The following is a 90,634-nucleotide window of genomic DNA, read 5'->3' on the forward strand; positions in this document are numbered from 1 at the left end:
AAGCGGTTTACAACCCGAAGGCCTCCATCCCGCACGCGGCGTCGCTGCATCAGGCTTGCGCCCATTGTGCAATATTCCCCACTGCTGCCTCCCGTAGGAGTCTGGGCCGTATCTCAGTCCCAATGTGGCCGGTCACCCTCTCAGGCCGGCTACCCGTCAACGCCTTGGTAGGCCATCACCCCACCAACAAGCTGATAGGACGCGACCCCATCCCACGCCGCAAAAGCATTTCCCACACCACCATGCGGTAGGTGCGGCACATCCGGCATTACCACCCGTTTCCAGGAGCTATTCCGGTGCATGGGGCAGGTTGGTCACGCATTACTCACCCGTTCGCCACTCTCACCCCGGCAGCAAGCTGCCAGGGATCCCGTTCGACTTGCATGTGTTAAGCACGCCGCCAGCGTTCATCCTGAGCCAGAATCGAACCCTCCACAAAAAACCTTCATGAAGACATCCAACAGATGACTCAACAAATTTCCAAAAGAAATCAGACGGACCATCCAATAAGGAAGGACGGTCACACAAAAACCCCGACACCCATCAAACCCCCTCGGGTACCACACGGGCGGGCATCGGACTGGCAATCAAAAGACCACCACACAACCAACAACATGGTCGCATGATGAAGTAGTACAGTACACACTATTGAGTTCTCAAACCACCACACACACCCACCAAACCCACCAGGACAACCCGGCAAGCCGTGAGCGGCAGCAAGAAGAAAACCTACACCAACCCCCACCACCCACGCAACCCACCGGCGTGTCGCCACCCCACCCCACACCCCCAAAACCCAACAAACACAACACCACCCCCGGCATGTCGAACACCACCCACACACCACCCCAACCACCCAACAACACCCACAACACCACAACCCACAACAACACACGACACCAGAAGCCCCTCCGCGACCAGCGACACCGCACTGGGAGGGAACGCGCGACGGTACTTGCCCCCCCCCGCGTCCCGCGGTGCCGCATCTCGCTACAACGCGCGACATCGACACCGTCCAGCCGACGAGCGACACCGCAACACGCGGGAACGCACGACGCAAGCAGGCCCACCACGGCCAGCCCCGCCGCTTGCGGCGGCATCGCACAGCGATTGGGCCAACCGTGCCACACGCTCCCCGCGCCCTATGCGCCACCACACGCCCCCTTCGCCGTATGAGATTCCATGCGATGAAGTCACAAGTCTGCGAGACGATGAACGCATGACTACGGCACATCCAGAACATCCTTCCAATCCAGCCAATTCCAAGCGGCATCCGGCGCATCCCGACGTCTCCGACGACCCGATGCCTGATCCGGAATCCGGACCGGCATCTGAGCCTGCACCCGAACCGATGGCCAGCCACGCACCCACCTCGGCCGCAGGTCCGGAACCCGATGAGATTCCCAACGCCGGCACGCCAGTGCCGGACACGGCGGCACCACACGGCAGGCGCGCGTGGCTTCGCTCCACCCTCATCGCGCTTGTGGCGACCATCGCGATCATCGCCGCCGCGATCGCGATTGCGGCGGCCCACTCACATTCCCGGCAATCCCCATATCCCCACACAACCGCCACAACGCAGGCGCCGCAGTTCGCCGCCACGACGGTCACGCTCTCGAAGTATTACGCAAGCAACATGGTGCTCCAGCGCGACGTGCCGATTACGATCCGCGGCACCGTCCACGTCCCCACGACGGACGCAGCCGCCACAACAGACACAACCACATCCACACCCTCCCCCCGCCAAACACTGCGTGCGTTCAACGTGCGCATGGTCTCCGACGAAGGTGTCAAGGACGCGAAGATGCACGTCGACGACGACGGTGCGTTCACCGCGACCTTCACGCCGACGCCGGGGTCGCCGACGCCGCACGTCGTCGAGTTCCGCATGTCGTCGACGCCGGTGCGTGTCCTCGCGAACGTCGTGTTCGGGGATGTCTTCCTCGCGTCCGGGCAGTCGAACATGGAGCTCAACATCACGCAGTACTACGGCAACGCGGACGCACAGTACAGCAACACCAAGGGGCGGTTCACGATGCGCGACCTTCCCGCGCCGATCACCGACGCGGACGTGCGCTTCACCGTCGCCGGGCGCACAGCGGGCGACGTCGATTTCCCGGCACTGTACGACACCGACCAACGTTGGCTCACCGCGACCGACACCGAGAGCACAAACGCGTTGAGTTTCCTCGCGCAATCGTTCGCACAGCATGTGCGTGAGTCCGATCCGACGATTCCCGTCGGCATCGTGCAGACGGCATGGAGTGGCACCGCGATCGCAAGACACGAAGTCGATGGTGACATCTACGCGAGCCATATCAAACCACTGCGCGGCGTGCGCCTCGCGGGGATGTTGTGGTACCAGGGGTGCGACGACGCGCGCGGTGCGAATACGGTACGCATCTACACACAGCAGATGGTGCGTCTCATCAACCAATACCGTGCCGATTTCGATGACGATGACCTGCCGTTCCTCTACGTGCAGCTCGCGCGCTTCGTGACGGACGACGATTTTCGTGGCATCCGCGAGCAGCAGCTCGACGTGCTCAAGAGTCCGCAACTCAACAACGCGGACAACATCGGCATGACCGTGTCGATCGACACCGACAAGGGCACCGACGCGGTCATCCATCCGCTCGGCAAGGACGTGCTCGGCGCGCGCATGGCCGCGCAATGGCTTGCGATGCGGCAGGGGCAGACGGTGCCGAACGGACCGATCATCGAGGAGGCGACGACGGTCACGTCGAAACCAACTTCGGAATCCACGAAGAAGTCCACGTCCTCCGTCCGTCTCACGTTCGCGAAAGGCACAGCCGACGCGCTCGGCGTGCGCGTGCCGAACCGCAAGACGACCGCGGACATCGACGATATCTCGACGACGACGAGCAAAGCGCTCGAAGGCTTCGAGGTCGCGGGTGCGGACGGTGCGTTCGTCCCCGCGAAAGCGGCGATCGACGGCGACACCGTCGTCCTCACGTCGGACGACGTCGACGAGATCCGTTCCGTCCGCTACCTCTATGAGAACGATCCCCAAGAGCAACGCCTGCTGTACAACGGTGACCTTCCAGCGAGTCCGTTCGAGATCGACGTGACACGCTGACGTACACATTGACGTACACATACACAAACGGCTGTCGGCCTGACAGAATCTGTCCTGTCAGGCCGACAGCCGTTCAGATACACCACGGAAAACCATGGAACGCCGCTACTCAGCGTTGTTTGAGGAGCGGTGCGACTTCCTTTTCGAACGAGATGAGCGCCTGGTTGAACACCTGGTCCATGTCGTAGTACGCGTAGGTGCCGAGGCGCCCGCCGAAGACGACCTTCGGCTCCGCGGCGGCCTTCTCCTTGTACCGCGCGTAGAGCGCCTTGTCCTCGTCGGTATTGATCGGGTAATACGGTTCGTCGTCGCGGTCGGCGAAACGGGAGAACTCCTCCCACACGACGGTGCGGTCGGGGTTCTGCTCGGCCGCGCGTTCCGGATTGAAGTTCTTGAATTCGATCGCGCGCGTGTACGGGACGTCGGCGTCGGAGAAATTCATGACCGCGCAACCGAAATGGTCGCCTTCGTCGTAGCGCACTTCCTTGAAGTCGACGGTGCGCCATTTGAGCTCGCCGAGGTCGTAGTCGAAATAGCGGTCGACGGGGCCGGTGTAGACGATCGGCACCCCCGCTTCCTGAAGCGCCTTCTTGTTGAGCGGCTGCGTCTCGTCGAAGAAATCGGTCCCGAGTTTGACGGTGATGCGCGGATCGTCGATCATCCGCTCAAGCCACGCCGTGTAGCCGTCCGCCGGCAGGCCCTCCCACGTGTCCTTGAAGTAGCGGTTGTTGTACGTGAACCGCACCGGCAGGCGCTTGATGATGCTCGCCGGCAGTTCGCTCGCGTCGGTCTGCCACTGCTTCGCCGTGTAGTTCTTGATGAACGCCTCGTACAGTGGACGCCCGATGAGCGAGATGCCTTGGTCGTTGAGGTTCGCCGGATCGGTCCCCGCGAGTTCGCCCGCCTGTTCCTCGATGAGCGCCTTCGCCTGCGCGGGCGTGTAGTTCGCGTGGAAGAACTGGTTGATCGTGCCGAGGTTGATCGGCAGCGGATAGACCTCGCCGTTGTGCGTCGCGTACACGCGGTGCACATAGTCGGTGAACTGTGTAAACCGGTTCACGTACTCCCAGACGCGCGCGTTCGACGTGTGGAACAGGTGCGCGCCGTACTTGTGGATCTCCGCGCCCGTCTCCGGATCGATATACGAGTAGGCGTTGCCGCCGATATGGTCGCGCACGTCGATGATCGTCACATGTGCGCCGAGGTGCTCGACGGCCTGCTGTGCGATCGTCAGGCCGAAGATGCCGGCGCCGACGATCACGAGGTCGGGCGTCGTCTGCTGTTCGTTCGAGGTCATAGGTGTCCTTCCGAAAAACGTCCCGTTCGAACATACCGACCTGTCGTCGGTATCGGTATGCGTTGGCAGCGGTGTGCGCCGCTGCGCGCCGCACCCATCGGACGCGGCGTTCGGCACCAGCTTAGGATGCGGTGTGCACACGTGCGCACATGTGCGCAACGTGCGGCGGAGCACTGCGCCGCGCACTGTTCGCGGTGTACGAAACGGCCTCCGGCGCCGCCGTGGTTTACGATAGGTGGCATGCAACACACAGAACGCAGGGATACGCTGCCCCCTTTCTCACTGCTCATGGCGGTGTACGGGGGCAATTCGTTGCGCGAAGTGGAGCGTTCCGTCCAATCGAGCACGATCGAGCAGGTCCTGCCGCCCTCACAGGTCGTCATCGTGCGCGACGGTCCCGTGTCCGATGATGTGCAACGCTATCTCGACACGTTACCGTCGACGATGTCCGTGTGGTTCACGGCGGAGCATCCGAACGAACCGGTCCCCGATGTGACGATCGTCGAATTCGACGAGAACCATGGGCTCGCGCATGCGCTCAATGTCGGCCTTGCGCATTGCACGTACGATATCGTCGCGCGCTGCGACTGCGATGATGTGTCATTGCCGAACCGGTTCTCGACGATCCTCCCCCAATTCGTCCATCGCTCGAACGCCGCGCATACGAAGACGGAGTCACGACGTCCGATCGACGTCATGGGCAGCGCGATCCGCGAATTCAGCGGCGACGAGGACGAACCCGGGCAGATCCGCATCCTGCCCGCCGAAGGCGATGACCTGGAGCGGTACGCGCGCATGCAGTCGCCGGTGCACCATCCGAGCGTCGTCTACCGCAAATCCGCCGTGCTCGACGCGGGCGGCTATCCCGAGGATTCCGGCAGGTTCGAGGATTACATGCTGTGGGAGCGCATGATGCTGCGCCACGCGCAGTTCCTCAACGTGCCGCAGCCGCTTGTGCTGTACCGCACGAACGATGCCGCCTACGAACGCCGTGGCGGCAAGGAGATGTTCCGCGACGAACTGAGGCTGCAATGGCGCTTCGTGCGCGACGGCTTCACGTCGCCGTGGCAGTTCGTACGCAATGTCTGTCTGCGCGCCGTCTACCGCATCATCCCCACGTCGCTACGCCAGCGCGCGTACCGCACGCTCACGTCGCGTCACAACACCGAGATCGGGGCGACGCCGACGCCGCCCGAGCCGCCGCACCTCGGCAGGCATTGCGCGACGCGCGCGGCCGGCGATACGGACGGCGCACACACGCCAAGCGGCGCGGACGACGCGCGCTGAGCTGAACGTGCGTCGTCCGCGCTCAGCCTCGCTCGATGTCGTCGATGAGCGGCACAAGCCGCGGATCGATGCGCGCGAATATCGCCGCGTTCGATTCCGGGGCCGTATGCCATCCGTCGCGCCATCCGTCGCGCAGACACTGCATGATCGTCGCGCGGTCGCTTGTGCGCAGCAGGGTGAGGATCCAACGCCGCGTTGTCTTCGCAACGAACGCGCATGCGCCGACCGCCGTGAAATCGTCGCGGTGGAACCGCCACATCCAGATCTTGTTGCGGACCTCGTTGTAGAACCGCACGCCGGGGTCGGCGTCGGACGACCCGAATCGTTTCGTCTTGTGGATGACTTCGCTCGACGGCACATAGTAGCCGATGCCGTCGCGCAGCAGCGCGGTCGTGTATTCGAAATCGTCGTTCCACAGGAAGAACGCGCTCACCGGCAGCCGGTGACGCCCGCGCACCGCGCCGACATTGATGAGACATGAGACGAAGGACAACGAACGCACCTGGTATGCGCCGTCGTCGGTCGTGCGCGCGCCTTTCGCGAGCGCCGCGCGCGGGCGTGGTTTGTTCATCAGATGTTCGCGTCCGTCGATCCACAGCGCCTTCGAACCGAGGACGGTCGGCAGGCAGCCGTTCGCGCGCACGCACGCGTCGGCCGCGCGCAGCAGTCCGCTGAGCGCGTTCGGCGTCGGCACCGTGTCGTCATCCATGAGCCACAGATAGTCGACCGTTCCCGGCACTGCGGGCGCGTCGTGCACGGCGAGAGCGATGCCCGCGCAGAAGCCGCCCGCGCCGCCGACGTTGTGCGGGAGCGCGACGATGCGCGTCGGTATCGCACAGTTCGCGGCAAACTCGCGCGCGACAGACAACGCGTCGTCCTCGCTCGCGTTGTCGATGACGACGATGCGGTCGGGTGTGCGTTTCTGGTCCGCGAGCGCGCGCAGGCATTCGCCAAGCAATTGCGCGCGGTTGTATGAGACGACGACGGCGGTCACTGAATACTGCATACGCTCAGTATAGATTGGCCGCGCAACGCGGAATCCTTGGCCACCATCGCACATTCGGCGACGCATGGTCGTGGTGGGGCACGACAATAGAACATTGCCGTTGTACAACCATCAAGAAGTCAGAGGTGGGGAATGAGGGCCAAACGGGAGCAGCATGCACCGCGCACACGCGCACAACGCATCCGTCAGGCGAAACGACATCGCATGGCGGTTCGCATGAAATACCGTGAGCATCTTGTTTCCATGACGGATGGCAATGCCTTGCCCGCGTCTGTCCAGCTCCCGCCGCAACCGGAATCGCCACATCCGGCGAACGTTTCAGCCGCGGTCTCGACGAGCGCACCGGTGGAACCACGGCAACAGCACATGGCGGAGGAGACCGTTGCATCAAGTGCGATGGGGCCCTCGCCCGATGGCGAACAAGGAGGGCAGAACACCGAACGCGACGCCGATGCCGTGCATCCCGACGGACGGCGTCGGCCGCGCAGCCCGATCACGAGGCTGTGACGGCGCTTCACCGACACGAAGTTCTACCGGATATGGGACAAGCGTCCGAAATGCTCATACGGCTTCTACACCGTCGTCGCCGCTGCGCTCATCATCATCGCGACGATGTTCCTGTGGTGGAGCGTGCAGGACAACCTGCAATACGATCCGGAACAACGCGCCAACCTGTACCAGCAGGTGGCCGACCCCGCCTACCATTCGCTCTCGAATGGATCGTGTTATCTCACAATGATCGCGTTGGCGCTGATTTATCTCGTCTGTGTGACGGTCATCAACCGGTTCTGGATCGGCACCGCCGTATTCGGGACGATCGCGATGATTTTCGCGGTCGCCACGAAAATCAAACTGGCGATGCGCAACGAGCCGGTCATCCCTTCGGACCTCGGTTTCCTCACCGGTGGCGGAGGAGCCGGCGAGGTGACATCGTTCATCAATGAGGATTCCCAACCCCTCGTCGACGCAGCGGTCACGATGCTTGTCTGGTTCGTCGTCGTCTGTTTCGTGATGCAGTTGCTCGACAGACGCAGCGCCTTCATCCACTGCTCTTGGCGTCACCCAATCGCTCGTCCCCAGAACATCATCGGCCTCGTTTGCCGCATGCTCGCACCGATTGTGAGCATCTCCCTCATCATGGGATACGCGGCCGTCCTTTCAAGTCCGGAATCGGAGATGCGCAAGACGCTCAAGCAGATCGGCTATGATCCGCGTCTTTGGGATGTCAAGGAAGACGCGGCCCATAACGGCGCCCTCACGACATTCCTGAGCCTCACACGCGTCAAGGCGATGGACGATGAGCCGGACTACAGCAACGCAAGGATGCGGCAGATCGAGGCCCGCTACAAGAAGGCCGCAGCCAAGATCAACGCCGGGCGCTCTACGAATATGACGGACAGCACGATCATCATGGTGCTGTCGGAGAGTTTCTCCGACCCGAACCGTGTGCCGAACGTCCATTTCGGCATCGATCCGATGCCGAATATCCGCGCGCTCAAGAGCACGACGACAAGCGGCCTCATGCTGTCGCCGGGGTACGGCGGGGGCACGGCCAACATCGAGTTCCAGCAGATGACCGGTCTGAGCCTCGTGAATTTCAGCGACACGATGCTTTCGCCCTACCAGCAGCTTGTCGCCACGCGCCCGGAGTTCTATTCGTTCAACCAGATCTGGAACGCCGATTGCGGCGACGGCTATTCGACAAACTGCTCCGTGGGCTTCCACCCATACCAGCAAAGCTTCTACCTGCGCGGGGTCAACTACAAGAAATTCGGTTTCTCCCATCTGTACACGCTCGACAGCGATCCGAAAATCAAATACGGGAAGCAATACGTGGGACCGAACGGCAATACGGATTATGTGTCCGACGAGGAAGCCTACCGCAACGTGATCGACGAAGTGACGTCGCACGTCAAGGAAGGCAAACCCTCGCAATACATACAGCTCATCACGATGCAGAACCATGCGCCCTACCCCGACATCTATGGTGAGGCGAACGAATTCCATGCGGTGAATGAATCGGTCGACGTCACCCCGAACGAAATGGGAATCGACGACAACTACGCCAAGGGCGTCCAGAGAACCGATCAGGCAACCGCTGATTTCCTCGCCCAACTCGATGGAATCGACCATCCCATCACCGTCGTATTCTACGGCGACCATCTCCCCGGCATCTACCAAGCCGCAAATGCCAATAAGGAGCATACGCTCACACTCCATGAGACCGATTACTTCATATGGTCGAACAAGGCGTCGAGCCCTCATACCACGAGACTGCCCGAATCCAACGCCGCCTTCTCGTCCTCGAACTATTTCATGACGCAGGCCGCCGAGCAGATGGATGCCCGCGTCTCGCCCTACCTCGCGTTGCTCGACGAGTTGCACAAGGAAGTACCCGCCATGTCCCGTTCGATCAATGCCGGGGTGTGGAGCGCGAAAGGCGAGCCGACCTACCTCGACGATCAAGGCAAGCCAGTCGACCCGAAGACGCTTTCCGCCAAGGCCAAGCAGTTGCTGGCGGATTACAGGATTGTGCAATACGACATGTCCGTCGGCAAGAACTACCTGATGGACATGGGCTTCATGGACGTGCCGAAACAGTAGGATGTGAGTATGGCAATGAAATCGTCGAATACCCCGAACCCGGGCCGCTCCGCCCGCGATGCGAAACCAACCCGTCCGACCGATGATGGCTGGGAGGTCGTCGACCGCGTCGTGTTCCCGATGGAAGACCGCAGCGCGACGTTGCCGCTCTATGCGATCGAATGGACACAGCCCCGTATGAACCGTGACGAGATCGACCCATTCGACGATTGCTACAGCATCGACTTCTCTGCGATGAACTCCTCGGATATGACCCGGCTCATCAACGCGAGCGTGAGGCCCGTAGCGAACGTGGGGTCCGAGGTGTTCGCCATCGACGGCCGCACCGAGATTCGTGTGCATGCCGGCCATGCGGTCTCGCTCTGCACCTATTTCAACGCCTTCCCCGCCGGGTATTGGCGGCGGTGGACCGGCGTGGACACGGTGCGGTTCACCGCGCAGGCGCATGGTTCCGGCATGGTGACGCTCATGCGGTCCTCGGGGCGTGGCCTGCTGCATGCGGTCGAAGCCGTACCGGTGCGTTCCCCGCGTGGTTTCACGCACATCAGCGTGGATCTGCCGATGACTGATTTGCTCGACGGCGGCTTCTTCTGGTTCGACGCCCACGCCGACGACGCCTGCGAACTACGAATCCGCGACGCCGCATGGAGCGTGCCGGTGCGGGCGCGCACGCAGGCGGCACCCACATCATTCTCGATCGCGATCACCACATTCAACCGGCCCGCGTATTGTCTGCGCCAGCTGCGCACAATCGCCGCAGACGCCAACGTCCGCGCACGGCTCGACACGATCTACTGCACCGACCAAGGCACGGACCGTGTCTGCGACCAGGAGGGCTTCGCCGGCACCTGCACCGAGCTCGGCACACAACTCACCTACATCCAGCAGGCGAACCTCGGCGGTTCCGGTGGGTTCTCGCGCGGCATGTTCGAAACACTCAAAGCCGGCACGAGCTCCTATACGATGCTGCTCGACGACGATGCGATAAGCGAACCGGAGTCGATCCTCCGCGCCGTGCAGTTCGCCGACTACTGCCTGAACCCGACAATCGTCGGCGGCGGCATGTTCCATCTCGACAACCGCACCGTGCTATATGCGCAAAGCGAGATCGTGAACCGCAACAACATGCGCACATTGCCCGCGGTCGGCCAACGGTACAACCAGGACTATGCGCAGTTCCCGCTGCGTGACCAGCCGCATCTGCACCGCCGGTTCGACTCGGATTTCAATGGTTGGTGGATGTGCCTCATCCCCACGCACATCATGCGTGAAATCGGGCTTTCCCTGCCGGTGTTCATCAAATATGATGACATCGAGTTCGGATTGCGGGCACAGGACGCCGGATACACGACGGTGAGCCTGCCGGGTGTCGCCGTATGGCACCAGGCATGGCATGCGAAAGACCCCCAGCGCACGTGGGAGGATTACTTCGACAACCGCAACCGTTGGATCTGCGCGCTGCTGCACTCCGGGAAACCCACGCCGCAGCTCCTCTACCAGATGGCCTACAACGATGTCACGATAGGGCTGCGCCTCGTCTACTCCGCCATGCACCTGCACCATCTCGCGCTCCGTGATGTGATGCGCGGCCCCCGGTACATCCTCGATTCCATGCCGACGAAGTTGGCCGACGTGCGCAAGGCGCGCGAGGGATTCAGTGACACCGAGACCCGTCCGAACATCGGTGATTTCCCCGCGGCCGCCGCACAATACGCCGCGACCGCCACGCCCCGGCCGATGAAGGAAGTCAAATCAACCGGCATCCGCACGCTTGTGCGGACGCTGCTCGGCAATGGCGACGGCAGCGGGGACACGCGCCCCGAGATCGCGATCCCGGCGAAAGAGGCCACGTGGATCGCCTTCCGGGGGAAGTCATCGGCATTGGTCACTTCCGCCGACGGCGACTCGGTCGCATGGTGCCGACGCGACGACCGATTGTTCCGTACGCTGTTCAAGCGGAACATGTTCCTCGCGAGGGTCTTCCTTCATCGCTTCGGCGAACTTGCCACCCAATACCGTGGCGCCGACATCGCAAGCGTGGCTTGCTGGGCCTCGATCTTCGACGACCAGCCCGAACCATCCGAATGATTCCATCGCCGCGACCGGGCGGCCGTATCCACGGATTCGACATGCCCGGTCGTGGCCCGCGCCGTCAGGCCTCATTTGCGGCCGTCTGAGCCGCGACGGCCAGTGCCTCTTCCTCGGTGATCGGCTCGATCTGCATGACCCGTGTGTTGATCAATGCATAATCCATATTGCGCGGATCTCGGATCGCGAACGTGCAGGCGTTGTCATCAAGCGCGACCGCGACCATGTCCGTCGTGTCGGTATTGCCGGGAATCGGCGTGCGCAGTGACGTGAACAGGCGGAATTCGCCATTGTTGAACAGATCGAGGGGCATCTCAAAATACACGGTGTGATGCCCTTGTTCCGTCATATGGAATCGCTCGTTATGCGCACCGGTGTCGAAGGTGATCCCACCTCGGCGTATATCGTGCAACGCTATCGCCAAATAGAAATCATCACTCTCATTGAATTCATATTCGACAGCGAAACAGAACTTCTCATCACTCGTCAATACGAGCGGGGAGATGGCATAGGTGCGCAGCACCGGGCATCGCGCATTCAAGCCATTGGGATAGACGGCCTTCCCCTCGCTGCGTTCCTGCTGGAGGCGCTCGGCTTTCCGAGCCTCCTCCTCACGCATGATATCCAGATTGGCCAACGTATAGCGCTCCGCGACCGTTTCCTTATCGCCGATCGCGGCGACCTCGCCATTCTGGATGAACATGGCGCGCGTGCAGTACCGTTTGATCGCACCCATATCATGGGTGACGAGAATCACCGTCTTCGTCGGATCCTGCCGGATGCTTGTGAAATAGTCGTCGCATTTGCGCTGGAACGCCTCGTCGCCGACAGCGAGCACCTCGTCGAGGACGAGGATGTCGCCCTGCGCTTTGATCGCGACGGAGAACGCCAACCGCACCTGCATGCCGCTCGAATAGTTCTTGAGCTTCTGGTCCATGAACTCCTCGAGTTCCGCGAATTCGACGATATCGTCATACATCGCGTCGACTTCGTCATGGGTGAAGCCAAGAAGGGCGCCGTTCAGATAGACGTTCTCGCGCCCCGTAAGCTCGGGGTTGAACCCTACCCCGAGTTCGATGAACGGGACGAGTTTGCCTTCCACATGCACCGAACCGCGGTTCGGATAGTAGATCTGCGAAATGATTTTCAGCAACGTGGATTTGCCACCGCCATTGCGGCCGACGATTCCGAAGAACTCCCCACGGTGGACCTGGAAGGACACATCGCGCAGCACATGCTGCCTCTTGTATCCTTTGATGCCTTTCGTCCAATTGATGAAAGCCTGTTTGAGGCCAGTGGACTGTTCGGTGGGGAGCTTGAACCATTTGTCCACATGGTCGACATCGAGCACGACCGGTTGTTCTTCGTAATTGTCGATGGTGACGGCGTCGCCCGGCATCGCATCACTCATCACATCACCTCCGCAAATCTCTTGCTGTTCCGACGGAAGACATAGACACTGAGGCAGGCCACGCATAGCACAAGGGCGAACGGCATGGCCTTCTCCCACCATGAATCGAAGGTATTCCAAACCGTCGGTTGTGTCGCAGGGGCGATGAGATTATGCCGTATGTCCTGAATCGTTTGCGCAATGGGATTCAGCAATTCGAGTTTGGCCAGACTTGCATATACGCCACCTTTGTCAATGACATATGACAATGGATACATAATCGGCATGGCATAAAATATAATTTGAGAGAACACTTCCCATATATGTGCTATATCACGGAAATATACATAACATGTAGCGAACAGCAGCGCAAGGGACAAGGAAATGATATACAGTTCGAGCAGATTCAACGGCAGCCATAGCACGCGCCATGTGAATTCGACATGCTGGAAAAGCGCGAACACAAACACCACTGCATAATTGATTCCCAGCGAAATCAAAGACCCTATGGACGCCGACACGACGACGATGTAATTCGGGAAATGGACCTTGCGCAACAGGTCTCCACGGTCCACAATCGAGCGCAGCCCTATGCCGATCGTCTCCGAAACAAACTGCCACGAGCAGATGCCGAGCAGCAGCACGACCGGATAGGTCGGCGTACGATCGGTCAACCGCAGGAACTTCGCGAACACGATGTACATGACGACGAACAGCAGCACAGGCTTCAACACCGACCATGCGACGCCAAGGAACGATCCCTGGTACCGCATCTTGAAATCGGTCTTCACGAGCCCGCGCAGCACGGTCATTGCGTATCCGTAACGGTCCTTGAACCGTCTCACCAGTGTATGCACTCGCACCTTCCTCGCCATATTCGGCCAACAACCCATGAAGCGACAGGCTTCACACCCGAAGCATCATTGCATATCAAGGTAGTCCTTCCAGAACTCGATGGACGTGAACCGTCCACGCGCAGCCGCATACTCGGCATGCAGCCGCTTGGCATGCGCACGATAATAGCGCATGTCGCGCAGATAGCGTTTGCGTATGGCGTGGTACCGTTCGACATCCTTCGTCCGGATCGCGCCTTTCCGCGCATACCAATCCAGCGCGATGAGCTTCTGTTTGCCGCGGATGGCGCCAGCGGGATACACCCATCCCATAAGCGGAATGACCGCATAGCCTTCCCCACTCGTCTTGAAATAGCGCTGACCATTGTCAGTGACATAATCAACCAAACGCTGTGGATAGGTACGCTCGTAATCCTCTTCGATGAATTGACGGTCGATCTTACGGATATCAAAGCCCTGGAGCGCGGGGTCCTTGTCCGCGGCACGCTGCAGCTCCTCGAATGTCATGAGCTTTTCCTTGTGTGCATTGGCCGCAAGGAACGTGCGCTCCGCGACACCTTTCTGCCCGATGAAACGCGGCCCTTTCAGGAAGTCCTCAAAACCATCGAGCACCAATTCCGCATTCGCATATCCGAACTTCTTCAGTTCCAACCGGAGCTTGTTGAACATCGCATAGATGAAATCACTCCCTGGGGCAAAACCCGTCGTGAATTGGGAGATGAGTGGGTTACGCGTGGTCTGGTACCGTTCGACCGCGGCGTCGTACTTCTCCTGGAACGGCATATGCCAGACGCACAGGCTGTTCATCGTGATGAACTCGGAATGGCACCGCCAACCATATTCCGTGTCGTCGCTGCGCACGAACACAGGCAACGGCAGGCCGTTCTCGCGAATCATCGCCGTCGGGATGCAGCAATACCACCAGCCGGCATAGAGGGCCCGGTGCATGTCCTCCGTCGGCTCGAACATCTCGTTGTAGATGATGTCGTCGAGAATCGACATGCGCAACGGAGGTTTGCAGGGCTGGAATTCGCCCCTTGGCCCCATGGACCCAAGGTCCTCGCATTGTTCCTCGCCGATGCGGTAATTCAGCATCGCCCCCGAGATCATCGAATACGCATGCTCGGGTTTGAGGATGCGCAGCAGATTGTACGTGCGCTTGATGCTCTCCGGCGAAACAGACACATCATCATCCATCAGGATCACATGGGTCGCCGGGGGCTCCTGTTCGAGCGCGATGATCATGCCACGCGTGAAGCCGCCGGCGCCGCCCACATTGCCTTCGGGGACGATCGTGATGCGGTCGGAATCCAGCGCCGCCTTGTCCAATGTGCGACCATTGTCCATCACATACATATGGAAGTGTTTGGAGACGTCCTCGTCCGATTCGACGATGCCCCGACGCACGAGATCGATGTTGGCGGCGACGAACGACTCCTTCTTGAAGGTCGTCGTGGCCAGGACAAGCTCGACATCATTGGGATCGTTTTCCAAATCGAACTCATAACGCCCATTGCGGACCTCAACGGCACCTTCGGTCTCGATGATGAACCCCGCGAGCACGGTGCCGGCGTCCACCCGGAAATCGATGTCCACGCCCGTCCAACGGTCGGATTCCTCAAGCCGCTTCGAGGTCTCGGGCACCGGGACGGGCTCCTTCGAGAACTGGTCCGTGACCGTCTGGACGACCGTGCACGCGGCGCCACGGAGCTCGATATGGAGACGGAAACCCTTCGCCGTCGTGTACCTGAGCAGCTTCATGACCGAAAGCGCATTGAAATATGTGGTGAAATCGAAGGTCCCCGCCCCGGTAAGCATCCAGAACCCATCCTGCGGATTCAAGGACACGGCCTTGTCCGCACGACAATACAAGCCCGGATAGTTCTCCGAACGCGGATTCGATTCGAGCAGGATGTTAGCGAATGTAAACGAAGACATACGACCACCTTACACATGGGGCACCATCAGCTACGGTTCAATACGGTAGTACGAATCATATTAGGGAGCCTGAACGCCCCGCCTTCGGCATAGGCGACACGCCGACGTTGCGCCAGGAAAAAGCGTGGTATATCCTACTTAAGTTGCATATGCACAATGGAGGATTCGCCTAGTGGCCTATGGCGCACGCTTGGAAAGCGTGTTGGTGTAACAGCCTCGCGAGTTCGAATCTCGCATCCTCCGCTCACCGGAATAGGAATCGTGTTCATCGATTCCTATTTTTTTATTTGACGCCCCTGCCGCAAGGAGGCCTGTCCGCCCCCCGGCTTGGGTCGCAAGGGGACGGACAGGCATACGGGCCGGACGTCATTGACGCCGAATCAAGCCGTCAGACCTATGAACCAACTGCGAATCGCATTGTAGGGACGCGGATGCATGGACGCCCAGCTGTCGAAACGCCCGGGCACGAGGAGCCCGACGAGCGTCATCACGGCGGTGAGCACGACAAGCGTCACCAATACCGTCTGCAATGTGCGGAACCCCAACGTGCGGTATGGTCCAGGCGAAACGGACGCGAAAGCGGACCCATCCGGAGCCAGACCAGGCGCCTCTTGCGCGGCGTCGGCGAACGACAATGCGACGAACACCATGCACAACATCACGAGATAACCGAAATCCCCGTAATATCGCATCGACGTCCCGCTCTTGTAGGTATCGAACAAGACGGCGATGAAGGCAAGGACCATGAGCATAATGGACATGCCCCACACATGGCGCTTGCGCAGTTGTTGACGGACGAGGATGAACAGCAACGCCATGAGCGCGATCGGGAAGGCCGCGAAATACCCGCCGGTCGATGGTTCGTTCGGGCCGGCAAGCACGGTATCGGTTGTCGTCAGGAAGGGGAATTCGGACGTCGTGCTCGGCGGCTGGAACAGTTGGGTGAACAACGCGGGCAGCAGCGTGTATTTCGACGCGTTACGCGAGCTGAGATCGTATACGGTCAGATTGTAGTATGCGCCGAAATCCGTCCATGAACCAAAACGAATATAATTGTAATACATCAACGGAATCGACACAACAATAAACGGTACCAATGCGCATATTGTCGAGCAAACACCTCTTTTGGAGAACAATGTTCGATATTTCGTGATTTGCGGCCAGAACAAGGGGAACGCGAGCACCCAAGCGAGGATGAATTGCGGACGGGTGCCCAAGAGCAGCGCCATGCAAAGCGATCCCGCCGCGACATACCATCCATTGACCGAGCCGTCTTCACGCTTCGAAATCTGCCAGAACCACAATCCCATGAGCACAAGCGCCAACGCGCACGCCATAGGCACGTTATAGAACGTGCTGCTGAAGCAGTAGGTGAAGATGCATGTACCGAAGCTGAAACCAATCGTCACGAGCCACACGATGCCAAGCGAGGCGCGTGGGAAGTAATCGTGGGCGATGCGCCGCACAAGGAGCGCGCCGAACACGATCGCCAACACACTGCTCAACGCAATCGAATACCACGTCGGCATCCATGCCCCGGTGACAAGCTGGTATGGCACGAATGTGAACAACGCCGGCACCACGCCGAAATAGCAGTAATACTTTCCGCCATGGAACGCATAATCCCAATAGTATTGGTGTCCTTGCTGGGCGAGGTGCAAACGCTCGAAGTAATTATATGGATTGTCCATCGTCGACAGGCTGGGATCGACAGGGAGGTCAAGCCACGCATGCCCGTGGAGCAGCGCATCGGCCAAATGCTGGTATTGGTTCGGATCGATGATGTGGCGGAATGCGCCATGGAAGCCGCCTTGGATGGTCCCGCCGATGCGGGTGACGAGCACGGCAATCGCGCTCAATCCGATGACATACACAGCGAGCGCGATTCGCTGCCGGACACTATGCAGATCCACTTGGGCGCGGTAGATCGAGGATGTGGGACGGAACAGCACAAAGAACGCGGCGACGACGAGTTCGAACGCCAGCCGCAGCGGATTGATCCTGAACGGGATCGTGGGATTCACTTCCAGACGTTCGAAGCTGACTACGGAATCCTCGTCTTCCAGGAACGTTATGCGCACTTCGGTGGATTCATATGTCTGTAGTTTTTTGCCGATGAGATAGTACTGATCGGCCGGGTCCCCACTGTAGGTGAATATGTGGCGCCCATCCATCCAGCCGCCGTCGCTGTCACGGCCATCCACCCATGCGTCACGCGTCGCGGTGTTGTCCGTTGTGGTCTTCAGCTGAACGGAGGCCCTCGTGCTCGCGCCCGGCGTTTCGGTATCGCCGACGACGATGCGAAGGCTCTCAACATCGACCGGCTTGCCGTTATCCGAAACCGGGACGGTTATCGTCGCCTCCTCCGGGTCGGTGATGCGGTAGCGGCCACCGCCGAGCGATGCGAGCCCCTCACCGAGTTGCGACTCCCCGACCGTCGCATGCTGCAGTCCCACGGTACGCCAATGGCCCAGATTGAAAAAGCCTATCTCGCACATCGCCACCATCACGATGCCGATGATGATGGCAATCCATAGGCTTTTCGAACGGGCGCCGCATTGCCGCTTGCGACGGGGGGTCGATTCATCGTCGTTCTTGTCCGCAGGCGTCCCGTCGCGCGAAGTGCGCGGCAGGGGGCCAAGGACGCTATTGGCATTTTGTTTCATGCATTCCTCATCAACTCGAATGGAACGTGTATGCTGCGATCCCAGTGTATTCAAAGCGGGAGAACACGGCGTCAGCGCCGGGGCGATCCAGGGGCCGGGCATCAGCGGACGCCGGAGGGCCGAATGCCGATGGACGCGGACAATCACGCATCACATGCCTCCCTGGCCACTACAATGATGCACATGAACAATCACACCACGGCAATGGTGTGGTGGCATGCAGGCTCGGATACCGGGTTCCGTCCGGCCGCACGATGCCATCGATATGAATCAATATGAGATGAGAGAGGACAACGATTCATCCATGCCCAACGCACTACGTCAGACGATCGCCATCCTCGCGAGCGCAGGGCTGCTGCTTTCGCTGGGCGCGTGCTCCGCGATGGGCGGCGCGCCGTCCACAGACGCCCCGTCGGCACCGAGTTCATCGTCGCAGAGCCAGCAGGCTGTCTCGGATGACGGTTCGGCCGATGACAAGCCGTCCGTGCCTCCTGAGACGTCCGATGACGCGACGAAGGCCGTCGAGGCCGGTTCGGCGCTCGACGCGCTTGGCAAGCTGCCGGTCAAAGGGCGCGCACCGAAGACCGGCTATGCGCGTGACCAGTTCGGCGCCGCGTGGAGCGATGTCGACCACAACGGCTGCGATACGCGCAATGACATCCTCAACCGCGACCTGGCCGACAAGACCTATAAGGCGAACACGCATGACTGCGTTGTCGCGAGCGGTGTCCTCAACGACCCGTATACGGCGACGCGCATCGATTTCACGCGCGGGCAGGATACGAGCACCGCCGTGCAGATCGACCATGTCGTCGCATTGAGCAACGCGTGGCAGACGGGCGCGCAACAGTTGAGCGAACAGACGCGCACGCAATTCGCGAACGACCCGTACAATCTGCTCGCCGTCGATGGCCCGGCGAACCAGCAGAAGAGCGATGGCGACGCGGCCACGTGGCTGCCGGCGAACAAGGGGTTCCGTTGCGAATACGTCGCACGCCAGATCGGCGTCAAGCAGAAGTATGCGCTGTGGGTGACGCAAGCCGAGCATGATGCGATGGCGAATGTGCTCGCGAGCTGCCCGACGCAGCAGGTGCCGACGGATGGTGGTGTCGTCTCCCCTGTCGAGGTACAGCAGCAGGCGGCTCCGACGCAGGAGGCCGCGCCTGAACCGGCGCAGACGCAGGCACCGGCGACCGAGCCGACGGCGCAGCCACAGCAGCAGGAGACACAGCAGGACGCAAACGTCTCTTACAAGAACTGCACGGCCGTGCGCGCCGCGGGCAAGGCGCCGCTGCACCGGGGCGACCCGGGCTATGCGCCGAGGCTCGACCGCGACGGCGACGGCATCGCGTGCGAATGACCGGTTGACGGCCGCGTGCGCCGTGTGCAGGCGAACGGGTGGGTGTTGTCAGGCGACGACGCCCACCCGTTCGTCTGCGTCGACGCGTTCCTGCACGGTCGCATCCGTCTCTATTGGCTTCGGCGGCTGGAACAACGGGATCGTCATTTCGCAGTACCGTTGCACGTCAAGCTGCATGAGTGCGGCGGCGGCCGTGGCGCGGTATTGTTCGTCGCCGCGGTCGATGCGGTTGAGCACGATGAGCGCGAGGTCGGCACCGACATCGCAATAACGGCGCCACGCCTTCGTACGCGCGCGGTATCCGCCACGATTGAGTTGCGACCACTTCGGCTCATGGGCATCGGACAACGCGATCGGCATGAGCAGGAGCGTCATCGATTCGACCATGCGCGCGACGGTGCGCAGCCGTGCGACGCCGGCTTCGAAGCGTTGCACGTCGCGGGCCTCGAATCCTTCGACGATGTCGGCCGCGAGTGACGCGCCGACGAGCGAGCGCGCGATGTCGCGCAGGTACACCGGGTTCTCCCACAGTTTCATCCGCGGATACTCATGCGTTTGCATGACCTCTTCGAGGATCGCGTCGGCCTTCGGCACGTCGCGGTCCCACAGCGCGCGGTAGGACGCGATGAGCCTGCCGACGTCGTACAGGTACCGGCGGTCCATCGCCTCGGTGACCTCGGTATGGTTGTTGCCGTCAAGCTCCGGCATGTCCCAATGCCGTTGCATGGCGCGCCCATAGTACATATCGCCCTGCACGCGCAGATGCCGGATGTACGCGAGCGCACGGTCGACGCGCACATCAGGCGCAACGCCCTGCAGGCGCAGGTTCGGGTCCTCCCGCAGCAGGCTTATGCCGTATGGCGGGTCGGACAGCATGAGCGAGGCGATGCGGTTGCACACATCGACGGGCGACCCCCATCGCAGCAGGCTGTAGGCGGCAAGGCGGTGCGTCTGCTTGCGGTATTCGTCGATATCCTCAAGCCGTTGGCGTTTCGTGCCACATGTGCGTTCGGGGCCGCCTCCCATCCACCGCTGCATCTGGATGCGGCTCATCGGGCGGATCGTCGCCGGCATGAGCGGGCTCACCTTGCCGAGGATGTGCGCCGACGACGCGTCGGCGATGAGCCCATGCAGCCATACGGCGAGCCCTTGCTGCTGCACACACATCGCAGTGCGCATCATGAAATTGCGTGCCGATTCGACGAGCGCGCCGTCAAAACCAAGCGACGCGACACCGATGAGCGACGCCCAGCAGGTTCCCGCGAACAATTCGGCCGACAATGCGAGGATGCGCGCATCGACCTTCCCCTCACAATTGCGCATGCGCTCCTGCATTTCACCGCGCCGCCCGGAGGGAAGTCCCCCATCCGCGCCGGTAGCCTCCTGCTGGACGCCTTCCGCGACACCGACCACATCGTCGGCGGCGTGTTCCGGATATTGGATCGGATTGGCGGCGTCATCGTCGATGCCGTCGAACGACAACGCCGACGCCGCGACGACCTGCTCGAACCGCGCGCGCAGCTCGGCAAGAGATATGAGGAACGACTCGGAATCGAAGGTGAAGATATCGCGCATGATGCTCCTTACCGCCGCGCACACCGCGGCACGTCCACACCGGCGTCGGTCGCCGGCGGCCTGAAGTCCACGATGGCATGGCACAGGCGGTGTGCGCGAGCGCGCACGAAAAAGATGTGGATAAGTGGAAAGAGGGTGTGTCATCCACAATCGACGTCGCGAATGTGGAAATGCGGACGGAGCGCTCACCGAACGCGAAGCCGCGCCCATTCAGCCCACGTTCAGGCGGCCTTGCTAGATACAATCAACGGTAGTGAACGTGCGCGGCCGCCTGCGGCACGCGCACATCGGGAACAATCAATGGGAGACAACGGATGTTCGTTGCGAAGAACGCATGGTCCGCCTTGCGCCGCCACCCGTGGAGGACCGTGCTGACCGTCGTCGTCAGCCTCGTCGTCGCGCTCTGGTCGGTCTTCGGCACAGCCGTGCTGCACGAGTACAACCACGCGCACGGCGCGGGATACGACCAACTCAAGCCAATCGCGACGTTCACGCCACGCGACGTGAACGCGATGCAGGAACAAGGCGACAACGCCGACTCGACGAAAAACTACATGACGTGGAACGACTACAACGTCATCGGCACGGCGGCGAACGAGAAAAACGCGCAATTCAGATACACCCTCGTCGACTCGGTGCCGGTGCGCGGCGGCGACCTCACACCTGTCAGCGGCGCCGCGAACGCGGACGTCGGCGCGGACGAGACAGGCGGCGATTTCACACTCACGTCGTTCCTCAACGCGCAGGCCGTCGAAGCGAACACCTACGGCGACTACAGGATCGTCGACGGCGAAGGCCTCGGATACGAGGACGTCACACGGCACGACGTCATCATATCGAAAGCGCTCGCGGACAAAAACGGCATCAAAGTCGGCGACAAGGTCACGCTCGGCAATGCGAAGGACGCGAAGACGACGTACACGTACAACGTGTGCGGACTCTACGCATACACGGACAAGGACGGCGACGCCGCCGCGCCGTTCGCGAAATACATGCGCGACAACGTGCTCTACACGACGTACTATGCGTTCGCGAGCGACGAACTCGACCCACTCGACGCGTCCGGTTGGCGGCGTCCCGACGTCGACGTCGTGTTCCTGTTCGACACGGTGCGGCAGTACGACGCGTTCAAAGCGGCCGTCAACGACGTCACAATCCCAAGCGGCTACCATCTGTCCTCCCCGACGATCGAACGGTACGAACGTTCGCTCAGACCGCTCGACGCACTCGCGTCGACGATGCGCCTCACGCTCATCCTGTTGTGGTCGATCGGCGGCGCGCTCCTGCTCGCGCTCACGCTCCTCGCCGCGCTGCCGCGACGTGAGGAGATCGGTTTCGCGCTCCAGGTGGGTGTCACGAAAGGCCGCCTCGCATGGCAGTTCATGAACGAGATCCTGTGGCCGACGCTGTTCGGCGCCGCGCTCGGACTCGTCATCGGCTGCTTCACCGCGAATCCACTCGCCGGCAACTTCGTCGACGGACACCTGTTCACCCCCGACGGCCGCCTCATATGGAACCTCATCTGGACAAGCGCCGTCAGCTGCCTTGTGCTCGCCGCGATCGCCGGCATCCGCGTCGCCGCGTTCCCGATCGCGCAACTGTTCGCGTCACCGTACGCCGCATACGACGCGCACGATACGACCGCCGACACGACGGATGCGGTTGCAGACCCAACGGATACGGGCACGACTGCGGACACAACGGATGCGAACGATACGACGGACAAGGAGCAGGCATGAGTGACGACAAGACGAAGCACACCGCGGACGACGTGGATGATATGGCCGGCGCGGACGCGCGCAACACCGCGGACATGCACGACGACGCCCCGGAGACGATCGCGTACACGATCGATTACGGCGATGACGACGCGGACGTCGGCGCGATCGCCGGCATCGACGATGACGCGCGCGTCGCGGATGGTGCGGATGGTGCGGACGCCACCGCCGACGACAACACCACCGCCGACGCCGTGGGCGAACTCGCCGCCGACCTCGACATGTCCACAACGGACGATGACGATATCGGCAACGAAAGCGGCACCGGCAACGCGAACGGCGCCGACGACGCAACCGACGACGCGACGACGCTCTCCTCGACACTCGACCGCAGCATCCGCCACGGTGTGCACGACGCAGACGACGCCGTGTTCCGCTCGTATCCGATGCTCGCGTGCGACCACGTCACCGTCGACGACAGGAAGACCGGCGAACATATCTGGGACGGTCTGACGTTGCGCTGCGAAGCGGGCACCGCCGTCGCGATCCTCGTCGACGGTGACGACGACCGCCGCCACAACACGCTCGTCGCGTTGCTGACGGGCTTCCTCGCGCCGAAAAGCGGACGTGTCCTCACGAAGACGACACCATTCACCGACCTCACGCCGCTCGAACTGCGCGGCCACCGCATCGGTGCGATCCTCGCCGTCGCGCCGTTGCGCGGCGACCTGAGCGCCGCCGCCAACCTCATCTATACGATGGACGCGTCGGGACGCAATTTCCTCAAACCGATCCCCGTCGTCGCGCAGGACCTGTTGCGCGCCGTCGGCTTCGGCACGACCGATGACGATACGCACGACGCGGCCGCGCGCGTCGAGGACAACGCGGCCGTCGCATCCGCCGACCGCTCGCGTACGCTTGTGCGCGACCTCGACGCCGTCGACGCGGCGCGCGTCGCCGTCGCGCGCGCGGTCGCGACCGATCCGGACATCATCGTCGCCGACGAACCGACGGCCGCGCTCAACGACGACGATGCGCGGACGATCCTTGATCTGCTGCGCGCGCAAGTCAAGACCGATACGAAAACGCGCACCGTCATCGTCGTCACCGCCGATCCGGACGTCGCGTCGTGCTTCGACGACGTCATCGACGTGCGCTGATGAGCTCCTCCTCTCCTTAGCGTCGCGCGATACCGCACGCGTCGGCACCGCGCGACGCTAAGTACCCCAATTCCGACGTGCCATCGCGCACATTGGGCACCGCGCGACGCTGAGCGCGCCGTTCCGTCGTGCGACACCGCAGTATGTGGCACCGCACGACGTCAGACGCTCAGCGCCGCCGTCTGCTCACGTCAGTTTCTCGTGGTAGTGCTCGGCGAGCGCGGCGACGGGCGGCTCACCGTATTTGCGCACGAGGCCGAGCCATTCCTCGCGGTTGCCTTCGCCGAAGCGCGCCGCTTTGCGCGCGTAGGTCGCGGCCGTCAGGAAGCGCGGCGGCACCGACTTGCTGTTGTATTTGTCGGCGACCATGACGATTTCCTGCTCAAGGTTGACGGGGACGTAGTCGTCGGGCGGCAGCGGCAGATGCTGGCGCACGACGGCCTCACGCGTGAGCCCGACACCCGTGTGGTTGCGTGCGAACTGCGCGATCGATTCGTCGATGCCCTCGTCGAGGAGCAGACGGTAGCCGAGGAGTCCGTGTTCGATGTAGTTGTCGCCGAATTTGAGCGGCCCGCCGTCCGCACCGTTCTCACGGAGCACAAGATACGTGCCGATGTCGTGCACCATCGCGCCGCGCACGGCGAGGTCGACGTCGATTGCGCGCGGCGGCACGAGGCCGCCTTCGACGCCGTCCGTCGCGGGCACGTCGATTTGTTCGCCATCGCGGTCGGGCAGTGTGCAGCGCCGCATGAAGAGCGCGTTCTGCCGGTGCGCGAGTCTGCGTGTGATGTCGGCGACGACGACGCAGTGGGTGTGGATGAGGTCATATGCGACTGGTGAGGGCGCGATCTTGCTATGTAGTTCGTCGATTTGTTCGAGTGTCGGAATCGTTCCTGTCATACCGCCATCGTAACGCCCACGGCACGCGCATGGCGCGCGTGTGGCGCATTATCCCGGCAGGTGAAGGCGGCGACTACCGCATCCGTTCAGATTGAACGGATGCGGTAGTCGCCGGTGCGGTTCGATGCGACGATCATCCGGTTGTTGCCGAGTTCGCGCCATCCTTCCGATTCCGGCTGCGCGTAGCCGGAGCTCGACACGAGCACGCCGCGCAATGCGCGCCCGTCGCTTCCCGCGGTGCCACCGAGCTCGCGGTAACGCAGCACGCTGTAGTCGGCGGCTTCGTCGGCGCGTCCGTGGCGCGCGTAGACGTCGACGACGCCTTGGCGCGTCGGCTTGCCGCTTTCGGCGCGCAACGCGATGAACGTGTCCTTGCTCTGGACCATGCAGTTGTAGCTGCTGTCCGGGTATGCGGCGCGCAGTTCGCCCACGGCCTGCGCGAGCGCCTCTTCGAGTTCGTAGCCGACGCCGAGGTATTGGAGCACGGTCGCGAAGTAGATCGCGGAATCGGAGCGGCCGCCCGTCGCCTGCACGAGGCTGTGGTCGATCGGATATGAACGGTTCGCCGTGATGTTGCGGCCGTGCGCGTCGGAGATGTCGCCGTTGTGGATGAAGCTCAGGCCGTTCGCGAAGAACGGGTGCTGGTTCTCGAGGATGAGCGGCAGGTTTGAGCTCGCGAGCCGCAGATGGAACAATGCGCCGCGTGCGCCGATGTTCGCGAGGTCGTCGAAGATCGGGTCGTAGTGCGCGGCGATCGTATTGCGGTAGAGTGCGGATCCCGTTTCCGGGGATGGCGCGCCGCCGTCGGTCACATGTGCCGCCGATGCTGGCTCGGTGATGAGCGCGGCGCCCCATCCATCGTTGTGGATGACGCTCAGATCGCGGAACGCGGCGCACGCGCGCATGCCAAGGACCTCATGGAGGCTCGCATTGACATCGTTCGTGGCGTATCCAAGCAATCTGCACATGAGGGATACTGTATCGTCTTCACGTTGCCACCGCGCGCGTGTCTCGCATTTTCCGCTATCGGTTGTAGTTGTAGCGCGTGCAAAACCATTGGGGCCATGCGGAAACGGCCGACCGCGCGCAGAGCGCGACGGACGGCCGTTCCACAGGTCACATCATCCGCTTGAGGCGCGGGGGACGCACCGTCGACAGGAAGAGCGGCTGCACTTCGGTGACCGGGTTGTAGGGCGCCAGGCCGAACCACTTGACCGGCGAGCCGGCCACATGGCGGATCGCGTACTTGATGCGCAGGGCCCACGCCCCCTTCGCCGAGACCTTGGATTCCGGCATGAGGGCCTTGTGGATGAGCACGTACTTGATCGGGCCAATCTTCGGGTCGGCGTCGACCTTCGGGTAGCGGGTCGTCTGCTGGGGCAGGTCGCCGGCACGCAGCAGGTCATGCATGATCTGGTGCAGGTATGCGGGGATTGACTGCGAGACCTTGAACCCGAGACGGATGCGCACGCGGAACAGGTAGTCCGTGCCGTAATCCTCCACCGTGTATTCACGCGTGAACGGGTCGTCGGTCGTCTCGACCGACACGACCCACCACGCGCGCGCGCGCTTGGGGTGGTTGGCGAAGATCGAGAAGAACACGTCGGTCTCCATGCGTTTCATGTCCTGATCCGAGGTCAGGTACACGATGTTGTCGGAATAATACGGAATCGTGGCGTCCTCATGCAGCCGCTGCAGCACAGGCAGGCAGTCGTTGAGCTGCATGTGGCGCCGCTGGGCGCGTTCGAGCTTCGTGCCCTCGTTCCAAGTGACCATCACGGTCAGGATCGCAATCGTGAGCAGCGCGGTGAACCAGCCGCCGTGCATGAACTTCGCCATCGAGGCCACGAAGAACAGGAGCATGATCGTGGGGAACACCACGGCGAACACTACGGAGGCCGCACGCATGCGCTTGTGCCACAGGTACACGGTGACGAGGATCGACGTCATGACCATCGTCACGGTGAGCGCGAGGCCGTAGGCGGCCGCGATGTGCTCCGAATTGCGGAAGATCAGCAGCACCGCCACCGTGGCCACGCACACCACGACATTGACGGTGGGGATGTACAGCTGGCCGCGTGTGCGCGCCGGGTAGCGAACCTGCAGATGCGGCATCCAGTTGAGGCGCGTGGCCTCGGAGACGATCGTGAATGCGCCGGAGATCAGCGCCTGCGAGGCGATCACACCGGCTATGACCGAGAGCACGACCGCCACATAGCGCAATTCCGGGGACAGCATGGCGAAGAAGGGGTTCGGCGATCCGCCTTCCTGCACATACGCCGGGTCCTCGAGCGTGCGGATGATCCACGCGCCCTGCCCGAAGTACGACAGCACGAGCGCAAGGTTGATGAACGGCCATGTGGCGTAGATGTTGCCGCGGCCCACATGGCCCATGTCCGAATACAGCGCTTCGGCGCCGGTGATCGACAGGAACACGGTGCCCATCAGTGCAAGGCCGGCATGGTTGTCGCCGCTGAGCAGGAACTGCACGCCATGGACGGGGTTGAGCGCGCGCAGCACCTCGAGGTTGTGCGCCATGCTCATGGCGCCGGTGATCGCGATGAACAGGAACCAGATGAGCACGGCGGTGCCGAACACCTTGCCGATGCGCTCGGTGCCACGCGACTGCACGGCGAACACGGCCACGATGATCACGAGGGTGATGATGAGCATGAGGTTCGGGTTGGAGGCGAACACGCCCTGCAACGCGGGAAGGGTCTGCAGGCCTTCGACCGCCGAGCTGATCGACATGGCCGGTGTGAGTACGGAATCGGCAAGGAACGCGGCGCCGCCGATCATGGCGGGCACGATGAGCCAGCCGCCGTAGCGGCGCAGCAGCGTGTACAGCGCGAAGATGCCGCCTTCGCCCTTGTTGTCCACGCGCATGCAGATGACCACGTACTCAATCGTCGTGATCAGCGTCATCGTCCAGAACACGAGCGACAACATGCCGATCACGGCGGTCTCGTCCGCATGGGTCACGCCGCCTTGGCCGGCGAGGAAGGTCTGCATGGTATAGAGCGGCGAGGTGCCGATGTCCCCATACACCACGCCGAGCGCCACGATCGACATGGCGAGCGTGACCTTGTCCGGCCCCGATTGCAGCTTGCGCCACCACCGTCCCACCGGTCCGCCCGCGCATGGCTGGTTGAGCCGCTGTGCCGCCTGCTGTTTGACGGCGCGTTCCTTGAGCAGCTCTTCGCGCTCCTGCTTGGTGAGTACCTCATGTGAAACCTTGGGGGCGCGGGTGTATTGCCCGGTCTGCACGAGTAACGGATCTTGTTCGTCATCAGGCCGTTGAGCCATCACGATGTCCTTTCAACAGCGGGGCCAATCCCCACCCTTAAATACGGCACTAGGGAACGCTAATGCCTCCCATGGCCCGACACGGTCATACTTTGCGTACAGCATATTCGCCGCGAACAATGGTCGAGGATACTCCTTGATGCATCAATTCGCGTTCAGAACATCACAATATGTCCACAAAACCCAATCAACACAACGCGTTCAGACCCCATACACGTCGCGCGTCGTCGCGCGCGTCGCTTTTGCGACGTCCTCGACCGGCATGTCAAGATATTGGGCAAGCGACTGCAATGTGTATGGAATCATATACGGCGCGTTCGTCCGTCCGCGATACGGCATCGGCGTCAGATACGGCGCATCCGTCTCGACCATGACATGGTCGAGGCCGACGATGCGTGCCGACTCGCGGATGCCGTCGTTGCCTTTGTAGCTTGACGTGCCCGAAAGCGACAGATACCAGCCGTGCTCGCGCGCGATCTCGGCCATCTCGGCGTCGCCGGAATAGCTGTGGAACACGGTCCTGCGCGGCGCGCCGTCGGCGAGGAGCGTCTCGATGACGTCCTTGTGCGCGTCGCGGTCATGAATCTGCATCGGCAGGTCGAGCTCCTTTGCGAGCGCGATATGCGCGCGGAACGCCTCCCGTTGCAGTTCCTTCGCGCTTTCGCCGGTCCTGAACAGGTCCATGCCGGTCTCGCCGATCGCGACGACGTGGTTCGGGTAGGCCGTCGCGATCCTGTGGACTTCGGCGATCGCGTCGTCGAAGCTCACGTCGTGCCATGGCTTGTAGCGCACAGGCAGGCCGTCGGGGCCGGGTGCGCCGCGGTGGCCGTGGAGGACGGATTCGTTCGGATGGATCGCGATCGCCGCGTGCACGGTGCCGGGGTATTCGCGCGCCATGTCGATCGCCGTCATCAGGTGCGGCAGTTCGCAGCCACAGTCGATGACACCTTCGACGCCGGCGTCCTGCGCCTGCCGCAGCAGTTCGTCGACGCTGTAGACGGGCACGGGCGCCTGCCCTTTCTGTTGTGCCTCGTGGCTCATCGCCTCGGAGAACGGCACGACCGACGCGACGTGCGTATGGTTGTCGATGACGTGCGCGCCTTCGGGGAGCGCGGGGGGCGCGGGCGCCCAGTTGCGGTCGCGGTGTTTCTTGCTCATGCCGTCCTCACGCCTCCGTCGTCTTTGGTTCGTCGGCGTGGGTGCCTGCTTCGTCGCCCGCATCATAGGTGACCGCGAAGATGCGCGACGACGGCACGTCGTCGTTCGCGACGGTGAAGCGCACCGTTTCCGGGTCGACATGTTCGATCGACCAGGGTTGCGCATGCGGCGCATGGTCGGGGTGCGCGGGGTCGGGGAAGACCTGCGTGATATGCGCGCCTTCGCCGAGGTGCAGATACATCGAATTGACGCCGCCGCGACGCCAGACGGCGAGGAATTCACGGTGTCCCTGCTCACCGATGATATGCGCGACGTCGGGGAAGAGCGCTTCGGAGATCCGCTCGTCGTGCCGCAGGCCGTAAGCGAGCCACGGTCCGTTGAACGACGGCAGGTCGTCGGGCCACCAGGGCATGACGTGCCCCTGCTCGTCAAGCACGGCGCGGTGCAGGGTGACGGCGTCCTTGACGAGCGCGAGCCTCGACGGGTTCATGCGGTTGATGAACCCGGACAGGTAGAGGCGGCCGAGGATGCCGGCCGTCAACGTGAAAACGGCCTGCTCGTCGTCCATCTCCTCCTGTGCGTAGCCCCAGTTGCCCTGTTGTTCGGGCAGGATCGTCATCGCGGCGCCCGCGGCGATCGCCGCGTAGACGAGCGGATCGGCCTGATCCGATGTCGACTGCAGGTCGAGGCGGCCGAGCATCGCGTAGTCGGCACGCATCGCGCCGGACCCGCAATTCTCGATGATGACGCCGGGATGGCGGCGGCGGATGTCGTCGATCCAGTCCTGCACGGCGCGGCAGTGCTCGAGGAGGCCTTCGCCGACCGAATCGGCGCCCACATCGGTGCCGACGCCCGGCATCGTGTTGTAGTCGAATTTGAAATAGCCGACGCCGAATTCCTCGATGAGGCGGTCGACGGTCGCCGTCGCATGCTCGCGCGCGGCGGCCGAACGGAAATCGAGATGGTATCGGCCCTGGTCGGCGATGCGCCGGCCATGGCGGCAGAAGAACGCGCTGTCCGGCAGGCTCTTCGCGAGCGGCGAGCGCACGCCGATGACTTCGGGTTCGAGCCACAGGCCCGCGGTCATGCCGTGCGCCTGGATGTCGTGGATGAGGCCCGCGAGGCGCATCGTGCCGAAACGGTCGGCGGACGGCTCCCATTCGCCGACCATGTCCCACCAGCCGCCGTCCCCGTCGTCGTACCAGCCGGCGTCGATGCAGAAGACGTCGGCGCCGACCTTCGACGCGCCTTCGACGAGCGGCAGTTCCTTGTCAATCGTCGGGTCGCCCCACAACGTGTTCATGTAATCGTTGTAGACGACGGTGAGCAACGTCTCGTCGAAGACGTCGGAACGGCCCTGAATCGCCGCATGGTGGCGCCGCAACGCACGCCTGTGGACCGTCATCTCGGCGACGGCGCGCTGCCAGTCGCCCGCGCATATCACGAACGAGACCGGCACCGAGACGAAATCGTTGCCGTCGCCGAGCATCGTGAACCACTGGTGGTCGCGGTATTCGGGCCCATACGCGCTCACGCGGATGCCGGGGTCGTCCTCGCCGATCTCCCATGCCCATGCGCCGTTGTGCTCGATCTGCCACATGAACGAGAACGGGCGCGTCGAGGTGTCCTCGCTGAAGCCTTCGATGATGCCCGCAGGCTGGTATTCGCCCGTCGACCATGTCGACGACGAGCTGCGCGCGAACCGCGCCGACGACATGCCCGGGTTGACGCGCTGGTCACGGTCGCGCAGCGGCGTCGCACGCAGCGGGTCGCAGCGCCACGCGTTCTCCAGATCCCAAGAGTTTTCGCCCGAATAGACGAAGGTCTGCGCGTCATCGAGGCGTGCCGCGGCGAGCGGGAGCGTCACGTTCATCGACGAGACCGCCTCGACCGGGTACTCCTCGTCGCTGTGCAGGATCGTATATGTACGCACGGCGCTCAGGCCCGTGCGTGTCTTGAAGACCGAGATGACGTCCGGCCCGTCGCCTTCGGGGTCGCGTTGCACGATCGCAAGCCCATCCATCGGCTTCGCATTCGGGCCGCTCCCCATGCTTTCGTCCATCGGCGGCGCAATGAGGAACGCCTCGACGAACCGCAGTTTGAGCCCCGCCGCGGACGCCGCGAGCTGCAGGCGGTTGTCACCACCGCCATCAATCGACGACCGCAGTTCCACGATCGGCTGCGCATCAGGTTCGCCGGGGATGTTCACGTCGGCGGTGCGCATGCCACGGCCGGACAATCCGACAAGGCGCACCGGGGCGTCCACGGACGCCTCGAACACCATCGACACCACGCCGTTACCCCATACGAAACGGCCCGATGCGTCAGGGATCACGCGGCCCGCAATGCGTGCCGCTCCCCCAAGCATCCGCTCCACTACGCCACTCATCGCCGCTTCCTTTCCTCTCCGGACGCATCGCGGCGCGTCCGCATCATCATCGCCCACGACCGCCTACGCGCCATCTCATGCCAACGGGACCTCGGTGGACATGAGCGCTGGACACATCGCGAGCCGCCGCGGACCCACGATGACGTGCATCCGCCGAGGCCTGTCTCCATCCTCTCCCTCCCATTATGCACGAGTGCATGCGCTGTGCCCTGCGGCGAACCGTTTCCGTCCGCCTTGCGCACGCATACTTCGCGAGCCGCGCAGCGGCGGTGTGCACTTGGGCGCACGATGTTCCGCGCGGCCACGATGCACGGAACAACAGCGTCCATATATTGAGTCCATATATTGGGACAGCCCCGTATGCGCCGACGATACGCGCGCGACGGACGAATCGACGACATGTACCTCTAAGCTGGGTGCGTCACGCCGGCCCCGACCCCAATACCGACGACAACAGGACACCGACGATCCACAGCGCACAGGAGCTCTGGACACCCACGATGTACGTCGACCCGCACCGCAACAACAACGCCGGCAACCTCCGCTGGCTCATGGCCTATTGCAAACCGGGCCTGCCACGCGCGGCCGGCGGCATCATGAGCCGCATGACATCCGACACCGACGCCATCCGCCATCTGCTCGCGTCGATGAACTCGATGGTCGAGGAGAACATCGAAGGCCACCGCGTCGTCAAGGCATTCGTCCGCGAGGATTATGAGACACGGAAATTCGACGGACGCAACGAGGGTTATATGGAACGCAACATGGACATGGCGCGCAACACGCGCCGGTACATGCCATGTCTCGACGGCCTCGGATGCTCGCTCCAACTCATCGCGCACCGTCTGATCACGGTCGAGTGATGTGGGTGTGTACGTGTGGGTGTGCGCGGTGTGCAACGCAAAGAAAAAGCCGGCGGAGAGAAGGCCGCCGGCATTTCATAGAGAGAAGAGAGAAGAAGGGTTCAGTTATGGGGTTCTTGGGAGGGAACCTCGTCATCGATCTCATGTGTATCGCTGACATGATTACTATAAACGCCCGTAGCTGTGTATGACGCTATTGTTTTCTGAAAATTTCCTGAAAACCTATGTTCGACCGTTGTGGGCGGCGTGGGCGGCGGCGTCCGCAATCGTCGTCGTCACGACGTCCGACGACGGTCCGATCGCAGTATTCGCCCGTAATTCCAACGATTGTGCGACCCCCTACGGACATCGTCGGACATCGTCGGACATCGTCGCGGATGCGCGCGACGTCGGCCGCGCACATCCGCTACGCACGGTGCTTCGCCGGCAGCAAAACAGGATACCGCCGCCTCCGGGCCGCGGTCTCCTGACGCCGCAGACCACTGTTCCCCGCCCTATCGTCGCGCGACCGCACAACCGCGATACCGCACGACGCAAACGACCGCCGTTCCGTCGTACGACACCGCAGATTGCGGCACCGCGCGACGGATACGGCGGTCGGATACGACTACCGCGCGCTTACGCGTTCCTCACCGGTCGTCTCCGGCGAGCTTCGCCTGTTCCGCGGCGAGACGCTGCGCTTCGGCTTCGCGGCGCGCGTTGAGCGCGCTTTCGAAGCGCGCGAGTTCCTCGTCGACCGCTTCGGTCGGGATCTTCGCGAAGATCGGCGTCGGTTTCGCGACGTTCGCGCCGACTTCGATCGGTTCGCTCTTCCACGGGCGCAGGTTCTCCCCGAGCACATAGTCGCCGGTGATGATCGGATAGTGGAACGACGGATCGTCAAGGTCGGTGACTTCCTCGATGTGCGGCAGCGGCGAGAATGTGCCGGTGCCGCCAAGCGCCTCCCACACTTTCTGCGACGCGTGCGGCAGGAACGGCGCGAGCAGATGGTTCGCGTCGAGAACCGCCTGCGCGGCGACGTGCAGCACGGTGCCGAGACGGTCGGCATCGTCCTTGATCTTCCACGGTTCGGTCGCGGAGATGTATTTGTTGATGTCGCCGACGAGGCGCATCGCTTCGTTGAGCGCGTTCTTCTGGCGGTGCGTTTCGATGAGCGAACCGACCGTGTCGAACGCGGCCGCGGATTCGTTGAGGAGCGCACGGTCCTCGTCGGTCATCTTGTCTTCGGCGATTGGCGGCACTTCACCGAAGTTCTTCGCGATGAGGTTCGCGACACGGTTGACGAGGTTGCCCCACGACGCCGCGAGTTCCTCGTTGTTGTGGCGGACGAATTCGGACCATGTGAAGTCGGAGTCGGAGTTCTCCGGTCCCGCGACCGAGATGTAGTAGCGGACGGCGTCCACCGGGTACCGTTCGAGGATGTCCTTGACATAGATGACGATGCCGCGCGACGACGAGAACTTCTTGCCTTCCATCGTCATGAACTCGGACGCGACGACCTGCTCGGGCAGGTTGAGCGGACCGAGCTGTCCGGGTTCGCCGCCCTTCGAGCCGGCGCCGTTGTACGCGATCATCTCGGACGGCCAGATCTGCGAATGGAACGTGATGTTGTCCTTGCCCATGAAATAGTAGCCGGGCGTCGCGGGGTCGTTCCACCATTGGCGCCACGCCTCGGGGTCGCCCGAGCGGCGCGCCCATTCGATCGATGCGGACAGGTAGCCGATGACGGCGTCGAACCACACGTACAGACGCTTGTTCGGGTTGTCGATCCAGCCGGGGACCGGGATCGGGATGCCCCAGTCGATGTCGCGCGTGATCGCGCGCGGCTTGACTTCGCGGAACAGGCCGATCGAGAAGTTGAGGACATTCGTACGCCATCCTTGACGCGTCTTGAGCCATGCGAGGTTCGCGTCGGCGAGCGCGGGCAGGTCGAGGAAGTAGTGTTCGCTCTCTTGGAAGATCGGCGTTTCGCCGTTGATCTTCGAGACCGGGTCGATGAGCTCGTCCGGGTCGAGTTCGTTGCCGCAGTTGTCGCACTGGTCGCCGCGTGCGCCCGGTGCATGGCAGATCGGGCATTCGCCTTCGATGTAACGGTCCGGCAGCGTACGTCCCGTCGACGGTGAGATCGCGACCTTCTGCGTGCCTTTGTAGATGTAGCCGTTCTTGAGGCACTGGCGGAACAGTTCCTGCACGACGAGCTCGTGGTTCTTCGTCGTCGTTCGCGTGAACAGGTCGTAGCTCAGGCCGAGGTTGCACAGGTCGCTCGCGATGACGCGGTTGTAGCGGTCCGCGAGTTCCTGCGGCGTGACGCCTTCCTTGTCCGCTTCGACGAGGATCGGCGTTCCGTGCTCGTCCGTTCCGGAGACCATGAGCACATCGTTGCCTTTCATGCGCTGGTAGCGCGCGTAGACGTCCGAGGGCACGCCGAAGCCCGCGACGTGGCCGATATGACGGGGGCCGTTCGCATACGGCCAAGCGACATTCACGATGATATGAGTCATGCGCCGATTATCCGGCCGAGCGCGGACACTGCCGTCCGTTGTTTTCGACACCGCCGCCGATCGTTTTCGGTTGTGTGGATATGCGTCGGCATCGATATCGGCATCAATATCCACACAGATGTGCACACAACATCATGTGGATACGTCGTGGTCACCCAGTGGATACGTGAATAGAATATATGTACCGCCCTTCCACATCCACCGTGGATACCATCACCGCACAATCCACACACCATCCACATCCTGTGGGTGCACATTCGTACTTATCCACAAATCCACATGACTTTTTCCGAACGTTGCCAAGCGGACGCACACACCCCTACGCTCGTGCCACACGCCGAGCACGGCGCACGACGGATCCGACCACCCAACACACTGAGCACACAACAAATACGACCGCACAACAAACCGAACCCACGATGAAGGGGGCACGATCGATGACCGTTCGCGAGCGACGGACACACGCATACCAACCGACGCTGCCGCTGTGGCAGCCGACGTCGAACAACGGCGCGCACGGCGGAACGTGCGACGCACACAGCGGGACGCGTGACGCGCGGCCCATCGTCAGCATCGACACGCGCAACGCCGCATGGCTCACGAGTGACGGACCACCGCCGGCGCGCGTCGACGTCGGTGATGCCCGCACCATGACAAAGACGGTCATCTACACACACGACAACCTTCCCGGACCGTTCGCACTACGCACGCTCACCGTCTCCGGCATCCTCATCGCGCTCGACGACGACCACGCGTTCCTGCGCGCCGACGGCGAAACGCTCTACGGGCGCGCGGCGATCGTCGCGTCGGTGCTGCCGAACCGACGCCTCGTCGCATGCGGACGCACCGCGGCATGGGTATGGCTTGGCGGCGATTTCCCGAGCGTCATCGATGCGCTCTCGGCGATTCACTACCGCGCGCCGATCCTCGGGCGTCCGATCCATGTGCGCGAGCGCCGCGTGCCACCGAACCAGACGAAACAGATCGGCCCCCTCATCGTCACGACGCCCGAGCGCACGGTATGCGACCTCGCGATGTGCACACAGGACGAGATCTACGACGAGTCGCTCGACGAACGGATCCTCCAGTTGCTACGGCAGTTCCGCGTCGATGTGCAGGATTGCCTGCTCATCCTCGAAGGCTGCTCGTATCTGCACACGGCGCAGCGGGCGCGCGAAGTGATCGCCGACTTCTCGTGCATCGCGTGACCGGCCCCGGCATATCGACATCGAAACCGACATACCGATATACAGTATCCAATATCACCCTCTATCAAAGGGAAAAGGAAGGGGAATGACATGTCTTTCGCCAACCGACGTGGACGGGCGAAGCGTGCGGCGCGCGCGTTGTGCGACCGTCTTGAGTCGACACAGACGATCGCGTACGCCGGAAGCGAACCATCGGCGGAACCGCTCACGCCGCCGGAACCGCCGGTCAGGCTCACGCCGACCGTCGCGAGCGACCCCGATACGCCGACCGAGATTCTGTGGCATATCGCGCGCCACGCGCCGCATCTGCGCAAATGGGTCGTCGCCAACCGCGCGGCCGACGCGAATCTGCTCGAATACATCTCACAACAAGGCGGCCCCGGCGTGCGCGAGACATTGCAGATGCTGTTCGATTCGCTCGAACATACGCGCACGTGACAGGGCGACACGTACGCCACCGTTCAGCGTTTCGCGAGCACAGCCGCGTACACGAGTTTCTTGTTCGCGAGCGCGCCGTCCGCGCCCGGATGGTCGGCGACGACATGCGCGATCGCGTCCTTGATACGAACGTTGTGGTCGTCGGCGTAGCGCAACGCGAGGTCGGCGAGTTCGTCGACGCCCAACGCGGCCGTTTCGGGCACGTCCGCGCCGCTCGCGCCGCCGATGACGAGGACCATTTCGCCGCGCGGCGGATCATCGGCGACGCTTGCGCGGATCTCACCGATTGCGCCACGGCGGATCTGTTCGTAGTCCTTCGTCAGTTCGCGGCACAGCGCCATCGGACGGTCGGGACCGAACGCCTCCTCAAGGTCGGCGATCGATTCGGCGATGCGGTGGAGCGTCTCGTAGAACACAATCGTGCGGCGTTCACCTTTGAGCGCGCGCAGATGCTGCATGCGTTCGGCATGGCGTCTCGGCAGGAATCCCTCATAGCAGAAGCGGTCGGTCGGCAATCCGGAGAGCGCGAGCGCATCGAGGACCGCGGACGGCCCGGGCGCGCATGTCACCGGCAGTCCGCGTTCGATCGCGCGGCGTACGATCGCGAGTCCTGGGTCGTTGATCGTCGGCATGCCCGCGTCGGATACGACGAGGACGGTCGCGCCGGCGGCGACATCGTCGAGGAGTTGATCCGCCTTGCCGCGTTCGTTGTGGTCGTGGTTCGCGACGACGCGGCCGCCCACATGCACACCGAGGCGGTTCGCGAGCGCGTAGAGCCTGCGCGTGTCTTCGGCGGCGACGATGTTCGCGCGTTCGAGGAGCGCGATGAGCCGCGCCGACGCGTCCGCCGAGTTCCCGATCGGCGTCGCCGCAAGCACGACCGTTCCACGTGGAACGTGCACGTCAAGGCCCGCCCCACCGATGTGCACATCCACGCCGCCGTCTTCTTCTGCTGTATCTTCCACCCGTCGTTGTGTCATGCCCTCAAGTATGCCGCGCGCGTCCCCCAATGCGCATATGCCGCGCGCATGTGCGCATACAGAACGCCATACACGACGTCGGGTAGCGTGGGACGCGCGAACGATGTCCACTTCGACTTCGGGAGGTCCCATGCGATTCGCACACGCGATGCTCGCGATGACGCAACCCAGACACGAACGCCGTGCCGGCGGCGTACACAGCGCGATGGGCCGCGCCAGTTACACGCCCGCACCGCCGCTGCCGCCGCTTGTCTCATGGGGGTGGACGTTCATCGTCGCACTCTTCGGCGCATTGTTGCGCATCATCCGCCTCGGTGAGCCGCGCGCCGTCGTCTTCGACGAAACCTATTACGTCAAGGACGCGTGGACGATGCTCAACACGGGCGAGCCGCGCAACTGGCCGGAAAGCGTCACCTATAGCGGCAAGAGCGTGAGCCCGAACATTCCGTTCGCCGACGGCGATGTCAACGGATGGCTCGACACGGCCGAATACGTCGTCCATCCGCCGATGGGCAAATGGTTCATCGCGTGGGGCCTCAACCTGTTCGGCGGCGCGCAGCACGTGTATGCGTGGCGCATCGCGACGGCGGTCGCCGGCGTCGCCGCGATCGTCATCCTCATCCGCCTCGCGCTGCGGTTGTTCCACACGATGCCGATCGCGCTCGGCGCCGGTTTCCTGATGGCAATCGACGGCGTCGGCATCGTCATGAGTCGCACCGGACTGCTTGATAATTTCATCATGGTGCTCGCGCTTGGCGCGTTCATGCTGCTCGTCATGCACCGCGACTGGGCGCGCGCACGCCTGCTCGCGGCAGCCGGCGCGGAAGAAGCCACCGCGAAGCCGCCGCAGATCGCGTGCTCGTGGTACCGCGTCGGCGCCGCCGTGCTCCTCGGGTTGACGACGGGCGTCAAATGGTCGGGCACGTATTTCTTCGCCGTGTTCTGCGTCATCAGCGTCCTATGGGACGCATGGCAGTACCATGAGGCCGGCTACGCCCGCTGGTTCCTCAACGCGGGGCTCGGCACGGGCCTGCTCACCGCGCTGTATATGGTCCCGATCTATGCGCTGAGCTATCTCGCGACATGGATCGGCTGGTTCATCCACCCGGATTCCTATATGCACGACTGGGCGCTCCAACATCCGGGCGAAGGCGTCACGTGGCTCCCCGCAACGCTGCGCTCGTTCGTCGAATACCACCGTGAGATGTGGCAGTTCCATACGACGCTCGACGCGCCGCACGACTACAAGGCGAATCCGCTCACGTGGCCGTTGCAGATCCGTCCGACGAGTTTCTACTGGGAGAAGCTCGACGGACATCCTGGCATGTGCTCGCTCGCACCGCATTCGCAATGCGTCTCGGCGGTCACGTCGCTCGGCAATCCAATCATATGGTGGCTTGGTTCGCTGTGCGCGGTCGTCGCGGTCGGCATCGCGCTGTGGAGGCACGGCGACTGGCGCATCTGGGCCGTGCTCGCCGGCTTCCTCGCCGGCTGGCTGCCGTGGGCGCAATATCTGCACCGTACGACCTTCACGTTCTATTCGATCGTGCTGCTGCCGTGGATCATCCTCGCGATCTGTTATGTGCTCGATTGGATTCGCGAGACCTGCACGCCGGCGCCGTGGCATGCGACATTGTGCTGCGTGCTCGTCGTGACGACGCTCGTCTCGATCTTCTTCTACCCGATCTGGACGGCGCTGCCGGTGCCCTACGAATTCTGGTTGAGCCATATGTGGCTCGATTCGTGGATCTGACGTGCCGTACGCCTATAGTTAGTATGTTGATTGAACGAAGCAGTTCGAGAGGACCGTCGTACACGGTCATCCGGAACTGCACGACGATTCCGATGACTCGACGAAGAGGCGACATGCAGTATTTTGAGACGACATTGACCGGTATCGACGGTTCCGACGCGCGGTTCGCCGGATACATGCCCGACAATTACCCCGATATCGACCCCGACCGACGACGTCCGGCCGTCCTTGTGCTGCCCGGCAGCGGCTATTGGCAGACGACGGACCGCGAAGGCGAACCGATCGCGCTCAAGTTCCTCGCCGAGGACTACAACGCGTTCGTATTGCACTATTCATGCCGACCATCCGTCTATCCGACGTCCGTCCTCGAAGTCGCCGAAGCCGTCCGCCGCATGCACGAGCACGCCGACGATTGGCATATCGACACGTCGCGCATCGCCGTCATCGGCTTCTCCGCGGGCGGTCACCTCGCCGCTGACTTCGCGACGAGCGCCTCCGACGACGTGATGCGCGCCCACGGCTACGATCCGGACATGCTGCGACCGGCCGCGCTGATGCTGTCCTACCCGGTCATCAGCGCCGGCGAACACCGCCACGACGGCAGCTTCCGCGCACTGCTCGGCGAGCGTTACGCCGACCCCGACATGATGCGCGAGGTCTCGATCGAGGAGCACATCGGCGCGAAGACGCCGCCGGTCTTCGTCTGGCACACGGTGCCGGACGACTGCGTGCCGGTCGAGAACACGCTGCTGCTCATCGCCGCCTGCAAGGCCGCGGATGTGCCGATCGAGACGCATCTGTTCCCGACCGGCGGACATGGCCTGTCGCTCGCGACGGCCGAGACCGCATGGGGCGGCACCGACGGCATCGAGCCCGGCGTCGACGTGTGGATTCGGCTCGCGCTCGCGTGGCTTGCGCGCACCTTCGGCACAAGCGGACACGATACAATGTGACGGCACCGTTTCCCGCCCCTCCCCTCACCGGCGCACCGGCGCCCATGCAAAGGACCCATCATGGCAATCGCCGCATGGCAGCAGATCCTCGACCAGTACGGCACCGCGCGCGGGCCGCGCAAACCGCCGCTCGCATCCCATGAGATCACGGCGCGTGACACGACGTCGGGCAAACGGTTCGTCAAGCGCAAACGCATGAGCCAGGAGGAGCGCCATCTGCAGATCCTGCGCGCCGCGTCGAAGATCATCGCCGTGAAAGGCTACTGGGGGATGTCGCTTCAGGACATATCGGACGAGATCGGCATCACCGAGGCCGCGCTCTACCACTACATCGACTCAAAAGAGGACCTGCTGCGCATGGTGCTTGCAGAAGGCTACGACACGACCGAGGCGAACGAATTCGCCGCGTTGAGCGCATCGGCCGTCGACGGCGACGGCCATCGCGTCTACTGCTATCCGCGCTACTGCCTCAACACCGTGCTCTACAACATGCAACGCCCCGAGATGGTCCAGCTCTCGTGTGTGCTCGGCAGCGAGGCGCTCAATCCGGACCATCCGGCGCACCGGTTCTTCACCGGACGCCATATGCGGCTGTGGGAGATGGTCGGTTCGATGAACTGGCTGCTGCCGCACGGCATGACCAACGAACGGTTCTTCGACCTCTATACGCTCGCGCAGTCGGCGATCGATGGGCTGCAGGCGCGCTGGCTCGGCGACGCATCGATCGACCTGCTCGAGGAGTGGGTGCGCTTCAGTGACGTCATCTTCCCGCGCGCGACATGGGAGGGGTATGCCGACCCCAGCGAAATCGCCGTCGGAGACGGACGCCGCCTGCTGCCGCACACATTGCAGGGGCTTGGCTGAACACGACCGGATTCACTCGCCGCGTTGGCGCATGACCTCCTCGACGAACATGTAGTAGGCGCCGACGAGGCCGGCGTTGCCGCTGTGCCGGCACCGCTTGATCTGCGTCTTGAACGGCTTCCAGTCGCGGATCGATTCGAGCGCGTCCTCAAGCATCGGCACAAGCGCGGGTTCGGGGCTGATGCCGCCGCCGATGAGCACGATCTGCGGGTCGACGGCGACGACGGTGTTGAAGACGCCGACGGCGACGTAGTGGAGCCACCGTTCGACGATCGCGCGCACGCGCGGATCGTCGAGTCTGTGGAACAACGTGCTTGGCAGCACCTCGCCGCTGCCGCCGCCGAATTCCTCCGCGTACCATTGCGACAGCCTGAGCGTCGAGACGAAATCGTGCAGCGGCAACGCGCCCGCCGAATCGTAGTTGATGATCATCATGCCGAGTTCGGCGGCACGCCAATCCCTGCCGCGCCGCAGTTTGCCGTCGAGGAAGAGCGCGCCTCCCATGCCGGTGTCGAGCGTGATGAGCACGAAATCGTCGCATTTCTGCGCATTGCCGCTCATCTTCTCCGCCATTGCCGCGCAATTCGCGTCGTTCTCGACCCATGTGGGGATGTCGACGCCAAGGCGCGCGACGAGTTCGGCGCCGACGCGCTGTTTCACGAGGATGCGCAACGCGCCCGCCGTCAACGCCGTCTGCGTCTTCGGATTGATGAAGCCCGGCATGCTGATCGCGATGCCGTCGAGCGGCACACCCAGTTTGCGCACGACCTGCACAAGCGCGTCATAGAATTCGTCAAGTTCGGTGTTCGGCGTCGCGAACGTGCCGGGAATGCCCATACGTCCGTCGGTGAACAGTGCATACCGCGTGAAGTTCGTGTTGATTTCGAACGCGAGCACCTGATGTGCGCCACTCCGTTTCGTCATCGATCGCTCCTCTGTGTCCGTCACCGCCAATTGTAGCGATGACGTGCCGATATCGACCGACGCCTTCAGCGCCTTCAGCGCGTCGGTGCCGCGACAAGCACGTCGTTCTCGTACAGCAGCACCGCGAAGGGGTCGAGCACGATCCGTTCGCCGCCCGTCCGTTCCCATACACGCGTATCGTCGCCGGTGTTCATCACGACCGTGTACACGGTGCCGTCGTCGCCGATGCGGCTCGCGACCTCGACGTCGTCGGGTGCATCGAACGTTGCGACGCCGGTGGCGCGCAGCACATCGTCGAAGAGCGCGTCGATGCCGTCCTCGTCGAGTGCGGTGCCGACGAAGACCGCGCAACCGTCACCGACGTCGTGCGCGGTGACGGCCGGTGTGCCCGCGTAGAAGTCGTCGCCACCGTAGGTCGCGAGTGTACGTGCACCCTCCGGCTCGATGATGCTCGCGACAATCGCCTCTGAGCAGTCGACCGCCGCGCCGCTGGCATCAAGCCGCACCGGCACCGTTGCGCCCGGCGCGACCGCGTCGATCTCCTCGACCCAGACGCCGCATAGGCCGCGCAATGGCACCGGATAGCCGCCTTCGATGACGAGGTCGTGCTCGTCGTGGATGCCGGACATGTATCCGGTCACGAGGACGCCACCACCTTCGACATAGCGTTCGAGGTTGTCGGCGACACCCGGCTTGACCATGATCAACACCGGCGCGACGACAAGGTCGTATCGCCGCAACATTTCAAGGTCGGCTGTGCTTTCGATGACGTCGATGGCGACGTTGCGCTTCCACAGCGCACGGTAGAAGCGGTGCACCTCGTCCGGGTACCGCAGTCCCTGCGTCGGGCCGACGCAGCCTTCAATCGACCAGTAGTTCTCCCAGTCGAAGACGACGGCAACCTTCGCGTCGATATGCGATCCCATGATGCGCTTCGCGCGCGCGGCGACATCGGCACCGAGCGCCGCGACATCGCGGTACGTGCGCGAACGGTCCGAATCGTCATGGCCGATGACGGCGCCGTGGAAGCGCTCGCATCCGCCGATCGACTGCTTGAGCTGGAAGAACTGCACGGTGTCGGCGCCGTGCGCGACCGCCTGCCAGCTGAGTTTGCCGACCTCGCCGGGATGCTTGACCTTGCAGTACGGGAACCAGTTCTGCTGGTTCGGTGTCTGCTCCATCAACATGAACGGCTTACCGCCCCCAACGCCGCGCATGAGGTCATGGCACATCGCCGTGAAGCTCGGCTGCGTGTCCATACCTGGGTAGTTGTCCCAGCTGACGACGTCCATCTCACGGCCCCATGCGAAATAATCGAGGTCCTTGAACGTGCCCATCAGATTCGTCGTGATCGGCGTCGACATGCCGAATTCACGGATCGCGTCACGCTCAAGGCGGAAGCAGTCGAGCATCTGTTCGTTCTGGAAACGGCGGTAGTCGATCTGCAGTCCCGAGATGACACATTTGTCGGTGCCGATGCCGTCGCCATAGGTGACAGGCGGCACGACCTCATCGAAATCATGGATCGTGTGGCTCCAGAAGTTCATGCACCACGCGCGGTTGAGCGCCTCGACGGTGCCGTAGCGCGCACGCAGCCAGTCGCGGAACGCGGCCGCGCAGGTCTCGCAGTAGCAGTAGCCGCCGCCGTTGCCGTATTCGTTGTTGACATGCCATGCGACGATGCCGGAATCGCCGGTATAGCGGCGCGCGACGGCGGACGCGAGCACCCGCGCGCGTTCACGGTATTTCGGCGAGCTCGGGCAGAAGTTGTGTCGGCCGCCAAAGACCTGCCGTGTGCCGTCGGCGCCTATGCGCATCACATGCGGGTAGCGGCGCGCCATCCACGCGGGGATGGCGGCCGTGCCGGTCGCCATGACGATGCGCATATCGCGCGAATCAAGCGCTGCGACGATCGTGTCGAGCATCGAGAAATCGTAGTGTCCTTCGCTTGGTTCGAGGAGCGCCCACGAGAATACATTGATTGTCGCCTCGTTGACATGCGAGCGCCCGAGCAGCTCAAGGTCGTGCTCCCAGCTCTCCTGGGGCCACTGTTCGGGGTTGTAGTCACCACCGAACAGGAAATCGTCGAACATTGCCGTCATCGTCATCACTCCTTCATCGTGTGCATCGTCGTCCTCACACGTGGCACGGGTCGGTCCCGGGGCGTGCGAGCACTGGCAGCGTGTGGTAGTCGTAGCGCTCGGTGTACCAACGTCCCGGCTCGTATTCGGCGCCGGTAATCAGGTTGCGCCATGGGGCGCCGTCTCCGGTGTCAGGCACGTAGAAACGCGCAATGCCTTCGCTGTTGAAGACCGGTGCGACAAGGATGTCGGAACCGAGCATGTATTGCGTGTCGATGTCCTCGCATGTCGGGTCGTCCTGGAATTCGAGCACCATTGCGCGCATCATCGGCACGCCGGTCTCATGCGTCTCGTGCGCGCTGCGTTCAAGATACGGCCGCAGCGAGTCCTTGAGCTCGACGAACTCGCGGCAGACGTCGGCGGCCTCATCGCCATAGAGCCACGGGACCTTGTAGGCGGTCGAACCGTGGTAACGCGAATGCAAGCTGAGCAGGCCGAACTGCGCCCAGCGCTTGTACAGGTCCGGCGTCGCCTCGTCCTCGAATCCGGCGATGCCATGGCTCCAATAGCCGAAGCCGGACATGCCGAAGGACAGGCCCGCACGCAGCGATTCGGCCATCGACGGGTAGTTCGACGAGCAGTCGCCGCCCCGATGCACCGGATAGCATTGGCCACCCACCGTCGCGGAACGGGCGAACAGGATCGCCTTGTCCTTGCCTTTCGTCTCGACGAGCACGTTGTAGACGGCCTTGTTGTACAGCAACGTGTAATAGTTGTGCATGAGCTCGGGATCGGAACCGTCATAGTAGCGCACGTCCTCGGTCGGGATACGCTCTCCGAAGTCGGTCTTGAAGCAGTCGACGCCCATCGCAACGAGCTTCTTGAGATAGCCCTGGTACCACGCGACGGCTTCCGGGTTCGTGAAGTCGACGATCGCCATGCCGGCCTGCCATTTGTCCCACTGCCATACGGAACCGTCAGTGCGCTTGATGAAGTAGCCGTGCTTCGCGCCTTCCTCGAACAACGGGGACTTCTGGCCGATGTACGAGTTGATCCACACGCACACCCTGAGTCCGCGTTCATGCAATTTCGCGAACAGTCCTTCCGGATTGGGGAACTTCGACTCGTCCCATGCGAAATTGCACCATTCGAGCTCCTTCATCCAGCGGCAGTCGAAGTGTAAGACGGACAGCGGAATGTCACGTTCGGCCATGCCATCGACGAAATCGAGCACGTTGCGCTCATCGTAATCGGTCGTGAAACTCGTGCTCAGCCACAGGCCATAGCTCCAGTCCGGCACGAGTGGCGCGCGGCCGGTGAGCGCCGTGTAGTTCGCGAGGACCCCCTTCATATCCGCACCGCCGATGACCGAGTAGCTCAGCTCCTATCCGGGCACCGAGAATTGCACACGCGAGACCTTCTCGGAGCCGACCTCGAACTCCGAGGTTCAACACGGAGGCGCCGTTCTGGCAATTCATGGGGACACTCGCGCGGTTCACCGCACTCAATCTCGTCTTCCTCGCGACACTGCTGCCAGTCGTGACGATAGGCCCTGCACAGGCCGCACTCTACAGCACCCTCTTCCGATACGACGAACACGACGACGTCGACCTCGTCCGCGAATACCTCCGACGGTTCAAACGCGAATTCGCACAAGGGCTCATCAACGGACTGCTGCTGCTCATGCTCGTCGCCGCCGTCATCTTCGGACTCGCGTTCTGGGCAGCATGGGATTCCGACGTCGCATACAGACCACTCATCCTCCTCGTCGCGGGCGCGGTCACAACACTTTTCATCACCGAATACCTGTTCCCGCTCCAAGCGCGCTTCAGCAATCCGATCGGCCGCACATGGAAACTCGCCGCGATGTTCCCCTGGCGCGCATTCGCCTGCTCGTTCGCGCTTGTCATGATTGACACGACCGCGCTCGCACTCGCGTACTTCGTGCCGTTCATACGCGTGCTCATGCTCATATTCGGCATGAGCTGGGTCGCCTATGCGAAATCGCTCATCCTGCTGTGGGGCTTCCGCAAATACGGCGGCCACGGTGAAGTGGAGCGCCCGACATTCGTCAACGCCAACTCGGGCCTGTGAACGCGGGTGCGACGGATGCGGCGGGCGACACCGCCATCCGCCGCCATGAACCTCCGGTGAACAATCCAAGACTTACCCTTCCCCTTTCCTCAACAACCGGCCGCAGCGCTTCCTCCGCTGCGGCCGCCTTCCTTTCCAGCCGCATCTCACTCTCGCCCACTTCCAGTCCTGCCCGCATCGCCCACTTCCGCCGGCCGCTTACCCGCCAGTCACCTCTCCGCAATCCAACTCGCCGCGCACCAGCCCAACTCGCATCACCAAGCCCCTCTCCGCGATACAACCCGCCGCCTCTTCACCCACCTCATATCGCTACGCACTTCACATCCACCCTCCGCGTCCACCTTTCCCACCGTCCACACCCCATCACGACACATCAGATATCAAACTTCAAATATATATCAATCAGTCTTATTTTATACAATAATCATTAGTGTTTACCGATAGCTAAAGCATATCACAGATTATCATGATGACATATTAGTAAGTAAGAGAAATCTCTATATCACAAAGGAGTGAGAGAAATGAAAACTCTTCGGTCTAAAAAGTTTCTCATGCTTATATCAGCATTAATCATAATTCTTCTCGGCGCACCCTTGACCCATGAAGCCAATGCAGCTGAGTCCCCGCAGGAACAGGCATCATATTCGGTCCAGCAAACGGATTCAGGAGTTCTAGTTTCCCTGAGTAACGCTGTATTCAAGAAAAACGCTGACGGCAGCGTTGCAATCCTCTCTCCCGAAGGGAAACAGTTGGATTCATTGCCCTCGAAGTATCTGGGCAACACAATTGAGTACCAACTGATGAACGACTCCGAGCTAGTCGCAACCAAAGGCAAACCAGCTGTGCGCAGCCCGTTCAGCGCATACCGTCAAAGCTACCTCAGCTTTAACGGAGGAGAATATGCTGGCTGCATAGCCAAAACCGCTCTAGGCGCTGGCGTGACCGGCGGCGTCGCCGGGGCAGTGACAGGCCCCGGGGCTGCTGCCGGGCTACTCGGAGGATTGGTCGGAGGCCTTGTCTGGGGACCAATCGGCTGCTGGCTCAAGTAGCGGGAAGTAGGCCATCATGAAGCTGTCTCGCCATCAATGGATTCGTCTCGTCGCCAGCACGGTGGTCTTCGCGATCCTTGACATACTGTGGACGCTGTTCGCCTTTGGCAAGTCAACGTTGCTGAGCTGGCGCGGATGGCTTGGAGTAGCGGTCCTATCGACATTCTTCTTCCTCATAGCAGCATGGTGGATGTCGACCCTTCATCCCCATCGCGGAGAGTGACATTATCCGATTCCGCGGCATTGCACTAACATACACTATGTGTAATGCCGCGTTTTGTATGCCACGATGCAACCACACCCACGTCAGCCCCCCAGCGTCACGCGACACCGCACATCGCGCGACCGCACGTCGCCCACGTCCGCTTAACATCGCGCGTCCGCACACTCTGCGGCATCGCGCGTCACTTATCTCCCCTTTAGCGTCGCGCGACACCGCACGTTGCGCCACCGCACGTCGTATCGTGGCCACCCGCCCCCTCTCCGACACGGACGATTCCGCGCACCCGTATGGCTGCCGTGCTATCCATATTATATAGAGATACACAGGTAATGCACGGCTGTGGCGCATACGCGTCCCCACTCGTCAAGGATTTCCATGGGATTCATTCATTTCATCGCCAATCTGCTCAAGGATCCGCGCTCAGCGATCGCCGGTTGGATCGCGATGGGCGTCGCACCGACGCTCGGGTTCATTTTCCTCATCGTGTTCATTGAAACCGGCGTCGTGTTCTTCCCGTTCCTGCCGGGCGACTCGCTGCTGTTCGCGGCCGGGTTTTTCGCCGCGCCCGACGCCGCGACCGGCGAATCCGCGCTGCCGCTTGCAGCGTTGCTGCCCGTCGTCTGGATCGCGCCGATTCTTGGCGACCAGTGCAACTATTTCATCGGTCACTTCTTCGGTCGCCGCATCATCGAATCCGGCAAAGTCAAGTCGATGACACCTGAGCGGCTCGCGAAGACGGAGACGATGATCGACCGTTGGGGGCCGCTCGCCGTCTTCCTCGGACGGTTCTTCCCGTTCATCCGCACGTTCATGCCGTTCATTTCCGGTATTTCCGGCATGCAGTGGCGGCGGTTCACGCCGTTCTCGGTCCTTGGCGGCCTTGTCTGGTCGTCACTCTTCACGTTGCTCGGCTATTTCTTCGGGGGCATTCCGGTTGTCCAGGAGAATTTCGAACTCGTCATCATCGCGATCCTCGTCATCTCCCTCATTCCGACGTTCGTCGGTTTGTTCAAGGCGAAGTTCGGCAAGAAGAAGACCGCTTCGACGACCGAACTCGCCCATGAGGAGACGACACCGCTCGTCGAGGACCTTCACGACGACAACGACTGAGGGATTCCGCACGTATCTCGGTGTCTTTGGGTGTTCGCGACGCCCAAAGACACCGAGATACGCCGTTTTATCCCCCGAAAACAGTCGATAGCGCCGGATACCGCACCCAAAGATGCGCGGATACCTGCCGCGACACGCGCGACTTGCATTTGTTGGGATGTGCTAGTAGCGTTAAACGAGTTGTCATGCGGAGCACGACAACAACCACGGGGCTGTAGCTCAGTTGGTAGAGCGCTTCGTTCGCATCGAAGAGGTCGTGGTTTCGATTACCATCAGCTCCACGAAGACCGCTGCATTCATTCCACCGCAGCGGTCTTTTTTCGTTTCCACCCGACCTTCGGGACCATACCCTGCTTCGAGTTCAGTGCCGATTGCGTCGGCGACCGCACTCCAGGAATCGTAATCGGTCGCCGAGTCCGCCGCCAACGGGACCGCCGTGTCGTCGGCCGCGGCCGACATGGCCGGACCGATGCCGAAACACAGCATGGCTGCTGCGAGTGCGGCAATGGCACAGGCGAGCGCCCGAAGGGCATGCATGGGTTCCACAAATTGCGGCATCGTTCTCTCTCAATCGAACAAAAACCGTTCACTGATATCCCAGATTGACTTTCGACTATCCGAAATTGACGATATCGCGCACGCATGCGCATACCATCGCGCACCATTTTTTCCGCACGACGGTACGCTCAGGCAAATGTACGCGTACCGCACTGCGGCGTCGGCCGCGTCACATGACGCTGTGCGCGGGTTCCTCGGCGGCGCACAGCGCATACAGCGGCCGCGTCTGCCAATGCGCGTCCACCCACACGACGACACATACGCCGGGCAAGCGGTGCGGAGTGACCCGCATCCATCATCAGTTCTTCGCGGTGACGCGCATCACGATGAACGAGACGACCGCGACGACGATGACGGCGCCGATGAGCGACGGGAAGATCGCCATGCCGCCGAGATGCGGCCCCCAGCTGCCGAAGAGGCCCTGTCCGATCGCCGAACCCGCGAGTCCGGCGACGATGTTCGCGATCCATCCCATCGAACCGCTGCGGTTCGTGATCGCTCCCGCGATGGCTCCAATGATTGCACCTACGATGAGTGTCCAAATCCAATACATGATCGTTGTCCTTTACATCTTGTCCCCAAAGCCCCGGATGAACCTTGAACTACTGACCACTGTACGGGAGAGGACCTCGATTTCGTTGGAATTTCACACCTTTTATGCTACTGCGGCAATATCACGCAACGGTCAGCTTGGGGTGGTACGTCAGCGCGGACACACTCCGCAAGACATCGTTTTGGTCTGTTTTTTGGTCTGAAAACCGCAACGGAAATTAGACCGTCATGCGCAGGTAACACAAGCGCCTTAGCTTGCCTCCCATACACACCGGCAACCGCATCCGCCCGGGACACCGGACCACAAGAGGGAGGGCACGATGGCCGTGAAGACCACGATCCTAGACATGAACCGATTCGACGCGGCGAACCTCGACGCGCTTGACGCCCGCAAACGCTCGCTCATCGAACGGCGCGCCGCATTGGGCGGCGGCTACCGACTCTTCTACCGGGACCCGATCGAGGTCGTGCGCGGCGTCGGCACGCATGTGTTCGACGAACAGGGCACCGATTACCTCGACGCCTACAACAACGTCGTCTCGGTCGGCCACTGCCATCCGCACGTCGTCGAGGCGGTCAGCCGCCAGGCCGGTATGCTCAACACGCATACGCGCTATCTGCATGAGACGATCCTCGACTATTCGGAGGCGCTCCTCGCGAAACTGCCGGCTGAAATCGACCGCATCACCTACCAATGCACCGGCTCCGAGGCCAACGACCTCGCGATTCGCATCGCAAGGAACTACACCGGCGCCGAGGGCATCATCGTCACGAGCGAGGCGTACCACGGCAACACCGACCTCGTCTCCGGCTTCTCACCGTCGATCGGCATGGGGCAGGAGCTCTCTCCGGCGTGCCGCCTGCTGCCGACGCCGGACACGCACATCCACGGCGACATCGCGGTCGGCGATTTCATCGTCGAGCAGCTCAAGGCATGCATCGCCGATCTTCGCGCGAACGGCATCGGCTTCGCCGGCCTGCTCGTCGATTCGATATTCTCGTCCGACGGCATCTGCCCCGGCAAGGCCGGCTGGCTCAAGAAGGTCGCCGACACCGTGCACGAGGAAGGCGGCCTGGTCATCGCAGACGAAGTGCAGCCCGGCTTCTGCCGCACCGGCGACGCGTTCTGGGGCTTCGCACGCCACGGTTTCGTCCCCGACATCGTGACGATGGGCAAGCCGATGGCGAACGGCATCGCGTGCTCGGCGACCGCGGTCCGCCACGAGATCCTCGACGCGTTCACGGCGAACATCCCGTATTTCAACACCTTCGCCGGCAACCCGGTCGCGATGGCGGCCGCGAAGGCGACGCTCGAGGTCATGGACGGCGAGGACCTCATCGGCAACGCGCGCCGCATCGGGTCGATGTTCGTCTCGCAACTCGAAGGACTCGCCGTTGGCCATCCGTCGATCGCCGACGTGCGCGGCGCGGGCCTGTACATCGGCGTCGAATTCGATGACCCCGCGACAGGCGACCCGATGGGCGCCGAGACGCTCGCACTCATCGAGCAGATGCGCCAACGCCGCGTCCTCACGTCGAACTGCGGAGCATACGGCAACATCCTCAAGATCCGCACACCGCTCGTCTTCAGCGCCGCCGACGTCGACCGCTATATGACGGCGCTTGAGGATTCGCTCACCGCACTCCACATCTGACACCCACCACAGCACACATCACCACACACACGACAGGAGACCATCATGGGAAAGCTGGACAACAAGGTCGCGATTGTCACCGGCGCGTCGAAAGGAATCGGCTCCGGCATCGCGCAGGTGTTCGCCGAGCAGGGCGCACGCGTTGTGCTCGCGGCGCGCGGCAACGACGTCCTCGACGCGGCCGCCGCCTTGCGCGACGCCGGATACGACGCGCAAGGCGTGCAATGCGACGTGACCGTCCCCGAGGACTGCGCGCGCCTCGTGCGCACGACGACCGACGCCTACGGCCGCGTCGACATCCTCGACTGCAACGCCGGCATTTGCAGACTCGGCAGTTTCCTCGAGGAATCCGATTCATGGCGCGACGCGCACATCGACGTCAACATCAATGGTGTATGGAACATGTGCAAAGCCGCGATCCCCGCGATGATCGACGCGGGTGGCGGCGCCGTCGTCATCACCTCATCGGTCACAGGCGACCTCGTCGCCGATCCCGGCGAAGCGGCGTACGCGATGACGAAGGCCGCGCTCGTCGGGCTCACGAAGGCGCTCGCGCGCGAATTCGCCGACCGGCATGTGCGCGTCAACTGCATATGCCCGGGGTACATCCGCACACCGCTCGTCGAAGGCATGGCCGCTCAATCCGACCCCGACGACCCCGAGCGCGCGATCGGCGCGATCGCGGGCGCGGTGCCGCTCGGACGCCTCGGCACACCGCACGAATGCGGCGAACTGTGCGCGTTCCTCGCGAGCGACGAAGCGAGTTACATCACCGGGACCCAAGTCGTCATCGACGGCGGATCGACACTCCCCGAGACCACATCAATGGGACAGTGAACACGCGCGCGGCACAGCACAAGCACACTTCACCCACCACACTACGAAAGGAGCGCACATGTCCGTATTCGAGAACACGAAAGTCTTCGACGATGTCGCCGGCGAAGCCATCCAGGCCTATCCACTGAGCGCGGGCGCGCACGCGCGGCTGCTGCAGCTTTCGGAGAACGCGACGTATCTCGTCGAGGACGCGCACGGCGCACCCGAAGGCATCCTGCGCGTGGGGCGTCCCGGATACCATACGCTCGACGAATACCGCAGCGAAATGGCGTGGCTCCGCCAGATCAACGACTACACGCCGCTCATCGTCGCGAATCCGCTGCGCGCGGACGACGGTTCGGACATCCAGATCGTCCACGCGGGCGACGGCGACGACTATTTCTGCGTCATGTACGAGTTCCTCACGGGAAGTGCGCCCGATGAGAACGACGAAGCCGCCGCCGTCCGCCAGTTCCGCGCGCTCGGCGAAACGACCGCGTATCTGCACCGGCAGACGGAGATCTGGAACGGCACACGCGAGCTCACACGTTGGGAGTGGACGTATGACACAATCCTCGGTGACGGCGCGATCTGGGGCGATTGGCGCGCGATGCCGGGACTGACGGATGCGAACATCGCCGAGTTCTCACGCTGCTGCGACGTCATCCGCCGCCGCCTTGAGCGGTACGGGCGCAACGAGCACAACTACGGGCTCATCCACGCCGATCTGCGCGTCGCGAACCTGCTCGTCGAGGGCGAGCAGATCAAAGTCATCGATTTCGACGATTGTGGGTTCGGTTGGTATCTGCACGACCTCGCGAGCGCACTGTCGTTCATCGAGACGAAGCCGATCGTCCCCGACCTCGTCAACGCGTGGCTTGACGGCTACCGCAAGGTCATGCCGTTCACCGACACCGATTTCCTGGAGATCGACACGTTCATCATGATGCGCAGGCTGCAGCTTATGGCGTGGATCGGCTCCCATCTCGATTCCGACCCCGTCAAGGAGCTCGCGGAGGGCTACATCGACGGCACGACGGAGCTCGCCGACCGCTATCTGCGGCTTTTCGGCTGAGCCGCCCCCGCACATCCCATCTGTTCCGACATCGGTCAACCAATCAACCGACCAACCAATCAACGATATCCATCGATTTTGCATGAGCCAACCATGGGATAAGAGAAAACAGAGAGGAGCAGCCATGTCTGCGACAACGAAACCCACATCGATAGAGACGGCATCGAGTACCGCGGCGGACGTCGACGGGCGCACGGAAGGAGGATTGAAGAAAAGCCTGCGCCTGCTGTTCGTCTACACGTTGGCGACAGGTGCGATCTTCACGTTCGTCTGTTATTGGGACGGCATCTTCCTTTCCTATTGCGGCCCCGGCACATGGCTCGGTTTCCTGTTGATGACGGCGATGGTACTGCCGATCGGCTTCGTCTACGCGGAACTCTCGACGATGCTGCCAAGCACCGGCTCGTGTCTCGTCTTCAACACGGTCGGCATGAACAAGCACGCGGGCTTCTGGTCCGCATGGCTCATCATGTGCGCGTGGCTCGCGGTGCCCGCGGCGGGTGTGCTCGGCATCCTCGAATGGCTCAACTACCAGTTCCTCGACAACGGCCTGACCGGCTCATATGCGGTCATCGTCGGCGCCGTGCTGCTGTGCCTGTGGTGCCTCGTGAGCCTGTGCAAGAACGTCGTCGCCGGCGGCCTGCAGACGGCGATGCTGTTCATCGCGATCGGCGGCCTGCTCGTCACGTCCGCGTTGTTCTTCTTCTCGGGCCATTGGAGCCTGTCGAACTTCTCATCGTTCTTCGCGAACGCGAACGCCGGCGACTACGGCATCGGCCTCGGCTGGATCATCGGCTGCGCGTTCCTCATCACCCCGTACTTCGGTTTCGAAACGGTCCCGGCGATGGTCGAGGAGGGCACGTTCCCGATCAAGGACCAGAAGAAGGCGATCCTTGGGTCGGTCCTCACATGCGGCATCATCTACGCGATCTTCTACCTCGCCGAGGCGGGCTGCATCGACTGGAACACGTATGCGTTCGACAGCGCGCCGTTCGTGACGTTCGAGACGCTCAAGCTCGTGTTCCCGGATGCCGGCTGGATGGGCTGGTTCGTCGTCGCGCTCGGCATCTTCGGCGTCGTCTTCCCGATCGGCACATCGGTGCTCGGCTTCTGGTATTCGGCCGTGCGCATGCTCTTCGCGATGGGCAGGCAGAACTTCCTGCCGAAGTCGTTCGCGAAATGCAACCGCTACGGCCAGCCGGTCATCCCGAACCTGCTCATCCTCGCAATCAGCATCGGGTTCCTCGCAATGCAATCGATCACCGCGTTCTTCGACCTCATGGCGTTCGCGTGCGCGATCTGCTACGCGATGAGCAGCATCTCGGCGATCCTCCTCGATGTGCGCCATCCTGAATGGGAACGCCCCTACCGTGCTCCGGGCGGCATCGCGATGAAGGTCGCGTCGCTCGTCATCTCGCTGGCTGTCGCCGTGTTCTGCTGCATCGGCATCGGCGTCGAGACGTGGGTCGGTTTCGCCGGCTACATGGGCGTCGGCCTCGTGCTGTGGTGCGCGATGCTCGCCAAATGGCGCGTCAAAGGCAAGGATTCGACCGTCTGGATGCGCACACCTGCAGGCGTCATCGAATACTGACGAATACGTCCCCTCCCCAACCAAGCCCGGGCGTCGCTTTCCCTCCTTCTCAAGCGGCGCCCGCTTTCCCTGTCCCCACCACATCCGCCATCCATATCCATCCCACACCATCCCCGCACACTTTGGAGGAACGATGAAGGAAATCGAATTCATCATCAACGGCGAAAAACTTGAAACGCTCAAGCATGTGCTCGACCAATGCGGCGGCCGCGGCATCACGATGACGTCGGCGATGGGCTACGGCCACCAACACGGTCTCAAACAGGTCTATACGCGCGACGACCGCCAAGGTGTCGCGTTGCTGCCGAAGATCAGCGTCCGCACCGTCGTCCCCGACACCGAAGTCGACGGCATCATCGACTCGGTCGTCAACCGTCTGTCGACATCGAGCTTCGGCGACGGCAAGATCTTCGTCCGCGACGTCGCGCAGGCGGTGCGCATCCGCACGAACGAACGCGGTGACGACGCGCTGTGAGCGCTCGCGCCGTTCGTTACATCATCCGGGTATCGTCATCGGCAACGACGACAACGATTGCGAGGGTGATATGGCGGACGGTGGGACGACGACGGGGCGCGCATTGAGCGCGACCGTCAGCCGCGCAATCCACGACATCCATCTGCTCGCGAACGTCGACGAACTACGCGTCGGCGACCGTCTTCCCGCGGAACGTGCGCTCGCCGAACGCCTCCAGGTGTCACGTTCGACGGTGCGCGCGGCGCTCAAGGCGATGCGCGAGCGCGGCGAAATCGTGACGCGCGGCGGTCGCGCGGGCACCGTCATCGCCGCCGACATCGCGCACACCGCGCTCCCGTCGCGCATCGACGTCAACGCGAAATCGGCGCGCGTCATCGACAGGACGTCCGCGAGCACCTCGGGACTGCCACATATGCTCGCGTCGCAGGGCAAATCGTGCGTCACGACGGTGCTCGACGCGCGCGTGCAGCGTTGCGACGAGCGCATATGCACGATGTTCCATTGTGCGTCGTCGCAGCCGCTCATCCGTGTCGAACGTGCGCGCGCGATCGGCAACGTGCCGATCTCCTATGAACAGACGTATCTCGATCCGCGTGGATACCCGGATTTCCTTGATTTCGACATGACCGCGTCGATCTACCAACTGCTGCAGTTCAACTACGGTACCGTCATCCACGCGGTCGAGGAGACAATCGAGATGATTCCGGGGTTCGGGCGCCCTGCGCGCGCATTGCGCACCGCGAGCGGCACCCCGCTGCTGTACGTGTGCTCCCGTGCGACGGACGCGTTCGGCAACACCGTCGTCGTCTCCGACGACATCTATCCGGCCGCGCATGTGCGGCTGACGACGTCGCGCACGTTGGGCTGACAACGTAAGCGCCACCGTGACGCGTGCCGCGCGTCGCTTACGCGAGCGGCGCGAGGCGGTCGTACATGCGCTGCACCATGCGGTTGAGCGATTCCGGCGTGATGTCGTCGTAGTTCTCGGTTGTCGTGTACCCCGGCCCCGGCACATAGCCGCCGGCGAGATACCCCGTCATGACAACCGTCGTCATGCCGGACGCGACGGCGGACGTGCGCCCGCTCATCGAATCCTCAAACGCGACGCAGCACGGCAGCAGCACGTCGGGAATGCCGAGTTTTACCGCAGCAAGCTCGTATGGCGCCGGATCGGGCTTCTTCGCCACATCGTCATCACCGCACACATAGCCGGCGAACGCGCCCGCCGGCGCCTGTGCGATAAGGTTCTCGGCGAGGTCGCGCGGCGACGTCGTCACGAGCATCGACGGGACGCCCGCGTCACGCAACTGCTCAAGCAGGCGGCGCACGCCAGGGATCCACGGCAGTTGCTTCTTCTCCTCGTCGGCCACGTATTGGATCATGCGGCGGCCGATCTCCTCGGGTGGCAGCGGGCATCCGAGGTCGGCCATCTCCTGCGCGATCTGCGGCACCGGCCGGCCCGAACCACCTTCCGCCAGCTGCTTCGTCCAGTGGCCGCCGTATTCGCGCACAAGCCTCAACTCGCCCTCATGCCACAGCGGCTCGGAGTCGATGAGCGTGCCATCCATGTCCCAGAACACGCCCTGCAATGCCTCGATCTTGGCGGCGCTGCTTTCCTGAACGCCCATGCACGCCTCTTTCCGTCGTCCTCATCCGTTGCCGATGGTCCCTCCCACCATACCCGGCCGCCCCGGCATCACCGGAGCGGCCATCGCGGCGCGTTCACTCCACGACGGTGAAAGTCGTGGAACGCAGGTCCGCGTCACGGCTCGAATGGCCGACGAGCACCTTGAACTTCCCGGGCTCGACGATGCGCCTGGCGTCGCCGTCCACGATCGTGCACACGTCGACCGGCAGCTCGAACACGACATGGCGCGTCTCGCCCGCCTCGAGCGTCACACGCTGGAACCGCTTGAGCTCCTTGGCCGCCCAGGTGAAGGACGTGACGACATCGCTGACGTACAGCTGCACGATCTCGGTGCCACGGCGGGACCCCGTGTTCGTCAGGTCGATCGCCACGCGCACGGTATCACCCCTGCTGAATTCGGAGCCGTTCACGATCGCGGGCTCGCCGTATTCGAAGGTCGTATACGCCAGCCCCTCGCCGAACGCGAACGCCGGGTCCTGCGTCAGATCGGCGTACCGATCGCCGTGCTGCCCGCGGATCTGGTTGTAGAAGACCGGCAGCTGCCCCGCATGGCGCGGGAACGTGATCGGCAGACGTCCGCTTGGCTCGGTCATGCCGAAGATGATCTCGGCGAGCGCGCGGCCTCCCTGCATGCCGGGGTTCGGCGCCCAGATGAAGGAGCCAAGCCCGTCGGCGGCGGACTCGTCGACGATCACGCCGTTTTCCCCGATCACGCACGCCGGCAGCACCTGCGGCTTCGAGCTCATGAGCACGACGATGAGCGGCTTATGTGTTTCACGTGCAACCTTGCTCAGCCGTTCGAGCAGCAGGTTCTGGCCGCCGAGCAGCTCAAGCGTCGCCGTCGAGCAGGTCTCGCCGGTGAGCTGCACGACGTCGCCGACGACGGCGATGACCGCATCCGCGCGCCGCGCATGTTCGACGGCTTCGTCGAGCAGGGCGTCGTCGACGCGCGCGGACACGGCGAGCTTCGGTCGGGGCTGCCCATCCGGATACAGCGCGCCCGCCGGATCGTCGACGAGTTCGACGACGTCGGCGCCGCGCGCATAGGTCACCTCGCAGCCTTCAGGAGCGAGCTCGCGCACGCCGTCCAGCACGGTCATGATCATGTCGCGCGGCTGTCCCTGCGGCATCCATGGCACCTGCCCGGAATTGCCGGCCCAGTCGCCGAGCTGGTTCTGCGCGTCGTCCGCAAGCGGCCCCACGACGGCTATCGTGCGCAGGGAGCCATTCCCGGCGGCCAACGGCAGCGCCGCGTTGTTGCGCAGCAGGACGATTGATTCGCGGGCCAATTCGAGGTTCGCATCCATATGATCGTCGTTGCCGACCACGGCCTCGATGCGTTCCGGATCGGGCAGGCGCGGGTCCTCGAACAAGCCGAGCTGGAACTTCAGCGTCAGCAGACGTCCGACGGCCGCGTCCAACGCGCGTTCGTCGAGCAGACCGTCATGGACCGCCTCGATGGCGCCCTCGTAGAACCCCGGCGTCGTCATGATCAGATCGTTGCCCGCCTTGACTGCGTCGGCGGCCGCGGTGCGGTAGTCCGGCTTGATGCGCTGCTCCCACACCGCACGTCCGACGTTGTCCCAATCGGTCACGAGCGTGCCGCCATAGCTCCAGTCGCCGCGCAGCTTTGCCTGCAGCAGCCAATCGTTGAAGGTGACGGGCGTGCCGTCGATCGCCTCATAGCCGAGCATGAAGGTGGCACAGCCCTCCTTCGCCACACGTTCGAAGGGAGGCAGGAACCAGCTGGCGAGCGTCCGGCGCGTCAGATCGGCCTCCGAGGCGTCACGGCCGCCCTGCGTGTACGAATAGCCGGCGAAATGCTTGGCGCAGGCGAGGATGGCGTCCCTGTCGAAGACCTCGCCCGTCCGGGCGTGCTTCTGATACCCCTGCACCATCGCCGACGCGAGTTCGCCGATGAGCATCGGGTCCTCGCCGAAGGTCTCGTCGATGCGGCCCCAGCGCGTGTCGCGTCCGATGCACAGCACCGGCGAGAAGGTCCAATGCACACCGGTACAGGAGACCTCCTCGGCCGTCACTCGGGCGGCCCGCTCGACCTTCTCGGCGTCCCAGCTGCATGCCATGCCGAGCTGGGAGGGAAAGATCGTCGCGCCGGGCCAGAACGAGTAGCCGTGGATGCAGTCGTCGCCGACGAGCAACGGGATGCCCAGACGCGTCTTCCCGCGCACGATGCCGTCGGCGCGCACCAGATCATCGGGGGATGTGTGCAGGATCGAGCCGACATGGCGGTCCACGATCAGATGTTCGAGGTCGCCGGACCGCGCATCCAGCTGCATCATCTGGCCGACTTTCTCCTCAAGCGTCATACGCGAAAGCAGGTCCTGGACGCGCTCCGGGATCGTCAACGTCGCGTCGAGATAGGGGTGGGTGGTTTCAGTCATCGTCTGACTCCTTTTGTTGTCGCACCGGACGGCGCCATGCGCCGTCCGGATGTTCCGTGGCGGGACGGCGGCGTCAGCGGACGCCGCGGATGAGCATGATGAACACGCATCCGAGCAGGGCGAAGGCGATTGCGATCGGGAAGGCGAAGGCGTACCCCAGGGAAAGCGTGATGGCGGACATGAGCACTGGACCGAGCATCTGGCACACATACGCAGCACCGGCCGCACACGCATAACGTCCCACCACGCACAAAGCGTCCGGAACCCAGATTCGGGTTCCAGACGCTTGCCGGGTCTATATAAGACTCACCGGTAGATCGTGTGCCACAAGACGACTGACTTCGACTCGGCCTGCGCCGGCCGATGGCTCGCGCCGGCCGACAGCTGCCGCGTCTGCGGATGCAGCTGCCGCCGCCAGTGCCGCGCGCGCGAGGAGCGACGCACCTCGGTGATGTCGCCCTCCGCGTCGGCGGTGAAGACGCTCACCGAACCGTCGTTCAGTCGCGCGAGCTGCCGGCGCAGCTGTCGGTTCTCCTCTTCAAGTCCGAGGATCCGCGCGATGCCGGTGAGGTTGATGCCGTCGCGCTGGCTCATCGTCTGCGCCTGTGCGAGGCGGTCGACGTCACGCAGCGAATACCGCCGAGCGCCGCCTTCCGTGCGTTGTGGCACGACGAGCCCGGAACGGTCGTACTGCCTGAGCGTCTGCGGGTGGATGTCCGCGAGTTCGGCGGCGCGGCCGACGCTGAACACCGGCAGGTCGACGTCGAATCCGACGCGTGTCGCGCCTTCGAGGTCCGCCCGCTGCGCGACGATCGCCATCGCGCACATCTCATACAACCGGCGCTTTTGTTGGGAAACCCGCGCCATATCGATCAGGCCTCCCGTGCTTCGGCGAGCTTGTCGGCGAAGTCGCCGCACGCCTTGTCGAATTCCTTCGCGGCATGCTTCTCACCGAGGCCCGGATGCTCGGGGACGCGGATCTGCACACGGCCGACGAGGTCGCCCGTCTCGCGCTTCGTCTTGACGCCCTTGCCCTTGACGCGCACTTCGGCACCGCTCGACGTGCCGGCGTGCACCTTGAACGTCACCGGATCGCCGTCGAAGTCCTTCGCCTCGACCTTCGCGCCGTCGACGGCCTGGCCGACCGTGATCGGCAGGTCGACGACGAGGTCGACGCCGTCCATCGTGAACTTCGGGTCCTCGGTCACGGTGACGGTCAGGTACATGTCGCCGTTCCGGCCACCGTGTGAACCCGGCTTGCCCTTGCCGGCGAGCTTGATCTTCTGCCCGTCCTTGACGCCCGCGGGGATGCGCGTCTTGAACTTCCTGCCGCCCGCGCTGAGCGAGACGGTCGCGCCCTTGACGGCCTGGCGGAACGTCAATGTGATCTTCGAGTTGAGGTCGGCGCCGTCCTCCGGGGCCGGTGTCGGGCGGTACCCGGCATAGGCGCCGTCACCGTAGTCCTCATAGCCGTGGCCGCCGTAGCCGCCCGCGTTGCCGCCGCCGAACATCGAGAAGATGTCGTCGAAGCCACCGCCGCCGTTCGTCGAGAAACGGATGTGCGAGCCGTTGCCGCCCGCGTTGCCGCCGAACATCGAGAAGATGTCGTTGAGGTTGGACGCGTCGAAACCACCCGCTCCCCCTGCGCCACCGGCGAAGCGTGCGCCGCCCGCGCCGAATTGGCGGATCGCGTCGTAGCGTTCGCGCGATTCCTTGTCCTTGAGCACATCGTAGGCCTCGGAGATGTCCTTGAACTTCTCCTCGCCTTCCTTCGTCTTGTTGATGTCCGGATGGTATTTGCGCGCGAGCTTGCGGTAGGCCTTCGTGATCTCGCTTTCCGTGGCGTCTTTGGAGACACCGAGGGTTTTGTAGAAGTCCTTGTTCAGCCATTCGTTCTCAGCCATGTTGTGCCTCCTTTCGAGGTGTTGCTGAATGCGTCCCGTGCGGGGCGGCCCCTGACCGCCTCATGGCACGGACGTTGAAACGTGTTGTCAAAAAGTATGTTGGAAAATGTGCGGCATCGCCGGCGGCATATCGCACAGGAGGCCGTGGACCGCACACGATTGTGGTCCACGGCCTCCCATGCGCAATGCCGTGTCAGTTCTGCGGCGATGCGACGACGACGCGCGCCGCGCGGACGATGCGGTCGCCGATGCGGTAGCCGGCCTCGACGACCGTGTCGACGGTCGCCTTCTCGGCCTGCGGGTCCGGCTTGTGCAGCACGGCCTCATGCTTCGTCGGATCGAAGTCCTCGCCTTTCACGCCGAACTTCTCGACGCCGAACTTCTCAAAGGTCTTGTCGAGCTTCGCCGCGACCGCCTTGAACGAATCGTCCATCTCGCCGTGTTCGCGGATGCGGTCGATGTCGTCGAGCGCGGGCAGTTCCGCCGTCAGCACGTCGATGATGCCCTGCTGGCGTGCGCGGTCCATGTCCTTGCGCGTGCGGTTGCGGTAGTTGATGAACTCGGCGCGCTCACGCTGGAGCGCTTCGAGGTATTCAGCCGCCTCCTTCTTGGCTTGGCCAAGCGGAGTGAGCTTGCCGTCCTCGGAGTCGGCCTGCGGGGGCTCGTCCTGGGCCTCCTGCGCCGCCTCTTCGGCCGGGGATGGCGCGCCCTGCTGGGCGTCGCCGTCCTGGGCCCCTGTGTTCGCGTCGGACTCGGAACGCTGCTCGGCGGCCGCGTCCTGTTCGATGTCCTCGGTGAGCTTGGAGCCGGGATCGGCCTGCCCGTTCGCCAGTTCGTCGGTGTCGGGCAGGTCGTCGAGGTAATCGTCCTTGTTGAATGCGGACATTACTTGTTGTCCTTGTCGTCTTCGTCGTCGACGACTTCGGCGTCCACGACGTCGTCGTCACCGGCGTTCGGGGCGGTCTGGTCGCCCGCCGGAGCGCCTTCGGCACCCTGCTGCGCGTAGAGGGCCTGACCGATCTTCTGCGCGGCCGTCATGAGCTTCTCCTGGTCGGCCTTGATCTTCTCGATGTCGTCGCCCTTGAGCGATTCCTTGAGTTCGTTGACCGCGTCGGTGACTTCCTTCGCGACGTCGTCGGACAGCTTGTCCTTGTTGTCGTTGACGAGCTTCTCGGTCTGGTAGGCGAAGGCCTCCGCCTGGTTGCGGGTCTCGGCCTCCTCCTTGCGCTTCTTGTCGTCGGCTTCGTGGGCCTCGGCGTCGCGCACCATGCGGTCGATCTCGTCCTTCGGCAGCGCGGAGCCGCCGGTGATCGTCATCGACTGTTCCTTGCCGGTGCCCTTGTCCTTCGCGGACACGTGGACGATGCCGTTCGCGTCGATGTCGAACGTGACCTCGATCTGCGGGACGCCACGCGGGGCCGGCGCGATGCCGGTCAGTTCGAACGTGCCGAGCGGCTTGTTGTCGCGCGCGAATTCACGTTCGCCCTGATAGACCTGGATGAGCACGGACGGCTGGTTGTCCTCGGCCGTCGAGAAGATCTCGGAACGCTTCGCCGGGATTGCGGTGTTGCGCTCGATGAGCTTCGTCATGATGCCGCCCTTCGTCTCGATGCCGAGCGAAAGCGGGGTCACGTCGATGAGCAGGACGTCCTTGCGGTCGCCCTTGATGACGCCGGACTGCACGGCCGCGCCGATTGCGACGACCTCATCCGGGTTGACCGACTGGTTCGGTTCCTTGCCACCATCGAGTTCCTTGACGAGGTCCTTGACGGCCGGCATACGCGTCGAGCCACCGACGAGCACGACATGGTCGATCTGCGAGACGGAGATGCCGGCGTCCGCGAGCACGTTGTTGAACGGCGTGCGGCAGCGGTCGAGCAGGTCCTTCGTCATTTCCTCGAAGTGGGCGCGCGTGAGCGTCTCGTCGAGGTGGACCGGCGTGCCGTCAGGGGTCATCGCGAGGTACTGCATGTTGATCGTCGTCGACATCGACGAGGACAGTTCCTTCTTCGCCTGCTCAGCGGCTTCCTTGAGGCGCTGGAGCGCGATCTTGTCCTTGCTCAGGTCGACGCCGTACTTGTCCTTGACGCCCTTGACGAGCCAGTCGATGATGCGCTGGTCCCAATCGTCGCCACCGAGGTGGTTGTCGCCCGAGGTCGCCTGGACCTGGATCGTCGAGAAGCCGTCCTCATCCTTGCCGATCTCGAGGAGCGAGACATCGAAGGTGCCGCCGCCGAGGTCGAAGACGAGGATGCGTTCGTCTTCCTTGCCCTTCTCAAGGCCGTACGCGAGCGCGGCCGCGGTCGGCTCGTTGATGATGCGCAGGACGTTGAGGCCCGCGATCGTGCCGGCGTCCTTCGTCGCCTGACGCTGCGCGTCATTGAAGTACGCCGGGCATGTGATGACCGCGTCGGTCACTGGCTCGCCAAGGTAGGCTTCGGCGTCGCGCTTGAGCTTCATCAGGATCTGCGCGGAAATCTCCTGCGGGGTCCACTTCTTGCCGTCGATGTCGACGGTCCAATCGGTGCCCATGTGGCGCTTGACGGAGCTGATCGTGCGGTCGACGTTCGTGACCGCCTGGCGCTTCGCGACCTCGCCGACGAGAATCTCGCCCGACTTGCTGAATGCGACGACCGACGGGGTCGTGCGTGCGCCTTCCGCGTTCACGATGACGGTCGGTTCGCCGCCTTCGAGCGTCGCGATGCACGAATTGGTGGTACCCAGATCAATACCTACTGCGCGTCCCATACTTGTTCTCCTTTGTTAGGTTCGCTACTTGTTACGTTCTTGCTCGAGTTCCGTCCGGTTGCGGTCGCCATTGCCGACCGTCCTTCTTGAACCATCCAAAACTTGAGCCTACATCACTCAACTATTTCATGTCAACTGTTATTCCCACTGCGGAAGATTTTTCCTAGGATTCCCCACACCCCTTGAAAATCCACGATTCCGGGACGGTTCCAGCATTCCGCAACCCCCACTCCAGCCAATCCCCAGCTTCCTCTGCTAGTTCTACCTATCTGCCGCGTTCCGGTACGCTTGCGGCCCCCTCGCCGTACCGTCCTGCGTGAAAAACCGCAGGACGGTACGGCGAGGGGGCCGCAAGCGTACCGGAACGCAGATGTCGCGCACTCAGCGCTCGAGCGGCACGTCCGGATCGAGACGGGCGTCGGTGCCGCGCAGGATGAGCTTCGGTTCGATCGTCGAATGCGCCTCGCGCAGTTCCTCACCGTTGAGCAGCTTGAGGCACTTGCGCGCCGCCGCCGCGCCCATCGCGAACGGGTCCTGCCGCATCGTCGTCAGATCGATCGTGTCCGCATACGGCGAATCGTCGAAACCGATGATCGAATAGTCGCGCGGCGTGCGGTATCCGTGGCGCTGCAGCTTGAGGACGAGCGGAATCGCCATCATGTCCATCTGGCAGCAGATCGCGTCCGGGAACGTCTCCTCGGACAGGACGGCCGCAAGCGCCGCATCCGCGAAATCGCGGCCCCTCGGCACCGAAAGGACCTTCCAATTGATGTCGTGTGTCATTTGTGCCGCCTCGCATGCGCGGATGAAGCCGCGTCCGCGCGCGTCGATCGACGATTCGAGCGATTCCTCCGCCGCCGAACATGTGTAGACGATGTTCTTGTGACCGAGGTTGATCATGTGCTGCGTCGCGCGGAACATGCCCTGTTCGTCGTCGATGCTGATCGTCGCGTCGAACGCGTCGATGTTCGGCGTATTGATGCCGATGATCGGCACACGTGTACGGCGCAGCTGTTCGACTTCGTCCGGTTCGATCGCGAACGACGCGACGAAGACGGCGTCGACGTTGCGCAGCACGGGCATGTCACGGAAGAACTGGGTGCGCGTCTGCGCGTCGTCGATGTGCTGGAAGAGCGAGATGTCGTACCCTTCCTTGTGCAGGATCGAGTTGACGCCCGCGAACACCTCGACGTTGAACCAGCTCGTGATCTCCTGGTTCATCAGCAGCGCGACGCGGAACGTCTGCCCTGATTTGAGCGCCGTCGCCGAACGCGAGATGTTGAAATCGAGCTTCGACGCCGCCTCCATGACCTTCTCGCGTGTCTTCTCCGACACGAGCTCCGGCCTCGTGAACGCGCGCGAGACCGTCGAGATCGACACGCCCGCAAGCTGCGCGACCTCGCGAATTCCTTGCTTCTGCACGATGTACCCCTTTGTTTTGTTTCGTTCCCTTGGTTTTCTCTTGTGTGCTCTGTGTGTGCGGTGTGCTCTTCGTGGTCGCGACGGTCGCCGCGCCGGCTGCGGCTATCGCATGATGACGAGCCCACACGCGAACATCATCAGCGGATAGATCGCATAGAACGCCCACTTCGTCCATGCGTGCCGGTAGCCGATCTCGTCGTTGCGGTAGTGCAGGAACGCGACGCCGATGCCCGGCGTGAGGAAGCACATCGCGCCGAGGAGCGCCGCCGTGAACATCATCGTGTTCTCCCGCGCATGCAGATAGTAGAAGACAAGCGTCATGCCGAGCGTGACCATGCCGATGTTGAGCATCGTCTGCGTCTGCCCGATGCGGAAGAGCCAATCCCACAACAGCCCGACGAGGACGAGCACGATCGTGAGCGTGATGCGCAGCCCTTTGCCGTAATCCTGGAGCACTTCGAGCAGGACGAGCACGATGAGCGCGATGACAAGGCCGAACACCGGGTTCTGCGACCGCATGTCGAACCACTTGCCGAACGTGACCATGTCGTACGGCACTTCACTCACGAGCGCGAGCGCGAGCAGCTGGAGCCCGTAGCGCAGCCAGCTGCGCGTATGGTCGAAGCCCGTGTACAGCAGCCATGCGTAAATCGGGATCGCGATCCACGAGACCGCTTCGCACAGCACGGTCGCGGTGAGCGACACCATGTTCTCCTCGGTCGGCGCGCCGAGGAGCATCGGCATGAGCGTCATGCTCGCGGCCGATAGGAACAGCAGCACGTCGCCGATGACCTTGAGCTTGAAGCGCGACAGTCCCCGGTGCTTCCGCTGTTTGCGTTCGTCGAGGTACCGTGTGTATTCGTCCACCATTTGGGTTGCCGTCCGTTCCGCCGTGCCGCCGTCAGGCTTCCGCCTGCGCGACGCGTGCCGTGTTCCGTTTCGTGTCGTCCGCCGATTCCCGCCGTGCCCACGCCGCGTCGGCGTCGTGGATGTAGGCGAGCAGCCCGTCGTAGTCCGCGCCTTCGAGCGAGACGACCGCCTGCGGCGACGTCGCGCCGCCGGTGTTGTCGTCGGTGTGCAGATAGGCGGCGTCGATGCCGCACGCGGCGGCGCCGAAGATGTCGCTATTCTCGTCGTTGCCGACCATGAGTGCGCGTTCCGGTTCGACGTCCGCGTGCATGAGCGCGCGGCGGAAGATCTCGTACGACGGTTTGCGCACGCCTTCGTCGCTCGAGATGATGATGTCGTCGAACAGGCCGTCGAGGCCGAGGAGTTCGAGTTCCGGACGCGTGTAGCACGCTTGGGCGTTGCTCACGAGGATGACTGTGCGGCTTTCGTCATGGAGACGCTCGAGCAGTTCCCGCACGCCGGGGAACAGCCTGAGCTTCGCCGTGCTCGCACGGCGGAACGTCCATGCGGCGGCGCGCGCCTGTTCGGGCGTGCCGTCGATCCAGCACGCGTCGAACAGGCCGCGGTATGCGGACAGCAGGTCCGGTTCGAACCATTCGCGCTGGGCGCGCGTCGCGTTCGCTTTCGCGCGTTCGCGCGCGAACTGCGTGCGCAGCTGCTCGTTCGTCGCGAACTCGGCGCCTTCGCGGTACAGCGCGCACCGCAGCGCCGTCCACGGCCCTTCGGCGGCCTCATCCGTATGGATGTCGACCAATGTGCCGTACAGGTCGAAGAACACTGCCCCGTACCTCAGTGCCGATGTCATCGTACGTTCCTTTCCTTCCGCGCCGCCCGGATGGTCAGCGCGCGCCCCCGGGTTCGAGCCGCCAGACGCGCAGCGACCGCGCCGGCATCGTGAGCCATCCATCGGTTGGTTCGGCGGTGCCCGCTTCGCCGTCCGTGTCGCTTGCCGATTCGTCCGCGGACGAATCGAGCACACACGTCCACCGCTCGGCGCCCGCGCCGTCCACGCCGCCTGCGGCGGTTGGCAGCGCGTCGTGCGCATCGTCGTCGTAGGCGCGCGTGAGCTTGTCCGCGGCGACCATACGCATGACGTCGTCCGGATTGACCGTCACGGCCGTGTCGTGCATGCGGTAGGCGACGGCGTTGCCCGGCGCGTCGGCGGCGATGTGCTCGGCGTCGAACCAGTCCGGGTTCGCGCGCCGCAGCGCGATGAGCCGGCGGTAGTAGTCGCGCAACCCATCCATGCGCCATGCGCGCTTCCAATCAACTTCGTTGACCTCCTTGCCGGAGTCGAACGAGTTGTCGTTGCCGTGCTTCGTCTTGCCGAACTCCTCGCCCGAGAGCATGAACGGGATGCCGGCGGCTGTCAGGATGATGCCCGCCGCGAGTTTGTTCGCGTCGAGCACGGCCGTGGTCTGTGCGCACGGTGCGGCGTCGAATATCTCATCGACGTCGGCATCCCCGCCGAACATGCTCAATGTGAGCTTGTCCCACAACGTGAGGTCGTCGTGTGCGCTCACGTATTGGATGATCTGCCCGGCTTCGCCTTCGTTCGTCTCGGGCGCGCGCCATGCGTCGACACCGAGTTCGATGAGCGGCTTGTTCGCATGCGCGTCGCCGTTCACATAGCCTTTGCGCTCCATATAGAAGACGTGGCCTTTGATTGCGTCGCGTGTGCGGTCGCAGAAGTGGCCGATCCTCGGGTTGAGGTACTTGAGGCCGTCCTTGTTCGCGAGGTCGGTTCCCGGCAATGTGTTCGTCGCTCCTGCCGCCCACGGTTCGCCGTACATGAGGATCGATTCGCCGCCCGGAAGACGGTCGAGCGATGCGCGCACCGCGTTCATCGTCTGCACGTCGATGAGCCCCATGAGGTCGAAGCGGAAGCCGTCGAGATGGTATTCGCGCGCCCAATACGTGACCGATTCGACGATGAACCTGCGGAACATCGCACGTTCGGTCTGCATGTCGTCGCCGCAGCCGGAGCCGTTCGCGAGCGTGCCGTCGTCATTGCGGCGCAGGAAGTAGCCAGGCACCGTGCGCTCGAACCAGTTGTCGGCCGAGTACATGTGGTTGTAGACGACGTCCATGATGACCTTGATGCCGTTCGCATGGAGTGCCTGGACCATCCGCTTGCATTCGGTGATGCGGTTCGCGCCGTCGTACGGGTCCGTCGAGAACGAGCCTTCCGGCACGTTGTAGTTGAGCGGGTCGTAGCCCCAATTGAATTGGGACGGGTCGCGCTCGTCGACCGAACCATAGTCGTAGAACGGCAGCAGCTGCACGGCCGTCACACCGAGGTCGCGCAGATAGGCGACGCATGTCGGATGCTCGCCATCGCCGTCGAGTGTCGTGTCCGTGTCGGTGAACGCGAGGTACTTGCCGCGGTGCGCGTCGGGAACGCCGCTGTGCGGGTTGTTGCTGAAGCTGCCGACGTGGGCCTCCCACACGATCGTCTCGCGTGTTGGCGTGGACGGACGGACGTCGTCATGCCAGCCTTCCGGATCGGTGCGTGACAGATCGACGACCATGCTGCGCCGGCCGTTGATACCGGCCGCACGCGCCCACGGGTCGGCGGAACGGCGTGTCACGCCGCCGTCGAACTCAAGCAGATAGTCGTAGTAGACACCGTCGAGGTTCCGTGGGAACATCGCGGTCCATGCGCCATCGGCCTGCTTCGCCATCATCGCGGTCTCGATGAGCCTGTCACCGGATTCCCCGGAGGAACCACGCGTGAACAGACGCAGCGCCACAGCACGTGCCGATGGTGCCCAGAGAGCGAACTGGGTGCCGGATTCGAAGACCTCGGCACCCAGTGTGCGTTCCGGACAAAGCGGGAACGGTTCTGCGACACCCGGCTCCAACTCTTCGGAAAGGGGCTCGAATGCCTGAATCATGATCAGCCTTTCACTGCACCCGACATGGATTCCTGATAGAAGCGCTGCATCACGATGAACAGGATCGCGATCGGGACGGAGATGATCACGGCGGCTGCCGCGAAGCGACCGAACCACGTGTTGATGTACTCCTTCTCGAGCATGAGCCACAGGCCGAGCGAGGCCGTGTAGTTCTCCTGCGTGCGGGCGATGACCTTCGCCATGACGAAGTCGAGCCACGGGATGAGGAATCCGACGATGGCCTGGTAGACGATCATCGGCTTCGACATCGGGATAATGATCTTGACGAAGACCTGCCAACGCGTGCAGCCATCAAGCATCGCGGCCTCGTCGAGCGACGTCGGGATCGTGTCCATGAAGCCCTTCATGACGTAGAAGCCCGCGCCGGTGCCCGCCGAGTAGACGAGGATGAGCGCGAGGATCGTCATGCCGTCGCTCGTCAGGCCCATCGCTTTGAGGATGAAGTAGATCGCGACAACGGACATGATGCCCGGGAACATGCCGAGAATGAGCACGAGGTTCATGAACGAACGGCGTCCGCGGAAGCGCATGCGGCTCATGCAGTATGCGACCGAGAGCACGAACCACACCGAGATGAGGCACGTGAAGATCGAGATGATGAACGTGTTCATGAACATGCGCGGGAAGTCCAGGACCCGGCGGTCCGTGAACAGGCCGATGTAGCTGTCGAACGAATACTCGGTCGGGAAGAACGTGCTCTGGTACGGGGCCGTGTTCTTGTTGAAGCTCTCAAGGAAGATCCAGACGATCGGCAGGAGCCAGATGACCGAGAGCACGCCGAGCAGGATGTATGTGCCAATGTCGGCCGCGATGCGGCGCTTCCTCTGGTCGTGCAGGAATCCTTGGCTCTGTGCTTTGACTTCAGTATGCTTACTCACCGGAAGCCCTCCTCATTCTTATAGGAACCGCTGTTGCGGTACGTGATCAGCGAGACGATCGCAAGGACGATGAACGTCATGATGCCGATGACCGCGCCGACGTTGTAGTCGTTGCGATCCACCGTGAGCTTGTACAGCCATGTGATGAGCAGGTCGGTCTTGCCGGCGGATGCGCCGTTGACGGCCGGGTCGCCACGTGTGAGCAGGTAGATGACGTTGAAGTTGTTGACGTTGCCGGTGAACGTCGTGATCAGGTACGGCGTGAGCACGAAGATGATGTACGGCATCGTGATCTTCGTGAAGATCTGCCACCAGTTCGCGCCGTCGATCCTCGCGGCCTCGTAGAGGTCGGCCGGGATGTTCTGGAGAATGCCCGTCACCTGCATGATCGTGTACGGAATACCGATCCACAGGTTGACGATGATGACCGTGACACGGGCCCACGTCGCGTCAGTGAAGAACGGCAGCGGGTCGCTGATCCAACCCCAGCTCTGGAACAGGCGGTTGACGGCGCCCGTCGGCTGGAGCATCTGGTGCATGACGAGGAGCGAGACGAACTGCGGGACGGCGATCGACATCGAGAAGATCGCACGCCACACGTTCTTGCCGTAGGTAGTCTTGCGGTTGATGATCATCGCGAGGAACAGGCCGAAGAAGAAGTTCAGGAACGTCGCGAAGAACGCCCAGATGAGCGTCCAGCCAAGGACGGACAGGAACATGCTTCCCGAGACCGCGCTGCTGCCGGAGTTCGAGAACACCGTCTTGAAGTTCTCGAAGCCGACCCAGTTGAAGAGCGTCAGATGGTTGTGGTCATAGCTCGTGAACGCCATCGTGATCATGAAGATGAGCGGCAGGACCGTGAAGATCAGGATGCCGGCGATCGGCAGGAACAGCAGCAGCTGGTTCGCCTTCGCGTCGAAGAGCGTATGGATGTCGTCCATGAGGGACGGCGCGCGGCCGTTCTTGCCCGCGAGGCACTGCGCCTTGTATGCGGAGCGGATCTCGAGGATCCACCACAGCACGAAGACGACGCAGAAGATCACCGTGGCCACGCCGTAGAGCAGGCGCAGGACCGTGTTGTCGCCCGGGATGTTCACGTACTGTCCGTTGACCCAGCCGCTTGTCGGCTTGTTGCCGCCGAGCGTGATGAAGTTCCGGATGCACGTGCCGCCCGTCGTGATCATGTAGACGATGAACAGGACCTCACCGGCGAAGTAGATGAGACCCTTGACGTATTGCTTGCGGACGACGTTGCCGAGACCGAAAACAAGGATGGACAGCTTGGTGAAGATGTCGCCCTTCTCCAAGGCGTTCTTCAGCGTGTATGGCGATGGTGCCACATAATCCGCGCCCAGTTTCCGGCGGCGCCGCATTTCTCGTTGTGAAAGGGTTACCGTACTCATGAACCCTCTACCGCCTCTCTTGTAAAAGTATGTCGTGTGGGGCGTCCGCACATGGCCACCGCCGTGCTGCTTCGCAATGGCGATGGGGCGGGTGGGCGGTCCGAGAACGACCGTCGGCACCCTCAGGCGGCGCCGCCTGCATGACCCTGAACATGAGGTGTGCGGAAAGCTCAGGGTCCGAGGCCTTCCGCACACTTGTTTGGTTATCTACCGGTTTTCAGGAAGAAATCCGGGCGTCGACTCACTCCTGGGTGGCCTGCGCCTTGACTTCCTTGTTCTCGGTGTCCGTCCAGGTCTGCGTCTGCTCCTTGTAGTTGTCAGCAGTCACATCCTCGTTGTAGATGGCCTTGCCGAAGTTCTCGGCCGGGGTCCACCAGCCGTTCATCGCGGCGATCGTCGGCTGCAGGACCGAGGTCTTCTCGATCGTGTCGATCTGGGCCTGGACGTACGGGGCGTCCTTCATGCCTTCGAGATCGGTGAGCGTCTTGTCGGACGGGACGATCTCGCGCATCTCCCAGTGCTTCTTCTGAGCGTCGGCGGAGCCGAGGAACGCGGCGAACTCGGAGGCGACCTGCGGGCTCTTCGTGTTCGGGTTGAACGCGACGGCCTTCGAGCCGGCGAAGGACTTCATCTGGTAGTCCTTGCCATCGGCGGTGAAGGACGGCATCTCGACGGCGCCGTACTTGTCGCCAAGGCCCTTCTTGACGTCGGCGGCCGACCAGGAGCCGGAGAACATCGCGTCGGTCGTGCCGTCGACGAGGTTCGAGACACCGTTCGTGCCGTCATCGAGGACGAAGTTCGGGTTCGCGACCATGTCGACGAGGTACTTCGTCACCGCATCGGCGTTGCCGCCGAAGTCGATGCCCGCGGCGCCGTCCTGACCCTTGTCGCCGAACATCTGCATGCCGGCGCCGAGGTAGAACGCCGGGATGTACCACGAGTTCGTCAGCGGGTAGGAGACCTTGCCCTTCTCGAGCATCGTGTTCAGGTTCTTGACGTCATCGGCCGAGAACTTGTCCTTGTTGTAGTACATGAAGTACGTGTTCGAGGTGTACGGCACGCCGTAGATCTTGCCGTCGGTGCCGGTGACCGACTCGATCATCGTCTCGGAGTTCTGGTCCTTGACCTGCTGGGCGACGGTGTCGCTCACTTCGCCGATCGCGTTGAGCTTGATGAGCGTGCCGAGCTGGTCGTTCGCGAACATGTAGACATCGGCCGCGGCGGACGGATCCGTCTGCACGGTCTTCGCGGCGTCGCCTTCGGAGACGGTCGCGTTCTTCCAGGTGATGTCATAGTTGGTGTGGGCCTTCTCGAAGTCCTCCTGCATGGCCTTCATCCATTCGGCGTCCTCCGACGGGGCCCACACAGTGAGGGTCGCGGTCTGCTTCTCGTTCGAGTTCGAAGCGCTCGCGTTGCCGTTCGCGTTCGAATCGTTGTTGCCACCGCAAGCCGCCATCGGGACGAGCATCGCGACGGCAGCGGTCAGACCAAGTGCCTTCTTCCAATTGATCATCGTTGACCTTTCCTTTCCATCAATCAATGCAATTGCATTTGTTGTCCTCAACATCACGCATGCGAAAGCCGCACGGAAAGCCTCCGCGTGGCCTCCACGCCCAGGGCGTCCCCCGCTTTCGTTTCAGCGGGGAGCCGCGTGACGCTTCAGTGGTCTATACTGTATACCACACCTGCAAACGTTGTCAAAATTGTCCACATCGTGAGTGTCGTTTTCCCGGAAACGCCGTGGTCGATACCCCACACGAAGGAGCCAGATGACCGTCTCAATGAATACGCCTGTTTCATGGCTGCAACAAGCAATCTTTTACGAAGTGTACCCGTCGAGCTTCGCCGACGCCAACAACGACGGAATCGGCGATATCCCGGGCATCACCGCACACCTTGATTATATAAGGGACCTCGGTTGCAATGCCCTGTGGATAAATCCGTGCTTTGCCTCGCCGTTCCGCGATGGCGGATACGATGTCACCGACTACACGCGCGTCGCGGAACGCTACGGAACGAACGATGACCTCGTCGATTTGTTCGCCGCGGCGCACGCGCGCGGCATGCATGTCCTGCTCGACCTCATCCCGGGACACACAAGCGACGAACACCCGTGGTTTATTGCCAGCAGCGAAGAAACGCAGAACTTGTACACTGACCGCTATATCTGGACCGATCTGTGGATCACGGGCGGCGACAACATGCCGTTCATCGCGGGCGTCTACCCGCGCAACGGCGCCGCGATCACGAATTTCTTCGCGTTCCAGCCGGCGCTCAACTACGGTTTTGCGCACCCCGCGAAACCGTGGGAGCAGCCCGCGCTCGGCGACACCGCGCTCGACACATGCGGCGCGATGCTCGACGTCATGCGGTTCTGGCTGTCGCGCGGCGCTGATGGCTTCCGTGTCGACATGGCGGACAGCCTCGTCAAGCACGACGACGACGGCAAGCCGGCGACGATCGCGACATGGCAATACATGTTCCAGCAGATCCACGACGAGTTCCCGGACGCGGCGTTCGTCTCCGAATGGGGCCATCCGGACCAGTCGCTCGACGCGGGCTTCGACATGGACTTCTACCTCGACTGGCGCTGGGACGGCGTACCGAACGGCTACAACCTGCTGCTGCGCAACACCGACACGCCGCTGCTGCACGACGGTGACGCAAGCTATTTCAACGCGGACAGCGGCGCCGGCATCCGCGCGTTCCTCGACGAATACCTGCCGCGCCTCAAGCAGGCGCAGGATCGCGGCGGCTATTTCGACCTCATCACATGCAATCATGACACCGCGCGCATCGCGCCGCGCCTGTCGCCGCACGAGATCCGCCTCGCGTACGCGACGATGCTGCTCATGCCGGGTGTGCCGTTCATCTACTACGGCGACGAAATCGGCATGCGCTACCGCGATCTGCCGACGAAGGAAGGCGGTTACACGCGCACGGGAAGCCGCACGCCGATGCAATGGGATTCGTCGAAGAACGACGGGTTCTCTCAGGCGGACGCCGACGCGCTCTATCTGCCGATCGACACATCCGACGGCGCACCGACGGTCGCCGCACAGATCAATGACGGCGATTCGTTATGGACGGCCGTCCACGACACGCTCGCTCTGCGCGCCGCGTCGCCCGCGTTCCGCCCGGGCGCCGCGTTCGACGTCCTCTTCTCGTCCGACGAACGTCGTTCGTTCGTCTTCAAACGCACGAACGACGACGTGAGCGCCGTCGTCGCCGTCAATCCGGGACGCGACACGGAAACAATCGAGCTGCCCGACGGCGAAGGCAGCGACACGCGCACCGTGACGCTGTCCTACGGCGCGCCGACGCTCGACTGCACGACGCTCACGCTCCCCCCGCAGTCCTTCGCGGTCCTCCAGTAAACCTGCGCACGACAATGCCTCAGTGCGGTACGCTCAGGAGTCCGCCAGCGTACCGCGCTGAGGCATTCCACGCACTGCGGTAGGCACACAGCTGCGCCAACATAGGTGCAAACGTGGGAGGTCAGCTGACAAAACAACCGAGGACGTCACACGAACAGAACACTAGATATTGGCCCAATCAAGCCGAAACTTCGGTGTTTGCAAACGCTTTCAACATACGCTATACTCTGGAAACAGGCGATGGTTCGTCACCAACGAAGCATGACGTTCCGCGACCACCATCAGCAACTGAGGAAAGCACATGGGAAGACGCCGCGCACAACGCGGACGTGTCTCCTCCCATAGAAGGAACAAGGAGCGACGATGCCACAACAGACCAATCCACAACGTGAGGAAAGCGCCGAGCGCCTCGCCCGCCCCCTCATCCGTCTCGCGAACATGTGGGGCATCTCGACGTCGTACATCGACCAACTCGGCACCTACGTCGAAATCGAAGACGACGTCCTCGTCACGGTGCTCAAGGCACTCGGCGTCGACGCGTCGAGCGTCGAACGCATCCAAGACGCGCTCGACGCGCGCATCAAGGCGGATGCGACGTTGCTTGCGCCGCCGACGGTCGTCAAGTTCATCGGCACCGACAAAGCGGTCGAGCTGCACACGTTCAACGGCGAACCACAGGTCACACTCACGCTCGAGGACGGCACGATGAGCGGCGACAACACGTTCACGGTCGAGCGGAAAGGCGCCGAAGCCGCGCCCGACGCGGGCATCGACGTCTACGAACTGACATTGACGGACGCACTGCCAATCGGATACCACACGCTCAACGTGACCGATGGCGAACGCAGCGCGACCGCGCACATCATTTGCGCGCCCGCGCGCATCCCCGTGCCGCAGGCCGTGCAGGACCGCCATCGTTGGGGTTGGATGGCGCAGATGTATTCGGTGCGTTCCGCCGATTCGTGGGGCGTCGGCGACTACGGCGACCTCAAGGAACTCGCCGTCGACGCGGCACGGAAGTCGCACGCCGATTTCATGCTCATCAACCCGATCCACGCGACGGCGCCGATCACGCCGCTCGAACCGTCCCCGTACCTGCCGGAGTCGCGCCGTTTCCTCAACGTCACGTACATCCGTCCGCAGGACATCCCCGAATACAAGCACCTCGAAGGCGACGACTTCAACAAGGTCGAGGCGCTCCACGCGGGCGTCGCGGCCGCGAACACCGATCCGAACCCGATCGACATCAACGCCGCGTGGGACGCGAAGCGCGAGGCGCTCAAGATCGTGTTCAGGCAGGAGCGTTCGACCGACCGCCAGGCGGCGTTCGACGAGTTCCGCCAGAAGGCGGGCGAGGACCTGCGCGCGTTCGCGCTGTGGTCGGTCGCATTCCAGGTGTGGGGCGCGCCGTGGGATTCCGAGAACGATTGGTTCGCGGCCTACGACCGCCACAGCCCCGAGATCGCGCATCTCGAGGAGGAGTACGGTGACCTCTTCGAATTCGAATGCTGGCTCCAGTGGATCGCGTCCGAGCAGATCGAAGACGCGCAGAAGGCCGCGAAGGACGCCGGCATGGCGCTCGGCCTCATGCAGGACATGGCCGTCGGCGTGCACACGTACGGCTCGGACGTGTGGTGGAGCCCCGAACGTTTTGCGGTCGGCACCGTGACCGTCGGCTGCCCGCCCGATTTCTACAACCAGCAGGGCCAGGACTGGGGCCAGCCGCCGTTCGACCCGAACTTCATGGAATCGGATGGCTACAACATCTACCGGTACATGGTGCACAACATGTTCGAGCATGCGGGCGCGATCCGCATCGACCATGTGCTCGGCATGTTCCGCCTGTGGTGGATTCCGCAGGGCAAGGGCCCGCGCGGCGGCGCCTACGTCCGCTACAACTACGAGGCGATGCTCGCGATCCTGACGGTCGAGGCGTCGCGCGTCGACGGCATGGTCATCGGCGAGGACCTCGGCACCGTCCCGGATTATGTGTCGCGTATCCTCGCCGCGCATGGCGTCCTCGGCACGACGGTCGAATGGTTCGCGCGCGTCGACGATTCGCCGAACGCCGGCGACCCGTACGCGATGCCGGACACGTACCGCGAGTATTCGCTCGCGTCGGTCACGACGCACGACCTGCCGCCGACGGCCGGCTATCTGATGTATGAGCATGTCAAGCTGCGCGAGAAGCTGCATCTGCTGAGCGAACCGGTCGAGGAGTTCATGAAGTCAGCCGAAGCCGAACAGCATGCGATGCTCAAGCTCCTCGTCTCGGGCGGGTGGCTGCCGCAGGCGGCCGCCGACGACGTCCCCGGCCATCTCCAGCAGATCGTCGAGGCGATGCATGCGATGCTCAAGGACTCCCCCGCGCTCCTCATGCAGGCCGCGCTCGTCGACGGCGTCGGCGAGATGCGCACGCAGAACCAGCCGGGCACATCGACCGAGTATCCCAACTGGCGCATCCCGCTCGCGGACGCCGAAGGCCACGTCGTACCGACGGACAAGGTCTTCGATTCGCCGCGCGTGATGTCGCTCGCCGCAATCATGAACCGTTAGTTTTTCCGACCTCTCCCTGACGGTTCAGACGCGTAAGGCCTCCCCTTGGGGAGGCCTTACGCGTCTCTACATATCCCTGCACATCGTATACGGCAGCGTCATTTCTTCTTCGTCATCGTCTTCTTGTTCGTGACGTCCCACGTGTCCTCCTGCACGTGCGTCGAGAACGGCTGCCCCGTGTACTTGCGCAACACATATTCCTGGATCGGCACATGGATCGACAACATCGACCCATATCCGAGCACGACGAGCAGGAACAGCAGCTGCGGCAGCTTGAACCACAGATAGACGAAGAGACCGAAATAGACGGCGTCGACGGCGACGAGCGCGAGCGTCGCCGGGAAATACGTGACGCCGAAGATATACGCGTTCATCATCGTGCGCGTCGGGGGGTTCTCGAAACGCGCCTGAAGCGCGAACACCCATTCGAACCCGATGATCCACAGTATGGTGAGCGCGATCTTCGGAATGAGGAGCGGCGTGATCTGCAACACGATCCAGCTGTACGCGGTCGCGGCGCCGACGAGCAGATAGACGATCCACAGGATCGTCGCGCGCGCGAAATTCTCCTTGAACGCGGCGACATAGTTCTTCGTGACGTGGCCTTGTCCGATGAGCATCTTGCGCGTCGCCGTCTGCCCCGCGGACAATGCCGCGCCTATCGTCACAATCGGGATGCTCGTGACGAGCATGAGGAGGTTGATGTAGATCGCGTCCGTGAAGTTGTTCCACGCCTGCATGAATTTCGAATCCGGGGAAAGCCAGCCCATTGTCCGCTCCTGCCTGTCGCACGTGCTCCGTATGAGCTTAGTGTGCATGACCGATTTCGTACCGCGCACGCCGCGTATGACGTGGCCGCCGCGCACGACATACGCGCGCGGATACGCCGAAGGCCGGGTGCGCACGGCGCCCCCGTTCGGGAGGCGCCGGCGGCATCCGGCCCCGGCGTTGATTGATGATGGAAAGGTCAGCCCTTGACGGCGCCGCCTCCGGCCCTGCAAATACTGACCGGCCTACGGCCGGACCCAAACCCGCCCTCGCGGCACAGCCGCTCGGACCGGCACCTGAAAACAGCACACCGCGCTGTTTTCCAAGGGCTGACTCAACGTCAGCCCTTGACGGCACCGGCCATGACACCCTTGACGATGTACTTCTGGCACAGGATGTAGAAGAGGATGATCGGGATGATCGCGAGCACGAGGCACGCCATCATCGCGCCCATGTCGACGGAACCGTAACCGCCCTTGAGGTACTGGATCGACACGGAGATCGTCTTGTACTTGTTCAGGTCGAGCGTCAGGTACGGCAGCAGGTAGTCGTTCCACACCCACATCGCCTCAAGGATCGCGACCGAGATGATCGACGGCTTCATGATCGGCACGACGACCTGGAAGAAGATGCGCGGCACCGAAGCGCCATCGATCATCGCCGATTCCTCAAGCGACTGCGGGATGCCTTTCACGACGCCCGTGAAGATGAACACGGCGAGGCCGGCGCCGAAGCCAAGGTAGATGATGCACAGGCCCCACGGCGTGTTGAACCCGAGGCGGTCGGCGAGCCACGAGAGCGTGAACATGAGCATCTGGAACGGGACGATCATGTTGAACAGGAACAGGATATAGAGCGTCTTCGCGGCCCAGTTGTTGACGCGCACGATCCACCACGCGCACATCGACGTGCACAGCAGGATGAGCACGACGGAACCGACCGTCACGAGCACGGTCCACCCGAAGCTCGCGAAGAAGTTCGTCTGTTCGATGCCGCGCACATAGTTGTCCCATCCGGAGAAGGTCTCCCCGGTCGGGAACGAGAACGCGTTGTCGCTGATGTACGCCTTCTGCTTGAACGAATTGATGATGACGAGGAAGATCGGGAAGACCCACGCAATCGAGATCATCGAGAAGAACAGGGTCCACAGACCACTGTGCTTAGCCTTTTCGCCGTTCATGCCTCGACCTCCTTGGACGTGGTGAGCTTGTTCTGCAGCAGCGAGACGACCGCCACGAGGATGAAGAAGAGCACGGCCTTCGCCTGGCCGACGCCTTCGAATCCGACACGTCCGTAGAACGTGTTCGTGATGTTGAGCGCGAGGCCTTCCGACATGCGGTTCGGCGCGCCGTTCGTCAATGCGAGGTTCTGGTCGAAGAGCTTGAAGCCGTTCGTGACCGTCAGGAACGAGCACACGGTGATCGACGGCATCATGAGCGGGATGATGATCTTGAACATCGTCTGACGGCCATTCGCGCCGTCGACGGACGCAGCTTCGAGCACGTCGGTCGGCAGCGACTGCATGCCCGCGATGTAGATGATCATCATATAGCCGATCTGCTGCCAGCATACAAGGATGACGAGGCCCCAGAATCCGTATTTCTGGTCGAACGTGAGCGACTTCGACCAATGCGCGAGCACGCCGTTGAGCAGCAGCATCCAGATGTAACCGAGGATGATGCCGCCGATGAGGTTCGGCATGAAGAAGACCGAACGGAACAGGTTGGATCCACGGATCGATTTCGTCAGCATGTACGCGATCGCGAACGCGACGACGTTGATGACGACCGTCGTGACGATCGTGAGCAGCGTCGAGAACAGCAGCGAGTGCAGGAACGTCTTGTCATGCAGCGCTTTCACATAGTTCTCGAACCCGACGAAACGCGCATCGGTGACCGTTGTGAACTCACAGAAGCTCAAGTACACGCCGTAGATGAACGGCACAACGAAACCGATGATGAATGCGGCGAATGTCGGAAGTACAAATAACGCCCACCATCGGCGTATCGCCTTACCGGCCATACTGATCATAGTATGCCTACTTTCCTCGTTCTTTCCTGTGCATACTCCTGCGTATGCGCCCTCTACGACCGTCCGGGGCGGCGGCGTCGGTGCTGACGCGCGCACCGTCGGCGGTGCGGATGACAGTGTCCACTGTAACAGCGATGCCAAGTACTGTCAAACGTTTACATTTTTGCGTGTTTCGATAGGAATTGCCAACCGTCAGCAGTTCGCGGTATATCGACGCAAATCGCTGGAAGTTCGCCATTTCACACAAAACATGGTATGATGAAAACGTTTGTGGAATGCAGATTGCACAAACGTTTGCATACCACCTGCCCATTCTTCAATGACGAAGGAGATGAGATGAGCACGAGCATCCAGGACGTCGCCCGCGTCGCCAACGTATCCATCTCCACGGTTTCGCGTTCCTTCACACGCCCCGAGCTGGTTTCGAAAGCCACGCGCGAGAAGGTCCTGCGCATCGCGGAGGAACTGAACTTCTCGACCTCGCGTTCCGCGGTCGCGCTCAAGACGGGGCGCTCGCTGCGCATCGCGCTCCTCGTGAGCGACCATCTGCGCCTGTGGTTCAGCGCCTCCGTCATCGAAGGACTCAACCAGGTGCTCCACGCGGAGGGCTACGACCTGTCGATATTCCAGATCTCGAGCATCGAGGAGCGCAAGGAGTTCTTCGAGATGCTGCCTGTGCGCCGCAACGCCGACGCCGTCATCGTCGTCTCCTTCGACATCGACAGTCAGGAGATCGCCCAACTCAACTCGATCCATGTGCCGATCATCGGCATCAATTCCGTACTGCCGCAGGAACGCGGCTTCTCCGCATCCGTCAATATCGACGACGAACAGGGGTCGATCCTCGCGGCGCGCCACCTCATCGCACTCGGGCACCGCGACATCGCGTACGTGCGCGCCGACCGCGACGTCTCGCTGCATTTCAGCGTGCAGCAGCGCTTCGATTCGTTCATGGAATGCTGCAGCCATGCCGGCATCGCACCGCACGTCATCGTCGCGGACGAATCGGACAACCGCATCGCACAAGTCGTCACCCAATTGTTCAGCCTTGAGCACATGCCGACGGCGGTCGCGTGTCAGGAGGACGGCATCGCGATCCCACTCATCTTCCAACTCATGCGTGCGGGCTTCTCGGTCCCCGGGCAGATCTCGGTCATCGGATATGACAACAGCACCTATGCGAACGACATCGGCCTGACGACGATCGGGCAGGAACCGGTGCAGATGGCGCGCAAGGCCGCCGATATGACGCTCGCGCTCATCGACGGCGAAACCCCCGAGCAGCTGTATGTGACGGAACCGGCGCAGCTCATCATCCGTTCGTCGACGGGACCGGTCCCGCAGCACAACTGAGTGCACCCCTTCGTATGCTCTCTCCCTTTCCCATGGCTGTTTCCGCCGGCACCGCCCCCGGGAGCGGCCATTATTCATCTCCTGGTGGCCGTACCCCGCGGCGCTGCCGCAGCCGACAGCCGCCATTCTTCTCTCAGCAGCCGCATCCGGCGGCACCACCGCAGCACACAGCTGCCCCCCCACAACCAAAAAGGGTGGGGCTCCGTTGTGCGGTGCCCCACCCTAGGAAGAAATCCAGAGGAAGAAAAGGAATTATCACATATTCAGTTATCGATGTTCAGTTATCCGACGGCAACCATCGTATCCATCCCGTCGCGCCGTGTGTGGATGCCTCAGCCGCGTCAGCGGCGTCGGCATCCACGGATTGCAGAGAGTCACGGACGACGGAACGGAACCGGATCAGCCGACTCAGTGGGTCGCCTGATATTCGGTCGCCCAGTTGTTGACGAACGCGTCGACGACGGCGTTCCAGTCACCGGTGCCCTGCGCGTAGGCGAGCATCGCCTGGCCGAGGACGTTCTTGTACTCTTCGGACGGCATCATCGAGAAGTCCCAGGCGACCTGCGTGAGCTCCTTGTTCTGGATGCTCGCGTTCGCGTCGGCGATGAGCGGGTTCGTCGTCTTGACGTCGTTGAACGTCGAGAACGGCGTCGTGAAGCCCATGTCCTCGCTCATTGACTTCTTGCCCTCATCGGACGAGATGACCCACTCGAGGAAGTCCGCGGAGGCCTTCTGGTCGGCCTCGGACGCCTTCGAGTTGATGCACCAGTAGTTCTCGGAACCGGTCGCAAGGCCTTCGGTCTTGTCGTCGACGCCGATGTAGATCGGGAGCATGCCGACCGAGGAGTCCTTCATGCCGGCCTTCTGCAGGTCGCTCCACGCCCACGTGCCGTTCTGGTAGAACGCGGCCTTGCCGAGCGCGAACTCGGAATTCGCGTCGTCGCCGGTCTTCGAGCTCAGCTGGGTCTTCTCAGTCGTCGAATCGGTGATGTACAGGTCGAAGATGTTCTTGAAGTTGTCCATGTACATGTCCTTGATGGACGCCGGCGGAGCGGTGATGTCGTCCTTCTTGAACTGGTAGTACAGCGGGATGTTCGCGAGGTGCGTCTTGAAGCGCCAGTCGGAGCTGGAATCGAAGCCGGCCGACGTGAACGCGCCCTCGATGCCGAGGTCCTTCTTGCGCTTCTGCATGTCGTCGGCGACCTTCTTGAGCGTGTCGAAGTCCTTGATCTCGTCCGCGGACTTGATGACCGCGCCGTCGAGCGCGGTGTACTTCGCGACGATGTCCTTGTTGTAGATGATGCCGTAGGACTCGATGACGTACGGGACGCCGACGATCTTGTCGCCGTCGGTGAGCGCGAGGCTCTGGTCGTTCATGTCCTTGTAGATCGCGGTGTCCTTGAGATCCGCGGTGTAGCCCTTCCAGCTCTGGTAGCCGACCGGGCCGTTGACCTGGAAGATCGTCGGGGCTTCGCTCTTCGCGAGTTCCGACTTGAGCTGCTGCTCATAGGTGCCCGACGCCGCCGTCTGGACCTTGACCTTGACACCCTTCTCCTTCTCATACTTCGCCGCGAGCGCAGTCCACTGGTCCGCCGCTTCCGGCTTGAAGTTCAGGAAGTAGACGCTGCCCTTGCCGTCCGAGGAGCCCGAGTTTCCGCCACCGCACGCGGCGAGCGGCACGACCATAGCGGCCGCGGCGAGCAATCCTACGGTTGTCTTCATCGTACGATTCATCTTCGAACCTTTCTCTGTACGCCCTGACGGGCGCTGCACACAGGGTGCACGTTAAGAAGTCTCTTTCCTCGACAACTTCTTTCAGTGACTATTGTGCACCATAACTGCAAAAAGTGCAAACGTAGGCACGCCGAACGCGCGCATTCGCGCATCGATTTCGCGGTTCGGATATCGAGAAATCCTATGATTCCAGCGTTTCACAACGTTTCTCGACATATGAAAGCGTTTGCTAACGACATGCCGACAATTGACAAGTTCGCGTACTGCCGACAGCGTACGCGAACCGCGCGCACCACCCAACACGCGCACCATCACTCCATTCGCAATTTCTTTACGTAGGAATATAATTATGCGAGCATCGCCGCAGGCTTATGCTACGAGCTGCATAACGACGTGCGCCGCGCCCCGCACACTACACAACGGCGGCACAGGCGCGCGCGATTGTGAAAGGAACGTCATGACGCTCAACAATACGCACGACGACTGGTGGAAGCAGGCCGTCGTCTACCAGATCTACCCCCGCAGCTTCCGCGACGTGAACGGCGACGGTCTCGGCGACGTCGCCGGCATAACCGCGCAGATGGGCTACATCAAGGAACTCGGCGTCGACGCGCTGTGGCTCTCGCCGTTCTACCCTTCCGAACTCGCCGACGGCGGCTACGACGTCATCGACTACCGCAACGTCGATCCGCGCCTTGGCACGCTCGATGATTTCGACACGATGGTGACGGCCGCGCACGAAGCGGGACTCAAGATCATCGTCGACATCGTCCCGAACCACACATCGAACATGCACCCGTGGTTCCAGGCCGCGCTCGCCGCCGCACCCGGTTCGCCCGAACGCGACCGGTACATCTTCCGCCACGGCGAGGGCGAACACGGCGAACTGCCGCCGAACGACTGGCAGTCGCTTTTCGGTGGCCCCGCGTGGGAAGCCGTCGGCGACGGCGAATGGTACCTCCATCTGTTCACGAAGGAACAGCCGGACCTCAATTGGAAGAACAACGACGTGCACGAGGACTTCAAGCGCACGCTGCGGTTCTGGTCCGACCGGGGCGTCAACGGATTCCGCATCGACGTCGCCCACGGGCTCGCGAAGGACCTCGATTCCCGCCCGCTCAAGGAGCTCGAACGATGGACCGTCGCGAACGACCAGTCCATCACGGGCGAACATCCGCTGTGGGACCGTCCCGAAGTGCATGACATCTACCGCGAATGGAACCGCGTCTTCAACGAATACGACCCGCCGCGGTTCGCCGTCGCCGAAGCGTGGGTCGTCCCGGAACACCAGCATCTGTACGCGTCCGAACAGGAGCTCGGCCAGGTTTTCAACTTCGAGTTCGCGAAGGCCGACTGGTTCGCCGACGAATTCCGCACCGCAATCCTCGAGGGGCTTTCGAGCGCGGACGAATCGAAGTCGACGACGACGTGGGTCATGAGCAACCACGACGTCTGCCGCCACGCAAGCCGCTACGGGCTGCCGCAGGTGCGCACGAACGGGTACCACATCCTCGCGAACGATTGGCTGCTGCGTTCCGGGGAAACCTACCCCGAGGACCGCGAGCGCGGCGCGCGCCGCGCACGTGCCGCGATCCTGATGGAGCTTGGGCTCCCCGGTTCCGTCTACGTGTACCAAGGTGAGGAGCTTGGGCTTCCCGAGGTCCCGAACATCCCGTGGGACCGTCTGGAGGACCCCGTCGCGTTCAACACCGACCACGGTGGAGCGCAGAAGGGGCGCGACGGCTGCCGCGTGCCGCTCCCGTGGCGCGCCGCGGACATGCCGCGCGCGGCCGCGTGGGATCCCGCGTTCGGCACGGGCGCGTCCTTCGGGTTCTCCGACGCAAAACCCGACGGTTCCGCCGCCGACGATCCGCATCTCCCACAGCCGTTGTGGTACGCCGATTTCGCGGCCGACACCGAGGACGCCGACGACGCGTCGATGCTCAACCTGTACCGCCGCGCGCTGCATTGGCGCCAGAACCATCTGACGCCGACCGGGGACCTTTCGCTCGCATGGCTTGATGACGACGTCCTCGACCCCGGCGAGTCCGACGTCATCGCGTACGCGCGCCCCGTCGCCGATGGTGACGGCGGCCGTTTCGCGTGTATCGTGAACTTCGGCCCCACACCCGTCGAACTGCCGCACGGCGACATCGTCCTGCGTTCGACGCCGTTCGACGGCTATTCGCTACCTGTCGACGCCGCCATCTGGATGCGCATCTGACGCGAGACCGCAGTCCCGTTCAGACGTTCCACTTCCAGATCACACGGTCGCCTTTATAGACCGACAACGCGCAGATATGGGCGGTATCGAGTTTGAGATGCCGCCCGAAGCGCGGTTCGACGCCAAGCCACTGCGTCGTCAGGATACGCAGGATGTGCGCGTGCGCGACGCACAGCACGTCGCGGCCGGCCGCGAGCGCCGGCATGACCTGGTCGATGACGCGGCGCGCGCGTGTGGCCGCGTCATCGACCGTCTCCCCCGGACCGTTGACGATCGTGATCTCCTCACCATCCGGGAAGACCTCGACGCGTTCACCCGCAAGATGCGCGGCGAGCGACGTCGGACCATCCGCCCACACATCCCATTCCTCACCCAACGCGGCGAACAGTTCCTCACGGGTGCGCCCTTCCGCGCGCCCGTAATCCCACTCCTCAAGATCGGACATCAGCATAGGCGACGCGAACCCGGCTTCGTGCGCCGTCGTCACCGCGCGCCGCAGATCGGAACTATAGACGTCGCCATCGGCGAACCCATCCGGGAACAACGTGTGCAGCCGTTCGCCCGCGTCACGCGCCTGCCGCACGCCGACATCGGTGAGTGGGATGTTCGTACGCCCTGTGTATTGTCCCGATTCGCTCCAGCGCGTCTGCCCATGCCGCAGCAACACGAGTGTGCCGTACCGCCGCGCGTTGTCATTCATCGTCGAATTCTGCATATCCACTACTGTAGCGTGTCACGTGAAGAACACGGCGGCCCATCATGTTCGCGCAGCACAAGCATCGGCGATACGCGGCGCACGATGGCATACACTGGGCAGTATGAAGAAGCACAACGAAGCGTCAACGGACGCGGACGTCAAACTCGCGGCCGCGTCGAACGCGATCGCCGACGAGCGCAAGCACGACCTCGACGGGACGACCGCGAAGACGGTCGCCCAACTCAACAAAGCGAACGCGAAGGTCACGAAATTGCGCGAGGAGCGCATCGCCGACCCGGACACCCTCGGCGACAAGGTGTTCCGTATGGCGTTCCCGGCCGTCGTAGGCCTCGTCGGCGGCAAGATATTCAGCTCCGTGTGGAACCTCGTCACCGCGAAGATCCATCCAAGTCCCGACGACGACGAACAGGACCGCCAACAGGGGCTCATCATGAGCATGCTGTTCGCGGCGGCGTCGGCGGCGTTCGGCACACTGCTCACAAGCGTCTCCACGAAAGGCGTGCAGAAGATCATCGCGGGTATGCAGGCGCGGCGCCGCCGCTGAACGCGTACACAGGCGTATGCGTGACTTGTGCGTGCGGCCGCTTGTGCCGTAAGCACGACAGTGGCGTACACGGCCGGCGGCACGGCATAATGGACGGTATGACAGCACTACTGCATAACGAAACCATCGATGTCCTGCTCAATCGTCGCTCGATTCGCGCATTCCGCGACGAACCACTCTCCGAGGAAACGGTCGCGACGATCGAGACGGCCGCGCAACACGCCGCGTCAAGCCAATACCTCAATGATTGGTCGGTCATCCGTGTGACCGACCAGGAACGCAAGGACGCGCTCGCCGAGATCGGCGGACAACCATACATCGCGACGGCGCCCGCGCTCTACGTGTTCGTCCTCGACGAATACCGCAACATGGTCATCGCACGCGAACAAGGCGTCGACGTCGACGGCGACGCGTTCACGCTCAAGAACAGCTACCGTTTCTCACAGGCGCAGAACGACGCCGTTCTCGCGCTCCACGCGATGGAGACGGCAGCCGAATCCCTCGGACTCGGCTGCGTCATCCTCGGATCGATCCTCAACGACATCCCACGTCTCATCGAACTGTTCGAACTGCCGAAGTACACGTATCCCGTCCTCGGCATCGCGATCGGCAAACCGGCGCAGGAGCCTGCGCTCAAGCCACGCATGGGACGCGGCCTGCAGTTCTTCGACGACGTCTACAACAGCGATCCCGCATTCGTCACGCGCAACATCGCCGTGTTCAACGACGAAGTGCACACATACCACGACCTGCGCGATCCGAACACACCCGTGCCGACGTACGATGTGCAGACCGCGAACAAAGCGACCGATACGAGCGTGCTCGAACGCGGTTTCGACCACGCCGCCGCACAGGGCTTCGATCTCGACCACTGATGCGCGTGCGGCGCCACATATGCGCCGCATGTGCGCCGCTGTGTCGCGACATAGGAAAAAGATAGTGAGGATGCAAGCTGCGTCACCGATAGCGCGGCTTGTATCCTTTTTTTCGTGAATACGGCTTACGGGAGCCTTTCTGGCTTATCCGCACCACGTTGAGCTGGGGATTGCGGTGGGTGAGGTGCCACATGCCGCAGAAATCACAACGATACACCCACAGTTCCGTACCGCGTTCGATACGGCTGTCCTCCGCCGCCTGCAACGCCTTGACCTTGTCGTGGTACATGATCTTGTTCGTCGTCGCGCAACGTTTGGGTGTGAAGTAGTGCATGCCCACATCATAAGTTCGCCTCTACGACGACGATGTGGTGGGCGGCGGGCGGTGGGTGCGGTGTGCGGTGTGTGCTGATGCGCGACGGTGGCCCGGCGTCTGCGTCGTGCAGCGCCGCAGTTTGCGCGAACGCACGACGCTGATGCGCCGCTTCCGTCGTACGACGCCGCAGTTTGCGCGAACGCGCGACGATGGGATGCCGCCAGCGTCGTGCGGTGCCGCAATCTGCGGTGGCGGTGGTCACGGGCGCTGTGTGTGCGTCGTGCGATACCGCGGTGTGTGCGAACTCGCGACGGCGGCACGGTGTGTGCGTCGTGCGATACCGCGATCTGTGCGGATGCGCGACGGTAAGGCGGCGTCCGCGTCGCGCGGTGCCGGGATTGCGGCATCGCGCGTCGGTGGGACGCCGTACGCGTCGTGCGGTGACGTGGCATGTGCGGACGCGCGACGATGGGATGCCGTCAGCGTCGTGCGGTACCGCGGAGGGCGGTGTGGGTGGACGCGCGCGTCGTGTTCGCGTCGTGCGGTGCCGCAATGTATGGGGACGATGGTCGTTCCGACGACCGTTTGCGTGTCGCGCGGCGCCACAGGATGTGCGGGGGCGCGCCGGTGGCGCGATATCCGCGTCGCGCGGTGCCGCAGTTTTTTTTGGGGGGGGGGATACGCGCGATGGTGTCGCGACATCCGCGTCGTGCGGTGCCGTGGCATGTGCGGGGGCGCGTCGGTGGTGCGGTGCCGGTGACGTGCGATACCGCGGCAGGTGTGGACGCGCGCCGAGGGGATGCCGCCTGCGTCTCGCGGTGCCGTGGGATGCGGAAAAGCTCGACGGTGGCGTGACGCAGGCGTCGTGCGGTGCCGCGGTTTGTGCGGGTGCGCGACGCTGGCACGGCGCCAACGTCGTGTTGTACCGCGGGATTGCGGTGACGCGCGATGCTGGGACGGTGCCGGTGTCGTGCGGTGCCGTGGCATGGGAGGAGCCGCGATGGTGGCGCGATATCCGCGTCGCGCGGCGCCGGGGGTGCGGTGCCGCCGGCCGCTTCGGTCGGTTGTGGCCGTGTGTGCCACCGCCCGCACGGAATACGGACGCGGCGGTGTGGTTTTGTGGCCGGTTTGTCCATCGGGTGCACGGAAGGTGGTCGCTGCGTGGGTTGGTTGCGGCCGTGTCCGCCACCGGGTGCACGGATCGTGGACGCGGAAGGGCCTGGTTGTGGCCGGTGCCGCCACCGTTCGCACGGGAAACGGACGCGGGGCCTGGGGGTTGCGCACGGTTTGCCCTCCGGTGGTGGCCGTGGTCGTTGCGGGGCCTGCTTCCGTGGCCGTCGTGTGCCGCCGCGATGTGAGCCATGGAGTGTGCCGTGGCGCGGGATATCCCGCAGGCCGGTACGTCTGCGGTCCTGTCACCGTACCACGGTGCGTGATTCTCCGCAGGGTGGTATGCCTGGACCCGTGTAAGCGTACCGTGGTGCGGGATATGCCGCGGTCCGGTACGCTGCGGTGCCTCTGGGCGTGCCAAGGTGCGTGGTTTCCCGCAGGATGGTACGCTTGGCCCCCTCGTCAGCGTACCGCAGTGCGTGATCCTGCGCGGCCCGGTACGCTACGTCCCCGGTCGGCGTGCCGTGGGGCGGGGTATAACCGCGGTCCGGTATGCTACGGCGCCCGTGGGCGTGCCATGGCGCGTGGTTTCCCGCAGGCCGGTACGCTTGGGGCCGTGCCGGCGTGCCATGGCGGGCGGGTGCCGGTGTCGGGTATGCGACGGCCCCCGGCGGGCGCCGTGGTTGGTGCCCGCCGGGGGTCGGGTATGCGGAAAAGCCCCGGCGCCACTTGTGTGGTGTCGGGGCTTTCCCTTGACGTGTTGGTGCGGCGGCGTGCTACTCTCCCACATCCTGTCGGGTGCAGTACCATCGCCGTGCCAGGTCTTAGCTTCCGGGTTCGGAATGGGTCCGGGCGTCTCCCCTGGGCCATGGCCGCCGCAAGTCTTCAATTCTCCGGGACCCCCCTTGTGTGGTTGGGGGTCCTGGTGGTTGTTTGGGGACCGGATGGTGGACGCGTCGCGTGTTCGTATGCGTGTGTCGTGTGTTCGCGCAGGTGTTTCGTGTTGATGCTTGTATCGTGTGTGTCCGATGGGTCGTGTGTCCCGATCGTGTTGGTTCCAACCGTGGTGCCGGTGTTGGTCGTGTTCGACCGTTAGTGCCGGTCGGCTCCACCGCTCGCGCGGCTTCCACGTCCGGTCTATCGACCACATGTTCTCGTGTGGGGTCTCACACACCCCCGGAAGGGGTGTCAGGAATCCTTATCTTGGAGCGGGCTTCCCGCTTAGATGCTTTCAGCG

Annotated in this window: 65 protein-coding genes, 2 tRNA genes, 3 rRNA genes and 1 pseudogene; 31 read left to right on the plus strand and 40 right to left on the minus strand. The window is 62.9% G+C overall.

All coding sequences use genetic code 11. The features are described 5' to 3' along the window. Positions 1-439 (minus strand): 16S ribosomal RNA (locus B1526_RS00975); the annotation flags it as partial. Positions 440-1,219: 780 nt separating this feature from the next. On the opposite strand from B1526_RS00975, the gene B1526_RS00980 reads away from it, so the two are divergent. Beyond that, entirely contained in the window at positions 1,220-3,100 is a 1,881-nt protein-coding gene (locus B1526_RS00980) for a sialate O-acetylesterase (RefSeq protein ID WP_157908663.1), read from the plus strand. Positions 3,101-3,209: 109 nt separating this feature from the next. Here B1526_RS00980 and glf read toward each other — a convergent pair whose 3' ends face one another. Next, positions 3,210-4,397 carry a UDP-galactopyranose mutase gene (gene glf / locus B1526_RS00985; RefSeq protein ID WP_095614280.1) on the minus strand — a complete coding sequence of 396 codons (1,188 nt, stop codon included), beginning with the start codon at positions 4,395-4,397 and terminating at the stop codon, positions 3,210-3,212. Positions 4,398-4,637: 240 nt separating this feature from the next. Between glf and B1526_RS00990 the strand changes: the two genes are divergently transcribed. Then, a complete protein-coding gene (locus B1526_RS00990) occupies positions 4,638-5,684 on the plus strand; it encodes a glycosyltransferase (protein ID WP_164470450.1) in 1,047 nt (348 codons plus the stop codon). A 22-nt stretch (positions 5,685-5,706) separates the two neighbouring features. Here the strand turns inward: B1526_RS00990 and B1526_RS00995 are convergent, their stop codons facing one another. After that, complete coding sequence (locus B1526_RS00995; protein WP_095614282.1) at positions 5,707-6,690, minus strand: glycosyltransferase; 984 nt, start codon at positions 6,688-6,690, stop codon at positions 5,707-5,709. Between the two features lie 216 nt (positions 6,691-6,906). Between B1526_RS00995 and B1526_RS09245 the strand changes: the two genes are divergently transcribed. The 3 genes from B1526_RS09245 (at position 6,907) to B1526_RS01005 (ending at position 11,382) form a co-directional block, all read left to right on the plus strand. After that, positions 6,907-7,197, plus strand: coding sequence for a hypothetical protein (locus tag B1526_RS09245; RefSeq protein WP_235606969.1), 291 nt, complete (start codon positions 6,907-6,909; stop codon positions 7,195-7,197). 105 nt (positions 7,198-7,302) lie between these two features. After that, positions 7,303-9,294, plus strand: coding sequence for an LTA synthase family protein (locus B1526_RS01000; RefSeq protein WP_235606970.1), 1,992 nt, complete (start codon positions 7,303-7,305; stop codon positions 9,292-9,294). A gap of 15 nt (positions 9,295-9,309) precedes the next feature. Then, complete coding sequence (locus B1526_RS01005) at positions 9,310-11,382, plus strand: glycosyltransferase (RefSeq protein ID WP_407640978.1); 2,073 nt, start codon at positions 9,310-9,312, stop codon at positions 11,380-11,382. Between the two features lie 64 nt (positions 11,383-11,446). Here the strand turns inward: B1526_RS01005 and B1526_RS01010 are convergent, their stop codons facing one another. The 3 genes from B1526_RS01010 to B1526_RS01020 are packed head-to-tail and all read right to left on the minus strand — an operon-like array spanning position 11,447 to position 15,564. Next, positions 11,447-12,793: an ABC transporter ATP-binding protein gene (locus B1526_RS01010; RefSeq protein ID WP_095614284.1), complete on the minus strand. Its 1,347-nt coding sequence runs from the start codon at positions 12,791-12,793 to the stop codon at positions 11,447-11,449. Beyond that, positions 12,793-13,647: an ABC transporter permease gene (locus B1526_RS01015; protein WP_407640977.1), complete on the minus strand. Its 855-nt coding sequence runs from the start codon at positions 13,645-13,647 to the stop codon at positions 12,793-12,795. Before B1526_RS01015 ends, B1526_RS01010 begins: the two co-directional genes overlap by 1 nt. Positions 13,648-13,692: 45 nt before the next feature. Further along, a complete protein-coding gene (locus tag B1526_RS01020; RefSeq protein ID WP_095614286.1) occupies positions 13,693-15,564 on the minus strand; it encodes a glycosyltransferase family protein in 1,872 nt (623 codons plus the stop codon). A gap of 158 nt (positions 15,565-15,722) precedes the next feature. Between B1526_RS01020 and B1526_RS01025 the strand changes: the two genes are divergently transcribed. Further along, a tRNA-Ser gene (locus B1526_RS01025) sits at positions 15,723-15,807 on the plus strand. Between the two features lie 137 nt (positions 15,808-15,944). Here B1526_RS01025 and B1526_RS01030 read toward each other — a convergent pair. Beyond that, positions 15,945-18,230, minus strand: coding sequence for a glycosyltransferase (locus B1526_RS01030; RefSeq protein ID WP_235606971.1), 2,286 nt, complete (start codon positions 18,228-18,230; stop codon positions 15,945-15,947). A gap of 304 nt (positions 18,231-18,534) precedes the next feature. Here B1526_RS01030 and B1526_RS01035 point away from each other — a divergent pair, with 304 nt between their 5' ends. After that, complete coding sequence (locus B1526_RS01035) at positions 18,535-19,590, plus strand: GmrSD restriction endonuclease domain-containing protein (protein WP_095614287.1); 1,056 nt, start codon at positions 18,535-18,537, stop codon at positions 19,588-19,590. A gap of 48 nt (positions 19,591-19,638) precedes the next feature. Here the strand turns inward: B1526_RS01035 and B1526_RS01040 are convergent, their stop codons facing one another. Continuing rightward, positions 19,639-21,165 (minus strand): hypothetical protein, encoded by a 1,527-nt coding sequence (locus B1526_RS01040; RefSeq protein ID WP_095614288.1) that lies wholly within the window; start codon positions 21,163-21,165, stop codon positions 19,639-19,641. A 314-nt stretch (positions 21,166-21,479) separates the two neighbouring features. Between B1526_RS01040 and B1526_RS01045 the strand changes: the two genes are divergently transcribed. Together B1526_RS01045 and B1526_RS01050 are read left to right on the plus strand one after the other, a co-directional pair. Further along, positions 21,480-22,904, plus strand: coding sequence for an ABC transporter permease (locus B1526_RS01045; protein WP_095614289.1), 1,425 nt, complete (start codon positions 21,480-21,482; stop codon positions 22,902-22,904). Continuing rightward, positions 22,901-24,043, plus strand: coding sequence for an ATP-binding cassette domain-containing protein (locus tag B1526_RS01050; RefSeq protein ID WP_095614290.1), 1,143 nt, complete (start codon positions 22,901-22,903; stop codon positions 24,041-24,043). The genes B1526_RS01045 and B1526_RS01050 overlap by 4 nt, the downstream gene beginning before the upstream one ends. 186 nt (positions 24,044-24,229) lie before the next feature. On the opposite strand, the gene B1526_RS01055 is transcribed toward B1526_RS01050, so the two are convergent. The 5 genes from B1526_RS01055 to B1526_RS01075 form a co-directional block, all read right to left on the minus strand. Then, a complete protein-coding gene (locus B1526_RS01055) occupies positions 24,230-24,943 on the minus strand; it encodes an HD domain-containing protein (protein WP_095614291.1) in 714 nt (237 codons plus the stop codon). 86 nt (positions 24,944-25,029) lie between these two features. Beyond that, entirely contained in the window at positions 25,030-25,911 is an 882-nt protein-coding gene (locus tag B1526_RS01060) for a class II glutamine amidotransferase (RefSeq protein WP_095614292.1), read from the minus strand. Positions 25,912-26,059: 148 nt separating this feature from the next. Beyond that, on the minus strand, positions 26,060-28,249 hold the full coding sequence (locus B1526_RS01065; RefSeq protein WP_095614293.1) for a KUP/HAK/KT family potassium transporter: 2,190 nt from the start codon (positions 28,247-28,249) through the stop codon (positions 26,060-26,062). Positions 28,250-28,450: 201 nt separating this feature from the next. Further along, the gene (locus B1526_RS01070) at positions 28,451-29,407 is read right to left on the minus strand and encodes a TatD family hydrolase (RefSeq protein WP_095614294.1); all 957 of its coding nucleotides are present in this window, start codon (positions 29,405-29,407) and stop codon (positions 28,451-28,453) included. Between the two features lie 7 nt (positions 29,408-29,414). After that, entirely contained in the window at positions 29,415-31,796 is a 2,382-nt protein-coding gene (locus tag B1526_RS01075) for a glycoside hydrolase family 36 protein (protein WP_095614295.1), read from the minus strand. Between the two features lie 500 nt (positions 31,797-32,296). Between B1526_RS01075 and B1526_RS01080 the strand changes: the two are divergent. Beyond that, a pseudogene (locus tag B1526_RS01080) lies at positions 32,297-32,632 on the plus strand (ABC transporter transmembrane domain-containing protein); the annotation flags it as partial. 656 nt (positions 32,633-33,288) lie between these two features. Here B1526_RS01080 and metG read toward each other — a convergent pair. Further along, on the minus strand, positions 33,289-35,160 hold the full coding sequence (metG, locus tag B1526_RS01085; protein ID WP_095614296.1) for a methionine--tRNA ligase: 1,872 nt from the start codon (positions 35,158-35,160) through the stop codon (positions 33,289-33,291). A 437-nt stretch (positions 35,161-35,597) separates the two neighbouring features. On the opposite strand from metG, the gene B1526_RS01090 reads away from it, so the two are divergent. Both B1526_RS01090 and B1526_RS01095 read left to right on the plus strand, forming a co-directional pair. Beyond that, complete coding sequence (locus B1526_RS01090; protein ID WP_095614297.1) at positions 35,598-36,368, plus strand: hypothetical protein; 771 nt, start codon at positions 35,598-35,600, stop codon at positions 36,366-36,368. A gap of 90 nt (positions 36,369-36,458) precedes the next feature. Beyond that, positions 36,459-36,806, plus strand: coding sequence for a variant leucine-rich repeat-containing protein (locus tag B1526_RS01095; RefSeq protein WP_235606972.1), 348 nt, complete (start codon positions 36,459-36,461; stop codon positions 36,804-36,806). A gap of 23 nt (positions 36,807-36,829) precedes the next feature. Here the strand turns inward: B1526_RS01095 and rsmI are convergent, their stop codons facing one another. After that, positions 36,830-37,771 (minus strand): 16S rRNA (cytidine(1402)-2'-O)-methyltransferase, encoded by a 942-nt coding sequence (rsmI, locus tag B1526_RS01100; protein WP_235606973.1) that lies wholly within the window; start codon positions 37,769-37,771, stop codon positions 36,830-36,832. A gap of 220 nt (positions 37,772-37,991) precedes the next feature. Between rsmI and B1526_RS01105 the strand changes: the two genes are divergently transcribed. The 3 genes from B1526_RS01105 (at position 37,992) to B1526_RS01115 (ending at position 41,356) form a co-directional block, all read left to right on the plus strand. Beyond that, positions 37,992-39,539, plus strand: a complete 1,548-nt coding sequence (locus tag B1526_RS01105) for a dolichyl-phosphate-mannose--protein mannosyltransferase (protein WP_235606976.1) — start codon at positions 37,992-37,994, stop codon at positions 39,537-39,539. A gap of 113 nt (positions 39,540-39,652) precedes the next feature. Further along, positions 39,653-40,492: an alpha/beta hydrolase gene (locus tag B1526_RS01110; protein ID WP_095614298.1), complete on the plus strand. Its 840-nt coding sequence runs from the start codon at positions 39,653-39,655 to the stop codon at positions 40,490-40,492. A gap of 60 nt (positions 40,493-40,552) precedes the next feature. Next, on the plus strand, positions 40,553-41,356 hold the full coding sequence (locus B1526_RS01115; protein ID WP_095614299.1) for a TetR/AcrR family transcriptional regulator: 804 nt from the start codon (positions 40,553-40,555) through the stop codon (positions 41,354-41,356). A 12-nt stretch (positions 41,357-41,368) separates the two neighbouring features. Here B1526_RS01115 and B1526_RS01120 read toward each other — a convergent pair whose 3' ends face one another. From B1526_RS01120 to yicI, 3 genes are all read right to left on the minus strand, one after another. Beyond that, complete coding sequence (locus B1526_RS01120; protein ID WP_095614300.1) at positions 41,369-42,280, minus strand: ROK family protein; 912 nt, start codon at positions 42,278-42,280, stop codon at positions 41,369-41,371. 74 nt (positions 42,281-42,354) lie between these two features. Next, complete coding sequence (locus B1526_RS01125) at positions 42,355-44,382, minus strand: beta-galactosidase (RefSeq protein ID WP_095614341.1); 2,028 nt, start codon at positions 44,380-44,382, stop codon at positions 42,355-42,357. A 34-nt stretch (positions 44,383-44,416) separates the two neighbouring features. After that, positions 44,417-45,742 carry an alpha-xylosidase gene (gene yicI / locus B1526_RS01130; protein WP_268802217.1) on the minus strand — a complete coding sequence of 442 codons (1,326 nt, stop codon included), beginning with the start codon at positions 45,740-45,742 and terminating at the stop codon, positions 44,417-44,419. 95 nt (positions 45,743-45,837) lie between these two features. On the opposite strand from yicI, the gene B1526_RS01135 reads away from it, so the two are divergent. The 4 genes from B1526_RS01135 (at position 45,838) to B1526_RS01150 (ending at position 49,118) form a co-directional block, all read left to right on the plus strand. After that, positions 45,838-46,455, plus strand: a complete 618-nt coding sequence (locus tag B1526_RS01135; RefSeq protein WP_095614301.1) for a YesL family protein — start codon at positions 45,838-45,840, stop codon at positions 46,453-46,455. A 521-nt stretch (positions 46,456-46,976) separates the two neighbouring features. Further along, positions 46,977-47,504, plus strand: coding sequence for a hypothetical protein (locus tag B1526_RS01140; protein WP_095614302.1), 528 nt, complete (start codon positions 46,977-46,979; stop codon positions 47,502-47,504). A gap of 598 nt (positions 47,505-48,102) precedes the next feature. Continuing rightward, positions 48,103-48,837 carry a DedA family protein gene (locus B1526_RS01145; RefSeq protein WP_095614303.1) on the plus strand — a complete coding sequence of 245 codons (735 nt, stop codon included), beginning with the start codon at positions 48,103-48,105 and terminating at the stop codon, positions 48,835-48,837. Positions 48,838-49,045: 208 nt separating this feature from the next. Continuing rightward, positions 49,046-49,118 (plus strand) — tRNA-Ala (locus B1526_RS01150). Between the two features lie 575 nt (positions 49,119-49,693). On the opposite strand, the gene B1526_RS01155 is transcribed toward B1526_RS01150, so the two are convergent. Further along, positions 49,694-49,948, minus strand: coding sequence for a GlsB/YeaQ/YmgE family stress response membrane protein (locus B1526_RS01155; protein WP_095614304.1), 255 nt, complete (start codon positions 49,946-49,948; stop codon positions 49,694-49,696). 319 nt (positions 49,949-50,267) lie between these two features. Here B1526_RS01155 and B1526_RS01165 point away from each other — a divergent pair, with 319 nt between their 5' ends. From B1526_RS01165 to B1526_RS01190, 6 genes are all read left to right on the plus strand, one after another. Next, on the plus strand, positions 50,268-51,602 hold the full coding sequence (locus tag B1526_RS01165) for an aspartate aminotransferase family protein (RefSeq protein ID WP_095614306.1): 1,335 nt from the start codon (positions 50,268-50,270) through the stop codon (positions 51,600-51,602). A gap of 45 nt (positions 51,603-51,647) precedes the next feature. Next, the gene (gene ucpA, locus B1526_RS01170) at positions 51,648-52,439 is read left to right on the plus strand and encodes an SDR family oxidoreductase UcpA (RefSeq protein ID WP_095614307.1); all 792 of its coding nucleotides are present in this window, start codon (positions 51,648-51,650) and stop codon (positions 52,437-52,439) included. A 58-nt stretch (positions 52,440-52,497) separates the two neighbouring features. After that, positions 52,498-53,493 (plus strand): phosphotransferase enzyme family protein, encoded by a 996-nt coding sequence (locus B1526_RS01175; protein ID WP_095614308.1) that lies wholly within the window; start codon positions 52,498-52,500, stop codon positions 53,491-53,493. 124 nt (positions 53,494-53,617) lie between these two features. After that, positions 53,618-55,084 (plus strand): APC family permease, encoded by a 1,467-nt coding sequence (locus tag B1526_RS01180; RefSeq protein ID WP_157908664.1) that lies wholly within the window; start codon positions 53,618-53,620, stop codon positions 55,082-55,084. Positions 55,085-55,217: 133 nt separating this feature from the next. After that, positions 55,218-55,559 (plus strand): P-II family nitrogen regulator, encoded by a 342-nt coding sequence (locus B1526_RS01185; RefSeq protein ID WP_095614310.1) that lies wholly within the window; start codon positions 55,218-55,220, stop codon positions 55,557-55,559. Next, a complete protein-coding gene (locus B1526_RS01190; RefSeq protein WP_095614311.1) occupies positions 55,543-56,427 on the plus strand; it encodes a GntR family transcriptional regulator in 885 nt (294 codons plus the stop codon). Before B1526_RS01185 ends, B1526_RS01190 begins: the two co-directional genes overlap by 17 nt. 37 nt (positions 56,428-56,464) lie before the next feature. On the opposite strand, the gene B1526_RS01195 is transcribed toward B1526_RS01190, so the two are convergent. From B1526_RS01195 to B1526_RS01255, 13 genes are all read right to left on the minus strand, one after another. Next, complete coding sequence (locus tag B1526_RS01195; RefSeq protein WP_095614312.1) at positions 56,465-57,187, minus strand: HAD family hydrolase; 723 nt, start codon at positions 57,185-57,187, stop codon at positions 56,465-56,467. Positions 57,188-57,281: 94 nt separating this feature from the next. Continuing rightward, the gene (locus B1526_RS01200) at positions 57,282-59,609 is read right to left on the minus strand and encodes a glycoside hydrolase family 3 N-terminal domain-containing protein (RefSeq protein WP_095614313.1); all 2,328 of its coding nucleotides are present in this window, start codon (positions 59,607-59,609) and stop codon (positions 57,282-57,284) included. Between the two features lie 306 nt (positions 59,610-59,915). After that, a complete protein-coding gene (locus B1526_RS01205; protein ID WP_095614314.1) occupies positions 59,916-60,476 on the minus strand; it encodes a heat shock protein transcriptional repressor HspR in 561 nt (186 codons plus the stop codon). A 5-nt stretch (positions 60,477-60,481) separates the two neighbouring features. Beyond that, positions 60,482-61,513, minus strand: a complete 1,032-nt coding sequence (locus B1526_RS01210) for a DnaJ C-terminal domain-containing protein (protein ID WP_095614315.1) — start codon at positions 61,511-61,513, stop codon at positions 60,482-60,484. A gap of 193 nt (positions 61,514-61,706) precedes the next feature. Next, positions 61,707-62,399, minus strand: coding sequence for a nucleotide exchange factor GrpE (gene grpE / locus B1526_RS01215; RefSeq protein WP_095614316.1), 693 nt, complete (start codon positions 62,397-62,399; stop codon positions 61,707-61,709). Next, positions 62,399-64,261, minus strand: a complete 1,863-nt coding sequence (gene dnaK, locus B1526_RS01220; protein ID WP_095614317.1) for a molecular chaperone DnaK — start codon at positions 64,259-64,261, stop codon at positions 62,399-62,401. The genes grpE and dnaK overlap by 1 nt, the downstream gene beginning before the upstream one ends. A gap of 381 nt (positions 64,262-64,642) precedes the next feature. Beyond that, positions 64,643-65,683: a LacI family DNA-binding transcriptional regulator gene (locus B1526_RS01225; protein ID WP_095614318.1), complete on the minus strand. Its 1,041-nt coding sequence runs from the start codon at positions 65,681-65,683 to the stop codon at positions 64,643-64,645. Between the two features lie 102 nt (positions 65,684-65,785). Continuing rightward, a complete protein-coding gene (locus B1526_RS01230; protein ID WP_095614319.1) occupies positions 65,786-66,553 on the minus strand; it encodes a TraX family protein in 768 nt (255 codons plus the stop codon). Positions 66,554-66,584: 31 nt separating this feature from the next. After that, a complete protein-coding gene (locus B1526_RS01235) occupies positions 66,585-67,397 on the minus strand; it encodes an HAD family hydrolase (protein ID WP_095614320.1) in 813 nt (270 codons plus the stop codon). 34 nt (positions 67,398-67,431) lie between these two features. Continuing rightward, complete coding sequence (gene pulA, locus B1526_RS01240) at positions 67,432-69,489, minus strand: type I pullulanase (RefSeq protein ID WP_095614321.1); 2,058 nt, start codon at positions 69,487-69,489, stop codon at positions 67,432-67,434. Between the two features lie 2 nt (positions 69,490-69,491). Then, positions 69,492-70,388 (minus strand): sugar ABC transporter permease, encoded by an 897-nt coding sequence (locus B1526_RS01245; protein WP_095614322.1) that lies wholly within the window; start codon positions 70,386-70,388, stop codon positions 69,492-69,494. Continuing rightward, positions 70,385-71,761, minus strand: a complete 1,377-nt coding sequence (locus B1526_RS01250) for a carbohydrate ABC transporter permease (protein ID WP_095614323.1) — start codon at positions 71,759-71,761, stop codon at positions 70,385-70,387. Before B1526_RS01250 ends, B1526_RS01245 begins: the two co-directional genes overlap by 4 nt. 271 nt (positions 71,762-72,032) lie before the next feature. Then, positions 72,033-73,304 (minus strand): extracellular solute-binding protein, encoded by a 1,272-nt coding sequence (locus B1526_RS01255; RefSeq protein WP_095614324.1) that lies wholly within the window; start codon positions 73,302-73,304, stop codon positions 72,033-72,035. Between the two features lie 256 nt (positions 73,305-73,560). Here B1526_RS01255 and B1526_RS01260 point away from each other — a divergent pair, with 256 nt between their 5' ends. Further along, on the plus strand, positions 73,561-75,168 hold the full coding sequence (locus B1526_RS01260) for an alpha-amylase family glycosyl hydrolase (RefSeq protein WP_235606975.1): 1,608 nt from the start codon (positions 73,561-73,563) through the stop codon (positions 75,166-75,168). Positions 75,169-75,531: 363 nt separating this feature from the next. Next, positions 75,532-77,724, plus strand: a complete 2,193-nt coding sequence (malQ, locus tag B1526_RS01265) for a 4-alpha-glucanotransferase (protein WP_095614325.1) — start codon at positions 75,532-75,534, stop codon at positions 77,722-77,724. Positions 77,725-77,822: 98 nt separating this feature from the next. Here malQ and B1526_RS01270 read toward each other — a convergent pair whose 3' ends face one another. The 3 genes from B1526_RS01270 to B1526_RS01280 all read right to left on the minus strand — a co-directional run bounded on the left by B1526_RS01270 (position 77,823) and on the right by B1526_RS01280 (position 80,523). Then, complete coding sequence (locus B1526_RS01270) at positions 77,823-78,494, minus strand: YesL family protein (RefSeq protein WP_095614326.1); 672 nt, start codon at positions 78,492-78,494, stop codon at positions 77,823-77,825. Between the two features lie 338 nt (positions 78,495-78,832). Beyond that, positions 78,833-79,672, minus strand: coding sequence for a carbohydrate ABC transporter permease (locus B1526_RS01275; protein WP_095614327.1), 840 nt, complete (start codon positions 79,670-79,672; stop codon positions 78,833-78,835). After that, the gene (locus B1526_RS01280; RefSeq protein ID WP_095614328.1) at positions 79,669-80,523 is read right to left on the minus strand and encodes a carbohydrate ABC transporter permease; all 855 of its coding nucleotides are present in this window, start codon (positions 80,521-80,523) and stop codon (positions 79,669-79,671) included. Before B1526_RS01280 ends, B1526_RS01275 begins: the two co-directional genes overlap by 4 nt. 336 nt (positions 80,524-80,859) lie before the next feature. Between B1526_RS01280 and B1526_RS01285 the strand changes: the two genes are divergently transcribed. After that, complete coding sequence (locus tag B1526_RS01285) at positions 80,860-81,876, plus strand: LacI family DNA-binding transcriptional regulator (protein ID WP_095614329.1); 1,017 nt, start codon at positions 80,860-80,862, stop codon at positions 81,874-81,876. Positions 81,877-82,284: 408 nt separating this feature from the next. On the opposite strand, the gene B1526_RS01290 is transcribed toward B1526_RS01285, so the two are convergent. Then, positions 82,285-83,610 carry an ABC transporter substrate-binding protein gene (locus B1526_RS01290; protein ID WP_095614330.1) on the minus strand — a complete coding sequence of 442 codons (1,326 nt, stop codon included), beginning with the start codon at positions 83,608-83,610 and terminating at the stop codon, positions 82,285-82,287. Between the two features lie 457 nt (positions 83,611-84,067). Between B1526_RS01290 and B1526_RS01295 the strand changes: the two genes are divergently transcribed. Next, a complete protein-coding gene (locus B1526_RS01295; protein WP_095614331.1) occupies positions 84,068-85,834 on the plus strand; it encodes a glycoside hydrolase family 13 protein in 1,767 nt (588 codons plus the stop codon). A 19-nt stretch (positions 85,835-85,853) separates the two neighbouring features. Here B1526_RS01295 and B1526_RS01300 read toward each other — a convergent pair whose 3' ends face one another. After that, positions 85,854-86,549, minus strand: coding sequence for a histidine phosphatase family protein (locus tag B1526_RS01300; RefSeq protein WP_162287914.1), 696 nt, complete (start codon positions 86,547-86,549; stop codon positions 85,854-85,856). Between the two features lie 103 nt (positions 86,550-86,652). Here B1526_RS01300 and B1526_RS01305 point away from each other — a divergent pair, with 103 nt between their 5' ends. Together B1526_RS01305 and B1526_RS01310 are read left to right on the plus strand one after the other, a co-directional pair. Beyond that, positions 86,653-87,096: a DUF4235 domain-containing protein gene (locus B1526_RS01305; protein WP_095614332.1), complete on the plus strand. Its 444-nt coding sequence runs from the start codon at positions 86,653-86,655 to the stop codon at positions 87,094-87,096. A 98-nt stretch (positions 87,097-87,194) separates the two neighbouring features. Further along, complete coding sequence (locus tag B1526_RS01310; protein ID WP_095614333.1) at positions 87,195-87,971, plus strand: nitroreductase family protein; 777 nt, start codon at positions 87,195-87,197, stop codon at positions 87,969-87,971. An 82-nt stretch (positions 87,972-88,053) separates the two neighbouring features. Here the strand turns inward: B1526_RS01310 and B1526_RS01315 are convergent, their stop codons facing one another. The 3 genes from B1526_RS01315 to B1526_RS01330 all read right to left on the minus strand — a co-directional run. Continuing rightward, on the minus strand, positions 88,054-88,305 hold the full coding sequence (locus B1526_RS01315) for a hypothetical protein (RefSeq protein ID WP_095614334.1): 252 nt from the start codon (positions 88,303-88,305) through the stop codon (positions 88,054-88,056). 1,855 nt (positions 88,306-90,160) lie between these two features. Continuing rightward, positions 90,161-90,277, minus strand: a 5S ribosomal RNA gene (rrf, locus tag B1526_RS01325). A 192-nt stretch (positions 90,278-90,469) separates the two neighbouring features. Next, positions 90,470-90,634 (minus strand): 23S ribosomal RNA (locus B1526_RS01330); the annotation flags it as partial.

It is taken from the genome of Bifidobacterium criceti (assembly GCF_002286935.1).
GTDB lineage: Bacteria > Actinomycetota > Actinomycetes > Actinomycetales > Bifidobacteriaceae > Bifidobacterium > Bifidobacterium criceti.

Excerpts from the sequence above, each read along its gene's own strand:
- B1526_RS00980 (WP_157908663.1), top strand. The coding sequence starts at position 1,220 with ATGACTACGGCACATCCAGAACATCCTTCCAATCCAGCCAATTCCAAG.
- glf (WP_095614280.1), bottom strand. The coding sequence starts at position 4,397 with ATGACCTCGAACGAACAGCAGACGACGCCCGACCTCGTGATCGTCGGC.
- B1526_RS00990 (WP_164470450.1), top strand. The coding sequence starts at position 4,638 with ATGCAACACACAGAACGCAGGGATACGCTGCCCCCTTTCTCACTGCTC.
- B1526_RS00995 (WP_095614282.1), bottom strand. The coding sequence starts at position 6,690 with ATGCAGTATTCAGTGACCGCCGTCGTCGTCTCATACAACCGCGCGCAA.
- B1526_RS09245 (WP_235606969.1), top strand. The coding sequence starts at position 6,907 with ATGAAATACCGTGAGCATCTTGTTTCCATGACGGATGGCAATGCCTTG.
- B1526_RS01000 (WP_235606970.1), top strand. The coding sequence starts at position 7,303 with ATGTTCCTGTGGTGGAGCGTGCAGGACAACCTGCAATACGATCCGGAA.
- B1526_RS01005 (WP_407640978.1), top strand. The coding sequence starts at position 9,310 with ATGAAATCGTCGAATACCCCGAACCCGGGCCGCTCCGCCCGCGATGCG.
- B1526_RS01010 (WP_095614284.1), bottom strand. The coding sequence starts at position 12,793 with ATGAGTGATGCGATGCCGGGCGACGCCGTCACCATCGACAATTACGAA.
- B1526_RS01015 (WP_407640977.1), bottom strand. The coding sequence starts at position 13,647 with ATGGCGAGGAAGGTGCGAGTGCATACACTGGTGAGACGGTTCAAGGAC.
- B1526_RS01020 (WP_095614286.1), bottom strand. The coding sequence starts at position 15,564 with ATGTCTTCGTTTACATTCGCTAACATCCTGCTCGAATCGAATCCGCGT.
- B1526_RS01030 (WP_235606971.1), bottom strand. The coding sequence starts at position 18,230 with ATGAAACAAAATGCCAATAGCGTCCTTGGCCCCCTGCCGCGCACTTCG.
- B1526_RS01035 (WP_095614287.1), top strand. The coding sequence starts at position 18,535 with ATGCCCAACGCACTACGTCAGACGATCGCCATCCTCGCGAGCGCAGGG.
- B1526_RS01040 (WP_095614288.1), bottom strand. The coding sequence starts at position 21,165 with ATGCGCGATATCTTCACCTTCGATTCCGAGTCGTTCCTCATATCTCTT.
- B1526_RS01045 (WP_095614289.1), top strand. The coding sequence starts at position 21,480 with ATGTTCGTTGCGAAGAACGCATGGTCCGCCTTGCGCCGCCACCCGTGG.
- B1526_RS01050 (WP_095614290.1), top strand. The coding sequence starts at position 22,901 with ATGAGTGACGACAAGACGAAGCACACCGCGGACGACGTGGATGATATG.
- B1526_RS01055 (WP_095614291.1), bottom strand. The coding sequence starts at position 24,943 with ATGACAGGAACGATTCCGACACTCGAACAAATCGACGAACTACATAGC.
- B1526_RS01060 (WP_095614292.1), bottom strand. The coding sequence starts at position 25,911 with ATGTGCAGATTGCTTGGATACGCCACGAACGATGTCAATGCGAGCCTC.
- B1526_RS01065 (WP_095614293.1), bottom strand. The coding sequence starts at position 28,249 with ATGGCTCAACGGCCTGATGACGAACAAGATCCGTTACTCGTGCAGACC.
- B1526_RS01070 (WP_095614294.1), bottom strand. The coding sequence starts at position 29,407 with ATGAGCAAGAAACACCGCGACCGCAACTGGGCGCCCGCGCCCCCCGCG.
- B1526_RS01075 (WP_095614295.1), bottom strand. The coding sequence starts at position 31,796 with ATGAGTGGCGTAGTGGAGCGGATGCTTGGGGGAGCGGCACGCATTGCG.
- metG (WP_095614296.1), bottom strand. The coding sequence starts at position 35,160 with ATGACTCATATCATCGTGAATGTCGCTTGGCCGTATGCGAACGGCCCC.
- B1526_RS01090 (WP_095614297.1), top strand. The coding sequence starts at position 35,598 with ATGACCGTTCGCGAGCGACGGACACACGCATACCAACCGACGCTGCCG.
- B1526_RS01095 (WP_235606972.1), top strand. The coding sequence starts at position 36,459 with ATGTCTTTCGCCAACCGACGTGGACGGGCGAAGCGTGCGGCGCGCGCG.
- B1526_RS01105 (WP_235606976.1), top strand. The coding sequence starts at position 37,992 with ATGGGCCGCGCCAGTTACACGCCCGCACCGCCGCTGCCGCCGCTTGTC.
- B1526_RS01110 (WP_095614298.1), top strand. The coding sequence starts at position 39,653 with ATGCAGTATTTTGAGACGACATTGACCGGTATCGACGGTTCCGACGCG.
- B1526_RS01115 (WP_095614299.1), top strand. The coding sequence starts at position 40,553 with ATGGCAATCGCCGCATGGCAGCAGATCCTCGACCAGTACGGCACCGCG.
- B1526_RS01120 (WP_095614300.1), bottom strand. The coding sequence starts at position 42,280 with ATGACGAAACGGAGTGGCGCACATCAGGTGCTCGCGTTCGAAATCAAC.
- B1526_RS01125 (WP_095614341.1), bottom strand. The coding sequence starts at position 44,382 with ATGACGGCAATGTTCGACGATTTCCTGTTCGGTGGTGACTACAACCCC.
- B1526_RS01135 (WP_095614301.1), top strand. The coding sequence starts at position 45,838 with ATGGGGACACTCGCGCGGTTCACCGCACTCAATCTCGTCTTCCTCGCG.
- B1526_RS01140 (WP_095614302.1), top strand. The coding sequence starts at position 46,977 with ATGAAAACTCTTCGGTCTAAAAAGTTTCTCATGCTTATATCAGCATTA.
- B1526_RS01145 (WP_095614303.1), top strand. The coding sequence starts at position 48,103 with ATGGGATTCATTCATTTCATCGCCAATCTGCTCAAGGATCCGCGCTCA.
- B1526_RS01155 (WP_095614304.1), bottom strand. The coding sequence starts at position 49,948 with ATGTATTGGATTTGGACACTCATCGTAGGTGCAATCATTGGAGCCATC.
- B1526_RS01165 (WP_095614306.1), top strand. The coding sequence starts at position 50,268 with ATGGCCGTGAAGACCACGATCCTAGACATGAACCGATTCGACGCGGCG.
- ucpA (WP_095614307.1), top strand. The coding sequence starts at position 51,648 with ATGGGAAAGCTGGACAACAAGGTCGCGATTGTCACCGGCGCGTCGAAA.
- B1526_RS01175 (WP_095614308.1), top strand. The coding sequence starts at position 52,498 with ATGTCCGTATTCGAGAACACGAAAGTCTTCGACGATGTCGCCGGCGAA.
- B1526_RS01180 (WP_157908664.1), top strand. The coding sequence starts at position 53,618 with ATGTCTGCGACAACGAAACCCACATCGATAGAGACGGCATCGAGTACC.
- B1526_RS01185 (WP_095614310.1), top strand. The coding sequence starts at position 55,218 with ATGAAGGAAATCGAATTCATCATCAACGGCGAAAAACTTGAAACGCTC.
- B1526_RS01195 (WP_095614312.1), bottom strand. The coding sequence starts at position 57,187 with ATGGGCGTTCAGGAAAGCAGCGCCGCCAAGATCGAGGCATTGCAGGGC.
- B1526_RS01200 (WP_095614313.1), bottom strand. The coding sequence starts at position 59,609 with ATGACTGAAACCACCCACCCCTATCTCGACGCGACGTTGACGATCCCG.
- B1526_RS01205 (WP_095614314.1), bottom strand. The coding sequence starts at position 60,476 with ATGGCGCGGGTTTCCCAACAAAAGCGCCGGTTGTATGAGATGTGCGCG.
- B1526_RS01210 (WP_095614315.1), bottom strand. The coding sequence starts at position 61,513 with ATGGCTGAGAACGAATGGCTGAACAAGGACTTCTACAAAACCCTCGGT.
- grpE (WP_095614316.1), bottom strand. The coding sequence starts at position 62,399 with ATGTCCGCATTCAACAAGGACGATTACCTCGACGACCTGCCCGACACC.
- dnaK (WP_095614317.1), bottom strand. The coding sequence starts at position 64,261 with ATGGGACGCGCAGTAGGTATTGATCTGGGTACCACCAATTCGTGCATC.
- B1526_RS01230 (WP_095614319.1), bottom strand. The coding sequence starts at position 66,553 with ATGGTGGACGAATACACACGGTACCTCGACGAACGCAAACAGCGGAAG.
- B1526_RS01235 (WP_095614320.1), bottom strand. The coding sequence starts at position 67,397 with ATGACATCGGCACTGAGGTACGGGGCAGTGTTCTTCGACCTGTACGGC.
- pulA (WP_095614321.1), bottom strand. The coding sequence starts at position 69,489 with ATGATTCAGGCATTCGAGCCCCTTTCCGAAGAGTTGGAGCCGGGTGTC.
- B1526_RS01250 (WP_095614323.1), bottom strand. The coding sequence starts at position 71,761 with ATGCGGCGCCGCCGGAAACTGGGCGCGGATTATGTGGCACCATCGCCA.
- B1526_RS01255 (WP_095614324.1), bottom strand. The coding sequence starts at position 73,304 with ATGATCAATTGGAAGAAGGCACTTGGTCTGACCGCTGCCGTCGCGATG.
- B1526_RS01260 (WP_235606975.1), top strand. The coding sequence starts at position 73,561 with ATGACCGTCTCAATGAATACGCCTGTTTCATGGCTGCAACAAGCAATC.
- malQ (WP_095614325.1), top strand. The coding sequence starts at position 75,532 with ATGCCACAACAGACCAATCCACAACGTGAGGAAAGCGCCGAGCGCCTC.
- B1526_RS01270 (WP_095614326.1), bottom strand. The coding sequence starts at position 78,494 with ATGGGCTGGCTTTCCCCGGATTCGAAATTCATGCAGGCGTGGAACAAC.
- B1526_RS01275 (WP_095614327.1), bottom strand. The coding sequence starts at position 79,672 with ATGAACGGCGAAAAGGCTAAGCACAGTGGTCTGTGGACCCTGTTCTTC.
- B1526_RS01280 (WP_095614328.1), bottom strand. The coding sequence starts at position 80,523 with ATGATCAGTATGGCCGGTAAGGCGATACGCCGATGGTGGGCGTTATTT.
- B1526_RS01285 (WP_095614329.1), top strand. The coding sequence starts at position 80,860 with ATGAGCACGAGCATCCAGGACGTCGCCCGCGTCGCCAACGTATCCATC.
- B1526_RS01290 (WP_095614330.1), bottom strand. The coding sequence starts at position 83,610 with ATGAATCGTACGATGAAGACAACCGTAGGATTGCTCGCCGCGGCCGCT.
- B1526_RS01295 (WP_095614331.1), top strand. The coding sequence starts at position 84,068 with ATGACGCTCAACAATACGCACGACGACTGGTGGAAGCAGGCCGTCGTC.
- B1526_RS01300 (WP_162287914.1), bottom strand. The coding sequence starts at position 86,549 with ATGCAGAATTCGACGATGAATGACAACGCGCGGCGGTACGGCACACTC.
- B1526_RS01305 (WP_095614332.1), top strand. The coding sequence starts at position 86,653 with ATGAAGAAGCACAACGAAGCGTCAACGGACGCGGACGTCAAACTCGCG.
- B1526_RS01310 (WP_095614333.1), top strand. The coding sequence starts at position 87,195 with ATGACAGCACTACTGCATAACGAAACCATCGATGTCCTGCTCAATCGT.
- B1526_RS01315 (WP_095614334.1), bottom strand. The coding sequence starts at position 88,305 with ATGCACTACTTCACACCCAAACGTTGCGCGACGACGAACAAGATCATG.